The following is a 115,343-nucleotide window of genomic DNA, read 5'->3' as shown; positions in this document are numbered from 1 at the left end:
GTAAATAGTTGACTAACTATTTACTAGTAGCACTTTTTTTATTTAATAAATAATTTTTAAATAGAAAAATGGTTTGTTAATAACGATTTTTAGAATGTTAAAAGTGAACATTCTAAAAAACTACTTAATAGATAGTAATAAGCTAATATATTTTAGATTAATTAAAGGAAGAAAATATATTTATTTCTAAATTATATAAAAAACGTTTTAAAAGTGATATTATCCTCTGATAGTAGACAATTGAGAGGAAGTTACTTTACTGTTTATTATGAAGGGGATTTTTTTGAAATTAGAAGAACTTTTTCAATCGATTTTAAAATGAAAACTATTGAATTGTACTTACATAGATGAATTGGAAATGAATTATTTAGAAAGGAATTAGGATTTGTATATTAAGTTATAGATAGATGAATTAAAAAATATAAAAATGAAAGGATTCTGGGACTACAAGAAAAACGTGGAAGAACTAGACAAACATATGAAATAAATCAAGATGCTAGAATATAATAATTAGAAGTGGAAAACGCATGCTTAAAAAGCTATTAGTTACGAAAAAAGGGGATGAAATCAAAAAAATAAATCAGTAGAATACGAGCTCATTCATACCTTAAAACAGAACTTTTTAATCGTATTACTTTGTGAACTTGCAGGTGTTTCAAGAAGGGAATATTATAAGTGGGAAAAAAGAATCAACTTCATCTATACGAATTTTTTCTCCATACACCCCTGTTTTCAATCGTATCCGTATTTTAGATTCAACTGCATTTCAGCTTCGGGATATATTTTCATCAATTTATCTGGGGCGGGAGGATGTAGCCATACAGAAAGACATCCAAGAACTATCAAAGATTCTTATTCATCTATTCAAGCTCCTACAGCAAAACGAGCGAAAATCTCATTGGTATGATAAAAAACAGTCTTTGATATATTAGGTGTCGTTTACAATTATACCATGTCTGATAATCAAGTAGCCCAATTTGAAAATGAAACATCCTTTATTATATTTGACGTTGTATGAACTTAATTTGATGGACATGGGATAAGACCAGAATACAGAAATTATCTGCTTGACGGTATCTAGTTTTTAAAAAAATGCCCTTTACAAAAGGCTGGATACAGATTAGTTAGGCTATTCCTTTTTTATGATGAGATAAATAGTTGTACTTCTAATGGCTATAATGGTTTGTAAATAATGTTGTGTCTCTATTAAGAATGAAAGAGGATATAGATTTTATAGAGTTGAATGATAAGGTATATAGCTAATTGTAAGTGATATGAACGAGTTCTTAATGCAAAATACACAAGAATCCTGTGTCCCTTTATAATTCCACTATTGTTGGATGGATTTAAACTATAATAATTAAAGTTGTGTAGGTCCTCCATAAATTTAATTTATGTGATGAAATGATTAAAAGAGAGGAAAGTATAGTTTTGGGGACGCATTAGAAACATTGAAATAGCTATGCCAAGTTTATAAGTATTCAAGTTGCGAAGGGATATTTGGTTCTTAATTTTTAGGAGGGATTGATATATGAAAACACACCTCTCAATTTGTAGAGAGGTGTGTTTTCGTAGTTACTAAATGGATTATTGTAATAATTTACTTACCATTTGTGGAGTTTGGTTTGCTTGAGAAAGCATGCTGATACCAGCTTCGTTTAAAATTTTGAACTTAGTCATTTCAGACATTTCTTTTGCCATATCAGCATCTTCGATTTGAGAAGCAGCATCTGCCATGCTAGTTTCTTGACTCTTCAAGTTGTTTGCATTAAATTCAAAACGGTTTAATGTTGCACCAAGTGTAGCACGTTGTCCAGCAACTGTAGTAATAGCAGCATCAATTGCATCAATTGCTTCTTTTGCACTAGTTGCATCTGCAGCCTCTGTACTGTCAGCTTCACTTTCGTCGCCAACTGATATACCAGAAAGGTTTAAGTCTTTGGTTTGAACACTGTTAAGTTTAATATCGATTTGAGCAGGATTCGTAGAACCAGTATCTAGCGTTTGAATTTTAATAGTTTTGTTTGTAGTATCTAATAATTTCTGATCATTGAATTGCGTATTATTTGCAATATAATTAATTTGTTCTGTAAGTTGAGCAAATTCTTTTTGTAAAGAAGCTTGGTTACCTTTAGTGTTTGTACCATTGGCAGATTGGTTAGCAAGGTCACGCATACGTAATAAAATGTTAGAAACTGAGTTTAAAGCTGAGTCAGCCGTACGAATTAAAGACATACCATCTTGAGTATTTCGTCCAGCTACGTTTAAACCACCCTCACGCGCTTTCATACGAGTTGCGATTGCAAGACCTGCTGCATCGTCAGAAGCATTGTTGATACGTTTACCGCTTGATAAACGGTCCATAGCGTTGCTCATTTTTGCTTGGTTTTGGCGCATGTACTCTTGCGTACGCATGCTGTTAATGTTTGTATTAATTCTCATGTTAAGAACCCCCATTTTTTTATATTGACTTTTCTGCAAATTGAAAAACGGTAATATGCGAAAAAATCAATTTCGAGATTTATTGTAATCCCTGTCATAGCGGGTGTCAACTAAAAATTCGAATTAATAAATATAAAAAAATAACAGTTTAACAATATATTCATTTTTTTATTACAATATTATTAAAAGGATTATTGCAAACTTTAAAAAAAAACTCTAATATTAGATTATCTTTGTTTACCGAAAAGGTGATATTATGTTAGTTGGAAATATAGTAAAAGAAGTGCTTGCATATAAGAAAGGACAAATTCAGCAAAAGCTAAGTAGTCCACAAGCATTCGTTAGTAGTCGTTTTCAAGAGAAGTTGCAGAGTGAGCCTGCGAAAGAGACGAAGGGTACTACGCAGCCGGCAAATGTAAAGGATATGAGTCAGCCGGTACAATCTACAAAAATAGAAACGGTCGTAAATAAACCGGAAGAATCTATTAATAAAGTAGAGGAAGCGAGTAAGCCTGAAGAAAAGACTGAAACGAAGAACGTAGATGAAGTGCAAGTCGCACAAAAAGAGTTTGAACGACGTTTCCCAGAAACGAAAAATGAGGCTGCTGATACGTGGGAATTAACGAAGAAGTATAATATTCAAAAAATACGTTCTTCCAATGAAGGGAAGTATGAGGATATTATTGATAGAGTTAGTCGTACATACGGAATTCCGAAAACGTTAATTCAAAAAATGATTGAAGTAGAGTCTAATTTTAATCCGAAAACGGTGTCACATGCAGGTGCGATGGGACTTATGCAGCTTATGCCAGCGAATGTGAAAGAGATGGGTATAAAAAATCCATTTTCACCAGCTGAAAGTATTGAAGGCGGCGTGAAAGAGTTAAGCGGTTATTTAAAGAAAAATAACGGCGATCTCGTATTAGCGCTTGCATCATATAATGCTGGTCCTGGTAATGTGAGAAAGTACGGAGGCGTACCACCATTTAAAGAAACGCAAGGATATATTAAAAAAATATTAAATATCGACGTTTCAAAATAAGAAGTTTCATATATAGAGAGAACATGAAATTTTCGTGAACATGATATGGGAGTTGGCTAGATTTGAAATTACAAGATGATATTCCGTTAACAATTTATTTTGAAATCGGAAATACGAAAAAGAAAATTGAAGATTTGCTTCATATAACGAAAGGTACATTGTATCGTCTTGAAAATTCAACGAAAAATACGGTGCGTCTTATGCTTGAGAATGAAGAGATTGGAACCGGAAAGATTTTGACGAAAAACGGGAAGATGTACGTTGAAATCGTTGAATTGAAAAGGTAGGGAAGGGGATTGTCATGAGTGGCGAAAAATTAAGCCAAGAGCAAATTGATGCCCTGCTGAAGGCGGTAAATGAAGGCGAGGAAATGCCAGCTTTCGCACAAGAAGCAGGAAAGCAAGAGAAATTTCAAGAGTATGATTTTAATAGACCAGAGAAGTTCGGTGTTGAGCATTTACGTAGCCTGCAAGCAATTGCTTCTACATTTGGTAAACAGACGTCACAGACGTTGTCAGCGCGTATGCGTATTCCGATTGAGCTAGAGCCTTCAACGGTTGAGCAAGTTCCGTTTACGAGTGAGTATGTGGAGAAAATGCCAAAAGATTATTATTTATATTGCGTTATTGATCTTGGTCTTCCAGAGCTTGGAGAAATTGTTATTGAGATTGATTTAGCGTTCGTTATTTATATTCATGAATGTTGGCTTGGCGGAGATAGTAAGCGTAACTTTACGATGCGCAGACCACTTACCGCATTTGAGTTTTTAACACTGGATAATATTTTTATGCTCCTTTGTAAAAATTTAGAGCAATCATTTGAAAGCGTTGTTGCGATTGAACCAAAATTTGTAACGACGGAGACAGACCCGAATGCACTTAAGATTACGACCGCGAGTGATATTATTTCATTACTAAACGTAAATATGAAAACGGATTTTTGGAATACGACGGTGCGTATCGGTATTCCGTTCTTATCTGTTGAAGAAATTATGGATAAGTTAACGTCTGAAAATATTGTCGAACATTCTTCAGATAAGCGTAAAAAGTATACATCTGAAGTAGAAGTGAAAGTAAATCAAGTGTATAAACCAGTTCACGTTGCGATTGGTGAGCAGAAGATGACGATGGGTGAGATTGAACAAATTGAAGAAGGCGATATTATTCCGCTCCATACGAAAGTTTCGGATGAATTACTTGGTTATGTAGATGGAAAGCATAAATTTAATTGTTTTATTGGAAAAGATGGAACGCGTAAGGCGCTCTTATTTAAAAGTTTTGTAGAGTAGGAGGATCCATATGAAGCATGAAGTATCTCCTGTGTCATTAATGGGATTAGAAGATTTTGCAGGAAAGCGAAATGAAGCAAGTAAAGCACATATTGATACTGTTTCAGATATTTCGATTGAACTTGGTGTAAAGCTTGGAAAGGCATCTATTACGCTCGGTGATGTGAAGCAATTAAAAGTGGGCGATGTTCTGGAAGTAGAGAAAAACTTAGGACATAAAGTAGATGTGTATTTAAGTAATATGAAAGTCGGCATTGGGGAAGCGATCGTAATGGACGAGAAGTTCGGTATTATCATTTCTGAAATTGAAGCTGACAAGAAGCAAGCTGCGCTTATGAAAGCGCAAAGTCAAATGCAAGATAAAGAGTAGAGGAGGAGTCATATGTCGTATATGACGACCTTATTTCAAGTCGTTTTACTGTTTGGTGCGCTCGGCTACGGTGCATATTATATGACGAAAAAGACGCGCAAGCAGCAGTTTTTTAAACAAGGTGAAAATGGCCACATTCAAGTGAAAGACGGCGTGTATTTAAATCATCAAACGAGCGCCTTTTTATTTGAAGTGGATGGTAAGCAGGTGTTTACTGTTATTAGTAATAACGGTGTACAGTCTGTGCAATTAACAGGAACAGGAAATCAGTTTCAACAAGCGCTAGAAGACGCGGTGAAGAGTGAAACGAAAAAAGTAGAGGATCCATCATGAGAATAAAGAAACAGTTATCAGTATTAGCCGTTATTTTCGTATTTTCTATCGTTTTTTCAATTATTTTTGTAAATCCAGCGTATGCAGCCCAAAACGGTTTTATTAATTTCGAAAATGGAAAAGAGTTTACGAGTAATTCAAGTGTACAGCTATTTGCGCTCGTTACCCTTTTATCATTATCTTCATCTATCGTTCTATTATTTACACATTTTACTTATTTTATGATCGTTCTTGGGATTACGCGTCAAGGACTTGGGGTAATGAATTTACCACCGAACCAAGTACTTGTTGGACTTGCCTTATTTTTATCCCTCTTTACGATGCAGCCTGTACTTGGGCAACTGAAGAGCGATGTGTGGGATCCGATGACGAAAGAGAAAATAACGGTAAGTCAAGCTGCGGAAACGACAGCTCCGATTATGAAAGAGTATATGTCAAAGCATACGTATAAGCATGATTTAAAAATGATGCTGAAAGTGCGCGGAGAAGAGTTGCCGAAAGATTTAAAAGATCTTTCATTATTTACGCTCGTACCATCCTTTACGTTAACGCAAATCCAAAAGGGATTATTGACGGGGATGTTCATTTATTTAGCGTTTGTATTTATAGATTTGATTATTAGTACACTTTTAATGTACCTCGGGATGATGATGGTACCGCCGATGATTTTAAGTTTACCTTTTAAAATACTCGTTTTCGTATATTTAGGTGGATATACAAAAATCGTCGACATTATGTTTAAAACGGTCGCCTGAAGCGTTTGATGCTATGTGATAGGAGTCATATAAATGAATACGTCACCAATTATAGATATTTTTCAAACCTTTTTTTATAAAGGAGTTATGATTTTAATGCCGGTTGCCGGCGTAAGTATGATTGTCGTTATAATAATCGCTGTCATTATGGCAATGATGCAAATTCAAGAGCAAACGCTGACGTTTTTACCGAAAATGGCGAGTATTGTGCTCGTTATTATCATTTTAGGTCCGTGGATGTTTCAAGAATTAACGACGCTTATTTTAGATTTATTTGATAAAATTCCATCGCTATTGCGTTCGTACTAAGATAGGTGGACTGAAATGAATATGGAATTATGGACGGCGACGTTTTTTGCGTTTTGCCGTATTACTTCATTTTTATATTTTTTACCGTTTTTCTCAGGTCGATCGATTCCAGCGATGGCGAAGGTTACAGTAGGACTTGCTCTTTCGATTACAGTTGCAGATCAAGTTGATGTCTCTCACATAAAAACAACTTGGGACGTGGCAGCTTATGCAGGAACGCAAATTGTAATTGGATTATCACTTTCAAAAATTGTAGAAATGCTGTGGAATATTCCGAAAATGGCTGGGCACATTTTAGACTTTGATATCGGTTTATCACAGGCAAGTTTGTTTGATGTAAATGCAGGTTCACAGTCTACTTTACTATCAACCATTTTTGATATATTTTTTCTCATTATTTTTATTTCACTTGGCGGCATTAATTATTTCGTTGCCACGATTTTAAAGTCGTTTCAATATACAGAGGCGATTTCAAAATTGCTGACGACTAGTTTTTTAGATAGTCTACTCGCAACGTTATTATTTGCGGTTACATCAGCGGTTGAAATTGCTCTTCCGCTCATGGGAAGTTTGTTCATCATTAACTTTGTTTTAATTTTAATCGCAAAAAACGCTCCGCAATTAAACGTTTTTATGAATGCATATGTTATTAAAATTACATGTGGTATTTTGTTTATTGCGATGAGTGTACCGATGCTCGGTTATGTGTTTAAAAATATGACGGATGTATTGCTTGAGGAATATACGAAACTATTTAACTTTTTCTTAACGAAGTAGGGGGACGCGCATGGCAAAGGATAATAAAACAGAAAAGGCCACCCCGCAGAAGCGTAAGAAATCGCGTGAAGAAGGGAATATTGCCCGGAGTAAAGATTTAAATAATTTATTTTCCATTCTTGTATTAGCAGTTGTCGTTTACTTTTTCGGAGATTGGCTAGGGTTTGAAATTGCCAATTCTGTATCGGTGCTGTTTGATCAAATTGGAAAAAATACAGATTCAACCGAGTATTTTTATATGATGGGGATTTTACTACTAAAAGTATCAGCTCCGATATTAATACTCGTATACGCTTTTCATTTATTCAATTATATGATTCAAGTTGGTTTCTTATTTTCTTCTAAAGTTATTAAGCCGAAAGCATCGCGTATTAACCCAAAAAACTATTTTACGAGATTGTTTAGTCGTAAAAGTTTAGTAGATATTTTGAAATCACTGTTTTATATGGGATTAATCGGTTACGTTGCTTACGTTCTCTTTAAAAAGAATTTAGAGAAAATCGTGAGTATGATTGGATTTAACTGGACTGCGTCACTTACTGAAATTATTAGGCAAATTAAATTTATCTTCTTAGCTATTTTAATTATATTAATTGTTCTTTCTATTATTGATTTCATTTATCAAAAGTGGGAGTACGAACAAGATATTAAGATGAAAAAAGAAGAAGTAAAACAAGAGCATAAAGATAATGAAGGGGACCCGCAAGTAAAGGGGAAACGAAAAAACTTTATGCACGCCATATTGCAAGGAACAATTGCGAAGAAGATGGATGGTGCAACGTTTATTGTAAACAACCCGACTCATATTTCGGTCGTACTTCGGTACAATAAACACGTTGATGCAGCACCAATTGTCGTTGCAAAAGGGGAAGATGAGCTCGCATTATATATACGAACACTTGCCCGTGAACAAGAAATACCAATGGTGGAAAACCGTCCGCTTGCTCGTTCTTTATATTATCAAGTCGAGGAAGATGAGACGATTCCAGAAGATTTATATGTAGCTGTAATTGAAGTTATGCGCTATTTAATTCAAACGAATGAACTTGAAGTATAATAGCGCGTTTGGAGGAGATCTCTTTGTTTAAGATAGATTCTGCAAGAACCTATTTTTCTATCTTTTTAGCAGCGTCATTCGTAGTGGCGCTCTTAATTCCACTTCCACCATTTATACTTGATATCATTATCGTTTTTCTACTAAGTATGTCAGTGCTTATTTATATGCGAGCGACAAGTATTAACGAGTGGGATGAATTAAAGTCATTTCCAACGATGTTGTTATTAATCGGGATTTTCCGCGTATCGATTAACGTATCGACGACGCGAGCGATTTTGACAGACGGAAATGCTGGTCATGTTATTGAAGAGTTCGGCCAGTTCGTAATTGGCGGGAACTTATTAATTGGTATCGTTATTTTTACAGTATTAATCATATTCCAGTTTATCGTTGCAAACGGTGCATCACGTACAGCTGAAGTAGCAGCTCGTTTTACACTTGATTCTTTACCAGGGAAACAAATGTCTATCGATGCTGATTTAAACCAGCGCATTATTTCAGAAAAAGATGCACAGGCAAAACGAAAAAAATTAAATATGGAAACAGAGTTTTACGGAGCGATGGATGGTGCCGGGAAGTTCATTAAAGGGGACGTTATTTTCGGGATTGTCATTTTATTCGTAAACATTATTTTCGGTTTAATTGTCGGAATGATGCAGCAGGGCATGAGTTTTGCTGAAGCAGCTATTCACTATACACAGTTAACAGTCGGGGACGGAATCGTAAACCAAATTGGATCGCTTATGCTTGCGATTTCAACAGGTATTATCGTAACGCGTGTATTTGATGGTTCACCGGATACAGTAACAGAAGGTATCTTTAAAGAGTTATTAGCTCATGAAGTTGTTGTATATGCACTTGGTGGTTTATTTATCGCAATGGGTATATTTACTCCGCTACCGTTTCTACCATTCGCACTCGTTGGTGGAACAATTATCTTCTTAGGAATTCGTAATAAAAATCGAATAAAGAAAGAAAAAGAAGACGAGCTTCAAAAAGAAATAGAAATGATTCAAGGCGAAGATGAGCAACTGCAACAAGTGGAAGATTCATTTGGAGTATTTACAGATAAATATCCAATTATTGTAGAACTAGGCTTAGATTTAGCAGCACTTGTAAAGCAGAAAATTAACGGGGAAACAGCTCGTGATAAAGTTGTTCTTATGAGGAAATCAATTATTACCGACCTTGGTATTAACGTTCCTGGAATTAACTTTAAAGATAATACGAGTTTTAGACCACGCGGACGTTACATTATTCGTATTAAAGGTGCGAAGGCAGCTGAAGGTGTTTTAAAATCAGGTTACTTATTAGCACTGAAAACACCGAATGTAATGGCCGATTTAGATGCAGAACCAGCGAAAGATCCGATTTTCGGTGAAGATGGATATTGGATTTTAGAGCATATGGTACAAGATGCACAAATGAAAGGCTATCAAGTATTAGAGCCACTTAGCATATTAATTACGCATTTAGATGTTGTCGTTAGACGTAATCTTCATGAGTTAATTCAGCGTCAACATGTAAAAGACTTAATTAACTCACTTGAAAATGATAACGGCGTTTTATTAGAAGAAATTAAGAAGAAAGAAATCGATTTATCACTCGTTCAAAATGTTATTAAACAACTGCTAAAAGAAGGTATTTCTATTCGCGATTTACCAACCATTATCGAAGGTATTATTGACGGAAAAGAAATTTATCAAAATCATGTTGACGGTGTTACGTCATTCGTCCGTGAATGTATTTCAAAAGTTATTTGTGAAAATGCGAAAAATCCTGACGGTAAAATTTATGCAGCGCTTTTCTCTGATTCAATCGAGTTAGATGCGGACGTTGTGAACAATTCTTATCAAGGTTACTTATTAAACTGGGATTTAGATTTAGAAACACGTGTTGTTGAGCAAGTACAGCGTGTCTTTAAACAAGCTCGCTTAATGGGAAGAGAACCAGTGTTATTAACGCGTAGAAAAGATTTCAGATTTGCGATTGTAAGACTTCTTGAGCGTTATCAAGTAGAAGCACAAGTGCTTTGTATTAGCGAATTAGCACCAGAAATTGTTGTAGATCAAATTGCCTATATTGAATAGTAGGGGGTGAAGTAATGGAAAGTACAGAAAAGAAAGAAGCGTTAATGCGAATAAAAGCAGCTTCGAAAAATGAATTGTATCGAAAGTTATTTGACCAATATGGTACAGATTATTATTACGTTGTCGATGAAAGTGTAAAACGAAATATCCCGTTTTTTTGGAAAAAGAATTATGAAATGTTAGTTGCTTTTCCAGAGGATGAACAGGAAGAAGTGAACGAAGGCGCAGCCCAATTTCATGAACAATTAATGGATGTTGTGAATGACCCTTCAGAACAAATTATGAAGGCGAATGGAATTCAAACGGTACTGCACAATTTAGAAAACGTGACGACCCCTATGTCATATTCGGCGATGCAAACAGGAAATAGTGAAGAATGGGCAAGAAAGAAAGAGAAACTATTAAAGTTGTTTGAAAAAGGAATCGTCGTTGTGAAACAGACGGAAGAAACGAAAGTAACGAAAAAGAAAAAACCTGTGAAAAAAGTCGTTCCTGTCAAGAAAGAAGAAGTAGTTGTAAAAAAAGAAAAGCAAGAATCTGTACCATTTATTATTCAAAAAGTAATTCGCATGCTAGAGCAAAACGATGTAGAACAATACTTCATTCATGCATATGCTGAAAAGTTAAAAGTGAAGTTTGAGAATGCAACGATGATTACAGAAGAAGAAGTGATTGAATATATATTGGAAGATATGAGATCTCATTTCAACACGGAAAACGTATTTGAAAAAGAAGTACAAACAATTGCATTAATCGGTCCAACTGGTGTTGGAAAAACGACGACACTTGCGAAAATGGCATGGCAGTTTCACGGTCAGAAAAAAACGGTTGGTTTTATTACGACAGACCATTCACGAATTGGGACAGTGCAGCAGCTGCAAGATTACGTAAAGACAATTGGATTTGAAGTAATCGCTGTACGTGATGAAGCTGCAATGACAAGAGCGCTTACGTATTTTAAAGAAGAAGCGCGCGTCGATTATATTTTAATTGATACAGCTGGGAAAAATTATCGTGCGTCAGAAACAGTGGAAGAAATGATTGAAACGATGGGACAAGTAGAACCAGATTATATTTGTTTAACGTTATCGGCTTCGATGAAAAGTAAAGACATGATCGAAATCATTACAAACTTTAAAGATATTCATATTGATGGTATCGTATTTACGAAATTTGATGAAACGGCAAGTAGTGGTGAATTATTGAAAATTCCAGCAGTATCATCAGCTCCAATTGTATTAATGACAGACGGACAAGACGTAAAGAAAAACATACATATCGCTACAGCGGAACATTTAGCGAAACAAATGTTACAAACATCATAGAAAAGAGGTGAAGGATAAGGCACTTGCCTTATTCAAACGACTATGAACGGTCTTTATATAGGTTCTATGGGTATGATGAATTACATGCAGCGCATTAATGTTCATTCGAATAACGTTGCAAATGCTCAAACGACAGGATTTAAAGCAGAAAATATGACTTCTAAAGTATTTGATGTACAAGACACATATCGCCGCGGAGATGGTGCTGTGACAAATATCGGTTCGGTCGATTATGCTGTAGTACCAGCTGCGACGCATGTGAACTTAGTACAAGGAAATATACAAATGACAAATAGTGCTACAGATTTCCTTTTAGATGATGGAACTGCTGGCACAGCTTCGTTTTTCGTTACATCTAAAAATAATGAAACGTTTTTAACGAGAGACGGTAGTTTTACATTAAATAGTGATCGTTATCTGCAAACAACTTCGGGTGCTTTCGTAATGGGTGAGAATAATGAACGTATTCGTATTCCAGAAGGAGCAAAGATAGCTGTACAAGCAGACGGTACGTTATATGATGCAGTGACGCAAAATAATATTGCTCGCCTGCAAACAAAAACAGTAGGTGCAGAAGCGAATAATCGTCTTGTACAAAGAGAGAACAAAAGCTTTACTCTAGCAGAAGGGAACATTGTTGATTTACCGAACGGAGTAGGGACAGTAAAAAATTATATGCTAGAAAATTCAAATGTAGATATGACGAAAGAGATGGCTGATCTTATGACGGATCAAAAAATGATTTCAGCGTCACAACGGGTTATGACTTCATTTGATAAAATTTATGAAAAAGAAGCGAATGAAATATTGAGATAGGAGACTCCTAATAAAGGAGTCTTTTATTAATTTGAGATTTCAGAATTATCAATTGACTTTGCGGAGCTTCTTTTTTATATTAGTAGGTATAACTATAACTACTAAAGAGGTGAGAGTATGACAACGGCATTATATTTAGAAGATGCATACAAAACGAGTTGCGAAACAGAAGTGATAAAAGTAGAAGGGAATAAAGTATTTGTAAAAGAAACAGTTTTTTATCCAACTGGTGGGGGGCAGGAATGTGATACGGGTGTCATTGTACAAGATGGGTCTGTATTTGAAGTTGAAAAAGTAAAAAAGGAGCAGGGAGGAATAGTTCACTATATAAAAGATGGAGCACAAGTAAAATTAGGTCCTGTTAAATTAGAGATTAATTGGGAAAGACGTCATAATTTAATGCGTCATCATTCTTTACTGCATCTTATCGGAGCTGTCGTTTATGAAAAGTATGGAGCTCTATGCACTGGAAATCAAATTTATCCTGACAAAGCACGTATCGATTTTAATGAGTTACAAGAGTTATCGAGCGTGGAAGTAGAAGGAATTGTTAAGGAAGTGAATAAACTTATTGAACAAAATAAAGAAATTTCTACTCGTTATATGAGCCGCGAAGAAGCAGAAAATGCTGTAGGAATGATTAAAACAGCAATAAACCTCCTGCCAACTACTATCCAAGAAATCCGTATTGTTACAATTGAAAATTTAGACGAACAAGCTTGTGGAGGCACACATGTGAAAAATACGAGTGAAATAGGAACACTTGTTATTGATAAAGTAAAAAGTAAAGGGAAACAAAATCGTCGTTTTGAAGTTAGAGCGATTTAGATTGTGAGGGGTTACCGATGGATGAAATTATAAAGGAATTACAAAAGTTAGGTTTTTCCCAGTACGAGTGTAAAGCGTATATTGGCCTATTAAAACATTCCCCAGTAACTGGTTATGAAGTGAGTAAACAAACAGGGGTACCTCGTTCGATGATTTATGAGGTGCTCGGTAAATTAATGGATAAAGGAGCGGTGCATATCGTTCCGTCAGAACCGGTGAAATATGTACCAGTACCCGCTACCGAGTTAATGAATCGGATGCGAAAAGACTTTGAAAAGTCCTTTGAATTTTTAGACGAGAAATTAAATGGTTTAGAACAAGAGCGACAAATAGATGTAATTTCGCATATTCGCTCAAATGATCGTGTTTTAAAAGAAATATGCAATATAATTAATAGAGCGAAGGAAGAGTTATGGATTTCTGTATGGGAAGATCAAGTGCATGAAATTGAGCCATACATTCATCAAAAGGAAGAGGAAGGTGTACATATATTTTCAATCTTATTTGGCGCTCCCAAAACAAAAATAGGCGCGACGTTTCACCATAATTATATGACGCCTCACGTTGTTGAAAAGAGAATGGGTGGTCATTTAACTGTAATCGCGCGTGACGGGGAAGAAGTATTAATTGCGAACTTCTCAAATGATAGCACTTCATGGGCTGTTACAACGTATGACCCAGCTCTAGTTCTCGTTGCTACAGAGTATGTGCGACACGATATTATGGTTGAAGAAATTACGAAGGAATTTGGAGCTGATAAGTTAGATACGTTGTGGCGTGAAAATATAGATTTAGTTCATGTCGTAACAGGAAAACGAACTTTGAAAGGAATGGAGGATGATAGAGATGAGTAAAGCTCAGGCACATGTAGCTTTGCAAAGCGATGATACATTTCAGCAAGGAGTAAAAGATTGTTTACCAACTGTATTTGGTTATTTAAGCATCGGTATAGCAGCTGGTGTAATTGCAAAAACAGCAGGTTTCTCCATCATTGAAATTGCGTTTATGTCCACTTTAATTTATGCAGGTTCTGCCCAATTTATATTAGCTGGTATGTATGCAGCTGGTGCTCCTGCTTCCGCAATTATTTTCACTGTATTTTTTGTTAACTTGCGCCACCTTCTTATGAGTGCTGCACTTGCGCCGTACTTTACGAAACTTCCTCTGTTAAAAAATGTAATTATCGGTTCTCAAATTACAGATGAAACGTTCGGCGTTGCAGTACAGCATGCAGCGCAAAAAGGATATTTAGGTGAAAGATGGATGATTGGGCTAAATATAACGGCTTATTTAAACTGGATTCTTGCTACAATTATCGGCGGGCTGTTTGGTGAGTGGATACCAGATCCGCATACATACGGCATGGATTATGCATTACCAGCAATGTTTATCGGGTTATTTGTACTTCAGCTCATAAGTAGTAAACCGAAACTGGCAATTCATCTTACTGTTGCAATTGTAGCGATTATAATTGCGTACGTTTCACACTTATTTATGCCAGATAGTATAGCGGTTATTATCGCAACATTACTAGCTGCGACGATTGGAGTGGTGATTGAAAAATGGAAATGAGATTAGACGTATTATTACTTTTATTAGCAGCAGGAGCTGTCACACTCGTGCCACGTATTTTACCTCTACTCGTATTTAGCAAACTACAAATTCCAGACTGGGGTTTAAAATGGTTAAATTACATACCAATCGCGATATTAGCAGCACTTTTAGCGCAAGTTTTATTTATGCATGAGACGATGCAGTGGGATTACTTGATCGCAGCAATTCCAACATTTCTTGTAGCAATATATACTCGTAGTTTATTAGGTACAGTATTAACTGGTGTGATTGTGATTATTTTGTTACGTTTCTTTTTCTAAAAAGGATTACGCTCATATAATAGCGAAAGGTGTAATAACATGAAAAATATAGGGGTGGTGTTATGATACTTTTAACGATAGGAGCAGTTTTGTTAACGTTGTTTATTTTCTTTATTATCGGCTTCATTACGTTTATGATGTTTGTTGATAAGGCGACACCTCAAATTTATTACTCACCTTGTGAATCAGTGACAGTGAAATCTAAAGGTAAAAATAGAAGGAAGAAAAGTTGAATGTTGGCTTTTCTTCCTTTTTCTATTACATCCCCGAAAGAACTAACAACAATAACCCAAATAAAAAACTAATAAAGGAAAGAAAACCGATACATATGGAGAACACACGATTGTTTCTCCATTCGCGCCAGAAAGTGATAAAACCTAAAATACAAAGGAAAAACCAAATGGGCCCAAATGGGCAGGAATAGAAACTCGCTAACTTTCTCAGGGAGTAACGTATAAAAAGATGTTAAATATAAGATCCAATTTGCAAAAAATAAAATGGAAATGATAATAGATTGTAAGTAGGGACGTTTTGAAAACTCCCCCTTTTTTACGGTTACAAAAATGATAGTTAGCGCTGAGAAAAAGGCAATGAATATGAAAATAAGTAAGAGTAATGTAAGCGTCATTTAACTCTCCTTTATAAGAGTGTTTTTACAAGAAACGAATCTATTAAATTGTATGCTTGTTTTGTAGAGTGCACGTTATATTTTTCAGTATACGGATTTAGAAAACCATGTTCACCGTGTAGTTGTTGTATTTCTAATAAAGGATTCTTTTGTTGCTGCAATGTTTGGATTAAAGAGGATACTGAAAAACTAGCTTCTTTTTCAGGGAATATAAGTAAGGTAGCGCATGTAGGCTTCATGTGAATATAGTCGCGTATACGAGAGCCGTAACATCCGATAATAAAATCTATTTTCGGATTGTTACTACATAGCCATGAGATGGTAGCACCAACACTAAAGCCGATAAGTCCAATATGTGTATAATTACTTGAAAGAGTATGGATGAATTCTTCAATTTGGTGTTTCCCATCATCAAATCCAATATGATTTACAAAATGTTCATATGCTTTTTCCTCATCACGATAATGAAATGCGTGTTGTGATTGTAGAAGATTAGGACAGAATACATCTATTTGAGATGAAGTGAAGTGGTGGGTAACGTGATGCATATGGTCGTTCACACCATATATTTCATGAACAATAACGAGAGCTAATTTTTTCTTCATAGTTATAATGTACCTCTATGAAACTTAAATTCTTTCTCAACAAGGCAGATACGCAGGTGGAAGTTTTCATACCATTGCTCACGGCCTCTTTTTTTCGCTTCTTTATGTAAGGCGTTCTGTTTCCAATTTTCAATTGCCTCAAGTGATTCCCAATAAGAAATTGTGATTCCGAGTCCCGAATTACCGCGTGCACTTTCTACACCTAGAAATCCAGGTTGCTGCTTTGCGAGTTCCTCCATTTTGTCGGCAACGCTACTATAATCTGTCGTATCATTTGATAAATGGGAAGTGAATATAACTGCATAATAAGACTTGTTTTTTTCTAAATTAGATGCCATTATTTTTCCTCCTTAATATATAGTGCGAATAATTCATTCATAGTTTGTATTTTAGCAGGTCACAAAAAGAAAAGAAGTAGAAAATTCTTATTTTTTAGCTCCTGTAAAATAGAAGATAGAAGAAATTTATAATAAGTAATCTAAAAAAAGAAAAATGCCACTTCAAAATCGAAGTGGCATTTCTTATATTTCCTCTAAGCTATTAACTGGAACTGTTAATTCGCGTCCTGGGTTTTTTACTTCATATATGCGGGCGGTTTCATTGCTTTCGTCGACGTGTTGAATCATAACAGGCATGCCTTGAAAACTAACATTCGCTTGCTCTGCTGACACAGAAAGCTCTTTTGCACGTTGAATATTCATTTATATTCCTCCCATCATTATTATCTTTGCTAAAAAAGAGGAATAATATACCATTTCGAGACATTCTTAAAGTTTTTGTATTATTTGTAATGTTTCTTTAATAAATGAAGTGAAGATGGAGTCGGGATAACCATCTATCGTTTGAACTGCTTCTTTTGCTTCTTTCAGGGCAGCTGGTTTATCTTGAAGTTTTATATGACACAGGGCACGATATGATCCAGCTGTTAATAACCATGACTGATCAAGTGGATGACTCATATAATCTGGAATATTAGCACGTTTTAATGTTTCCAAAGCTTCCTCGTAACGTTTTAAACCATACAGAGATTTTCCTTTTTCAAGATAATACAATCCATCGTCTTGAAAAATCGGTACATCTTTTAGTTTTTCTCGGAATTGTTCTAAATGTGCTAATGCAATTGTATATTCATTCGTAACGGTATTGTAGTAATAAGCTTTTAATATATCTATATTTGCAGCGGATAAAGTATCTTCTGTAAAAATGGCAAATTGCTCAGATTTTTTTATGTAATATAAATATCTTTCTTTATCAGTTGTAATGATTTTTTGATAAGATAAAATACGGTAAAATTCATCTGTTTTATAATACACTTGATGTTTTTTTGAAAATGCAAGTGCATCTAAAATGACTTTTTCACATTTTTCATAATTACCATATGCGAGTAAAATAATTGCTTCTTTTAAATATAATTGTATATGTGTAATAAGATCCATTTCTAAATTCTTCGTTTTATATTCATCGCGAATTCTGGTAATCAACTGTAAACATTCTTTATATTTTTTCCGTTTGTAGAGCATATAGTAAAACAGTAGTTTTGTTTCAGTACTTTCGCGATACAAAGTATATTTTTCAAATATAGAAACAGCTGTTTCAACGTAATATTCAATATTATAATCGTTCATAATAGCCGCTCCAGTTATGAACTGTTTATATAAACGTGCTGTATTTAAAGTAAGAGGTAGTTCTTTTTGAACGATAGGTAGCAAAGTCTCATATACTTCATCACATTTATTCGCCTTTATTAGTCGCTCCATTTTTTGAATGAGTTCTACAATGTCATCATCTTCTTCCTCTAATAAAAAACTCGTTTCACATTCAAGTTTTTCTGCAATATATTGTAATGTTTTCATGGAAGGTGTAGCTTTTCCATTTTCAATTTGACTAAGCATGCTTTTTGTAAGTTCCGAACCTGCCAGTGCTGTTTGAGTAAGCTTTTTTTCTTTTCGCAATGCTTTAATTTTTTCTCCGAGAGTTGCCATATTATTGCTCCTTTATAATTAAAAAAAGTTAAATACAATTTAACTTTTTGTTGTGGAAATTGGAAAGTTAATTATATAATAAGTTTAACACAATTTAACTTTTAAGGGGAGAGTGTCATAATGGAGGATGTAAGTATAGGTCAAACTGATTCAAGAATGAAGATTGCAACGAGAAATATTATTTTAATGATGATTGGAAAGATGACGTCATTGCTAGGAGTGGGCATTTATACGTTCGCAATGGGGTTATACGTATTAAAGACAACTGGTTCAGGAATGGGTTTTGCAATTACGCTTGTTTGCGGATCACTTCCAAGGATGATCTGTGGTCCGATTGCCGGTGCTGTAGCAGACCGTGTGAATAGAAAGTGGCTTGTCATTGGAACTGATTTATTAAGTAGTTTAACGATGCTTATTATGTTTATTCTTGCTACTATATTTGGACCATCACTTCTTTTTATTTATATTTCAGCAGCATTATTATCAATTTGTGCAAGTTTTTATTCTGTTGCATTAACGTCGTCTATTCCTAATTTAGTAGATGAGGGGCGTATTCAAAAAGCGAGTGCTTTAAATCAAACGGCAGCTTCTTTATCAAATATTTTAGGGCCGATTATTGGTGGAGTAGTATTTGGTTTCTTTTCAATTCAGTCGTTCTTTTTGTTAAATAGCATTACATTCTTTTTAGCAGTTATTTTGCAATTATTTATTGTATTTGATTTATATAAAAAAGAAGTGGCTGAGCGTAAAGAGCATTTCTTGACGAGTATAAAAGAAGGTTTTTTATATGTAAAACGACAGCATGAAATATATGGTTTAATGAAAATAGCATTGTGGGTAAACTTTTTTGCGTGTGGGCTAACTGTTGCACTTCCATACATTATCATACATACATTGCATTTATCTTCAAAGCAACTCGGTACTGTAGAGGGAATGTTAGCAGTCGGGATGCTAATGGGTGCGATTACTTTATCAGTGCGTAAAGAAGTGAATAATCCGTTTCGTTCTATTTATACTGGACTGTTTTTGTTTGCTGGTTTGAGTTTATGTACAGTATTCCCGTTGTTAGTTACCATTCCAAAAGTGGCAAGTTTTATTTACTATATTGCTTTCATGATGTTAACTGGTATAGCAATTATGATTGTAAACATTCCGATGCAAGTACATATGCAAAAAACGACAGATCCAAGCTACTTAGGGCGTGTGTTTGGTCTACTTGAAACAATTGCTACTGCAATCGCACCGCTCGGAATGATTGTATATGGATTATTATTAGATATGTTGCCAACTAGCATTGTTATGATGACAATAGGTGGAGGTTTATTGTTAGTTGTATTAGTTGGAGTAAGGCAACATATGGCGAAAAAACAAGTAGATGTGTCGGCTTAAAAATAAGAAAATAATAAAAATTCGACTTATCATTATAAAAATGACCGAATTAGTATTTTAGTTTTTGAAACTCTTTTTCATGTATGTTACAGTATAGTGAGCAGGCAAAGAAAAGGAGAAAACATCATGAAAAAATTAAGTTTTGTTATGCTTTTTCTGTTAGTCGTAATGGCTGGATGTAGTAATTATGACACATATATTGAAACAGGTATGCAATCATTGAAAGATGAAAAATATAGTGATGCAACAATGTGGTTTGAAAAAGCAGAAAAAGAAAAATCAGGAAATGAAGCGAAATCATATAAAGAAATGGCCGAGAAAATGGATCACGGAGCAACAGCATTAAAAGACGGTAAGTATTTAGAAGCGAAAGACATTGCAAATGAAGTGTTACAAATGAAAAAAGACGATGCACTTGAAACAGCTGTAACATCAAATGCCGAGAATATGCTTCAAAAAGCAAAAGATGTAGAAGAGAAAGTAAATGAAAGAGTAGCTAAGCGTAGAAAAGTAGAAGAAGAAGGAATTGATAAACTCATTAAAGCTGTAGATAGTATAGATGATGTGAAAGAAAAAGAGAAAAAAGTTTCAGAAGCATTAGATAAGGCTGAAGAGGCACAAGCAAAAATTGAAGCGAAGAAAAATAAATAGAGTTATAGTGTAAAAGGCTGTCGTGTATAACGACAGCCTTTTAATTTTTTGCTGTATAAGAAGTGATGCTCTGTAGTAAAAAAGAAATAATTTTAGAATTCCATCTGTCCTCATGATGAATCGTATAAATGTTACGTTGAAATTCAAATCCAGGGATGGGTATGTAGCGTAGTTCATTTCGTTGTACTTCTTGTTCAATAGCAAGTTTAGAAATAAAGGCAACCCCATTACCGTATTTTAAAATTTGTTTCATCGTTTCTAATGAATCTAATTCAATTTCTGATTGGAATGTAATGTTATGAGCTAATATCCATTTTGTAAGTAAATCTCTCGTTGTAGATGGATTACGATGCAGTAATATCCGTTCCTTTTCGATATCTTGTAATGATACATTTTCTTTTTTTGAAAAATGATGTTCTTTGGAGAAAGCAAGAACAAGTGTATCGGGCATTACATTCGTCTGTTTTAAAAGTGATTCATCAAACGGTGCTGCTGAAATTATACCGAGATCAATTTCATGATTTTGTAGCATCGTTCGAATTTCAGGAGCTGTTTTTACCATGAGTGTTATTTTTATATTTGGAAATTCACATTGAAATTGATGAACAATTTCTGGTAAAAGATATGTCGCTGGTACATAACTAGCGCCAATTGTTATAGCACCTTTATTAAAATCTTTAAACTCTTGCGTGACCCGCCTAGCTTCTTTCATAAGTGCATCTATTTTACAAGCATAGTGATGCAATGCTTCACCAGCCTCTGTTAAGAAATATCTTCCAGAACGTAATTCGAATAAAGACACACCGAGTTCCTCTTCTAAGCTTTTTATATGGAATGTAATAGTAGGTTGTTTAACACCAAGCTGTTCTGCAACAATCGTGAGTTTTTTGTATTTCTTAATAAGCACTACAATTTCTAATTTTAAGAGATTCATGGCAAGTTGCCCCTTTTTCTTCTAACTATAGAAAAAATCTATAAAAATAAATAGTTTATTAGAAGTTTTTTAATTTAATCTTTACAGTACATTAACATTCAGTATAAATCTTCCATATAGAATGAAAGCAGGTTAAGAGTTAGGGGTGAGAGGTGAAACGATGGATATTAAAATTAGTGGATTAGAAAAGACATTTGGAAAAACGCAGGCGTTAAAGCCGCTACAAATTGTTATGAAACAAGGTGAATTCACTACACTTTTAGGACCTTCGGGATGCGGGAAAACGACTTTACTTAGAATGATTGCAGGACTTGAAGATCCAGATAAAGGTGAAATATATTTTGGAGATAAGTGCATGTATTCTAGTGCGAAAAAAATAAAAACATCTCCTCATGAACGTAATATCGGTATGGTATTTCAAGATTTTGCTTTATGGCCGCATATGACTGTATTTGAAAATGTTGCATTTGGTTTAAGAGCTACAAAGCAAACGAATCATTTACGAGAAAAGGTAGAAGATGCGATAAAGCGAGTTCGCTTGCAAGGGATGGAGAAAAGATATCCACATGAACTTTCTGGTGGACAGCAGCAACGTGTCGCATTTGCTAGAGCAATTGTAACAAAACCACATTTTATTTTGTTCGATGAACCGCTTAGTGCACTCGATGCAATTTTGCGAGAAGAAATGCGGTTAGAGCTTATGGATATTGTTCATTCTATTGGTTTAACGGCATTGTATGTAACGCACGATCAAACAGAAGCTATGTCAATGTCAGACCAAATCATTGTCATGAAACAAGGAGAAGTATTACAAAAAGGAACACCAGAAGATATTTATGTGAAACCGTCTCATGAATTTGTTGCAAAATTTGTTGGCAAGGCAAATTGGCTTGTAGAGGGTAAACAAATGGTTCGTCCAGAGCAAGTGAGCTGGACAAAAAATGAAGTGTGTGAAATGTATACAGGTGAAGTCCAGCACGTTACATATGTAGGAGAACGTTATGAAGTGAAAGTAAACATGGGGACACGCGGTGTATGGACAGCTTATCACAATAGTAGGCTAAGCATTGGGAAACCAGTAGCGTTATATGTACCAAAAAAATGTATTCATCATATAGGGGGAGAATCGTATGAAGAACTTCAGTTCGCTTAAGTCATTATTTGTATGTACTTTATTATTTTCTGCTGTAGTAACAGGGTGTAGTTCAAAGACAGGTAATGCAGATGCAAAAAGTAAAACTACGAATGAAAAGAAAATTGTTGTATATAGTGCAGGGCCAAAAGGATTAGCAGAAAAAATTCAAAAGGACTTTGAAAAGAAAACGGGTATAAAAGTAGAAATGTTTCAAGGGACAACTGGAAAAATCTTAGCAAGAATGGAAGCTGAAAAGAAAAAACCAGTCGTTGACGTAGTGGTACTTGCTTCTTTACCAGCAATGGAAGGGTTAAAGAAAGATGGTCAAACGTTAGCTTATAAAGAAGCGAAACAAGCTGATAAGCTTCGTCCAGAATGGTCGGATGATAAAGGTCATTATTTCGGGTATAGTGCTTCAGCATTAGGAATTGTGTACAATACAAAAAATGTGAAGGCAGCACCTGAAGATTGGAGCGATATAACAAAAGGGGAATGGAAAGGGAAAGTGAATCTTCCAGATCCAGCACTTTCAGGTTCAGCTTTAGACTTTGTAACTGGATACGTGAAAAAGAACGGGAAAGATGGATGGAATTTATTTGAACAGCTTAAGAAAAATGAAGTTACAGTAGCGGGGGCAAACCAAGAAGCATTAGATCCAGTTGTAACAGGTGCAAAAGATATGGTCATTGCGGGTGTTGATTATATGACGTACAGTGCAAAAGTAAAGGGTGAACCAGTTGATATCGTATATCCAAAAAGCGGAACAGTTATTAGCCCACGTGCAGCAGGCATTATGAAAGATAGTAAAAATGTAGAAGGTGCAAAAGAGTTTATTGATTATTTATTATCAGATGATGTACAAAAACAAATTTCTAAAGCATATTTATTGCCTGGTAGAACAGATATAAAAGCTGAAAATAGACCAAATGTGGAAGAGATTCCAATATTAAATATTGATTGGAAAACAGTTGGGAAAGAACAAGATGAAATAGGAAAACAATTTAAGAAAGTATTTAAATAAGATGGTGATTACATGGTAAATCGATTCGTATCAGTAAGACAAGTTGGAATGACAGTAGCGTTGTTACTTGTGGCGATGTTAATCGTCATTCCGCTTTTTCTCATTTTACTTTCTAGTGTATATGAAAATAGTAGTTGGAATTTTTTAAAGCCTTTTGAAGTGATGCAGAGTGGTGGATTAGCTGGGATTTTTCTAAACTCGATGCTTCTCGGTGTACTTGTAGTAATAGGAGCTACCGTATTTGCATTTCCATTAGCGTTCATTATGAGTAAAACAGATGTTGGAAAGTATAGTAAGTTAGATGTTGTTTTTATGATTCCATTTATGACACCGCCGTATATTGGGTCGATGGGCTGGATTTTGTTCATGCAACCGAACGGCTATTTCGAACAGTTTTTTCCGATGCTAAAGACGATTTCATCCTCGTTTTTTAGTTTAGGGGGTATGGTTTTAATTATGAGTCTGCATTTATTCCCATTTCTTTACTTCATGTTGAAAAACACGTTACTTCAAATTGGGAGTAGTAAAGAAGATGCCGCAGCAGTTCATGGCGGAAGTTTTTTCTATCGTTTAAGAAAAATAATATTGCCGTTATTAGTATCAAGTTATGTAATGGGTGCTTTACTCATTTTCGTAAAGACGATTGCTGAATTTGGAACACCGGCTACATTTGGACGTAGAATAGGGTTCCACGTGTTAACATCAGAGATTCATAAATTTATTTCGAGTTGGCCGATTGATTTTAGTAGTGCAACAGCATTATCTTCTTTATTACTTAGCGCATGTATGCTCATTTGGTATATGCAAAATGTATTAAATCGAAAGTATTCATATGCAATGGTTAGTGGAAAAGGTGTGAAATCTAAAAGGTATACTTTGTCTATCGTTACACGTGTTGTAGCGTGGATTTATGTAATTGGTTTATTAATCATATCAATTGGAATCCCATACTTTTCTATATTGATCGCTTCTTTGTCAAAATTAAGAGGCGGCGGTTTACATGTAAATAACTTTACAACGAGTCATTATGAAGCGTTGTTTACAATGGGATCACCAGGATTAGAAGCTTTGTGGAACAGTTTTCTTTTTTCACTCGTAACAGCGATTATTGCTGTAATAATTGGAGTCTTTTTAGCACTTATGATTCGAAAGGGGAAAAAATCCTCTGAAAAATGGCTTGATATGTGCGGTATGTTACCGAATATGGTACCAGGAATTGTGATGGTTGTAGGTCTTATATTATTTTGGAACTCACCCTATATGCCTCTGTCCATTTACAATACACCAGTCATGGTTATCGTAACGTACGTTGTTCTTTTTTTACCTTATACGGTGCAGTATGTAAAAGCATCACTCGGGCAAATTGATGATTCTCTTGTACAGGCAGGAAGTATTTTTTCTGGAAATTATATGTATATTTTTAGGAAAATAATATTACCTCTTATTATCCCAGGCATTCTTGCTGGATGGGCGATGACATTTACAATCTCGATAAGAGAGTTAGTAGCATCGCTTCTCGTACTACCTCCATCAGTAGAAACATCAGCAACATTTATTTTTGCTCAATTTGAGCAAGGAGAAGTATCTATTGGAATGGCGATGGCTGTCGTTTCAGTTGGACTTACAACGCTATGTTTATTACTTCTGCAGCATATGGAGCAAAAACGAAAAGGGGTAGCATGATGAAAATAGAAGTATGGGGAGGAGCGGGAGAATACGGTCGTTCCTGCTACTTCGTAAAAAATAAAGAGACAAAAATATTATTTGATTGTGGTATTAATCGATCATATGAAGATAGTTATCCAAAAATAGATAGGGAAGTTGTGCCGTTTTTAGATGCCGTATTTTTATCACATATTCATGAAGATCATACGATGGGTTTACCTTTATTAGCGAAGTATGGATATAAGAAAAAAATTTGGACGACTCGTTATACGAAGGAGCAACTTCCAACTTATTATGAAAAATGGAGAAACTACAATCTGACCCGAGGATGGAATATACCTTATAGTGACCAAAACATAAAAGATTTAAATTATGTATATATTGATGAGATTAGTAATCCGAATGAATGGATACAAATTACTCCTTCATTGCGGTTTCAATGGGGGTATAGTGGGCATGTATTAGGAGCTGTTTGGTTTTTAGTGGATATGAGTCATACATATGTATTTTATTCTGGCGATTATTCAGCAGAGTCTAACATACTACGAGCGAATTTACCTGAGAAATTGCGTGGCGATATAAAAGTTGCAATCGTAGATGCCGCGTATCATACTGATGATGTTTCGCAACATGAACGAGTAAACGAACTGTGTGCAGAAATTGAACGTGCTGCGGGGAATAAAGGAATAGCATTACTACCATTGCCACCGCTTGGTAGGGCGCAAGATATCGTGTTGTATTTATATAAAAAATATAAAGAACTTCCCATTATAGTAGATCAAGAAATTTTGGCTGGATTCGAAGAGATGATCGTATATAAAGATTGGATCAAAAACAATGAAGAACTTGAAGAGCTAATTGAGAGTTTAAAAAGAAACGTAATAGTTATGGATGATGACATCGGTACGCAACATAGTTATGGAATATTTGTAATGAGTGATGCGAATATGCAAACGAAACGAGCACAGTTATATTATGAACAAATTCTGTATGAAGAACGAAATTCCATTATCTTTACTGGACATATTGCTAAAGGGAGTTTTGCAGAAAAAGTTTTGAAAGAACGTGTAGGTAAAGAATGTAGGGTGAAGCGAGTTCCATATAAAGTTCACCAAAGTATAAGAGATGTGAAAGAGATGTTAAATACATTATTACCAGAACATACGGTGCTAGTACACGCTTTGAAAGAGGATACGGATCGATTACAGAAAAAGCTTAGTATAGCAGGATATGATAATGTGTATTCACTTGCAATGGAATGTGTAGAAGTCATTTAAAATGTAAAGGGGATAGGTATATGAAAAGAGTATTTGTATTCGTAAGCATTTTCTTTTGCTGTTTCTTTTATAACGTTATGGAAGGGTTTGCTGCTAGTCCAATGAAACCTAGTTTTGAAGTGAAGTTATTATTAAAACCAGAACAAGTACTAGGTCCTAACAAAGAGATGAAGCAAGAAGTACTAGAATATTTTCAGGCTGGTACAAATTATGAAAGAATACAAGTGCAATTTTTAGATACGGCAAATAAAAATTTAAGTAATGAAGGTTGGTTTGCGAGAATTCGAAAGAAAGAATTTAGTAAAGATTTTGAGCTAACATATAAAAAAAGATATCTGGTTCAAAATGGTGTAATTCAAGATGCACTAGAAGTAGCTAAAAAAGATGGATTTGATAGTAATACGGATAGTTATGAAGCGGAAGTAGATTGGGGATTTGAGAAGAAAACGTTAAGTATTTCAAATAAGAAAAGTTACAGTGCTAAAGGGTATGGGATACTTGATTTACCAAACGAACTAGCTGCTCAAAACATGTTAATAGAAAAGTTGCCAGGGAAAATGAACAAATGGTTGTATGCGAATTGGGGAGAAGCAATGCTCAAGAATTCTCGTATTTACGGTCCTGTATTAATGAAAAGGTATACAGGTGAATTTCAAAATAGTAAAACGAATATTGAAATTTGGCCACTAAGTGATACGGGGAAAATAGAAGATGACTTCGTAATAGAAGTGTCGTTTAAAACAAATGAGGAAAGTATTGCAAAAGAACAAAGAGAAGTATTAATGAAGGTTTTAGAACAAAAAGGATGGTTGTTACCGAAAGATAGTTTGAAAACAGAGCTTATTTTTCAGTAAATGGTAAAAAAAGGAATCCATATACCATGGATTCCTTTTTCTAATATATGAGTATTAAGCTAAATCAGCTGACACGAACATATCATTATTTTGAAGATTTTTAGAGCGTAAACTATAAGCAACTACTTTCTTTTTATATTGCTTTACAACATCAACATGCTCTTCATGACTATAAATATAAAATGTAAAATCTTTTTTGCCGCGTTTTGCATTGATAATTAAAGGAGTACCCTCATTGTGTGGCGGTGCATAATAGCGATCTAAAAATAAACCTTCGTTAAAATCATGAATAATTTTGGATTTCTGTTCGCCTTCTACGTTATTTCCGTGAATTGTAATAGTCACATTCTCTTCTTCAAGTTGTGGATGTGTTTCGTACTTGCTAATAATGGATTCAATAACAGTGTTAGGAAGGCTAGAAACGATAATTTTAAATGCCCCAAATACAACTAACATTACAATAAACCAAGTCGTCATAGTATATCATCCCCTTTATTCTATTTAATAATATAACTCATATGGTAATAGTACATATGGTGAAGTTTTGTATAATTTGTGAAAAATATGCCATTTTTACGAACAAAATGTTAGAAAAATCAATTTTGTTACAAAAAGTTGAAATCGAAGTATTTTAAAAGAAAAAGGTTTATAATAAAAACATAACTAATAACAACATTACTAATTATAAGGAAGTGTAACTATGAGTACTGTAGCAATCGTGTATGGTATTATTCTTTCTACAATTATCGTTTTATTTTTCGTTGGGGTTTCACGTTATATTCATAAATGGAAAGAATGCGTTGCGAAATTAAATCACATTGAAGAAGAACTTAGTGATTTAATGTTACATCATGGTAAATAAAAAGATTATTTTTTAATGAAACAATGTGAAGAATATCACAAAACATGCTCTCCTTATGAAGGCATGTTTTTTTGTTATGTCAATGGTTAGGCACATTCATACATTTTTTCCATACGATACAGTGTGAAAGTCGAAATGTTCGGAGTGGAAAAGAGGGATAAAATGAGTAATTCAGGTTATGTTCCAGATAATAAAAATTTAAAGAAAAGTTCAGGAACTCCAAACCTTTTCTTTGATTCGAGAAAAAACATCTTTTTTAAAAGAGATGAGAAAAACGTTGCATATGAAGTTACGTCAACGCAGTTACCAGCGATGATAGGAGGAGCGTTTGTTGATTTATTTATGACAAAAGGGCATATGCGAGAACCGCATTGGCATCCGAATGCGTGGGAATTAGATGTTGTTGTATCAGGAGAAGCAGTTACATCTATCTTAAATCCCGAAACGAATCAGTTGCAAAATTATCATGTGAAAGCGGGGCAAACTGTCTTTATTCCAATGGGATGGTGGCATTGGATCACAGCGGTAACAGAAGAAGTACAATTGCATTTGTTCTTCAATAACGATCAGTTTGAAACAGCAGAAGGGTCAGACGTACTTAGATTAACACCGCCAGAAGTATTTCAAGCTGCATACGGTGTAAGTGCAGAAAAATTAGAGAAGGACCTTTCGCCAATTAAGGAATCAGTTGTAATTGGTCCACCTAACTCTAATCGACTAAAAGGTGTTAAAGAAAGTGACGACTCAAATATAGTTGTTACAATAAATGGACAAATAACTTCATGTGAAATAGAGTAACTCTTTCTTTTTTAGGAAGAGTTACTCTATTTTGTATAATTTTGTAATTCGATTCGTTATAATGATTATATAGAAGGGAATTTATTCGAGGGGGCATATTGTGAACATATTAAAGATTATAGGAATTGTTGCAGGAGTCATTGTAGTAGCCGTTATAGCTTTCTTTGTTATTATGAAGTACTACTTGTCAAAAGAAGATCCTAATTACGTATTAAAGTACATAAAAGAACATAAAGACGATGAAACAAGTTCATTATTTATAAAAAGAAATGGAGAAGTATTAACTTCTATAAATGCAAATAAAAAATTACCATTAGCGAGTATGGCAAAAATCGTAATAGCAGTTGAGTTCGCTAAGCAAGTGTCAGAAGGAAAAGTAAGTCGTGATGAACAAATTTCATTGCAGGAGCTAGAAAAATATTACGTTAAAAACACTGATGGTGGAGCGCATCCTAACTGGTTAGAAGATGCCAAAGCGAGAGAATTAGTGAAAAATGGACAAATCGCTTTGGAAGAAGTCGCTAAAGGGATGATTCATTATAGTTCTAATGCAAATACAACATATTTGTTAGATAAGCTTGGAATAGAAAGAGTAAATGAAAGTATAAAAGAGTTAGAGCTTACTAGTCATGACAAGTTCTCTTCGTATACTGCTTCACTATATATGAGAGGGTATGTAGAAAAAGAGCTTCATGTGCCAGAAAATCAATCGTTAGAAATGATACGTAACATGTCAAAGGATGAGTATAATCAACATGTGTTACAAATTCATGAATGGATGAAAGATGAAGAAGAATGGAAAAAACGTGATATCCCATTAAAGGTAGATATGGAATTTCAGCGAATTTGGTCAGATCGATTAGTGGGTGCAAACGCTAAAGATTATATGAGTATAATGGAAAAGATAAATAGTAGAAAGTATTTTCCAAAATCAATGCAAGAAGAAATCGAGAACATTTTCAAAGGAACAGTTAAAAATAGTAAGTTCGAATATGCTGGTCAAAAAGGTGGTTCTACTGCATTCGTATTGACAAAAAGTTTGTATACTACAGATAAGAAAGGGAATAAAGTAGAAGTTGTCATTATGTTTAACGATATAGAAGATCAAGTTGTATATCAAAAGCTGAGAAATAATATAGATTATTTTATTCAAGATGCTATAGTGGATGAAGAGTTTAGAAAGAAGTTATAATGGAATAATTTTATTATGTAAACAAGATGCTGTTAAAGGTAGGTGTTGAGATGAGGTTGAATGAGTATATGCTTGAAACGTTTCCAAATTTAGAACTTAGACCACCTCTATTTTATAATGGGGATATTGGTATTCGCTTTAAATTAGGTGTGAACTATGATTACAATAACATTTATGAAAACTGCCCATATTTAGAAGGCGTTTATAATAGAGCCATTACTTTATTTCAGTCTTTACATTCCAAAACAGACGATATTTATATTGTAGTGGATGTAAATGACTATGCAGACGGTGAAACTTTCAAACACAAATTGAATATCTTTTCTAAGTATGTAAAAGAGAAATCTGATTTGTTTAAGCTACAGAAAAATACAATCCCTTATGTTTTTCCAGAAGACGATGAAGACGGGGTATATAAAACACATAGATATACTTTGAAATGTAAAGTTTCTGACTTGAAATACATTCCTATGCTAAAAGCAATTTGTAATCAAGATATGGGAATCAAACCGAGTATTTTTCATAGGGTGTATTTTATAAATATTAACAAGAATACTATATTTCATGTTTATGATGATAGGGGTTGTGATGTATTAGCTACCTCTCCTAATACAATTAGGGATATTTATCATACATATAATGATTGGATATTAGAATACGATAGAAATAAAATTGATAAAGTATTTAATTGAATGTAGTCTATTTTAATTGAGGGAAATACCATATGAGGTGTTTCCCTTTTATTAATATGAAAATCAACATTTAAAATTGACAGCATCTATTATAAAAGTAAAGGGATTTGATGGTAATGTATTGAATTTGGATAGAAACGGAAAAGGGAGATGAATAAATGACGACAATATATTTCGTTCGCCATGCCCATTCTACATATACAAAAGAAGAACGGGAGCGTCCTTTATCTGAAAAAGGGTATTGTGATGCAGAGAATGTAACTCACTTATTAAAAGATAAACATATTGATGTTGTGATTTCTAGCCCATACAAAAGAGCAATTCAAACTGTACAAGGAATTGCAAATACATATAATGTAACAATACAAATAGAAGAAGATTTGCGAGAAAGGTTATTAAGTTTAGAGCCAGTAGCAGATTTTAATGATGCTATGGAGAATGTGTGGGGGGATTGGAGTTTTGCATACGAAGGCGGAGAATCAAATGATGTAGCACAAAGACGCGCTGTAATATGTATGCAAAGTATATTAAAAAAATATGAAGGTAAGAATATTGTAATAGGTACGCATGGGAATATTATGGTATTACTTATGAATTATTTTGATTCAAAATATGATTTTCGATTTTGGAAAACACTTCGTATGCCCGATATATTTAAGTTGAATTTTCATAATGAAGATTTAGTTTCTGCTGAAAGAATAGAGAATACGGGTCATCAGATAAATAATTTGTAAAAGTTTATCAAAAAAAGAGGAAAGAGAGAAGTTATTGTAGAAGTATGACTTTGTAACAAAAAAAATATATGTTAAAGGAGGCTGTTTACATGTTTGAGAAAGAGAAAGAAGGGCTTATTGAAGTTCACAACGTATATGAAATTGCACCAGCAGATGGAACAATTATAGGTATGGCAACGGAAGAAGAAATGGAAATTGCTGCTGAATTAGAGCTGCAGTACTATGCCCATTCTCGTTTACTAGAAGCAAATGTTCAGTTAGACGGTTCCTCCTATAAAGAGTTACTTCAGGAGTTCCAGGAGTACGAAAGAAAATCAATGAGCTTTTGGCGAGCAATACATAAGCGTTTAGCTGTGCCATGGGCATGGGTATTACGTATTGACGTTGCGAATGGTCCTATATATGTAAGTAATGGGAATGCGTATTACGAAGAAATCGATGATGAAGAAGATTATGAATAGATAAGTAAGGAAGCAGCTTTAGTTGCTTCCTTTTTTTATGACCTAAGCTTGAAATAATTTTTGACAAGCAAAAACAATGCACCAAACACCTATACCAAGTAGGACAGATGTACTAAGTGAAAATGAGTTTTTTAAACCCATATAGACGATAAATAATAATAGTGCGGATGCAGGAAATCCATATAATACGCCTATAGCAAATTGACTTAATTCTTGTTTGTTCCCGCCTTCGAAAGAAATCCAAAATAGACTCAGTAAACTAACGAGAGGAAGGGCAGCAATAAAGCCGCCAATCGTACTATAATGTTTAGCTACTTCAGTAATAACACCGATAATAAGTGCCGAAACGATTACTTTAACGAGGAAATGCATACTTTGCCTCCTTCGCTAATAACGAAAAAGCTTTTTCGATTAATTGTTGTTCTTCTTTCGATAACTGTGATTCTAATATCTTTATCTTTTCTTTATCTAGTAAAGTATGCTTTTCTAATACTTCAATGCCTTCTTTCGTTAATGTAAGGTTCACCACTCTTTCATCTTGTTTGTTTCTTTCTTTCATGATAAATCCTTTTTGAATAAGGCGCTTTACATGTTCAGACGCTGTGTTATGAGAGAGACTAAGCTCAGTAGCGACTTTTCCAATTGTTATATCTTTCTCACGAGAAACGATTTGTAAAATACGAATGGCTTGGTGAGAAAGGTTGTCTTCATACTCATATCGTAAGTGATAATAAATGCTCTCCCAATGCTGATTAATGTCTTTCATAATGATAAATCCTCCTGTTTTTATATCGTACAATAAGATATATTCGTTAGTATAGAAATAAAATCCTTTTATTTGGATAAAAAATGTTGAAAAAGTTTATTTTTATTGAAATATAAGGTAATCTATGTGTAAAGGTATACATTTAGCAAGAGAGAGGATGATAGCTGTGAATACATTCAAATGGATGAGTCATGAACAGATGTATGTAGATGAAATACATGTTGAAAAATGTGGTCCTCTTTCAGTCGGCGTATATGGGGGAAATCAAGAGAGTGATGCATATGAACGAGGAGATGCGGTACTTGCTTGGTGGGATCCTGAATTACAATTTGAATTTGTTATGATTTTTGATACACATCACAAAACAAAAAATATAGATTATATAATAGAGGCAATTTCAGAAAGAAAAGAGAAACTAAAAGAGTTATTTTCCTATCCGATACATTTAGCTTTTCATCATACACATATGTACTTATTAGCGTTATTTACAGATGAATTGTTTATTGAAAAATGTGATCAAGATGATGAGGAACTTGCATGTTTAATTTGTTTACGAAAAGGCGAATTTTTATATTGGCTATCAGTTGGTGATTGCTTTGCATATTTATTCCATTCTGAGAAAACGAAGAATGGAAAAGGGCGCTTAAATAAACGGAAGAACTACGAATATATTGGTAGGAAAAATATTTTTGCAGCAAATACACCTTGTTTTACTTCAGGTGTAAGAGGATTAGAAAAAGGAATGAATCACATTGTAATGGCAACGGACGGTATTTTAGAGTGTGATAAACGAAGCTTTGATGATGATCAATCTTTAGTAGAAATATTGCACGACGGAAATAGCTTGCAGATTGAGCCAGTATTAACAAATGTACTGCAGTGGAAAGGTAGAGATTGTGCCACAATTATTGGATGGTCCATTGACACTGAAAATAAACAATGTGCTAATTAATATAAAAGGAGTTCAAGGTTTGTATCCTTGAACTCCTTTTTGTTAAGCGATATGGATGTGATACGTTTTTAACCACTCATTTACTTGAAGCATGTATTCCATAGCACTTCTTGCTTCAAAATTGTTAATTTCTTTATTATTCTGATCGGCAATCGCAAGTAATGTGGAATGATTAATAAGTGAGAAAATAGGATTGTTTTTATTACTGCACATGTCGAGTGATAAATGACGGATTGTTTGTAAATAATGTGGATCTTGTGAAGTCGGATACGCACTTTTTCTTCTATTGCGTACATCGTCAGGTAAAGCAGGTTGCAGTGCTCTACGTAAAATGCCTTTTTCAATATTATCAATGCTTTTTATGTTAAAAGGAACGTTCCATAAATATTCAACTAATCGATAATCGCAAAACGGTACACGAACTTCAAATCCTACAGCCATACTCATACGGTCTTTACGGTCAAGTAAGAATGGGAGAAATCTCGTTAAAAATAAATAAAACATTTGACGTTGTTTCGCGGATTTTTTACTTTCACCTTCAAGAGTAGGTACTTCAAGTATCGCTTCTTGGAATCGTGTATCAATATAATCTTCTAAGTTACATTGGTTATTTACTTCATTTAATAGAAGAGGAGATGTATTTTTCCAATTTGTTAGCCAAGGAAATTTATCTACATATAGTAATTCTTCTTGATGAAACCAAGGATATCCACCGAATACTTCATCAGCAGATTCTCCGGATAAAGCTACGGTCGCATCTTTTCTCATTTCGCAAAATAGTAAATATAGTGAAGTTTCCATTTCGCCAGCACTCGGTAAATCTTTTGCACGGAGGGGAACGAATAAGTGACTTGCTAATTCTTCAGCATTCACAATAATATCATGATGTAATGTTCCTACATGTTCAGAAACGCGTTTTACCCAAGGAGCGTCTAAACCAGTGCGAGCAAATGTCAGCTCAAAATCTTTTGCGCTATTTACAAAGTCAACGGAATACGTATGAAGTGTTTTATTTTCAGCAGCAAATTCTTTCCCCGCTAGTGCAGTAATACCGCTAGAATCTAATCCGCCTGATAACATGCAAACGAGAGGAACATCGGCAATTAATTGTCTTTTTACTGTATCTTGTAAAATAGATAAAATATGTGATGATGTATCTTCTATAGAATCTGTATGGACCTTACTTTCTAAATTCCAATACTTCGTAACTACTTTTTTATCACGTGTAAATGTTATAGAATGTCCGGCACGCACTTCTTGAATATGTTTAAATACGCCACATCCTGGAGTTCGAAATAAGCCTAATCCAAATATTTCATTTATGCCATTCGCATCAATTTCAGCAGGAACAGATGGATGAGCTAATAATGCTTTAATTTCAGATCCGAAAATAATGCTGTCATTTCTTTCTGTATAAAAGAGTGGCTTTACGCCTAAATGATCACGTGCTAAAAACAGTTGTTGCTTTTGATCATCCCATAAGGCAAAAGCGAAAATTCCGTTTAAATGTTGCACGCAATCTTCTTTCCATTCTAAATAAGCATGTAGTAAAACTTCAGTATCTGAATGCGTTCCAAATGCATGACCACATTTTTGAAGTTGTTCCCTCAGCTCACGGAAATTATAAATTTCTCCATTATACGTAAGAGCATACGTATAATCACCAGCACGAAATGTCTTCGGCTGTGCCCCGCCTTCTGGATCAATTACAATTAAACGCCGGTGTGCAAAGGCCGCACGAGGAGAAAACCAAAATCCTTCAGCATCCGGACCGCGATGCTGGATACTATTTGCCATCTTTTTTAAAATAACATGTTGATTTGAAAGGTCTTCTTTCCAATCTACCCAACCTGTAAGTCCACACATACATATCTCATCTCCTAATTTTAAATAGTAGATTAACGAAATAAAATGTACACTAAGTTAAAGAATGACTATATAAATAGTGTACTACGTGAATCAAATTGCAGACTTGAGAAAATTTTCTTTGAACGCATAGTTATATGAGACAATAGCTAAGGGAAAGTATTCCATTACATACAAAAAATAAAAAAGATGAGAGAAAATATTTTTTAAGACGTTATATAGGGTGTAAAAGCTTTTACAAAAAAATAAGGGGAATCGCTACATGAAATCAAATGAGAAAAATTATATAAAAAGATTACAGCGACAAAAAGAAGATGCACTAGAATTTATTGTCGATACATACTTACCACTCATAAAAGGAATCACGCACAAAGTTCTTCTTCCAGTTCAAAATGATGGACTTATAGAGGAATGTGTAAATGATATTTTCCTATCCATTTGGAATAACGCAAATAAGTTTCATGGAGAGCCGGGTGATTTTAAAAAATGGATTGCAGCGATTGCGAAGTTTAAAGCAATTGATTATTACCGGAAAGCGACTAGAAAAGTAGAAATTATTTCAGATGAGATTTCTATCAGTACGGAAAAGTCAGTGGAAGACGAATTGATTGTTATGGAAGATAGGGAAGAATTATTAAATCTTATTAATCAATTAGAACCGCTAGATCAAAAAGTGTTCATTATGAAATATTTACTCGGTATGAAGACAGAGGAAATAGGTAACAAGTTAGGGTTAACTAGGGCAGCGATCGATAATCGTGTGTACCGGGGAAAAAAGAAACTACAACAAAATGCTACGAATATTAGTTTTGGAGGTAGTGCAATATGAAAGACATTTATGAACTATTAAATGATATTGATATAGATGAAAAAGAACTTAAGGAAATTGAGGCTTCTGAAATTGAAAAAGAAAAAGTGAAGCGTAATGTAAAACAATCGATACGTACGAAGAAAAAGATGAAAAGTTGGAAAAAGGGTGTCGCTGCTGCATCTATTTTATTCGGCGTATCGGTTGCCATGCTTGGCATCGGATTTCCTACATACGCTGGAGGATTACCAATAGTAGGGGACATATTCCGATTTTTAGATAATGGTAGAACAGGGTTATATGAAAATTATAAAGCGTTTTCGACTGAATTGAATATGACGAGAGAGAGTAATGGGGTTAAGGTTACAATTAATGATGCTGTGTTCGATGGTAGAACAATCACAATCACATATTCTATTGAGAGTGATAAAGATTTAGGAGAGAAACCGTTCCCATTTGGAAGTCCGCAAGTTATGGGCTTTAATGGCGGAGGAGGTAGTTCGAACGTTACAAAAGTTGGAGAGGGAAAATATGTAGGTATGACTACGATGAGTGGTCATGGTAGTGAAAGGTTAGATGTTGCAAATGTTTGGTGGGATATAGAGGCAATTGAGTTGGATTATGAAGGTAATACAATAAAGGGGAACTGGAATTTCGCGCTTAGTCTAAAAGCAATGGATAGTAAGGAAGTAAAAGTTAATAAGGTTTCTGAAAGTGAATTAATAAAAGTAAATATAGAAAAAATGGAAGTAACTCCGATGTCATTTATCGTTTTTTTCAATCAGGAAGAATCTAAGGCATTAAGAAGTATATGGGATAGTGCGGATGTTGAGTTAGAAATAAAAGATGATTTAGGAAATCATTATGCTGGTGAAGGAAATGGCGGAAGTAGTACAGTAGCAGAGCCACATAAAAGTAGTTGGAGTGCTACATTCCAAAAGTTAAACGAAAATGCAACAAGGCTTATCGTTACACCTCGTGTACACTTGCGAGTTCATACACCTGAAAATCATGGTGGAGTGGAGTATGTGAATGGAAAAGAGAAGAAAATAGAAGTGCCGAAAAAAGAAGCGAAGAGTAAAGATATTGTTCTAGATGATATAGTAATTGATTTAAAGAAATAAAAGAGAGACTGCCTAAAACCGTTAGGCAGTCTTTTTTTCGTTAAGAACTAGTCACAAGTAAAGCATGCGGATGCTGCGTTTTATACTCATCTTTCCACGGAATGTTTAGTTGTTCCCACGATTCGCCACTAGTAGTGGATTGAAACACGCCGTTGTTATTTAACGTGTAAAACGTATGTGGTTCAGCTTCGTTTGTCGCAAACATTGAAATAACTGTACCAATTGCAGATGGTAGTCCTTGTTGTACTTGCTCGAAAGGAGTATTTTTCGTTTTACGATATATATAAGATTCATAAGGAATACGGTGATGCGCGAGGTCTGCACTCGGTGCGGCAGAAACGAGAATCGTATCGCAATCAGCTGGATCGATAGCCATGCTGTATAAGTAATGATGCTCAAGTCCGTCACTACATGAAATCCAGTTGTTTCCGCTGTTATAACTTTCAAGGTATGCACGATCAGGTCCGCCCATAAACCCGTCACCACATGATGCATAAAGGCGATTTGGGGCTTCAGGGTGCATAAGTAATTGATGAGCATCGATAGGAGCACCGAATTTTTTATCAATCCATGTATGCCCTTTATCGTTACTTTGAATAACAGCACCAGCTTCAATTGAAACATGAATTGTATTTGGATTGTTTGGATCCACTGTAATCCAGCGTACGTGATGAGTAAAAGGTCTAGGCGGGAAAGCCCACGTATAAGAAGATAATAATGATTTCATATTTTTTAGTTCCGTCCACGTTTCGCCACCATTTTCTGAGCGGAATAAAGCGCTCGGTTCTGTGCCGACATAAACGACGCCATATCCGTTAACTTGTTCATTAGGGCTTATCGTAATGGAAGTGATCGAAGAATGTAAAATACCATCTTCTTTTGGAAAATCAAAGTAACGATAAGAATCTCCAATGGGTCTCCATGAATCTCCGCTATCGTCACTTAACCAGAGACCTCGTCCAAATGTTCCGCAATATACACGGTTTTGTTGGAATGGATCAAAGGCGATACAGGTAGGTTGCATATTTTGTAAGTGATACGTTGCTTCATAGTTACCAGATTGTTCTTTCACTACAACAAGTTCACGTTCCATACAGAGAAATAAACGTTTCATTTTCGTAGCCTCCTTAAAAATTCTTTTATTAGTAAACAATATGAAAATAAAAAAGAAGTAGTCTTGTTTTATTTGAGAAAAAGGGATTGTTTAAAAAGTAGCGAAGTGTGTATACAGAGGAAGTGGGCGTTTACGAACAGTCAATTCGGGATAAAGACGTGGAGTTTGTTTCATACTAATGTACAGATATTGTAAGTAAAGGAGCATTTGTATGGGACATTCACATGATCACGGTCATTCTAATAATAAAAAGGCGCTACTAATTGCTTTTGTATTAACGACAAGTTTTATGATTGCTGAAGTTATTGGGGGATTTGTAACAAATAGCTTAGCACTACTATCTGACGCGGGGCATATGCTAAGTGATGCGGTATCTTTAGCTTTAAGTTTACTTGCGTTTAAGCTCGGAGAAAAAACAGCAACAACTGCGAAAACATATGGGTATAAGCGGATTGAAATGTTAGCGGCATTATGTAACGGTGTCGTTCTTATTGTCATTTCAGTATACATTTTTATTGAAGCAATTCGCCGTTTTAAAGAACCAGTTGAGATTGCTAGTAATGGAATGCTCATTATTGCTGTACTTGGTCTGCTTATTAATATTTTATCAGCTTGGATATTAATGAGAGGCGGCGATGTGAAGGGAAATTTGAATTTAAGAAGTGCTTTCTTACACGTATTAGGCGATCTATTAGGATCAGTTGGAGCGATTATTGCTGCGCTACTTATTAAATTTTTCGGATGGACTGCTGCAGATGCGATTGCTAGTATTCTTGTGTCTATTTTAGTCATTATTAGTGGATGGCGTGTAACACGTGATACGGTCCATATATTAATGGAAGGTGCACCGCAGCACATAAATGTTGAAGAGGTAAAAAGTACATTATTAAATATTACGGTTGTAAAAGAAGTTCATGATTTGCACATATGGTCTGTCACATCGGATTTTCAAGTATTAACTTGCCACTTGATTATTAAAGGTAATGAAACGCAAAATGTATTAAAAGAGGCTACTGATGTATTAAAGGAGAAGTTTCATGTAGAACATGTCACCATTCAAGTAGAAATAGATGGTGAATTTCATCATAGTGAGACAACTTGCAAAGTATGAAAGAAAAAGGATAAGAAAAAGTGTCATAACATTTTTCGCACGGCATACATATATATAATGTGGCCACAAATACTTTGTAAGGTAAATATTTCATGAAATTACTTTACTTATAAAGAGTCATCTTTTATAATCAAAAGTGGTAATTGATAAAGATTATCATTTTCAATGATCGTAGAAAGGAGTTTTTTAAAAGATGAGTAGTCAACTCCGTTTTGCTGTTGAAAATCGTAAGAGGCATTTAATTGACGAGTTAATTGGGGCAGGTGTGTTTAAAATTCGCGACCGACAATTATACGAGCTGTCTTTAGAGGAATTGGAAAAAGAGTACGAAGATATGGAAGATTATGCAGATATTCAGGCATAACTATATAGATTAGTAAAAGGAGAGCTGGTTACGGTTTTGTGTAACCAGCTCTATTATTATTTCGTAGAAATTATTTTTGATATTTCTTTCATTGGGCGGAGCCAGTTTTGAGACATCATTTGTTCCATTTGTTTTTCGTCCTGCTTTTGCAGTGCTTGAATGATAGAGTGATGTTCTTCAATAGATTGACTTGCTGGAACAAAGTTTTGGAAAAACAAGTATTCAAGACGTAAAACGTGAAGTTGCATATTTTCTAGAAAGGGTTCAATATATTGGTTTTTAGCAATAGAAGAAATTGTATTGTGAAATTGTATATCTAGTTGTAAAGCTTGTTTTGCATTTTTCTTCACTATAGAGCGCTGAAAATCATCATTTATTTCAGAAAGTAGTTTCATATCAGTGTCTGTAATATTTTGAAGTGCTTGCTTTCCTATAATAGAGTGAAGACCAGCCATTGTTTCATAAATGATAGGAATGTCGTCTAACTTAATAGGAGCAATTTTTGTTTTTTGCCCAGGTACCATTTCCACTAATCCAGAAAGTTCTAATATTTGCAGTGCTTCTCTTACAGGTGTTCTACTTACTCCTAGTGCTTCAGCCAATTCCCCATCATTAATTTTTTCGTCAGGCTGCAGTACACCTTCAATAATCCAATCTTGTAGTTGATTTAAAACGAGTGATTTTGCCGAAACTCTTCCTTGTTTTTTATAATTTTGAGGGATAGGCATAGTGAATTCAATCCTTTCATTGTATATTTTCCTTTTTCTCATGAACAAGCTTTAATTCTGGTTTCCCTTCATCTGGTTTTTGACTTAAGATGAGCACCATTACAATGACACAAAAAGCCCCTAATAACTGAAAAGATTGAAACGGTACGTGTAATATAAGTACAGAAGAAATAATAGCTGCGAGTGGTTCAGTACAACCAAATAATGTCGTTTCTTTCGGAGTCAAGTATCGTATGCTGTCTAAGTATAGATAAAATGCGATGAGTGTCCCGAAAATGACGACAAATGTGATGAGCGGTAGGGTACTTAGTTTTACATATTTCATAGTTGATAATAAAATGAATTCTTTTGTAGTAATAAAGTGTACAATCGTTACACCAATACCCCCAATAATCATGCCCCATCCAACGATAACCGAGGAAGACCATCTATCTAGTAATTCTTTTGAATATAAACTATAAAAAGCGAGAGATAATCCAGATAAAATGCCCCAAACGATAGCTGGTGTAGAAACAGCTAAGTTATGAACAGACCCGTTTGTCAGTAAGAGAAAAGTGCCTACTAATGAAAGGGCAATTGAAATGAAATCAATTTTTGATGGACGAACGTTCCATTTGAAAAGTAAGTATACAGTGATGAATATAGGAGCTAAATATTGTAATAATGTTGCGACCGCAGCATTTCCTTCTTTAATAGAAGCAAAGTATGTGTACTGTACAGCAAGCATACCGAATAAGCCAAACAATATCATTTTAGTAGCATCAGATCTTTGTTTCCATATGCCGAATATTTCTTTTTTGTTCGTTCCGAATGATGAAATAATGAGTAAGATAACGCCGGATATAAGTAATCGGATTGTAACTAACCATTCAGTAGAAACATGTTCATATTGAAAAAGTTGTTGTGCGGCTGTTCCGGACAATCCCCATAAACAAGCGCCAATTACAACCATAATGATTCCTTTTAAACGATTTGGATCCATAAGGTATTTAGTCCTCCTTTCAAAATATATATTGGATACATTATGCAATATATCACAGAGTGTATAAAAAATAAACTGAAATTTCTTACTTAATGTAAAGTTGTTATTCAAATTAAAGAAAGTTTGTTAATTAAGAGAACGATAAAATAAAAAAGGCTTCTATTGACGGAAGCCTTTTTTATTTTAGATTATGAAGTGTAAGTAAAAGCCGGAATAGGGTCAATAAATGTATTCCAGTTTTGTTCCATTTCCTTTTCTGTTAATAGACAATCATCTAATGATTGTTCAATCACAGGACGATTCATATCAATACCGATAAATACGAGCTCAGTTATTCGATCCCCATATCGCTCGTCCCAGTTTTTCAATACTTCGGGTTCTTCTGTAATAATTTGATTTCTTTCAGTTTCAGGTAATGCCGCTATCCATTCACCGGCTCCTTGAATTGTAATAGAGGAACCTGCTTGAGATAGAAGCCCTATCATATTATTACGAGATGCGAGCCAGAAAAAGCCTTTCGCTCTTACAACATCTACAGGCCATTTTTTTAGCCAATTCATAAGGCGTTCAGGATGGAAAGGAGATTTACGACGGTACACAAAGGAATTGATACCATATTCTTCAGTTTCGGGTGTATGATGTTCACTATTTAGTTCTTGCATCCAGCCCGCCGATTGACTCGCTTCCTCATAATTGAATAGATTTGTATTTAAAATTTCTTGCAGTGGTACGTTGCTAAATGAAGATTCAATAATTTTTGCACCGTGATTTAATTTTTGTAGTAAATGATGAAGTTCTATCCTATCTTCTCTTTCTATTAAATCAATTTTATTAAGAATAATGACATTCGCAAATTCAATTTGGTCTATTAGTAAATCAATAACTTCTCGAGTATCATTTTCATCGATAGCCTGTTTACGGTCTAATAAACTTTCACCATCTGCAAAATCATCCCAAAATTTATTCGCATCTACAACTGTAACCATCGTATCGAGGTGACAATTTTTCGTTAAATCGATATTAAGTACTTCGTCAGTATAAGTAAATGTTTGGGCAACCGGAATCGGCTCACTTATACCTGAAGATTCAATAACTATATAGTCAATATCACCGTTTTCAACAAGACGATTCACTTCTATTATTAAATCTTCTCGTAGTGTACAACAAATACAGCCATTTTGAATTTCTACTAATTTTTCCTCCGTACGTGAAAAACCACCTTTTTTTATAAGGGAGGCATCAATGTTTACTTCGCTCATATCATTAACGATAACAGCTACTTTTAAGTTGTTCTTATTAGTCAAAATATGATGTAGTAAGGTAGTTTTGCCAGCTCCTAAAAAACCACTTAATACAGTGATAGGTACTTTTTTCATGAAATAATCTCTCCTTTAAATCGTAATGATTACGTTTTATATTAAGCGATAAAAAAGAAAAAATCAATAATAAATCATAATGATTACGATTTAAGAATAGAAATAGACTATAAAATTTGTGCTGTAGTAGTGTAGGGCATTTGGACAAGTATACGATTTAATATGAATAAAGTGGGGGGATAATGTTGGTCTTTAATAGAGTTTCAAAAGAATTAATAGGAATAGCTCTTATTGCTATTTTTCTTTTTTTATTATTTTTTGTAGATTTTACAAGTCTAGCAAATTTGCACAAAAGTATGCCAAAAGAATGGTTGAATGTGAATACGGTGTTTTTAAGTATTATATTCGAAGCAATACCTTTTATTTTATTAGGGGTAATTGTTTCTTCTCTCATTCAAGTGTTTGTGACGGAAGATATGATTCATAAAGTAATGCCGAAATCACAGATTGCTGCAATGATTCCAGCGGTATTTGTCGGAATTATTTTTCCGATGTGTGAATGTGTCATCATACCAATCGTAAGAAGACTTATTCAAAAAGGGCTCCCTCTTCATGTAGGAATTGTAATTTTATTGAGTGCACCTATTATGAATCCGATTGTTCTTTTATCTACCGTATATGCATTTCAAAAAAATGATGTAGTTGTATATGCACGCTTTGGGATAACAATTTGTGTGGCGCTATTAGTAGGGCTAATTGTGTATTATTTCTATCGCGGGAAAAATATTTTAAAAGATATAGAGGATCCGGTTCAGAAAGAAGAAAAAAAGGGCTGGGGGAATGTTGTGAATCACACCGTAGATGAGTTTTTTGATACAGGTAAATATTTATTGATTGGTGCTTTTTTTGCGAGCGTATTTCAAACGTTTTTTGATCGAAATGTACTTGATGCAGTGGCTCATAATGAAGTGATTTCCCCAATTATTATGATGGGATTTGGTTATGTTTTATCCATTTGCTCAGCAGCTGATGCATTTATAGCGGCATCTTTTGGACATGTTTTCTCTGTAAAAGCACTTCTCGCATTTCTTGTGTTTGGACCTATGCTTGATATGAAAAATACATTAATGCTATTTGCTTATTTTCAAAAGAGATTTGTATTCTTTTTGATTGGAATTATTATTTTATCGGTGTACACAATCGTGCAAATTACAACGTTATAGGAGGTGGGAAATAGTGGTAGAAAAGGAACGGAAGGCCTATCATCGCTATATTCGTGGCGTTATTTTAATTGGTTTAGCAATGCTTTTATTTAAACTACTTGTAACAGGGAATATTTATAATTTTATCGCTCCAAAAATGATTAAATTTACGTATATAGCTTTTGCAGTGATTTTACTTCTTGGTTCTTTACAAGTTTGGAGAGATGGGAGAGAAAAACAGGATGATTGTAATTGTTGTAAGCATCATACAGCATTAAAATCAGGGATGAAAAGTTTCTTTGTATATGTTTTATTTGTTGTTCCGATTATTAGTGCTTTTCTATTTGGAAGTGTAACAATTGACGGCAGTTTAGCGGGAAAAAGGGGTATGAATCAAAGTGTACAGGCAAGAAGTATGGAAAAGAACGAAAAAGAGGGAATACAGGCAAATTCTGATTGGAAAGAAATATTAGTTGATCAAGATGAAACCTCGAATTTAAAAGTGACAGATCAAGTGGAAGAGCAATTAGAAAAAAGTATGTTAGGACAACGAAAAATACAAGTAGAGGATAAGGATTATGTTCAAACAATGAGTATAATTGGCCAAGATGTAAAAGGGTTTAAAGGGAAAGAAATTACATTCTCAGGATTTATATATAATGATAAGGATGTGAAGGGTGATAAAGCGGTAGTGGCGCGATACGGCATAACTTGTTGTATTGCGGATGCATCAGTCTGGGGGATGATTGTTGCAGGGGAAAACGTAAATAAGCTCCCACAGGAAACATGGGTGAAAATAACAGGTTTGTTGGACGAAACGACATATAAAGGAACACTATTTCCACTTGTAAAAGTAAGTAAAGTAGAGAAAATCAATATGCCTACAGATCCGTATGTATACGATGCTTTACCACAATAAGAAAGGAATAATAATTCATATTTTTATGAAATAAAATCATAATTACAATGATAAAAAAATAAAGATAAGAGTAATTTGGTTTGTTAAAAATATGTGTAGAAGGAGAAATGTGATGAGCTGGGTTACTCATAAACCAACATTTGAATTTGATCAATATAGTCCATATATTAGAATGAATTCTGCGTGGGTGGGACATTTAAACTTTGCTTATGATTTAGTAAGATTTGAAAAGCCAGAAATATTAGTTGAGTTAGGTACCCATTTAGGAGCTTCTTTTTTCAGTTTTTGCCAAGGGGTAAAAGACGGAGGATTATCTACAAAATGCTTTGCTGTAGATACTTGGGCAGGAGATGAGCATACAGGTCCATATGGAGAAGGTGTTTTTCAAGTAGTGAGTAAATATACGGACATGAGTTACCCTCATATAGGTAATTTAATTCGGTCTACTTTTGACGAGGCTGTGGATCAGTTTCAAGATGGAACGATAAATTTGTTGCACATTGATGGCTATCATACGTATGAAGCAGTTTCTCATGATTATAAAACATGGTTACCGAAACTTGCAAATAACGGTATCGTGCTATTTCACGATATTGAGGTGAAAGATCGAAACTTCGGCGTGTATAAATTTTGGGATGAGGTCAAAGCGAAGTATCCTCATTTTCAGTTTGAGCATTCATATGGGCTTGGAGTGTTATTTCCGAAAGGTTGTAGCGATAATTTTGTGGAAATCCTTAAAAATAAAGAAGAAATACAAGATATGTATAAATAAAAGTGGAGCATGCATCATTTGAATGATGTGTGCTTTTTTTATGTGGCGAATAATGATAGTCCTTAAAACGGTGAGCATAATAGTAAAAAGTTTTATGGTAGCAAATATTAAAAAAGTTACTCTTTGATTGTTATATATAAAAAATGTAACATTTTTTATATTTTCCATTGCGAAAAGTAGCATCTACTTTTACAATAGAAAAGGTGTCCATATATTATACTGGAAAAATAAATCGAAATAATATGAAAATTTTGTTTTGTCTTCGCTAATTGTATATTACATACATGTAAGACGACATACGTCATGTTATCGACTTGTAAGGAGAGAAAAAAATGAAAAGTGTAAGATTACCATCGATGCTAGAAATCATAGTTCTTTTATTACTATTTCTTGCTGTTGTCTTTTCCTTCCAAACGATTTTTGATCTCCCAATTCAATTAGCGCTATTTATTTCATGGTTTTTAGTAATTGCGCTTGGATTAAGATTAGGATTTCGTTATCAAGAATTGCAAGATGCAATTACGAAAGGGATTTCTAACGGATTAGAAGCAATACTCATTTTAGTTGCAGTAGGTGCTTTAATTGGAACATGGATTGCTGGTGGTGTAGTACCAACATTAATCTATTATGGATTAGAATTTATTCACCCTAGCATATTCCTATTAGCAACATTAATTATTTGTTCGATAACTTCTATCGCGACAGGAACATCATGGGGAACAGTTGGAACAGCAGGTATTGCTATGATGGCAATTGGTGAAGGACTTGGTTTACCACTTCCACTTGTTGCTGGTGCAGTTCTTTCAGGAGCTTATTTCGGCGATAAATTATCACCACTTTCTGATAGCACAGTTCTTGCAGCGTCTATGGCGAAAGTAGATGTTATTGCTCACGTTCGAGCTATGCTCGTATTAGATGTTCCGGCTTATATTATTACTAGTATTATGTTTACTGTAGCTGGTTGGATGTATGGCGGCGATAATGTAGATTTAAATCGAGTAGAATTTTTAAAGGAATCATTATTAAAACACTTTGATATTAAAATATGGATGTTAGTTCCGGCGATCATTGTCATTGTACTATTAGCAATGAAGAAACCGTCTATGCCAACAATTGCAATGGGAGCATTAATTGGTGCAATTTGGGCAACTCTTTTCCAAGGAATGAACTTTGGAGATGCGATTGGAACAGCGTATAACGGATTCTCAATTCAATCTGGTGTTGAGTTTGTTGACAAGTTATTGAACCGTGGTGGAATTAACGGTATGCTTGGCTCAGTAGCCGTTATCATTTTCGGTTTAGGATTTGGTGGATTACTTGAAAAACTAGGTGTTTTAAAAGTGATTGTATCAAAATTTGAGAAGAAATTAAATTCTGCGGGTAATGTAACATTGTCTACATTAATCGTAGCATTCTTAGCCAATATATTTGGTTGTGCGATGTATGTGTCACTAATTTTAACACCGAAAATTATGGAAGATAGCTATGATAAATTAAAAATAGACCGTCGTGTATTAGCACGTAACTCAGAAGTAGGTGGAACGCTAACTTCAGGTATGGTTCCATGGTCTGATAATGGTATTTTTATGGCTGGTATTTTAGGTGTAGCAACGTTCTCATATGTTCCATTTATGTGGTTAAGCTTCGTATCGTTAATTTTAGCAGTTATTTACGGATATACAGGAAAATTCATTTGGTATGTAGATGACGTTGAAAAAGGAAAGCAAGCATCATAAAAAAATACCTTCTGCGATGGCAGGAGGTATTTTTTTTATATACACGAGTGAGAATTCTTATCATTCGGGTGAAAGTCTGTTAAAATGAGAAATGTAGGTATTTTATTTTCAAGGGGATGAAAAAATGGAGTACAGAATTGAAAGAGATACAATAGGAGAAATAAAAGTTCCAGCTGATAAATTATGGGCAGCACAAACGCAACGTAGTAAAGAAAACTTCCCGATTGGAACAGAGCAAATGCCGCTTGAAATTATAAAAGCATTTGCCATTTTAAAGAAAAGTGCAGCACTTAGTAATCAAAAATTAGGAAAGCTATCAGAAGAAAAAGCAGAAGCAATTGTGGCAGCAGCTGACGAAGTGATTGCAGGGAAATGGAATGAACATTTTCCACTTGTCGTATGGCAAACTGGTAGCGGTACGCAGTCAAACATGAATGTGAATGAAGTAATTGCAAATCGTGGGAATCGAATTTTGAAAGAGAAGGGATCTGACGTACATATTCATCCGAACGATGATGTGAACATGTCTCAAAGTTCAAATGATACATTTCCAACAGCGCTTCATGTAGCGTGTGTAATCGCAGTAGAAAATCACGTGTTACCAGCAATTACGAAATTAAAAGAGACGTTAGCAGAAAAAGTAACTGCATTTGAACATATTATAAAAATTGGTCGTACACACTTACAAGATGCAACACCGTTAACATTAGGACAAGAAATTAGCGGATGGCACCGTATGCTTGAAAAAACAGAGCGTATGATTGCTGAGAGCAATACATATATGAAAGAGCTTGCGATTGGTGGTACTGCAGTTGGAACAGGTATTAATGCTCATCCTAAATTTGGTGAGATGGTGTCAGAGGAAATTAGCAAATTTACAGGTAAGCAATTTATTTCTGCACCAAATAAGTTCCACGCATTAACGAGCCATGATGAAGTTGTATATACGCATGGTGCATTAAAAGCATTAGCAGCTGATTTAATGAAAATCGCTAATGATGTGCGCTGGTTGGCAAGTGGTCCACGTAGTGGTCTAGGAGAAATTATTATTCCGGCAAATGAGCCAGGAAGCTCTATTATGCCAGGTAAAGTAAATCCAACGCAAAGTGAAGCGTTAACGATGGTTGTAGCGCAAGTAATGGGAAATGACGCAACAATTGGATTTGCTGCGAGTCAAGGTAATTTTGAGTTAAATGTATTTAAACCTGTTATTGCATATAACTTCTTACAATCCGCCCACTTATTAGCAGACGCAATTGTTTCATTTAATGATAATTGTGCAGTTGGTATTGAAGCTGATGAAGAAGTCATTAAAGAGAATGTGAATCGTTCATTAATGCTTGTTACAGCATTAAACCCGCATATCGGATATGAAAATGCAGCGAAAATTGCGAAGCATGCTCATAAAGATGGTTTAACTTTAAAAGAGGCAGCATTGCAATCTGGACTACTAACAGAAGAACAATTTGATGAAATTGTAGATCCGAAAAAAATGATTGCTCCGAAAGAATAATAAAAAAGCCGAGATTCTTTGTTTAGAATCTTGGCTTTTTTATTATTTATCTTATCTATTTGTATTACTGTGCCACAATATATTATTTGTTAGCAGGCATATTCAATACTTTCATATGCGGACAGTTTTCTTTTAAGACTGAAATGAACTTTTCTTCTTCTTGGGGTATAAAAACAGTTACTGAGTCAAATAAATTGTAATGGATTTCTAATTGCTGTCTAATCCATTTTTTTGAATGAAGTTTTTTACCAGCGTATTTAACGTGACGAATGTCTTCAAATGGAATTTCAGTATGAAATATGAAACCGTGTTTTACAATAAGAGATGATGTAGTTATATTGTAGTGAGAAAAATAGAATGAAGAAAGATTCACGACATTTAGCAGCATCATGAGAGCGAAAAAAATAGAATTTTCATTTTGGAAGAATAGCGAAATGAAAAAAATAATGATAAATAATGTAATAAAAATGACGTAAAAAGGATTCTTTTTCGCTTTAAACTTCAAGTTAGTCACCTCGGTATACGTGTTCTTTAACTAAATTAAATCACAACATCGTAATAAAACATGTGAATATGCAGAATTGCATATTCTTTCGGCTTATTATTCGTGTAAAATTTCTTGATGGGATAAATTTAAATGGAGTTTTGTAATAGTGGAGTGGCATGAAGTGACTTACAAGAATCGAAAGGTAGCGTTAGTCATAATCAGTTGTATGATGATTATGGGTAGTTGTGCTAATACATTTGTTGAAGATAGAAACCGAAAGCATACATTTGTACAAGTAAGTAAGGTTTTAGTAGAGACTGTAAATAGAATATATAAAAAGTAAAAGGTGTTTTCTTATACGGAAACACCTTTTTTGTAGTTAAAATTGAATGTACTTTCTCCCAATGTCCATATTCACTAATCGTATATGTATTTTGGGCAATTTGTTTAACAGTAAACCAAGGGTCTTGAAGAATAGTCATGTTCTATTTCACATCCTGTTGACCGAATTTATATAAATACATTCGCTCTTCGCTGCACAAAACCCTTTTAATAGACGTTTTAATAAAAGTTTATAAAATGGGTAAACGAAATATTGAAATGTTTGTTTTAATTGTGTTAAGATGATGAAGTGATAATAAACGATATTGAAATTTGTTTGTTTTTAGATAAACATTTTAAAGGAGTGTTTAGTATGAGTGATATTTCAGAGAAGTTTTGGGATGCGTCGGTAGAGGAATTGAAAAAAGGGTATGTGTTTGATGAGGAAGCAGAGGAATATATTTGTTTAGCTTGTGGAGAAACGTTTATTAAGGGGGTTATTTATCAAGATAATCAAGTTTTGTATGAAGCAGAGAAGTTTGTACAAGTGCATGTGCAAAATGAACATACGTCTATGTTTGATTATTTATTAAACCTTGATAAGAAGTATACGGGTTTAACTGATTTGCAAAAGAAAATGGTTCAGTTTTTCCATATGGGGCTGAATGATAAAGAGATTGTAAAAGAGATGGATGGCGGAAGTACTTCAACTATCCGCAATCATCGGTTTACGCTTCGAGAGAAAATGAAGCAAGCGAAAGTGTTTTTAGCGTTAATGGAACTGTCAGAAGAAAAATCAAAAGTACAAACAAAATTTGTACCCATTCATAGAACAGCAACGATGGTAGATGACCGTTACAATATTACAGAAGAAGAAAATGATGAAGTATTAAAAACGCATTTTACAGAAGGATTAGATGGACCACTGTCTAAATTTCCAAAAAAGCAAAAGCGTAAGTTAATTATATTACGCCATTTAGTAACGAAGTTTGATAGTAATAAAAAGTACACTGAAAAAGAAGTAAATACTATCATAGAAAGTGTATACCCGGATTTTGTAACTTTAAGAAGATATTTAATCGAATATGGTTTTTTAGATAGAACAGCTGATGGAAGTCAATATTGGGTGAAGTTATAATATACGGAGAAGAAAATGAATAGAAGCATATCGTTATAACAACTATACAAAGAGATAGAAGTTGAAAAAAGATTTTTAATAAAAGGAGAAATGAAATTTGAAACCATCTACAGATAGCAATAAAGAAGGTGCGGAGTCACATAAGTTAGAAAGTGAGAGTAAACCGATTTGGAAATCGATGTCCATGTTTTTAGTACCGTTACTATTAAGTAATGTATTACAATCGATTGGACAATTATTCGGTATGGTAGTAGTAGGAAGATGGCTTGGAGTTAATGATTTGGCGGCCATATCAGCATTCTTTCCGCTATTTTTCTTACTCGTTTCATTTGTAATTGGTATTGGTTCAGGTAGTTCTATTTTAATAGGCCAGGCGTTTGGTGCTAAAAACGAAGATCGTTTAAAGGCGATTGTTGGTACGACGTTGACATTTACTTTTATTATTGGAGTTGTGTTGGCGATAGTAGGTAGTATTTTTGCGATGGATATTATGCGCCTTATGGGAACGCCAGAAAATATTATTGAAATAAGTGTACATTATGCACGGATATTATTTATATCGATGCCAGTATTATTTTTATATTTCGCATACACAACATTTATGAGAGGTACAGGAGATTCTAAAACGCCATTTTACTTTTTAATTGTGAGTACAGCACTAAATATGATCTTATTACCAGTTCTTATTTTTGGATGGTTAGGAGCTCCGAAATTAGATGTGTATGGAGCAGCCTATGCTTCTGTTATATCTACAGTTATTACTTTTATTGTCATGTTAGTGTATTTAAAGAAGAAAAATCACCCACTACAATTAGATAGTACGGTAAGGAAATACCTTCGAATGGATGGGGAGTTATTAAAGCTATTGCTACGACTCGGTATTCCAGCAAGTATTAATATGATATTAGTTTCATTATCTGAAATTGCGGTAATCGCGTTTGTAAATCGTTATGGTTCGGATGCAACAGCAGCATATGGCGTCGTGAATCAAGTTGCAAGTTATGTACAAATGCCAGCAGTTAGCCTTGGTATTACAGTTTCCATTTTTGCGGCACAATCAATTGGGGCGAATCAATTTGATCGATTGCAGAAAGTTGTGAAGGCCGGAATTATTATGAACTACGTCATCGGTGGTGTACTAATATCTCTTATTTACTTATTCTCAAGGGACATTCTATCACTATTTTTAACGAGTCAAACTACAATTGAAATTGCTCATAGCCTAGTTATGATTACATTATGGAGTTATTTAATCTTCGGTCATGCGCAAATTATTAGTGCGACAATGCGAGCAAGTGGTACAGTATTATGGCCAACTGTTATCGGTGTTGTATCAATATGGCTTGTTGAAGTACCTGTAGCGTATTACCTTTCTTACCATACAAGTCTTGGCATAGAAGGAATATGGATTGGGTACCCAGCAGCGTTTATTGTCAGCTTAATACTACAATATGCATATTATAAGCTTTCATGGCAGAAGAAACGAATTACACGATTAGTGAGTTAAATATTGAAAATGTCCCTAGTTATTTTACTTAGGGACATTTTTTGTAAAGGTATGTTTATAAATAGCTTTTTAAAGTAATATCAAAATGTTGTCTAATGAGTGTGTTATCACTCATATAAAACTCCCACGCTTTTTCTGGTTCACCGACAATTTCAAAAGATTCTTCTGTAATATATAAAGCGCAATTATCCTCTAGTGCAATTCCTTCTATATTACCTTGATGATTTTGTAAAAAGGAATGGAAGGCGTTCATTCTATTTAATTGATTATAATGTGGACAAAACCTTTTGTTCACAATCCCCCAGCCGTTGCTCTCTATATAACCAGAACCTTCATAATCTGATCGGATGCTAGAGGTGAACCAACACATAGCACCAGCGCTGTACCCGGCAATGAGAGTTCCTTGCTGCAAAGCAAATAATAATTTTTCATCTAGTTTAAGTTCTTTCCATTGTGTAAGCATGTGAATATAGTTCCCGCCACCGAGATAAATCAAATCAGCTGATTGAATCATTTCGTCTATTTCATATTTAGAAGGTGAATCGGTTATAGTACGTAAAATTTGTACTTCACAGTGTAATTGTTTTTCGAACGTGTCTAAAAATAATGTTATATAACTTTCATCATCATGACTAGCTGTTGGAATGAATAATACTTTTGGATACTGTTTATTTGTTAATTCTATAAGTCGCTCATTAATAGGCAAGTGATTTGAATCTTGTAAATCACCGCCACCAATGACAGCTAATTTCATAGTAAAGCACCACCTAATCATTTTTGTTATATAAAAATTCGATAGAAGTGAGTTACATTCCTTCTGTGATGTAATGATTAAGTAGAAAATATAGTTTAAATATATCGGAATAGTAAAGGGGGGGGATAGCTATATAGAAAAATGAATTAGAAACAGTTTATCCCGCTATTTGCTGGGGAGTAAGACCCTCAACTCAAAATTCAGTGAAAGCAAAGAAGTTAGACGTGGGATCAACAACCCCCAATGATTAAAGTTTCATTTTATCGATATATAACACTTCATACTATTGTTTCAAAATATGGAAACAATATGTTTAAATGGATATAAAGAAGCATGAATTCATATTGAATGAGTGCTTATTCTTTAAAAAGGAATCGGAAATAATAGAGATTTTATAAATGTGTTTTTACTTTTCATAGGAACTTGTATTACAATATGGTAAAATTATTTCAATATATTTATTTAATATAAAAATACAAAGAGGGAGCGTGAAAAAAGTGGATTTTCGATTTGAATTTACAACAAAGATGAAAGAATACTTAGATGATGAGAAGGATGAAAAAATAATAAAAGATGGACATAGAGATATCATTTTTCAGTATTTATACCCATTAGAGAGTGAAATTGGCATTTATAAAAATCCTAACTTTACTTTTTTGGCATCAGGAAGACGCTCGCATATCGTATTAGAAAATATTGAATTTAAAACAGAGGTAAATGTAAAAAGTAACATTATTGAAATTACAAAAATAGTGGATAATGTCGTTATTCCGTTAGATACTATCGTAGCGAAAGATCGGGAATTATTCGCACTTGGGCGTAATGAGAAGTTTAGTGTACAAATATTAGAGCAGTATCTCTTTGATACATTTGGAGAAAAATTAGGTTTAAAATGAATGGAATGGCCTATGTATTTATAGGTAGTGAATTTTAGTGTATCTCATTCGCATTTGACCTTTCATTTAATTTATACTACAATTCGTAGTGTGAAAGGAGCTATACTATGTTTACTCAAAACTATAAGTTAAATGAGCAAGGGTTAAATCATTTCTTTGGACCGCTTGAAGCGAAAATTATGGAGATTGTTTGGTCTAACGAAGGTATTACGATTAAAGAAGTGCAGCAGAAATTAAGTGAAGAATCACCTGTGAATTTTAACACTGTTATGACAGTTATGAACAGGTTAGTAGAGAAATTACACTTAGAAAAGCAGACTGTGAAAAGAAGTGGCATATATCGTGCTGTACAAACAAAAGAAGAGTTCTTATCCAATCAAACGAAGAAAATGACACAGGAATTGATGGGGGAATTTGGAGATTTAGTTGTAAATCATATGCTAGATGAGTTAGAGCAGGTTGATCCGACTTTAATAAAAAAGTTAGAAGATAAATTGAGTCAGTTAAAAAAAGAGGATTCATGAAATGAAATGGCAAATGCGTAAAATCGTATTGTTAGCAGTAATTGTTAGTACCCTCTTTTTCAGTATGTTAGTGTATTATGTTACATATCCATTTCTGTTTCAAAATAAGATGCTCTTTCTTTCAAATTTTTGCTTATTCCAGTTAGAAAAACATATGAAAGAATTATCGCTCATTCGTATTATAATCGCTGGATTATTATTACTTACTGTATTAATCGTGTGCAAAAGAATTTGGCGACAATTTTTCTATAGTAAAAAATTACAAAAAGTACTTATCCCTTTCATCCGAAAAGGAAAACAAATATATATATTGCCGACTACGGAAGTTGCGGCATTTACAATTGGGCTATTTCGTCCGAAAGTTGTCATGTCAGAAGGGATGCTTCAAACATTTTCAGATGAAGAAATGGATGCAATTATTTTCCATGAAGAATATCATCAAAATAATCGTGATCCTTTAAAATTATTTTGTTTTACACTATTAGCAGAAGGAATGATGTACATACCGATATTAAAAGGGCTGTTACAGCGGTATCACACTTATCAGGAGCTAGCTGCTGATAAATATGCAATACAAAAAATGGAATCTTCATTTGAGTTAGGTAGCGCGTTATTAAAATTAATTAAAATAAAGACAATGGAAAATCGATGTGTTACAGCTTCATTTGCAAAAACAGCAATAAATTTACGAATCGAGCAAGTGTTAAATGAAAAGGTTGTTAAGCTTACTATTCCGTTACATACGAATTCAGTATATGTAACAGCAGGTTTATTCTGTATGTCGGTTGTACTTATTGTCGGAGAGTGCATATAGCCTCTTTTTTTTAAGAATCAGCACTACTTGTTGTAGTGTTTAGGGGGAATAAAATGAATGCAGCAGATTTAACAATTTGGCTTGTGGCTGGGGCGGGAGTATTGTCATTTATATCACCGTGCTCTTTACCGCTATATCCATCTTATTTATCTTATATTACAGGTGTGTCTATTCAAGATTTAAAAGAAAATCGTGGGATTATGCAAAAATCAGCGATTATACATACCGTATTTTTTATGATCGGTTTTTCGGTTATATTTTATGCGTTAGGCTTATCGGTAAGTTGGATTGGAATAACATTTTCATCTAATCAAAAATTGATTCAACAAATTGGTGGGATTTTTATTGTTTTAATGGGGCTGTTTATGACAGGATTGTTTCAGCCGAAGTGGCTTATGGCGGAGAAAAAAGTGCAGTATAGAAGTAAATCGACTGGATATATTCGCTCGATTATAGTCGGTATGACATATGCAGCTGGTTGGACGCCATGTGTTGGACCGATATTTTCAGCTGTACTCATGCTTGGTGCAACGAATCCTGAAGGGGCACTTCTTTATATTACAGCGTATACGCTTGGGTTTGCGGTTCCATTTTTCGTGATGGCATTCTTTATTGGGAAGATAAAATGGATCGTTACATATGCCAATGTCATGATGAAAATTGGCGGTGGAATGATGATTATAACAGGTATTTTATTGTACACAAATCAAATGACTAAGATTACAGCATTCTTTATTCGTCTGTTTGGTGGATTTACAGGCTTTTAATAATGAGGAGGAAGAAATGTGAAAAAATTAATTGCGATTATACTAGCCGGAGCACTAATTTGGGCCGGAGTTAATTTTTATAATTCAAAGAAAGAAGAAAAAGAAAGAAAAGCAAAACAAGCGGAGTTACAAGAAACAGAAGTATTACCACAAGTAGGGTTTAAAGCACCGGACATAACATTAAAAGGATTAGACGGGAAGCTGCATTCGTTAAATGATGCAAAAGGAAAACCATATCTTATTAATTTTTGGGCATCGTGGTGTGGTCCATGTGAAATGGAGGCACCTGACTTAGTTCGTATGTATGATAAATATAAAAAGGATGTTGAAATCTTTGCGGTAAATGCAACAATCGGAGATCCAGTGCAAGAAGCGAGCGCTTTTGCAGATCGTCACGGATTTAAGTTTCCTGTTTTACTAGATATGGACGGAGTAGCCGGATTAGATTATAAAGTATTTTCTTTACCAACGACATTTTTTGTTAATAAAGATGGAATTATCGTAGAGCAAGTACGAGGCGTACTACCTCCGGATCAATTAGAAGAGAAGTTTAAGAAATTAATTGAGAGTTAAGAGAGGATTTTGTATTGATGGAGTGGATCGTGAGGTTACAACCCGTATCTCTTATAATGGGAAGTCTATTTGGATTTATGTTGATGAAACGAAAGATGAAGAGTGAAAGTGTACCATATGAAAAAATGATGGATGCAGTAACAAATGCTTTTCTTATCATCATATTTGTATGGAAATTTGCACCGGCAATTTTAAATCCAGTATGGGCTATTAGGTCGCCACTGCAAGCATTATTAGCTATAGGAAGTATGAAACACATTGTAGTAGGATGCATAATTGCAAGTGTATACATTGTTTGGAGAAGTAAAAAGGAGAGATTTTCGCTTCGTATTTTACTTGATACATTGCCTTATGGCCTATGTATGAGTATTATTTTTTATTTCTTATTCCACCAAGAAGTAGGTGTACCAACGACATTACCTTGGGGTGTGAAAATATATGAATCTAAATTTTTATATCATCCTATATTCGTATACGAGATCATTCTGGCTCTTTGTATAGTGGGTTTGTTATGGATGAAAAATGAAAGGCTCGGAAATGGAAAGAATATAAGTGTTTTTCTAATTATTGAGGGGTTTGCTCATATTATTATTTCACTTGTTAGTGAACAGAATTCGGTTCTATTTGGTTTATCGATGCAGCAAATACTAAGTTTTTGTGTTATGAGTTTAGGGATTTTAATCGTGCCGAAAAAATAAAAATAGCCATGTACGGAATGCATCCGTATGTGGCTATTTTTATTATCTATATTAAAAAATCGGCGGAGTAACAGAAAATAAAACAATGGCATTTTTCTCGAATTGATTTACCCATTTATGTTTTAAATAAGCAGGTATTTTTACGCTATCACCCGTTTCTAATATGTATTCTTCTGCATTTAAATGTAATGTGATTTGCCCTTCTAATACAAATGCTAATTCTTCACCTTTATGTTCTAATACATTTTCTGATGAAGCTGTATTTGGCGGGACAGTCATAATCGCTGTTGCTAAATTTCCTGTGAAATCGGGTGATAGCATTTCATATGATAAATTATCGATAATCATTTTTTTTCGTTTATGGGAACGTACAATTAAATCGTCTGTATTTGTATCTTCAAGTAAAAAGCTAAATGTTGGAACATCAAGAGCTTTAGCGAGTACTTTTAATGTTTGGATAGAAGGGTTAGCAGATCCGCGTTCAATTTGACTTAACATAGATGGCGTAATACCGGCCATCTTTGCTAGTTCTTTACTCGTTAAACCTTTTTCTTTTCTTTGTTTTTCAATTTTTTTACCAATATCTATATTTTCCATAATGAAAATCTCCTTACTAATTATTAAATTATATTTAAATAAATTAAATTAAAATTAACTAAAGTGAATGATTTATGTTAAACTATATTAAAATTAATTTAATTATAATTTATTAAATCGTAAGCTACAAGGTGATGAGGAGGAAGAGAAATGAAGGGAATAGAGAAATTAAAAGAGGAATATCCACTCTTAAATAAATTAATCGCAACAGAAGAAGTGTTTTGGGTGAATCCGAACATGGAAAAGTATGAAACGGCGATAAAAGATTCGCCACTGAATGAAGAGAATGTAAAAGATGCGGAGAAGAGGTTAAATCGTTTTGCACCATATATTGCGAAAGTTTTTCCTGAAACGAAAGAGACGAACGGTATAATTGAATCACCTTTAGTGAAAATTCCTTCAATGAAACAAGCTGTAGAGAAACATTACGAGCAACCTATTTTAGGGGAATTATTATTAAAATGTGATAGTCATCTTCCGATATCAGGGTCAATTAAAGCTAGGGGCGGGATTTATGAAGTGTTGAAACATGCTGAACAATTAGCTTTGCAGCATGGTATGTTAACAGAAGAAGATAATTATGCCATTTTAGATAGTGATACATGTAGAGAGTTTTTTGCTACTTATTCTATCGCTGTAGGTTCGACAGGAAACTTAGGATTAAGCATTGGGATCATGAGTGCGAAGTTAGGTTTTAACGTAACAGTTCATATGTCAGCAGATGCGAAACAATGGAAAAAAGATTTATTAAGAAGCAAAGGTGTAAATGTTATTGAATATGAAGCTGATTATAGTAAAGCTGTAGAAGAAGGAAGAAGGCAAGCAGATGCAGATCCTAGCTGTTATTTTGTAGATGATGAAAACTCACATGATTTATTTTTAGGATACGCAGTAGCAGCATCTCGTTTACAAAAACAATTAGAAGAGTTAGAGATTGTAGTGGATGAAGAACATCCTTTATTCGTTTATCTACCATGCGGAGTAGGGGGCGGACCTGGCGGAGTCGCATTTGGTTTAAAGTTATTATATAAAGACAACGTCCATTGTTTCTTTGCAGAGCCAACACATTCACCATGTATGTTACTCGGTTTAATGACAGGACTTCATGATAAAATTGCCGTTCAAGATATCGGGATTGATAATGTAACAGACGCGGATGGACTAGCGGTAGGAAGACCGTCTGGATTTGTTGGTAAAACGATGGAACCATTTTTGAGTGGAAATTACACAGTAAGTGATGAAGAGTTGTATAGATTGTTGAAAGAACTAGCTGATACGGAAAAGATTTATTTAGAGCCTTCTGCGTTAGCGGGTATGATAGGGCCAGTGAAAGTATGTAAAGAAGATGCGTATTTACAAAAGCAACAGTTAATAGAGAAGGTGCAGAAAGGCACTCATATTGTGTGGGGAACGGGTGGTAGTATGGTTCCGGAGGATGTGATGAATGGGTATTATAAGAAAGGTTTAGAATGAATAATATAAGGAAAATGAGGCTAGCTGTAGCCTCATTTTTTCATGTACATAAAAATCTTTGTTATTTTCACAATAGTTCTTTATAGTATATATAAAGGATAACTAATATAGAATATTCTCATTAATATTTCTACAGTTTTAAACTATATACATATAAAGGTAATAGGATTATATTGGCAATGAAAGAGAAAATAATAGATAGATGGAAGGGGATGTTATTATGTTTAAAAAATTAGCACTTGGTATTTCATCGTTAGCAATAACTGCTTTTGTTGGATTAGGAATGGCAACAGAAGCTTCTGCTGGACCTGCAGCACCACTTACTTCACTAAATGTCGTACAAGTAGAGTCTGAGCAGGGCGGAGTAGAAACGATTAATCCAAACAGTTTTAGCACAACACGTGACCATGGGGGAAAATACTTATATATTACTACGAAGGAAATGGGATATGGTCAAAATCCATTTGCGAAAATGAATGGTTTTAATGTGAAAAGTATTGGATCCACTATAATTGGCGGAAAACCAATCGTTGGTTGGTATTATAAGTGGGATGCCTCAGGACATCAGCAGGGAACATTTGAATATCAAAAAACATCTATTAACGCTCCATTTAATACAATGCGAACATCAATCTATATCAAATAAATATTTTAAAAAGTTATAGGGATATATCATACAAAATTTCGTTCATAAAATTGAATTCATTTATAGCAAATATAAGAGTCTTCCTTAATAGGAGGGCTCTTACTTTAGTGGGGAAAATGTCTAAATAGATTAATGTAATTGAAAGAAGCAGAATACATACTAGTATTTAATTTTCGTCCCCTTTAATTGATTGATGTGGACTGTACCTCCCTTTCTTATATAATTGTTTTATAGTACAATTTCTTTTAGATGGTACGTTTTATTTCAAAAATAAGATCGTTTATTATGATTGTTAAAGGATGAGTCGGTATGACAAAAGAAAAACAACCATATGGTACAGTTTTAATAAAAGCTGCAAAAATCTTAGATTTTTTATCTGAAAGCAAAAAACCACAGCCTTTAAATGTGATAGCTCAGGAAACAGGAATGACAAGTTCAACAACATTAAAGATATTAGAAACGTTAGTTATAATAGGTTATGCAAAAAAATATCCTGAAACTAAAAGATTTGGTTTAGGAACCTCTTTAATTTACTATGCAAATCAGTATCTTGCGAATTTAGATATTACTAAAATTACATTTCCATATTTGCAAAAATTACAAAGTAATTTAGATGAAACGGTTCATTTAGGAATATTAGAAGAAGATAAAATTTTTTATATTAATAAATTAGAGCCAGAGAGACCGATAATTCGTATGAGTTCACGAATTGGAATGAGTATTCCTTTGTATTGTTCGGCAATGGGGAAGGCTGTGCTTGCAGAGTTCTCTCAACAAGATTTAGAAAGTTATTTAACAAGGGTAGAATTAAATCCAGTTAATGAAAATACTATAATTGATCCTCATGTTTTAAAGGAAACTTTAAAAGAGATAAAGCAAATTGGTTTTGCAATTGATGATGCTGAATATGAAGAAGAAGTATATTGTATAGGAGTTTCGTTAACTTTAAATGGACAAACATATGGTGCATTTAGTGTGAGTATGCCTAAGTATCGTGTTACAGAGGACCTGAAGAAAAAAATGATTCAGTTGATACTAGAAACTAAACAAAATATTCTCAATGAACTTAAACAATTGCATGTGTTCATATAGAAATTCATTTTAAGGAGCTTTAATGGTGATTTTTCACTGTTAGAGCTCTTTTTTATTTATAGGAGCAAAAAGAATGGGAACTGGCTTGTAAATTTAGTAAGAACTACAGCTGAATAACGGATTACTATATTAGAAAAATATTTAATAATGTTCAAAAAATTTTCATTAAATATAAAAAAAAATCTTGTAATCTTTTTAAATAATTCATATAATTTATTTGTAAATTTCTTTTCAGGAAAACTAATTTCCAAATAAGAAATTTGGAGCTTGAGCTCTAAAAAATGGAGGCACTTTATGAAAAGGGTTACTGTATTAAATAAACTGAAAAAGAGTGGTGTGATTGCTGTTTTGAGAGCGCATACAAAAGATGAGGCTCTTAAAGTTACTGAGGCAGTCATTAATGGAGGGATTACTGGTATTGAAGTAACCTTTTCGGTACCACAAGCTGAAGAGGTCGTTCGTAAAATAAGGGAACTACATAGTGATTGTGAAGAGTTGGTGATTGGTGCAGGGACTGTTCTTGATGCGATAACGGCACGTATGGCTATTTTGGCTGGAGCTGAGTATATTGTCAGTCCAGCATTTGATAAAGAAACAGCAGAGATTTGTAATCTTTATCAAGTTCCATATTTACCTGGATGTATGACAATTACGGAAATAAGTACAGCATTAAAAGCGGGAGTCGACATTGTGAAATTATTTCCAGGAAGTTCGTATAATCCAAGCTTTATAAATGCAGTGAAGGGTCCCCTGCCACAAGTTAATATTATGCCTACTGGTGGGATAAATATTGAGAATATGCATCAATGGTTTGAACGTGGATGTGTAGCTATAGGTGTGGGAGGAGATTTACTAGCTCCTGCTCAAAATGGGGATTATGCTAAAGTCTCAGAACTTGCAAGAGAGTATGTGGATAAGTTAGCAGAGATCAGAAAGGGTGCCTAATTATGGGGCGAATTTTAACGCTAGGTGAGATTATGCTTCGTTTATCCACTAATGAAGGAACTAGAATAACTGAAGCTAATTCTTTTAAAGCGCATTATGGTGGTAGCGAAGCTAATGTAGCAATTAATTTAGCGAATTTTAACCACCAAGTTTCTTTTGCTAGTAAGGTACCTTCAAATTTATTAGGTAAAGCTGTTCAACAGCATTTACAAAATTATGGGGTGGATACCAGTAGTTTATTGAAAGGTGGTTTACGTTTAGGAACGTACTATCTGGAAAGGGGTACAGGTAAAAGGGCTTCATTGGTTTTGTATGACCGAACATATTCTAGTTTTGCACAGATGAAAAATGTGGAGTGGAATATAGATGATTTATTCAAAAATGTATCATTATTTCATGTTTCGGGAATTAGCCTTGCTTTATCAGATTCAATGACTGATCTCATTCTAGGATTAATCAAAGAGGCCAAAAGGCGTCAAATTAAGGTGAGTTTTGATATCAATTATCGATCTAATTTATGGAACTATGAACGCGCATCGAAAACACTGAATAAAATTTTACCTTATGTAGATTACTGTTCTGCAGGGAAAAAGGATGCTCTCTATTTAATAGGGATTCCTGAAAATAAGACGCAACAATCAGATTTAGAATATTATTATAAACAAATGCATAACAAGTATCCTAATATTGAAGTCTTTTACTCAACATTAAGGGATGTTCATTCTGCTAGTTCGAATGATCTTCAGGGAACATTATGGAAAAATCATTGTTTGTATACCTCGAAGGTGTATCACATTAATCCTATTGTGGATCGTGTTGGTGGAGGAGATGCTTTTGTTGCTGGAATTTTACACGGATTATTGGAAGAAAAGGATCCGGATTACACAGTTTCATTTGCTACCGCAGCATCTAGTTTAAAGCATACGATTCATGGTGATTGTAATCAGTTTTCTATCTTGGAAGTAGAAGAGTTTATGAGAAACGAGTCAGGAAATATTGTTAGATAAAATACTAAAAAATGATAGGAGAATGTATATTATGGAAACACGTTATACACATAGTCCAATGGATATTCGTCATTATTCTACAGATCAACTAAGACAGGAATTTTTAGTAGAGCGAAACTTTGCACCGGGAGAAGTTATTCTTACATATACACATAATGATCGAATGATTTTTGGGGGAGTAACACCAACTGAAGAACCTTTGAGTATCGAGTTGTCTACTGAATTGGGAGTTTCTTATTTTTTAGAACGTCGTGAATTAGGTGTTATAAATATTGGTGGACCAGGATCTATCATCATTGATGGTACAGAAGAAAGTATGAAAAAACAAGATGGGTACTATATTGGAAAAGAAACAAGGGAAGTAGTCTTTAAGTCAGATGATCAGTCAAATCCTGCAAAATTCTATTGTGTTTCAGTACCTGCACATCATAAATATCGAAATGTACGTATAAGCATTGATGAAATAAAACCTATGGAAACAGGGGACTCTGCAACATTAAATAAGCGTAAAATCTATCAATATATTCATCCGAATGTTTGTGAAAGTTGTCAACTACAGATGGGGTATACCATTTTAGAACCAGGAAGCAGTTGGAATACAATGCCTTGCCATACCCATGAGCGACGCATGGAAACTTACTTGTATTTTGATATGAAACCGGATACACGAGTATTCCATTTTATGGGTAAACCTGATGAAACTAAACATTTAGTAATGAAAAATGAACAGGCGACAATTTCTCCAAGTTGGTCAATTCACTCTGGTGTTGGTACAAGTGATTATACATTTATTTGGGCAATGTGTGGAGAAAACATTACGTATAGTGATATGGACATGGTCGAGATGAATCAGTTGAAATAGTAGGATTGATACAATTAAAGGAGGACTAGAACATGAACTTAAATGAATTTTCAATGGATTTCTTTAGTTTAAAAGGGAAGGTAGCTATTGTTACTGGAGGAAATACAGGATTAGGTCAAGGATATGCAGTAGCATTAGCGAAAGCTGGGGCAGATCTATATATTGCAGCATCTGGTGACAATTGGGATGAAACTCGTCAATTGATTGAGGAATGTGGACAACGAGTTGAATTCATTCAGGTAGATTTAACCCAAGATGATGCAGCAGAAAAAGTGGTGCAAGGTTGTTTAGACAATTTCGGGAAAATTGATATTTTAATTAATAATGCAGGTACAATTCGTCGTGCACCATTGCTTGAATACAAGAAGGAAGATTGGAATGCCGTGATGAGCATTAACTTGAATACTGTTTATTTACTCAGTCAAGCAGTAGCTCGTGTCATGGCAGAGCAAAAGAGTGGGAAAATCATTAATATTGCTTCTATGTTGTCTTTCCAGGGAGGAAAATTTGTACCGCCTTATACTGCCAGCAAACATGGGGTGGCAGGATTAACGAAAGCATTTGCTAACGAATTAAGTAAATATAATATTCAAGTAAATGCAATTGCTCCTGGCTATATAGCAACAGCTAATACTGCCCCAATTCGTGCGGATGAACAACGGAATAAAGAAATTTTAGATCGTATCCCAGCTGAAAGATGGGGAGTACCATTCGATTTAATGGGTACGGCTGTATTTTTATCAAGTAAAGCGTCAGATTATGTAACAGGCCATATTCTAGCTGTTGATGGTGGATGGTTAGTGCGTTAAGTAGTTTTAAGCTCTATAGCAAATATTTTTTGGGCGATTCAAGAACATTTTGGTTGTTAGAAACATCTGAACATAAGTTGTGAACCTTTTTGAAAGGGCATACATTATGTTGGGTAGAGCCGGTAAATTGAATATATTGATGAGTATAAGGGCTAGAATTACTTTATCACGAGTGTTGAATTTGAAAAAATACTAGTTGATTAGAAGGGAAGTTATTTATGGATATACTGATTCTTTCACATGCTGGTGTTGCAAGTGGGTTGAAGAAAGCTGCACAAATGATTTTAGGGGAACAAAAAAACTTACACGCTCTAGAATTAACTGAAGAGAATGGAATTACTTATTTTAGTAATCAACTACAAGAATTCTTAGGGAAATGGAGTGGAAATGAGTCAAATAAGTTGCTTATTTTTGCCGATCTTAAAGGAGGAACTCCCTTTAATCAAGCTGTATTTTGGACATCAAAATTAAAGTTGAATCAGCGTATTAGTATTATCAGTGGTGTAAATTTACCAATTGTAATAGAAGCAATATATTGTAATCAAGAAAAATCATTAGAAGAGTTGTCAAAAGATTTAATAGAAGGTGCGAAAAATGGAATTGATATACCAGAAATGGAGATTGATAGTGTAAATGTTTTAGATGAATAGAGAGGAGAATAGCCAATGGTAAGCGTTGAATGGTGGCAAATTGTTTTAATAACGCTATATTCTGGATTCGCTATTTATGATGGAAACAATACAACGTTTGGTTTTGTAAAGCCAACAATGGCAGGATTTTTCGCAGGGCTAATTTTAGGGGACATTCAAACGGGTTTAATTGTAGGGGGAACTTTAAACTTATTGGTTTTAGGTGTTGGTAACTTTGGAGGAGCCTCTATACCAGATTATATGACAGGCGCTTTATTGGGAACAGCTTTTACAGTTATGAGTGGGCAAGATGCTAAATTTGGAGCGACACTGGCAATTCCAATTGGGCTACTAATGGTGCAATTAGATGTTCTGGCTCGTTTTACGAATACTTTTTTCCAGCATAAAGCTGAAAAATTAGTAGCGAAAGGCAAATTTAAAAAGGCATCCTATATGAATCTATGGGGAATTGTCCCAACTTCCTTATCAAGAATGATACCTGTGTTTCTAGCTTTAGTGTTTGGTGCCAAATTTGTCCAAGCAATTGTAGATAATATTCCAAAGTGGCTTATGGGTGGTTTGCAAGTAGCTGGGGGATTGCTTCCTGCATTAGGTATTGCAATTCTATTGAAATACTTACCTATAAAACAAAATATCGCCTTTTTGATTATTGGTTTCTTCTTAGCGGCTTATTTAAAAGTACCTGTATTAGGTGTAGCTTTAATCGGGTTAGCAATGGCAATAATTTATTTCCAAACCTTTATGAAAGATAGCGATTATGCGACTGATGATGGAGGAATGGGAGATGAGTAAAAATATAGTAGATAAAGATTTAAACAAGGTATTTTGGCGTTGGTATTTCTTCGGTCAAACAGGATGGAACTATGAAAAAATGCAAGGCTTAGGCTATTACTATAGCATTTATCCATTGCTAGAAAGCATATATAGTGAGGAAGAAGAAAGAAAAAGAGCAGCAATAAATCAATTGCAGTTTTTTAACACGAATAATTCTACAGCTCCCGTTATTCTAGGCCTAGATGTAGCCCTAGAAAAAGAGAAGGGGATTGAATCTATTGATACAGTAGCGTCACTTAAAACTGGATTAATGGGACCGCTAGCAGGAATTGGTGATACCTTATTCTTTGTAATCCCAACCACTATTGTTGGCTCCATTGCGTCTTATTTAGCACTAGAGGGAAATCCAATTGCTCTGATTTTATGGATCTTATTTGGATGTGTCAGATTGGGATTTATGAGATTCTTTGTATGGACAGGTTATAAAGAAGGAGCAAAACTTGTTGGTGAGTTAGGAAATCGTTTGAAAAAAATAACTCAATCAGCAAATATACTGGGAATCACCGTTGTAGGAGCATTGATTCCTTCAGTAGTTAAGGCCACTTTTGGTTATGAGTTTACCAAAGGTGAAGTTACTTTAAAGTTACAGGATCTTGCTAATCAAATTATGCCTGGTTTAGCACCAGCCCTTGTAGTCTTTTTAACATATTGGTTATTAGGTAGAAAGAAAATGAATTCTACTCGTGTTATCTTTTTATTGATTTTTATAGGAATTATTGCTTATAATTTAAAAATTTTCGTTTAAGGGGAGTGTTTAGTAATGGAAGGAATCGTACATATTAGAGTTGATGATAGACTTATTCATGGGCAAGTTGCAACAAGATGGGCAACAGGTTTAAGAGTAAATCGTATTATGATTATCGATGATAAAGTTGCAGTTAATGATGATGAGAAATCAATTTTAAGAATGGCGGCACCAGCTGGTGTTAATACGTCCATTTTAACCTTTGAAAAAGGCCTTAATAATGTGAAAAATGGGAATTATAAAGGGCAAAGAGTGTTATTAATTGTGAAGACTCCTGAAATTTTAGTGCAATTAATGAATGGTGGATTAGCGTTAAAAGAGGTAAATGTTGGTAATATGTCTAGTCGTCCAGGAACAACTCAGATTAAAAAATCAATTAGTATGACTGAGAATGAAAAAGTAGCTGTGCAACAGTTATTAAGCCAAGGTGTAAAAGTTACTGCACAGATGGTTCCAGAAGAATCTGATGCAAGTATTGAAGGATTTTTAAATTGAATAATAAGTAAGGGTAAATAAAAACTAAAAACATCACTCGTTTTATGAAAAATGAGTGATGTTTTCACATAGTGAGGTTAAAAGGATAAGAGAGTTTAGATGTAAAGATGGAATTGTTGGGGAGGAGACTAACATGTCTATACTATCGAAAAATATAGAGCTATTTAAAGCAAAAGGAAAGGCATTAGATCGAAATAGTATAAAAGCAGAATTAGATTGGATATGTGAAAAGCTAGAAAAGAACATAGAGCGCTTTGAGGCAAGCTATCCATCTGCCTGTGCAACAAATGGAAAATATAGAATAAAAGGAAATGATGATTGGACGAATGGATTTTGGACAGGGATGTTATGGATTGCCTATGAATATTCGAAAAAAGATATTTTTAAATCAATAGCACTAAAAAACATTGAAAGTTTTAAAGATAGACTAGATAAGAATTATGTTGTAGATCATCATGACCTAGGATTTTTATATAGTTTATCAGTTGTTGCTGGTTATAAGGTGACATTAGATGAATCTTTTACCCCAATTATTATTCAAGCTGCCGATAAGCTAATAAGTCGTTTTCATGACAAAGGGAATTTTATTCAGGCTTGGGGAAATCTTAATGATCCTGATGAGTACCGTTTGATTATTGACTCATTATTAAACCTACCTTTATTGTTTATGGCAACGAAATTGACAGGTGATCAATGTTATAAACATATAGCAGAACAACATTTTCAACAAGTAACGAAAACGATTATAAGGGAAGATGCATCCACATATCATACATTTTATTTTGATCCTGTTACAGGAGAAGCTTCATATGGCGCTACTCACCAAGGTTATACTAATTCGTCTTGTTGGGCGCGTGGGCAAGCATGGGCCATTTTAGGTTTACCTATGGGGTTTAATTATATGCTTAATCATGTTGACCAAAAACAATATGAAGACATTACAAATTATTTTATTAGTAAATTATCGAATGGTTTGGTTCCATATTGGGATCTTACATTTACAGATGAAGATAATCAGCCGTTGGATAGTTCTGCAATGGCAATTGCCGCATGTGGTTTACTCGAAGCTCAAGCAAGTAATATGTATGAGGAATCTGCATCCATTGCTCGTGGAATGATTCAAGTACTTAGGGAACAGTGCACGATAAAAAATGATGAGGGTAATGAAGGGATTTTACTACATGGTGTTTATGCATACACAGAAGGAAAAGGAATTGATGAACCTAATTTATGGGGCGATTATTTTTACTTAGAAGCATTGTATCGTATGTTTAATCCAACGTGGGCAACATATTGGTAGGTATAAATGAAAATACAGTTATTAAGGTATCATGATTTGAAATACTGGAGGATAAACTATGAAATCATTTGAAATTGGGAAAGATTTTATGCTAGATGGTGAGCCTATAAAGATTATATCAGGTGCTCTTCACTATTTCAGAATTGTTCCAGAATACTGGGATCATAGTCTTTATAACTTGAAGGCACTAGGATGTAATACAGTAGAGACGTATGTTCCGTGGAATATGCATGAACCAAAAGAAGGGGTATTTAATTTTGAAGGTATAGCAGATCTTGTGAAATATGTACAATTGGCTCAAAAATATGGATTAATGGTTATTTTACGTCCTACTCCTTATATTTGTGCAGAATGGGAGTTTGGTGGATTACCTGCTTGGTTACTAAAGTATAAAGATATAAGGGTTCGAAGTAATACGAACTTGTTCCTAAATAAAGTGGAAAACTTTTATAAAGTTCTCTTACCAATGGTAACCCCATTACAAGTAGAGAATGGTGGACCAATTATTATGATGCAAGTAGAAAATGAATATGGTTCATTTGGAAATGACAAAGAGTATGTAGGAAGTATAAAAAAATTAATGAGAGATTTAGGCGTTACGGTTCCACTTTTTACTTCAGATGGTGCATGGCAAGAGGCTTTAGAATCAGGGAGCCTGATTGATGACGATGTTTTAGTGACAGGTAATTTTGGCTCACGCTCTAATGAAAATTTAAATGCGCTTGAAAGTTTCATTAAAAAAAATAAAAAAGAATGGCCATTAATGTGTATGGAATTTTGGGATGGTTGGTTTAATCGATGGGGTATGGAAATTATTCGACGTGATGGCAGTGAATTAGCAGAGGAAGTCAAGGAACTATTGAAGAGAGCTAGTATTAATTTCTACATGTTTCAAGGTGGCACTAATTTTGGATTTATGAATGGTTGTTCATCGAGGGAAAATGTGGATTTACCACAAATTACTTCATATGATTATGATGCATTACTGACAGAATGGGGAGAGCCAACGCCAAAATATTATGCTGTTCAGAGAGCTATTAAAGAAGTTTGTTCAGATGTAGACCAATTTGAACCGCACATTTTACCACGTGCGAATTATGGGGAAATTAAATTGAGTCATAAAGTATCACTGTTTTCAACGTTAGAGAAAATAGCTAAGAAGAGACACAATTCTTATACATTAACAATGGAAGATATGGATCAGCAGTATGGTTATATTTTATATCGAACATTTTTAAAAGGACCAAAAAATATAGAAAAATGTAAGGTAGTAGATGCTAGGGATCGTGTTCATTTGTTCCTTAATGAACAATTAATAGACACCCAATATAGGGATGAGATTGGTAGAGAGGTATCGTTAGATTTAACTAAGGAAGAAAATACGTTGGATATTTTAGTAGAAAATATGGGACGTGTTAATTATGGGGCAAGATTGTTGTCTCCAACGCAAAGAAAAGGTATCTCCTCAGGTGTAATGATTGATATACATTTACAATCAAACTGGGAGCATTATGCACTTGAATTTGATAATCTGGATGAGATTGATTTCAACGGTAAATGGGAACCTAATACACCTAGCTTTTATGAATACACATTTAATGTACAAGAATTAAAAGATACATTTTTAGACTGTAGTAAGTTGGGGAAAGGATTTGTTTTTTTAAATGGGTTTAATTTAGGAAAGTATTGGGATGTAGGTCCAACGGGTTATTTATATATTCCAGCTCCTTTATTAATAAAGGGAGAAAATAAGTTGATTGTCTTTGAAACGGAAGGGAATTATGAGGAAGAACTTTCTTTAAGGGAAAATCCAATTTATTTAGACATAAAATAAACATTTCTAATATTTTATTAGATATTTCTCAGCGTTATAAGGGCAGCTTTGATGAAAGAATTAGCTAAAGCGTATAGTTTAAAAAAATTAATGTAGATTATTACGTTTTTAGCTAATTTGCAGATTGAATTTTCATAATGTATAAACTTTTTGAAGGCGTATTATTTGAAATGAAATCTTTAAACACGGAATGAATGTATCATTTATTACTAAAGTGATAAAGGAGAACGATTTCATGAAAAGGATAATATTATGTATATTTGTTTTAAGTTGTGTTATGGGGTCTTTCAGTTTAAATGCGGTCGCAGAAACGGAAGAAAGCTCTAAAATGATATCAAATTGGAAAAGGGTACTTGTTGGTGAACCTTTTACAAATAATGATGCAATTTTAAAAAATATCGTTTTGGATAAAGAAAAGGATTTACAAGATAATGTGTTAAGCAATCTAAACAAAGAAAATGAAAGTCCGTCCTTATTTAAGAATCTTCTAGACTGGCAGCAGAATTCTGCACAAATCACAGAAACAGTGAAAAATATCGAGAAAATGGCAGTACTTTATCAAACACCTAATTCGATATACTATCAAAAAGATACCTTACAAAAAGACATTATGTACGCAATAGAATACTTCTATGATCAAATGTATAATGAAAAAATTAAAAATACGTATGGAAATTGGTGGGATTGGGAGATTGGGACACCACAGTCATACAATAACATTTTGGTATTAATGTTTGATGATTTAACTGAGGTGGAGTTAAGCAAATATATAATGGCAGTGGATCGTTTTGTCCCTGATCCAACAAAAAGGTTAAATGGAATTAAAGAAACGGGAGCTAATTTACTAGATAAAAGTTTTATAGTCATGGTGAGAGGTATTCTGAACAATAATAATAATAAAATTCAATTAGGAATAGATGCGACAAACGATGTGTATAAAATAGTTCAAAATGGTGATGGATTTTATCAAGATGGATCATTTATACAACACACATATAATCCGTATACTGGTGGATATGGGGAAGTGTTACTGGCGAGAAGTGCTGATATTCATGAATTGTTTAGTGGAACAGACAGACTAACGAATGTACAAGGAATTAAAAAATTATATACGTATATTGAAACTACCTACTTACCAGTTATGAAACAAGGTGAAATATTTGATATGACGCGTGGCCGAGGTATGTCTAGACAAAATTCTTCCTCTAGTATTGTAGGGAGAAATATTCTGTATGAAATACTTGTAATTAGTTCACAAAATCAAGACTTATCATACCGGGGGAAATATGCACGTTATGTAAAAGAAGCCATATTTCAACATAACAATTCGGAAAGTTATTATAATGGGTTATCCATTCATAAAACGCAAACATTTCAACGCTTAATGAGTGATAGTTCAATTAAACCAGATTTTGGTGTGAGGGATACAAATAATATGTTAAGCGCAATGAATCAAATGACCCATCAAAAGAAAGACTTTGCAGCTGGATTGAGTTTGTTTGGTAAACAAATCAGCTCTTTTGAATATGGAAATGGTGAAAATATGAAGGGATTTTACATGGGAACAGGGATGTTATATTTATATAACAATGACCTTGGTCAATACGATAATGACTATTGGGCAACTATAGATATGACAAGACTTCCTGGCACAACCACAGATCATAAATTAGGGAATTTAATTGATTGGAAAAATTATAATAACCCTAAGTCTTGGTCAGGAGGCGTTTCAGATGGACAGATTGGTTCAGCCAGCATGTATTATACTATGCAGAATGTCACTGGAAGCTCATTAGAAGCAAAAAAATCTTGGTTTTTCCTCAAAGATAAAATTGTAGCAATGGCTGCAGGGATTAATTCAAAAGAGGATGCTGATACAGAGACAATAGTTGAAAATCGAAGAATAGAAAAAGATGGTTCAAATCTTCTGGAAGTGAGGGGGACAGAAGTAGCTTTTGATCAAGGTATTCTATTTAAGGGAGCTTCTTGGGCCCACCTTGAGGGAAAGAACAATCAGTCTGATATTGGTTATGTGTTCCCTCAATCTGAAAATATCTATGCTGAAAAGAAAGAGCGAAGTGGAAAGTGGTCTGATATAAATAAAGGGGGATCGAGCAATCAGGTAAGTAACATGTTCGCAACACTATCAATACCTCATGGAAAGTCGCCTTCAGGTGGTGAGTATGTGTATGTAATTCTTCCTGGTAAGAATCAAGAAGAGACATCTACTTACGCAAAAGAAATGGATGTTTCGATACTTTCTAATACACCAACGCAACAAGTGATTTATGATGATGCTGATGATATATGGATGGGGAATTTTTATGAGATAGGGAAGGTGAATGAAGTAGAGGCTAAAACTAGGGGAGCAATTGCAATAAATTATAAAGATAATGGTGTAAAAGTAGTGATGGCTGATCCAATGAAAGAGCAAGTTAAAGTAATCTTTACTATACCTAAAAAAATAGGTTACAAGGTAGCAGAAAAGGACGATGAGATAACTGTTAAGGAAGATGCAAACTCTTGGATAATAGAAATGGATAGTTCGGATAAAAGTGGGAAAAGTTCTCAAGTGTATTTTGAATAGTAAAGGTTACAAAATACATTTTGATGTGCAGATTGTGTAATAGCTCCCATATAAAACATAAATAAAAGTCAAGTGCTATATTGATAGCCTTGACTTTTATTATGTTCGCAACTAATGATTCTGGTGCAAGACTAAATGATAGCAAAATATACACGGAAATATATCTTGAATATTTAATGAGTAACAGTTTACAAAATACGTATCTTGTTTTGGATTTTAAAAAATTTATTTTCAATTTTCCTAGGTGGCCCGTGAAATAATATCTTGTTTATCAAGTAATAACTTCAAGCTTGATAAAGAAGTTGATTGGAAATTATCTTTTGACATACGTTTTCGGTAGTGCGTAGGAGTTTCCTTAGTCACTTTTTTAAATATGCGGCTAAAGGCTGCTAAACTATGAAAACCAACCTGATAAGATATATTTTCTACCGATTCATTAGTCATTGAAAGTAAATATGCTGCGTGATTAATACGCATCCTTATAATCCAGTCTTTCATGCTCATCCCCAAATGATTTTGAAATACCCGAGAAAGATGGCTTCTATTGACCGCAAGATGATTTGCTACATCACTTACGGTAATCTCCTCTATATAATGCTCTCCAATATATATCATGGCTTCAATTGCGAGTCGTGAAAATTTTTGTTTTACTCCTGGTGAGAGTGAACTTACATCTGTAAGAAATAATCTTAAAAAACGATAAGTTAGCTCATTCAACTTTAATTCATCTTCTAATGTACTGTCGGAGCAATTCATACACTCCAAGATAATCTCCAAGTATTGTTGAATATTAGTTGAGGTAACAGCGTAGTTATCACCTTTAAAATTTGAAAAATTAATAATTTCTTCTGCAACTTTCCCACCAAAAGAAAGCCATGCATACAACCATGGTTCCTCTGCGTCTGAACGATAAAAGGTAGACTCTCCTGGAGGAATAAGAAATAGATCACCTTGCTTTAATGAATATTTTTTATCTTTTACATAGTACTTCCCTTTTCCATCTAGCACGACATGAATAATGTAGCTGTTACGTACAGTAGGACCAAATGCATGAAAAGGTAGTGTTTTTGAAAAACCGCAAAAATCAAAATAAAGTTCGCTCGAGAAGTGGTGGTGTTCTTTTTTTTTAAATACTGCTTGTTCCATGTGCTTCTCCCTTCTTCGAGATTACTATAACCAATATACCTTTTGAAGGAAGAAATGCAACAAAAGGTTAAATCAAGGTCACAAAATGATATAAAACAGAAAACGCTTTCTTGTTAAACTATACATGAAAAAGAAAACCATAGGAAGATTAATATAATTCGTCATTTTTTATGGACAACATTGAAAACGTTTTCTCTCTTTTATTAAAACTAAGTGGAGGGGAATTTCACAAAAGGGGAATGAAAATGGATAAAAAATTAAAACAACGTGTTTCCTATGCCTTAGGTGCATTTGGTCATGACATATTCTATGTAACTTTAAGTACATATTTTATGGTCTTTGTTACAAGTGCGATGTTCACTGGAGCTGATAAAGCAACGGCTGGAAGAATGATTGGGATTGTTACAAGTTTAATCGTAGTAATCCGATTGGTAGAAATTATTTTTGATCCGATTATTGGAGGGATAATTGATAATACAAAAACGAGATTCGGGAAGTTTAAGCCTTGGTTAGTTGTTGGTGGCTTAGTTAGTTCAATTCTTCTTGTATGCATATTTACTAATTTCTTTGGTCTTGCAATTCATAATACTACGTTATTCATCATATTGTTTGCAATTGTTTATATCTTACTCGATAGTTTTTATTCATTTAAGGATATTGCTTTTTGGTCGATGATTCCAGCGTTAAGCACTAAAACCAAGGAACGAGAAAAATTAGCAACATTTGCACGACTTGGCTCATCACTTGGTGCGAATGGGACTACACTCGCAGTTGTACCAATCGTCACCTTCTTTACTTTCTTGATGACTGGTGAACATTCTCAAGGCGCTTCTGGTTGGTTTTGGTTCGGCGTAATTGCAGCTGTCATTTCTGGAGGGACAGCCATTATTGCAGCATTTGGCACAAAAGAAAATGAAAGTGTAATTCGTCAGCAACAAGAAAAAGCAACCCTTAAAGATATTTTTAAAGCTATTACGAAAAACGATCAGTTGATGTGGTTAGCACTATCATATATTGCATATGCCATTGCGAATGTTGCAACTACTGCCGTGTTGTTCTTCTATTTCAAATATATTTTAGGAAATTCAGGTGAGTTCTGGATTGTGGGACTAATTGCAGCTGTACTAGGTGTAATTGCTGTTCCGCTTTTTCCAACACTCACGAAGTTAATTTCAAGAAGGTTTGTATATATTGGCGGAATTGTAATGATGCTTCTTGCATACGTATGTTTCACTTTAGCTGGAACAAGTTTACTGGTAGTCATTGTGGGATTGGTGCTCTTCTATTTTCCTCAGCAGCTAATTTTCCTTTCCGCTTTAATGACTATTACGGACTCAGTTGAATATGGACAATGGAAAAATGGTACTCGTAATGAAGCTGTGACACTATCAATTCGTCCATTACTCGATAAAATTGCGGGAGCTTTATCAAACGGAATCGTTGGGTTTGTTGCTGTTGCTTCTGGGATGACTGGCAATGCTACAGCAGCAGATATTACTGCTAATGGTGTTTCGACATTCCATCTTTATGCGTTTTATCTTCCAGCAGTACTCATGATTTTTTCCGCTATAATTTTCGCATGGAAGATCACATTGACAGAGAAAAAGCATGTACAAATTGTCAAAGAATTAGAAGCAAGGCTAAATCATGGTGAGAAAGCGGCGGAAGATTTCAATTCTAGTGCTGCACTTGCTCATTCTCATTCTAAATAAAGGAGTAGGGGATATCTAAAATGAACATTACAACAAAAGATTTCGGTGCCGGTTATACGAGTATCACTATTACCAATCTGAACGGCCTGCAATTAACAGTTTCAGACCTAGGAGCTCGTATTACGAGTTTAAAGGTACCGACCACGAATGGTTTACGTGAGCTTATACTTGGTTTTGATACAGCAAAGGAATACCTTGAAAAGGATTTATATATTGGTGCCTCAATCGGACGTGTAGCTGGACGGATTCGAAATGGAACTTTTCAAATCAATGGAGAAATCTATAAAGTACAAGCTGATGTGAAAACCGGAAACACTTTACATGGCGGTACCCCAGGATTTGAAAGTAAAAAGTGGCAATATTGTGTTGTCGAGAATAATGATGAGACCTCAGTGATATTTCATATGTTGAGCCCACATGGTGAAAATGGCTTTCCTGGGAACCTTGATATTGAGATACGTTATACATTGACTAACAAGAATGTTTGGAAATTGGAAACTAGAGCGACAAGTGACAGAGATACCTTATTCAATCCAACAAACCACGTATACTTCAACTTAACTGGTGATGTAGCACAACCCGTAAATGAACACACATTGTGGGTGGATAGTGATCGATTTGCACCATTAGATTTGGAAAGTGTTCCAATTGGTGTGAAGTTACCTGTAGAAGGGACTGCATTTGATTTTAGAAAGCCAGTGAAACTCAAAGAAACCTTCAGTAGTAATTTTGTTCAAAAGGAATTAGTGGATGGAATTGATCATCCATTCTTCTTGAATCGACCCGAACTATCACATAGTTCAGTAAAACTCACTAGCCCGGATGAAGTGGTTTCTATTGAAGTAGCCACAAAAGAACCTAGCGTCGTCATCTTTACAGCAAATTTCGGTGAAAATACACCGCTTATGCATGGCAAGCAACTTGCAAACCATGGAGGAATTACTTTTGAAACACAGGTTTGTCCAGGGGCTGAACAGTATTCAGGTTTTGGAGATATGGTACTTAGGGCGGATTCAACTTATCAAACGGTAACAGAATTTCATATTATTTGAGAGCATATTTTTGAAAGTCTCTTAAAATATGAAACATGTATAGAAGGATTAGATACCGCTATCGCAACTTACTTAAAATACGATGTAGTGTCTAGAAATAATGTTGAACTGTTAGAAGTAGTCGAATGAATAACGTGATGATTTCTATATTTAAAACGAACGCAACAGGGAGGTTTATATTTATGGAAAAGAAACGTGAGCTGGCTTTAAAATTTGCTGAGATATTTGGAAATCAAGAAACAACTCAATATTTTTCTCCAGGACGTATCAACTTAATCGGGGAACATACAGACTACAATGGTGGATATGTATTCCCAGCTTCTATTACATATGGGACTTATGGAGTGGCTAGGCGTCGTGAGGATGACAGAGTATTAGTTTATTCCACGAACTTTGAGAAACTTGGAGTGATTGAGTTTACCGTGAAAGAACTAAATTACGATAAAAATGACAATTGGGCAAATTATGTAAAAGGGGTTCTTTTAACGTTGAAAGAAGCTGGTCATAAAATAGACTCTGGTTTTGAATTATTAGTTGAAGGGACGATTCCAAATGGAGCGGGTCTTTCAAGTAGTGCTTCACTTGAATTACTTGTAGGCGTAGTATTAGAAGACCTGTTCAAATTAGATGTGACGCGACTTGAATTAGTGAAAATGGGTAAAACAGTTGAGAATGAATTTATTGGCGTGAACTCTGGCATCATGGATCAGTTTGCCATTGGATTTGGTCAAGAAGACAAAGCAATTCTCCTAGATACCAATACGTTAGAGTATGAAATGGTACCAGTGGTTTTGAATGACTATGCTATTGTAATTATGAATACTAATAAGCGCCGTGAACTAGCAGATTCAAAATATAATGAACGCCGTGCTGAATGTGAAGAAGCACTCGCATGTCTCCAAACAAAGTTAGAAATTAAGGCACTTGGAGAACTAAGCAAAGCAGAATTTGATGCAAATCAAATTCTTATAGGGGATGAAATCTTAATTAAACGCGCTAAGCATGCAATTTATGAAAATGAGCGCACAAAGAAAGCAAAAGAAGCTCTTATTGCAAATGATTTAAAAGAATTCGGAAAGCTATTGAACGCTTCTCATGCATCTTTAAGGGATGATTATGAAGTTACTGGACTGGAATTAGATACATTGGTAGCCGCTGCTCAAAAACAAGAGGGGGTTCTTGGGGCACGTATGACTGGGGCTGGATTTGGTGGATGCGCCATCGCATTAGTAAAAGAAAGTGAAATCCAAGCTTTTAAAAACAAGGTTTATGATGAATATCTTAAAGTTATAGGATATGCACCTGACTTTTATGTAGCACACATTGGTAGTGGAACTACTGTAATTGTATGATGAATGGGGTGAAAAAGATGAAAACAAGCCAAGCAATTTATGATTTTACTACACTTGCAATTAATAATGGAGCTATTGAGGAAGTTGATCGAATTTATACCCACAATCAACTATTACGTTTGATTGGAGAATCGGACATGGGGGAGATTACTAGCGTAGTCGAAACGAACCCACATGTGCTGTTAAATACGCTTTTAGGTATTGCGATGGAAAATCTAAGTATCTCTCAAAATCAAGTTAATCGTGAAATGTTTGAAGCGCTTTTAATGGATGTGATTACACCACTTCCATCTAAAGTTAATGCGAATTTTCAGAAGGCATATCGTAAAAGTCCTAAACAAGCAACGGATTATTTCTTTGAACTTAGTAAACGAAATGATTACATAAAGACACGTGCGATTGAAAAAAATATTCAATATGTAGCAGAATCAAAATATGGCGAACTGGAGATTACCATTAATTTATCCAAGCCAGAGAAAGACCCTAAAGAGATCATGGCAGCTAGAAATATATCGACGAGTAATTATCCAAAATGTTTACTTTGTATTGAAAATGAAGGGTATTTCGGTCGTTTGAACCATCCAGGTAGAAGTAATCACCGAATCATTGATATTGAGCTAGATGGAGAAGAGTGGGGGTTTCAATATTCACCATATGCATACTTTAACGAACACTCCATCGTATTATCTAAAAAGCATCGTCCAATGAAAATTTCTCGTGAGACATTTTCTCGTTTGTTCAGTTTTGTAGAAACAATGCCACATTACTTCATTGGTTCAAATGCGGATTTACCTATTGTAGGAGGTTCTATCTTAAGCCATGATCATTATCAAGCCGGACGCCATATCTTTCCAATGGCAAAGGCGAACGTTCTTAAAACATTTGAATTACCTGCTTATCCAAATACTTCTTGTGGTATTGTCAACTGGCCAATGAGTGTGATTCGTCTCTTTTCCCTAAATAAAGAAGAACTCATTAATGCCAGTACCTATATCCATGAAAGTTGGAAGAATTATTCGGATGAATCCTTACAAATTTGTGCACAATCAAAAGATGGAACAAAACATCATACGATTACACCAATTGTAAGGCGCCGTGAAGAGAAATATGAAATTGATCTTGTACTTCGTGATAATAATGTGAGTGAAGAATATCCTGATGGAATTTTTCATCCACATCAAGATGTACAGCATATTAAGAAAGAAAATATCGGACTTATTGAAGTCATGGGACTTGCGATTCTCCCGCCACGTTTGATTAAGGAACTTCATGAAATTGAGCTGTACTTGTTAGATAAGGAGGAATACGTTCCAGAAATCCATCAAAAATGGGCAGATGAATTAAAAAAACAAGGTGGATATACAGGGGAAAACATCCAAAGATTTCTTCAAACTGAAGTTGCAAAGAAATTTGAGCGTGTCTTAGAAGATGCTGGTGTTTATAAGGTGAATAAAGAGGGGAGAGCAGGGTTTGAGCGCTTTATTAAGGAATTACAAGGTATGGATCGAGAAGTAATGACTTTACACAGTAAGTGATGAAGAATTGTATAGATTGTTAAAAGAACTAGCTGATACTGAGAATATTTATTTAGAGCCTTCTGCATTAGCGGGTATGATAGGGCCGGTGAAAGTGTGTAAAGAAGATGAGTATTTACAAAAGCAACAGTTAATAGAGAAGGTGCAGAAAGGCACTCATATTGTGTGGGGAACGGGTGGTAGTATGGTTCCAGAAGATGTGATGAATGGGTATTATAAGAAAGGTTCGGAATAAGCAACAATAAGAAGAATGAGGCTAGTTGTAGCCTCATTTTTTCATGTGCATAAAAATCTTTGTTATTTTCACAATAGTTCTTTATAGTATATATAAAGGATAACTAATATTAAATAAATACAACAAAAAGCTTTATTTTACATAATAAGAGGATGTGTATACGATGTCATTACAGACTAAATATATAGCGGGTATTTCGCTTGGGGTTATGGGAGTAGGTTTTGCGGCTTCTATTCCTTTTCAAGGGACGGTAGCTGGTGAAATTATACAAGGGGGATTTGAAGCTGGGTTAGTTGGTGGACTTGCGGATTGGTTCGCAGTTACAGCATTATTCCGTCACCCGATGGGAATTCCAATTCCGCATACAGCTTTGTTACCTAAAAATCGAAAGAGAGTAACGAAAGGGCTCATCAATACGTTAGAAAATGAGTGGCTAACGAAAGAAAGTATTACGAATAAAGTAAAAGAAATGCAGCTAGCACAAATGGTGCTGCAAATTGCAGAGAGAGAAATGCAGTCTGATGCTGTGAAAAAGGGGGTTGTAACGATTGCAGAGAAAGCAATTGTTACAATAGATACAGAAAAGTTAGCGGTTGTTATTGAAAAAGAATTAAAAACGTATTTGCATACAATTAATACAAGTAACATATTACAAGTGCTTGTTGATCAATTAGTTGTGCAAGAATATGATGAAAAGACACTTGATTACATATTAGTAAAAGTGAAAGATTGGACAGCGCAAGATGAAGCGCGATACCAGCTCGGAAGCTTAGGTATGAAGGCGATGGAAAACATAAAAGTAGATGGATTTTTACAGTTTACGTTGAAATCGTTTATGAATATTGTAGATGAAGATAAAATAGGCGGCATTTTGCAGAAGTTTATTATTAGCAATATTAACAGCTTACAAGATGCGGATAATAGCACAAGACAACTTATATTATCGAAAATTCGCCAAGAAATTATAAATGTAAAAGAAAATGAAGCGTTACTACAAGAATTAGAAAATTGGAAAGAAAAATGGATTGCCAATTGGGATGCTACTGACAAAATTAAAGAGATGCTGAAGCAAGTACAACAAAGAGCAGTTGCTTTTGTAAATAATGAAGAATTTGCTGATAAATATGTTATTCCATTTTTACAAAAACAAATGAATAAAATAAAAGAAGATGAACAGACAGTTCAAAAAATAGAAGATTGGTTACAAAAACAAGTTGTGAATCTTGTTGAGAAGAACCATTCGAAAATTGGTAAGCTTGTACAAGAAAACCTTGATAAGTTAGATGATAAAACGTTAATTGAAATGATTGAAAATAATGTCGGTAAAGATTTACAGTGGATCCGAGTAAACGGGGCTGTTTGCGGATTTATGATTGGATTAGTGTTAGAAGGAATTAAAGCAATTATATGAGAAAAACCTTCCGCAATTGCGGAAGGTTTTTCTTATTTTTCAATAACGCTCATATTTAAATTATAAGCTTTCTCAATATTTAACTTGTACGTACCATTTCCAGTTTTAATTGAATTTTTATACCAATGTTCTTGGTTGTTTAATTCTGGATGCTCTTCTGAAGAAGTATTTTCTTTTTTCGTTAAATCTTCTACTTGTTCCCAAGGTGTGCTTCCCTGTGTTTCTTTTTGATTCGTTACTGCTGTTAAAGATACATCACTCTCTTTTGCAAGATGGACAGACACTCTTGAGCTTTCTTGTACAAACCAATTATTTTGTAATTGACCTGGATAAAGAGATAGTTCGTTATTTGAAGCACGGATTTCTACATTTTTATTTTGCGGAAGAACAAGCGTTGGTTTCACCTGTGGTGCTGAATTAAATAACGTATGCTGAACAGGTAATGATTTTAAAGTGATATACATCGTTTCTCCAGCCGTTTGAACTGAAAGGAAATCATCTTGTTTTAATTTGAGTTTTTCATTTGCTTTCGTCGTCATTTCATAAGTTCCCAAAAGATGAATTTGATTTGTATGATTTCCCTCTATCGTTAGAGGCTGATGTCCTGCATCTACTACGATTTTTTTGATAGATTCAGGTATATCAAATTGTCCGTCTGGAATATTACTCGTTTGCCTCGTTGTGTTAATAGAGTGACGAACTTCTTCTAGTAATCCAGTTGATAATAAACAGTAAAAAGTAATTCCGACGCTTCCTAAAACGCCGATAAAGAAAATACTAAAAATATCATATTTAATAAATGATTGTTCCTTCTTAGAAAATAGAAGGTATAGTAAAATTTCCACGCCAAGTATAATAAGTAAAACAGGCCACCATGCTGTTAAGGAATCTAATACCTCAGTACCTTTTATAACTGAAAATAGTAAGAAGCAACCTAATGCAATAATAGAAAGCCCCATTGAAAATGTTCCAACGCGCCATGTTCTCATTCTTTCGTACCACCTTTGTTTTCTTTATTTCCAAGTAACAATTTAAAGCCGCCACCAATTAAGAGGAGTGCAACGATAGATGTTTGGAAATAGCGATAATATAGCTCGCTAAGATGAATGTTAAATATAGTTGCAAAGTAATCATTCAAAATAGGAAGGACTGTTTGATCTAATAAATAATAACCACCGAGTGTAATTAACCCAATACCGATCCATCTTTGATGATTGATAAAATAATCAATGATAGGTTCGTCATTTACACGTTCTTTTCCATACTTTGCAGTTTGCTGTAAAGCGTCAAAAAAGCTATAAAACCAAATGATTGGTACTAAAAATAAAAACGCTGAAAGTCTTAATAAGTCGAGTAAATATATTGAAAGTAAAAAGGCTGCCATAAGCTGAAGACCACGACGTTGTAAACCTAAATACATATGTCCTGCTCCAGGAAACATTGCTAAAATAGAAGCGAATGTTTTATTTTTCTTTCCTTGTTCACGGTGCTCTTCAAACTCTTCGAAAATAGTACGATCATTTAACTGCTCACCACGTTCTTTTTTCTGGAGCTGCTGAACAACATCGAAGAAATTATAAATCCATAAAACAGGTAACGTCACGAGAAAGATAAGGAAACTTTCTTGAGATGTTAAAAGGGCAACGAAAATGATCATACTTCCGATTCCTGTACAAGCTACTAAAAATGTAAGGCCACGTTGCATAAGTCCTAATTGAAAATGACCAAGTCCAGGAATGATGGAAAGAAGAATGATATAGAATCGTTCGCTCTCTTTAGAGGACTCTGTCAATTCTCCGGTTGCTTGTTTTTTCGATTGGTTAATAATCGTGATAACTAAATCCAGTAAGTTGACCACCCATAACACGGCTAGTAAAAATAGAGAAAGAAAAGCCAGTTCGCGCGCTATTAATTCTACTACGCAAAAAACTGCAATGGAAAATAGTAATAAAGCTCCTCCGCTGTATAAAATAAACCGTCCAAACTTCTTTAAATATAAATGTCCAAGCCCGGGAATTAGCCCTAATACAAGTGCTAAAAAGGGATTTTTATTCATGCTTTGAACCTCCGTCCTTTTTTGATGTATCTATCGATTTGTTTACAATTTGTTGTGAGATAGAAGACTCGTTATGTTTTGAAGATTTCTCGAAATTTGATGTCGCTGTGAAAATATATTGGAATAAACCACTTACCATAAAAATAATTGTAGCTGCAGTCGCAATTATGTAGTGAATAATGGTGCGTTTTAGTGAGTTTGTTTTTATATTTTCATTAGTTTGTAGCGTTTCAAAATTTATTTGCGTCATAACTTCGTTCGTAAATGAATCATCATTTATCATTGGAAGGTTTTCCTGTTGTTCATCAATACTTTCCATATAAAGTGCTAAACAATGATCACATTCATAAAGATGTTCTTCCATAGATTCACGTTCATTGCTTTCTATAAAATCTAATGTATAATTGCGCCAATCTTCTTTTGAATAATGCATCATAGAAACTCTTCCTCCTTCCAATGTTTTTTAATCCATTTTCTTGCCCGATACAGTTTCATTTCGACTGTTTTTACTTCGATTTTTTCCTGCAAAGCAATTTCTTGATAGCTTTTTTCTTCTAAGTAATGTGCGAGAACGACGTCACGGTAATTTTCGGGAAGTTCTCTCAGTTTTTGGGCAATGAGTAATTTTTGCTCTTTCGTCAATAATAAAGCCTCAATATTATGAGAGGATATTATATTTTCCTCAGTTTCTTTACATAAGGAGAGTTCTTCGTTTTCTCTAGCTTTCTTTCTCTTATAATCAATAGCGTGATTAGTGGCAATACGAGCCATCCACGTTTTCAATCCGCGAAATTGATAATTAGGGAGAGAGGCGTGAATTTTTACGAATACTTCTTGTGTAATATCTTTCGCATCTTCTTCATGTCTTACAATAGAAAAGATAACTTGAAAAATATAATGACGATATGTTTGTACAAGGATACGAAAGGCATGTTCGCTTCCTTGCTGTGCTTTTTCAATTAATTGTTTTTCCTCAATGGGTCTCTCCCTCCTTTTTGACGCATTCTATTATATAGACGTAAGAAATGGTAAGTCACCCTACACATGTTGTAAAAAAAGAATAATATATTTTTAGGAAGGAGGCTATATGAAAAAAAGTGTGAAAAAATGGTAAAGAGAAGTATATAATGAGCAAGTAGGAAATGTTACAGGGAGAAAGGATGTGAATGTTAGTACGGTAAGGTCCATACTAACAAACATGAAAATTAAAATATTAATAGCAGATGATAATTCTTTTATTAGAGAAGGTATGAAAATTATTTTAAATACATATGAAGAGTTTGAAGTAGTAGATACAGTAAATGACGGGAAAGAAGCAGTGGAATATTGCAAAAAGAACGACGTTGATATCGCTCTTTTAGATGTTCGTATGCCGAACATGAACGGGGTAGAGGCGACGAAGTTCATTTGTGAAGAGACGAAAACGAAGCCGCTTATTTTAACGACGTTTGATGATGATGAATATATTTTGGATGCAGTAAAAAACGGAGCGAAAGGTTATTTATTAAAAAATAATGATCCAGAGCGTATTCGTGATGCGATAAAAGGAGTGTATAACGGTCAAACAGTTATGCAAGATGTAGTTCTAGATAAAATTAAGTCTAATTTAATGGAAAGTAAAGAGGAAGAATGTAAAATAGATAAAAGTCTTTTTACTGAAAGAGAGCTGAGTATTATCGCATTAATTGCAAAAGGATTTTCGAATAAAGAAATCTCGAAGCAACTTTTCATATCAGAAGGAACGATTGCAAATTATATTACATCAGTTTTAGGGAAAACTGGACTTGAACATCGCACACAAATTGCGATTTATTACTTAACAGGGAAAGTAGATTAAAGATATGGAATTTTGGTTAATTGTAAGTAAATTAATTGTCTTTATATATATTGTGTTTAGTTACATTTATTTAAATGTAGAGAACTTACCATGGATTATACTTACTTTGCTTTTATATCTTTCTGTAAACGTGCTGATCTCTATATTTAAAAAAGATACGTACAAAAACATATTAACTTGCGTATCAATTGGTCTAGTTATGTTATTTACATGGAAGATTCATCCGTTTTTTATTTTGTTTTTGCCATTGAACTTATATGAAATTATATTCCGTTATATAGAGAAGAAATGGCAGCTATTTATCCTTATGATGATTCCTATTATTTTTACAAATGAAAGCATTCGAATGACATACGGATTAATTGTTGCATTTTCTTTCCTCGTATTAATTATGGCAGAACGGTATATATCGCGCGTATTAAAGCTTGAATCACAAAATGATAAGATGCGAAAAGATATGCAGCGATTGACGAAAAGCTTACATGAAAATAAAGAGTACATAAGGCAATCAGAATACACATTTAAGTTAGAAGAGAGAAATCGACTTTCTCAAGAAATTCATGATAAAATTGGCCACTCGATGACAGGTGCACTCATTCAAATGGAAGCAGCGAAGAGACTAATGGGGATAGATAAAGAAAAATCTGCGGAGTTATTACAAAATGCAATTCATATTTCAAAAGATGGAATTGAAAGCATTCGGGTTACACTAAAAAATATGAAACCACCAACTGAGCAAATTGGTATTCATCGTATGAAATTATTCATAGAGGAATTTGCTGGTAAGCATGATGTGAATATTCCTTTCGTTTATAAAGGGAACTTAGATATGATTTCTCCTATACAGTGGAAAATTATTGGTGAAAATGTTATGGAGGCATTAACGAACGCGATGAAGTATGCTGATGCGACAGTTATTTCAATTGATATTCATGTACTTAACAAGATGGTGAAAGTACAAGTGAAGGATAACGGAAAAGGTGCGGTTCTCGTTAAGAAAGGTCTCGGGATTATGGGGATGGAGGAGCGAACAGCGTCAGTAAACGGAAAAATTATTGTAGATGGAACAAGTGGTTTTTCAGTAACAATGTTGCTGCCGATATGAGGATGAATCATCTCATATGAAAAAAGTGAATAATCTCATGTGAAAAGAATGAACTTCTGCACTGAGCAGGTTCATTCTTTTTGTTTATACTAAAAGCAGAGAAACCGAAATAGGGGTGAAATGATGAATACATTAGAAATTAAAAATTTAACGAAAAAGTTTGGTGATTTCATCGCAGTTGATAATATGTCTTTATCTATTAAAGAAGGAGAAATATTTGGCTTTTTAGGATCGAATGGTGCTGGTAAGAGTACGACAATCAATATGATTGCTGGTTTGTTAAGAAGTAATGAAGGCGGAATTAGCATACTAGGAAAAAATATAAAGAAACATAACCGATTTGCGAAAATGAATATCGGTATCGTTCCGCAAGATATTGCGATTTATGAAGAGTTAACAGCCTATGAAAATGTGAAATTTTTTGCTGGATTGTATGGGTTAAGAGGAGCTGAGCTAAAAGCGAGAGTGGAGGAAGCACTGCAATTTGTGGGGCTTAGCGATAAATATAAAAGTTATCCGAAAAACTTTTCAGGCGGGATGAAACGAAGACTGAATATCGCTTGTGCGATTGCTCATAGACCGAAGTTAATTATTATGGATGAGCCGACAGTTGGAATTGATCCACAGTCAAGAAACTACATTTTGCAGTCAGTACGTAAATTAAATGAAATGGGAAGCACGATTATTTATACGAGTCACTACATGGAAGAGGTAGAAGAGATTTGTACGAAAATAGCGATAGTAGATCACGGTAAAGTGATTGCAGAAGGAACGAAAGAGCAGTTAAAAGCAATTATTACCGATACGAAAGATATTTGGATTGAAGTGAAGTCATTAGAAAATTTAGATATAGAACAGTTAAAAGAGATAAATGGAGTGAAAGCTGTTCAAATTGAAGAGAACGTAATTAAAGTAAACTCGGATGCAGGATTAAATAATTTAAATAAAATTATTCAGCACTTCATCAATCATGACATTGAAATCCGTTCGTTAGAGGAGCAGGCTCCAAACTTAGAAACAGTATTCCTTACGTTGACTGGTAGAAACTTACGAGATAAATAAACGGTAAATGAAGAAAAGGTAAAGGGAGGTTCATCAATTGAACATCTTCAATATTGCAATTATGCATATTAAAAGAGATTTTAGAGACGTAAGAACTTTAGTTTTTATGTTAGCATTTCCGATTGTGCTTATGCTTGTATTAGGAACAGCATTAACAAACGCATTTAATAGTGATAGTCATTCGATTAAAGATATACAAGTGCTATATAAGGATGAAGCAAGTAGCACGTTTTCTCAAGCATTTGAAGCATTTGCGAAAGAAGTTGATAAATCGGGTATTCATTTTAAAAAAGCTTCTGAAGGTATAGATGGGAAGGAAGCGGTGAAGCAAAATAAATATGCTGCTTATGTAGAAATAAAGAAAGATGGTGCGAAATTTTACGGAAGTGACAAAAGTAGTATTGAGGGAAGTATTGTGGAAGGCATGCTAACAACATTTGTTGATAAGTACAATGTAGCAGCCGAAGTTGCAAAAGTTGATCCTAGTAAGGTGAGCGCAGTTATTTCAAATGGAAATCATAATGATTATATAAAAGAAACATCTTTACAAGCTGCGAATAAACCGGGTTCTATGGATTACTACGCGGTTGTAATGACGACGATGATTGCACTGTACGCTGCGATGGGAGCAAGTTTTCTAATTCGAGGCGAACGAATACGTAAAACAGGAGATCGCCTTATTGCTGCACCTATAAGTAAGGCTGAAATTTTCATTGGGAAAGTGCTTGGTAGTCTTGTAGCAAACGCCCTGTGCATATTACTCGTCATGTTATTTAGTAAATTTGTCTTTCAAGCGAATTGGGGCGATCACCTTGGAATCATATTTCTTATTTTATTAACAGAAGTCTTTCTAGCAATTAGTTTCGGTTTAGGGATTGGATATATTACAAAAACACCTGAAGCGTCTAGAGCAATTATTATGGTGGTAGTGCAATTAGCTTCTATTTTTGGCGGTGCATATTTTGTAATAGAAGAAAATTTCGTTACGAATTTATCACCATTAACTTGGGCAAACACAGCTGTTATGAAAATTATTTATGCGAATGATGTAGGGGCAGCACTACCAGTCATTTCTTTAAACCTTGGAATATCAGCACTCTTTTTATTAATTGCAATTATTGCATTACGTAGACGGGAGGGGCTATAGTATGAAAGATATTTTATGGCTCATACAAAAAACATTATCTGTACTTTTGAAAAATAAAAAAGGGTTATTCATTATTATTAGTTTGCCAATAATCGGGACGCTCATCTCTTTTTCGATATACGGAAATGCAGGGCAAGGAACGTTAAATATCGGGATTGTAAATAAAGAAAATGAGCCGATAGCAAACGATACGATAAAGTTTTTAGAAGGGTTAAATCATGTGAATGTGAGTAAGGTTAAGGAGTCTGAAGTAGAGGATAAACTCACTTCCAAAAAACTTGATGGAGTTATTACATTAGCTTCTGGTTTTTCAAAAAGTGTTCGAGAAGGAAAACCAGATCATATTGAAATTGCATCGATTAAAGGTGATCAAGTAACGGGGTTTATAAAATCATATTTATACAACTATATAGATAATGTAGCAGCTATTAGTAAAGTAGCAGGAACAGATCAAAGTGCATTTGATAATATGTACGCAGGGTATCAAAAAAGTTCATTTAAAATGCAAACGGAGACGCTAGAAGATACTTCGAAAAATAAAGATATGACAAACCAAACGATGGGTTATCTTATTATGTTTATGCTGTTTTCAGCAGTGAACTTATCAGGATTTATTTTAAAAGAAAAAGAGAATAGAACGTACTTTAGATTATTATCAACACCAATTGACGGAAAGAAATTTATATTGTCAAACGTCGCGGTAAATATGATGATATTAACATTGCAAATTGTCATTGCGGTACTATTTATGACGAATGTTTTTCATACAAATATTAATATGCCTTTCATAGTAATGATTGCTGTGCTTATGATATTCGCTTTAATTGCAATTGGTTTATCATTAGTCATTGTGTCGTTCTCAAAAAGTTCAGCTGCTTCAAATGCAATGCAAAATTTAGTGATAGTACCAACATGTTTGCTTGCTGGATGTTATTTCCCGTACGACATTATGCCAAATGCAGTACAAACAGTAGCTAATTTTCTTCCGCAGCGCTGGTTGTTAGATACAGTATCGAAACTACAACAAGGAATCCCGTTCTCGGAGTTGTATTTAAATATTTTAATTTTATTTGCCTTTGCAATTGCATTCTTCTTAATTGCGATTTATAAGTTTGGAAGAAATAATGATGCGAGGAACTTTGTTTAATATAAAAAGGGTGTGACGTTAAGTCACATCCTTTTTTGTATGAAGCATGAAATCTAAATTGGAATGACAAAATAGAAAGGTGGAAAGAAAACGAGCGGAAGGAAATTAAGATGATTAAAAAAATATTGCGAGTTATTTCTATTATTATGGCTATGTTTATTTTTATATTAATTTGGATGCAAATTGACGTTACACTCGGAAGAAAAATGGAAGCTGGGAAGAATATGCCGACAGAGTACGCTCCGCATTATAGTGACTTTCAATTATATGTAAAAGGGAAGGCGTTTTATAAACAGTTATTTACCGACATCAAAGAAGCAAAGCAATCTATTTACACGTATTTTTTTATTTTGTCGGATGATAAAAGTAGCCATACTTTTTTAAACTTATTAAAAGAGAAGGCAAAAGAAGGAGTAAACGTCTATTTATCAGTTGATCGTATTAATGATTTATCATTTGAAAGAAAGATGATAAATGAATTGCGGGAAAGTGGTGTTCATTTTACATATAGTAGAAAACCGGAATTGCCATTTGGATTTTATTCACTACATCACCGTAATCATCGCCGTATTACGACAATTGATGGAGAGATTGGATATACAGGTGGTTTTAATATAGGAGATGAGTACTTAGGAAAAGATAAGCGATTTGGATATTGGCGTGACTATCATGTGCGGCTTAAAGGAGAAGGAGCAAAAGATTTAGAAGAACAATTTGCTTTAGATTGGAAACGAGATACGAAAGAACATATAAAGAGAAGTACGAACAAAGCTAGTAAAGGGAACACGTTATATACGATGACTAGTTACAATGGGCATTACGTTGCTGAAAAATATGTTGAGTTAATAAACCAAGCGAAGCATTCGGTTGTCATTACGACGCCGTATTTTATAGCGAAAAATAAAGAGTTAATGAACGCTTTAATCACGGCACAAAAACGTGGAGTTACTGTAAAAATACTGTGGTCATATAAACCAGATATTCCTCTTATTAAAGAGGCAGCATATCCGTATATTCGTCAAGCTGTTAATAATGGAATTAAAGTATATGGTTATAAAAAAGGGATGTTTCATGGGAAGTTAATGTTAATTGATAATGAATTAACCGTTATCGGTACTACAAATTTTACAGCTCGTAGCTTCTATATAAATGATGAGATGAATTTATATATTCATGGTGGAACTATCGTATCAGAAGTGAACGAGGCATTAGCGCAAGATTTTCATGATTCAAAAGAAATGACGAAAAAATTTTTTGAGAAGTTATCATTTTGGGAGCGTTGTAAGGAGAAGTTAGCCGGATTGGCTGATTTTTATTTGTAAAGGTTAATGAAAAAGGGTGTCTTTTATAGACACCCTTTTTTATGAGAAATAACTATTTTTCATGCACAAGCAATGAAGCATCATCATTAATCAAAGTCCCTACATGCTCACCTAAACAAATTCTTTTCATAACTCCAGGCTCATCAAAGTTAAAGACGTGTGCTGGTAAGTTGTAGTCCCGGGCAAGCAGTAAAGCTGCTTGGTCCATTACTTGTATGTTTTGCCTAACAACATCGTTATAATTTAGTTTTCTGTACATTTTCGCTGCTTTATTATGTTTTGGATCACTGGTAAAGACACCATCTACTCCTTGTTTTGCAACTAATATTGCGTCACTATTCATTTCAATAGCCCTTTGAACACTTGGATAATCTGTGGTAACGAATGGTTGCCCGTTCCCGCCTCCAAAAATAACGATATAACCGTTATCTAAATGGTGGACTGCACGTAGGCGAATGTATGGTTCAGCGACAGCATTAAATGGGATGGAAGTCATAACGCGAACTTCTTTATTGGTTTTACTTGTTAAAACGCCGCGTAGCATTAAGCTATTAATGATTGTACCTAACGTACCGATATTATCAGCTTCTACACGATCAATTCCCCATTCTTCAGCTAAATGACCTCTAAAAATGTTCCCGCCTCCAATGACGATAGATACCTCAATACCTAAATCTACAATGGATAAAATTTCGTTTGCGATATGTTCTAATCGTTTGGAGTTAAAGCTATTTCCGGTTTGATCGGCAAGTGCACCGCCGCTTAATTTAATTAAGACTCTTTTATATGGCCTCATAACAATTTCCCCCTATATAGATCGCAATAAAAAAGGAACAAAGGCGAATGCCTTTGTTCCTTTTTAAGAAAATGAAAATGAAAAAGAAAAGAAGAAGATAAGACGAATTTTTGTACATAATTTTTCATACTATCCACTCCTTTTCATTTCAATTTGTTGTAAGTATATATCTTTTTGATTATACGAAACAATCTGATTACTTATCAAGTATATTTTATCTCTTTTTAATAAAAAGGTGTCAATGAAAAAGAAAAGAAAAATTTTCGAATTTTTTGTGACGAACTTGTAGGTTTTTGTATGATTTTGTAGGTTCACTTATATGATGTGTGAGTAAGCTTTTATAAATACGAAATGAAAGCGTTCGCATAAAAGGGGATGAACATAAATGAAAAAATTCGGATTGGCGACACAAATTTTTGTTGCACTTGTTTTAGGGATTGTAGTAGGGGCAATCTTCTATGGTAATAAAACGGCGATTTCTTATATCACACCAATTGGGGATATATTTATTCACTTAATTAAAATGATTGTAGTACCGATTGTTATTTCAGCATTAATTGTTGCCGTAGCTGGTGTAGGTGATATGAAGAAGCTTGGGAAACTAGGCGGGAAGACAATTCTTTATTTCGAAATTATTACGACAATTGCTATTTTAATGGGATTACTTGCGGCAAATATATTCCAACCAGGTACTGGCGTTGATATGAGTAACTTACAGCAAAGCGATATTTCTTCTTATAAACAAACAGCAGATGCTACAGAGAAGAAAGGTTTTGCTGAAACGATTGTTCATATCGTACCGAAAAACGTATTTGAATCTATCTCACAAGGTGACTTATTACCGATTATATTCTTCTCCGTGTTATTTGGTTTAGGAGTTGCGGCAATTGGAGACAAAGGAAAGCCTGTCTTTAACTTTTTTGAGGGTGTACTCGAAGCGATGTTTTGGGTCACCAATCAAGTTATGAAATTTGCACCATTTGGTGTATTCGCATTAATTGCTGTTACCGTTGCGAAATTTGGTGTAGCAACACTACTTCCTTTAGGAAAACTAGTGCTAGCTGTATACGTAACTGTTATACTATTCGTTGTGATTGTATTAGGTATTAATGCTCGAATGGTTGGCGTAAACATTTTTACGTTAATAAAAATTTTAAAAGAAGAACTTATTCTTTCATTTACGACAGCAAGTTCAGAAGCTGTTTTACCTAATATAATGAGAAAAATGGAAGAGTTCGGTTGTCCAAAGGCAGTTGCCTCTTTCGTTATTCCGACAGGTTATACATTTAACTTGACTGGATCGGCTATTTATCAAGCGTTAGCGGCATTGTTTGTTGCACAAATGTACGGTGTGCACATGTCACTGACAGAGCAAATAACGTTATTATTCGTTCTCATGTTAACATCCAAGGGTATGGCGGGAGTTCCAGGTGCATCGTTCGTTGTTGTATTAGCAACGTTAGGTTCAATGGGGTTACCACTAGAAGGTATCGCGTTAATTGCGGGAATTGACCGCATTTTAGATATGATTCGCTCATCTGTCAATGTATTAGGAAATGCATTAGCGGCCATTGTTATGTCGAAGTGGGAAGGCGAATTCGATAATGAGAAAGCAAAACAATATGTAGAAACAGTCAAAGAAACAAAAGCAGCATAAGAAATCGTTAAGGAGTGAATAATCATGGCAACATTAACTGAAGTTAAAAATGGTGTTCGAATTGAAAAAGATTTTTTAGGTGAAAAAGAAGTACCAAACTATGCATACTACGGCGTGCAAACAATGCGTGCAGTTGAAAACTTCCCAATTACAGGATACAAAATCCATGAAGGTTTAATTAGAGCGTTCGCAGTTGTAAAAAAAGCTGCAGCACTTGCGAATACAGATGTAGGAAGATTGGAATTGAATAAGGGCGGCGCGATCGCAGAAGCTGCTCAAGAAATTCTTGATGGAAAATGGCATGATCATTTCATCGTAGATCCAATCCAAGGCGGTGCAGGTACTTCAATGAACATGAATGCAAATGAAGTCATTGCCAATCGTGCTCTTGAATTATTAGGAATGGAAAAGGGAGACTATCATTATATTAGTCCAAATAGTCATGTAAACATGGCACAATCAACAAACGATGCATTCCCAACAGCGATTCATATCGCAACATTAAACGCATTAGAAGGTTTATTACAAACGATGGGTTATATGCATGATGTATTTGAATTAAAAGCAGAACAGTTCGATCATGTGATTAAAATGGGTCGTACACATTTACAAGACGCTGTGCCAATTCGTCTTGGACAAGAATTTAAAGCGTACTCTCGCGTACTTGAACGTGATATGAAACGAATTCAGCAATCACGTCAACACTTATATGAAGTGAACATGGGGGCAACTGCAGTTGGTACAGGCTTAAATGCAGATCCAGAATATATTGAAGCAGTTGTAAAACATTTAGCTGCAATTAGTGAACTACCACTTGTTGGTGCAGAAGACTTAGTAGATGCGACGCAAAATACGGATGCATACACAGAAGTATCTGCAGCACTTAAAGTATGTATGATGAATATGTCTAAAATTGCGAATGATCTTCGCTTAATGGCATCAGGTCCACGTGTTGGTTTAGCAGAAATTATGTTACCAGCTCGTCAACCAGGTTCATCTATTATGCCAGGGAAAGTAAACCCTGTTATGCCAGAGGTAATTAATCAAATTGCGTTCCAAGTAATTGGTAACGACCATACAATTTGTCTTGCTTCAGAAGCAGGTCAATTAGAATTAAACGTTATGGAACCAGTACTAGTTTTCAACTTACTTCAATCAATTAGCATTATGAATAACGGTTTCCGTGCCTTTACAGATAATTGCTTAAAAGGAATTGAAGCGAATGAAGATCGCTTAAAAGAGTATGTTGAGAAGAGTGTAGGAATTATTACAGCCGTGAACCCTCATATCGGTTATGAAGCAGCAGCTCGCGTTGCGAAAGAAGCAATCGCGACTGGGCAATCCGTTCGAGAACTTTGTGTGAAAAATGGTGTACTGTCACAAGAAGACTTAGAATTAATTCTAGATCCATTCGAAATGACACACCCAGGGATTGCAGGAGCAACTCTTTTAAAGAAAAATTAAAAAAAGAGGGGGGACAAGCCCCTCTTTTTTGTTTACAATATAGAAATGCTATATATGAATAGAGGTAGGGATGTTATGAGCAAGTTTACAGTAGCTTCTAATGGTTCATTAGAAACGACATTAAGAGGAGTAGAAGTATTATCAACACCACTTTTAAATAAAGGGGTCGCTTTCACGCAAGAAGAAAGAGAAGAATTAGGTTTAAAAGGGTTATTACCGCCAGCAGTTTTAACATTGGAAGAACAAGCACGCCGAGCATACGAACAATTTTGTTCTCAGCCGGATGATTTATTAAAGAATGTATACTTAACAGCGTTACATGATCGAAATGAAGTATTATTTTATCGTATTTTAACAGATCATTTACGCGAAATGTTACCAATCGTATATACACCAACTGTTGGTGTAGCGATTCAAAGATATAGTCATGAATATCGTAAACCACGTGGTGTGTATTTATCAATTAACGATCCGTCAGGTATTGAAGAAGCGTTCGCCAATATCGGTGCAACAGCAGAAAATATTGATTTAGTCGTTGTAACAGATGGAGAAGGTATATTAGGAATTGGTGACTGGGGCGTTGGTGGTATTAACATCGCAATCGGAAAATTAGCTGTTTATACAGCCGCAGTTGGAATCGATCCTAGCCGCGTATTACCGGTAATTTTAGATGTAGGTACAAATCGTGAAGAATTATTAGACAATCCATTTTATATTGGAAATCGTCACCCTCGTATAACAGGTGAAGCTTACGATGAATTTATTGATACATTTGTTCAAGCAGTAAATAAACAATTCCCGAAAGCACTTCTGCATTGGGAAGATTTCAGTTCTCGTAACGCACGAAAAATTTTAGATAAATATCGCCATGACGTGTGTACGTTTAACGATGATATTCAAGGAACAGGTGCAGTTTCGCTTGCTGCTGTATTATCAGCAGTAAAAGCTTCTGGTGTACCGTTAAGTGAACATCGCGTTGTTGTGTTTGGTGCTGGTACGGCTGGAATCGGTATCGCAGATCAAGTTAGAGATGCGATGGTTCGCGTAGGTGTATCAGAAGAGGAATCATATAAGCGTTTCTGGTGTATTGATCGTAACGGGTTAGTTACAGATAACATGGAAGATCTTCTTGATTTCCAAATTCCGTATGCAAGAAAAGAAGCGGAAGTAAGTGAGTGGAAGCAAAATGATGTAATCGGACTTGCTGAAGTTGTGAAGCATGTGAAACCTACAATTTTAATTGGTACATCAACTGTTGCAGGCGCATTTAAAGAAGAGATTATTAAAGAAATGGCTTCCCACGTAGAAAGACCAATCATTTTACCAATGTCGAATCCGACGCCACTTGCTGAAGCAAAACCAGTTGATTTAATCCAGTGGACAGAAGGCAGAGCATTAGTTGCAACAGGAAGTCCGTTTGAACCAGTTACATACAACGGTGTAACGTATGTGATTGGACAATCAAATAATGCACTTATTTTCCCAGGGCTTGGACTTGGAACAATTGTAGTACGTGCAAGCATCATGACGGACGGAATGTTCGCAGCAGCAGCTGAAGCAGTTGCAAGTATGGTAGATACAAGTCAACCAGGAGCACCTATCTTGCCAGAAGTTGAAGAGCTACGTAATATCTCCGAAATGGTAGCAATTGAAGTAGCGAAAGTTGCTGTTGCAGAAGGCGTTGCTAGAGAGAACTTAAGTGATAACGATATCAAGATTGCAGTGAAAGAAGCAATCTGGGAGCCTGAGTATCGCCAAATAAAAGCGGTAGAAAAGGTTAGAATATAGAAATAAAGCCCGTTTATAATATAAGCGGGCTTTCACTTTTATTACTGAAAAAAGAGTATAGGAAGTGGCACCTTTGAATTGGAATCAATTATGGAAGAAAGATATATCTCTTTTAATTATATTAATGGTTGTTGTTCCGATTGCTGGAGAGCTTAATTTTCATCCTTTTAACGATACGTTTCGCGTTAGCTTTGGGACGCCGTTATTCTTCTTTTTATTATTATTTTTAAGAAGAATACCAGCAGTAGCTGCAGGTATTCTTGTCGGTATATGTGTCGTTTTATTTCGCGTATGTCTTGACTGGATTATGCAAGGTTCATTTCATATGACAGAATCATTTTATTTGCGTTATCCTGTGTTCTTTTATTATTTTATTTATGGAAGTCTTTTTTCGTTTTGTAGAGTGAATAAGTTTCATCAGAAGCCAATTGTTATTGGGTGCCTTGGAATTACAATTGAAATTATCGCAAGTATGTCAGAACTAGCGATATATCATATGGTAGTGCTCGGTACAACGATAACAGTTTCTGAAGTAAATAAACTTATTATTATTGCTATTTTCCGTAGTTTTTTTGCACTTGGCTTTTTAAATATGATGAATTTATATGAAACGAAATTAAAAGAATCACAAGTACGAAAAGAAAATGAAAAAATGTTAATGCACTTGTCCAATTTATATGTAGAATCTGTTCATTTGAAAAAAACGTTACAAAATGCAGAATTAATTACACAAGAAGCGTATCAATTATATCGGAATTTACAAGTAAGCGATAATTCGAATGGTAAAACAGCATTGAAAATAGCAGGAGAAGTGCATGAAATAAAAAAGGATAATCAAAGGATTTTTGCAGGATTATCTAAACTGTTATTAGATAAAAATGTGGCTGAGTATGTAGAAGGACATGAGCTTACAGAAATGATTGTAAGAATAAATGAAAAGTATGCTGAAATGCTAGAGAAAGATATACGTTTTTCTAAACATATAGAAGGTGAGCACGCTGCATATCACGTGTATACAGTGCTATCAATCTTTAATAACTTAGTCGCCAATGCAGTTGAAGCAATTGAAGATAGAGGTCTCATTAATATTAAGTTATATAAACGGGATCAACATGTAATCTTTGTAGTAATTGACGATGGCCCTGGTATTGCACAAAAGTATAAGAAATTAGTATTTAAACCCGGGTTTACTTCAAAGTATGATCAAACGGGAACACCGTCCACAGGTATTGGACTTTCTTACATATATGAAATGGTAACAGAGCTCGGCGGAGAAGTAAGGTTAGAAGACAATGAAACTGGAAAAGGGTGTAAGTTTATCGTTTATTTACCGGAGTGCAGTTTAAAGCGGGAAGGGGAATAGATTTGTTTTATTATATTGTAGATGATGATGAAGTTTTCCGTTCGATGCTTTCGCAAATTATTGAGGATGGCGATCTCGGAGAAGTAATCGGAGAATCGGAAGATGGAGCGTTTATTGAAGCAGAACAGCTAAATTATAAAAAAGTGGATATTTTATTTATTGATTTACTAATGCCGATGAGAGATGGCATTGAAACAGTTCGCCATATAGCATCTTCATTTACTGGGAAAATTATTATGATTTCCCAAGTTGAATCGAAACAGCTCATTGGTGAGGCATATACACTTGGTGTGGAATATTATATTACAAAACCACTAAACAAAATAGAAGTAGTATCTGTTGTACGAAAAGTGATAGAACGTATTCGTTTGGAACGTTCTATATATGACATTCAAAAATCATTAAATAATGTGTTTCAGTGGGAAAAGCCGCAAATGCGTAGTGAAGCAGTGCAAGAAGGGAAAAAGATATCAGATTCAGGACGCTTCTTACTATCAGAACTCGGTATTGCGGGAGAGAACGGAAGTAAAGATTTACTTAGTATGCTGGAATATTTAAATGGACAAGAAAAGGCGCAAACGTTTGAATTTGGATTTCCTGCGTTGAAAGATATTTTTCACCAAATTACACTGAAAAAATTAGGGGAACTAGCTTCAGAGGCAGATATAGAGAAGGAGAGAAAAGCATCTGAACAACGTGTAAGAAGAGCGATTTATCAATCATTGAACCATTTAGCTTCTCTTGGACTAACAGACTTTTCAAATCCGAAATTTGAAAGTTATGCTCCGAAGTTTTTTGATTTCACTGTAGTTAGAAAACGGATGACAGAAATGACGAAAGATGAACTCGCATCTTCTGGTCATACGCGAATTAATACGAAGAAGTTTATTCAAGTGTTGTATTTTGAGGCGAAGAGGTTGATGGAGATAGAGTGAAGAAGATGCTTATAAATAAGCATCTTTTTTTGTTAAATCAACATTTTATATTTTCTCGTAGAGCATGTAAAATGTTAAGTAAGAGAAAATGGTTTTACATTAAAGAGGTGTCAAAACAATGAGTTTTACATTAAATAAATCGATTATAAAAGAAGTATGCGGAGAGACCTCATATAAAAGAGGCGAAGCTTATTATAAAGCAAATAAAGTAATCGTGAATCATTATGATGAAACGAAAGAAATTTGTGAGGCGACGGTAAAAGGGAATGAGGATTTTCATGTTACAGTAGAAAAAGCTAAGAAAGGTGATGTTGTTGCGAGATGTAGTTGTCCTTCGTTAGCATCTTTCCAAACGTACTGTCAACATGTTGCAGCTGTATTGATACAAATAAATTATAACCAGCAAACGGGTGGAATGGGCTCTGTTAGTAGCAGCAATGATCAATTAACAAACGGGATGTTTCAGCTGTTTGCAGACAAACCACTGAGACCAAAAAGTAAACAACATCGTTTTGATACACGTGAAATATTAGATGTGGAGTTTATATGTTCACCAGTAGCGACGAAAAGCGGTGGGGCTCTTCTTGGAATTCAATTGAAACTTGCCAAAGTGTATTTCATAAATCATATTAGAGAATTTCTTTCTAAAGTGGAGAAAAGAGAAACTTTTCATTGTTCCAATGAATTTGTATACACGCCAGATGTACACAGTTTTAAACAAGAAACAGACGCGATTATACAACAACTCATTAAAATATATCATAACGAAAAAATGTATGAAGATGCACTAGAAGTACATGCGAAACAAGATGAAAGTATGATATTTATACCGCCAGCTTCGTGGAATGATATGCTCTCTTCACTTTCTAGAGCCGAGTATGTACAGCTGAAACAAAATGAGCAACTGTTTCATGGCTTACAAATTTCAAAAGGTTTATTGCCATTACATTTTGAGTTCACGAAAGGGAATAATGGCGGGTTTACACTTCATATAGCCGGCCTAAATCGTGTTCAAGTTATGGAGATGTATAACAACGCTCTTTACGATGGGAAATTATATCATTTACCTATGGAAGATTGTATGCGACTTATTGAACTACAAAAGATGATGAGTCGCTCAAATAGCAATCAGTTTTATATTCCTGAAACTAAGATGGAACATTTCGTAGCGAAAGTTGTCCCTGGATTAATGAAGCTTGGAACAGTGCGCATTGATGAAGTAATATCAGATCGTGTTGAAACGCCGTCGCTAAAAGCAAAACTATATTTAGATCGAGTGAAAAATCGTTTGTTAGCAGGTCTCGAATTTCATTATGGAAACGTCGTGATTAATCCGCTAGAAGAGGACGGACAGCCGTCTGTTTTTAATCGTGATGAGAAAAAGGAAAAAGAAATTTTAGACATTATGAGTGAAAGTGCCTTCGCGAAAACAGAAGGTGGTTATTTTATACATAATGAAGAGGCTGAGTATAACTTTTTATATCATGTCGTTCCAACGTTAAAAGGTTTAGTTGATATTTATGCGACGACAGCAATCAAATTACGAATTCATAAAGGGGATACAGCTCCTCTTATTAGGGTGAGAAGAAAAGAAAGAATTGATTGGTTGTCATTTCGTTTTGATATAAAAGGAATACCGGAAGCGGAAATTAAAGGTGTATTAGTTGCTCTTGAAGAGAAACGCAAATATTACCGATTAGCGAATGGTTCTTTATTATCACTAGAGAGCAAAGAGTTTAATGAAATTAATCAGTTTGTAAAAGAATCAGGTATTCGAAAAGAATTTTTACATGGGGAAGAAGTGAACGTTCCGCTTATTCGGAGTGTAAAATGGATGAACGGACTTCACGAAGGTAATGTTTTAAGTTTAGATGAATCTGTTCAAGATTTAGTGGAAAGCATTCAAAATCCGAAAAAATTAAAGTTTACGGTGCCACAAACTTTAAATGCTGTAATGAGAGAGTATCAAGTATACGGATTTGAGTGGATGAAAACGCTCGCCTATTACCGTTTTGGCGGTATTTTAGCAGATGATATGGGACTTGGAAAAACGCTGCAAAGTATTGCTTATATAGATTCTGTTTTTCCTGAAATTCGAGAGAAGAAGCTACCTATATTAGTCGTTTCACCGTCCTCGCTTGTTTATAATTGGTTTAGTGAATTGAAAAAATTCGCCCCGCACATTAGAGCAGTTATTGCAGATGGAAATCAGACAGAGCGGCGGAAAATCCTAAAAGATGTAGCGGAATTTGATGTCGTAATTACGTCATATCCATTACTGAGAAGAGATATAAGATCGTATGCGAGGCCGTTTCATACACTATTTCTTGATGAAGCACAGGCGTTTAAAAATCATACAACGCAAACTGCAAGAGCAGTGAAAACAATTCAAGCTGAATATCGTTTCGGACTAACGGGAACGCCTGTAGAAAATTCATTAGAAGAACTATGGTCTATCTTTCATGTCGTATTTCCAGAATTATTACCAGGAAGAAAGGAATTTGGTGATTTAAGGCGTGAAGATATTGCGAAGCGCGTAAAACCTTTCGTATTAAGACGATTAAAAGGGGACGTATTACAGGAGCTTCCAGATAAAATAGAGCACTTACAGTCATCGGAATTATTACCAGATCAAAAGAGACTATATGCTGCTTATTTAGCGAAGTTAAGGGAAGAAACGTTAAAGCATTTAGATAAAGATACGTTACGTAAAAATAAAATTAAAATATTAGCTGGCTTAACGAGGTTGAGACAAATTTGTAATCATCCCGCGTTATTCGTTGATGATTACAAGGGGAGTTCCGCTAAATTTGAGCAACTGCTAGACATACTAGAGGAATGTAGAAGTACTGGCAAGAGGATTTTAATCTTTTCTCAATTTACGAAGATGCTGTCCATTATTGGTCGTGAGTTAAATCGTCAAGCGATTCCATACTTTTATTTAGACGGAAATACACCTTCGCAAGAACGAGTAGAGCTATGTAATCGGTTTAACGAAGGAGAGGGCGATCTATTTCTTATTTCCTTGAAAGCTGGCGGTACTGGACTTAATTTAACTGGTGCAGATACGGTAATATTATATGATTTATGGTGGAATCCAGCTGTTGAACAACAAGCGGCTGATAGGGCGTATCGAATGGGACAAAAAAATACAGTACAAGTTATTAAATTAGTAGCACACGGAACAATTGAGGAAAAAATGCATGAACTGCAAGAGAGTAAGAAAAATTTAATCGCTGAAGTGATTGAACCGGGAGAAGAGAAATTGTCATCGATTACGGAGGAAGAAATACGAGATATTTTAATGATATAATACAAAAAAGCTATGCCTTCAAAATGTATGAGGGCATAGCTTTTTTGTTGTAATAATTATATTTTGTTTTGTACAAAGTAAAGAAATCAAATGTTATTTAGATTATTTCTTTGTACCTTTACTTTTGTATGGCTTTGCAGCTTGCTTTTTCTTTGCGCTTGATTGCCAACGGTTCCACCCTTTACTTCCTGTACCTTGTCCTACACCTTTTTTCGGTTTTGCTTTCGTTTTACTCATATGATCACTCCGTTATATAAAAATCTAATCTAATAATAGTCAATGATTTAGAAAATACTCTTTATAAATGACTATGTTTGCTTTAAGTAAAAAAACTGCTTGAATGCTATAGTATATCATGAATTTGCACGTAAACTGAAAGGAATTAAAAAGAAAATGAAAATAATACGAAATACTGCGGATTCTATATTTCGAACGATTACATTAATCGTTGTATATATGTTAGTTTCAGTTAGTGAGACGTTTTTTGGAATGTCTAGGCAAAAGAAGTAAAGAAGTTATATTGGAAACAATCAATAAAGCCGTAAAATAAAGAATTGAAAAATATTTTAAAACTTTTTGTTGACTTTCTTTATTTTTTGTATAGAATAATCATTAATAAAATGTTTCAGAGATGTGACAACAAAACGACTATGAAAGGACGAGTAGTAGTAGGACGTAGTCTAAGCGAGTCAGGGGTGGTGTGAGCCTGATACGAAGCCTATTATGAAGAACCTCCTGGAGTTGCTAACCGAAATCCTTTATAGGAAAGTAGACTTAGCCGGGAACTTCGCCGTTACAAGAAGAACAGTATCGAGATATTTTCATCTCCGTATTGTATAAGTGAGCAACCTCTGTTGCTAATTTGGGTGGTACCGCGGAACCAAAGCCTTTCGTCCCAGTTTTTTGGGAAAGAAGGGCTTTTTTTGTTGGCTTCTTTTCACAACATCCAAACATTTTAGGAGGAAACCACCATGTATCAATCATTAATGACAGTAAGAGAGACTCAAATTGCAATTAAGGAAGTTAAAACATTTTTCGAGGACCAGTTAGCAAAACGCCTTGAACTATTCCGCGTATCTGCACCATTATTCGTAACGAAAAAATCAGGATTAAACGATCACCTAAACGGTGTAGAACGTCCAATTGAATTTGATATGTTACATTCAGGAGAAGAATTAGAAATTGTTCATTCACTAGCGAAGTGGAAAAGATTCGCATTACATGAATACGGCTATGAAGCTGGTGAAGGTTTATATACAAACATGAACGCAATCCGTCGTGATGAAGAACTTGATGCAACACATTCCATTTACGTTGACCAATGGGATTGGGAAAAAATCGTTCAAAAAGAATGGCGTACTGTAGATTACTTACAACAAACAGTACAAACAATTTATGGAATATTCAAAGATTTAGAAGATCACTTATTTGAAAAATATCCGTTTCTTGGAAAGTATTTACCAGAAGAAATCGTGTTCGTTACTTCCCAAGAACTAGAAGATAAATATCCAGAATTAACACCGAAAGATCGTGAACATGCAATTGCGAAAGAACACGGTGCCGTTTTCATTATCGGAATTGGTGATGCACTTCGTTCAGGTGAAAAGCATGACGGACGCGCAGCTGATTATGATGATTGGAAATTAAACGGTGATATTCTATTCTGGCACCCAGTACTACAAGCTTCGTTCGAATTATCATCAATGGGAATTCGTGTTGATAGTAAATCACTTGATGAGCAGTTAACGAAAACTGGTGATGACTTTAAACGTGAGTATGATTTCCATAAAGGTATATTAGAAGATGTACTACCATTAACAATTGGTGGTGGTATTGGACAATCAAGAATGTGCATGTACTTCTTACGTAAAGCACATATCGGTGAAGTGCAATCTTCTGTATGGCCTGATGATTTACGTGAAGCTTGCAAGAAAGAAAACATTCATCTGTTTTAATAGAAATGAGAGAGGGTAGCTCAAAAAGTTATCCTCTCTTTTTTATTGTGTAAACGAATGGTTTACAGTGAATTTTACTAATGGTTTCTTTCTTCTATATCTCTTTTTGTGTAATAATTTGTTAAAGGAGGGGACGTTATGAGCTTAGGAGAACAGTGAAAAAAACTACGAGAGTCAAAAGGATTTTCGCAAGAGGATGTTGCTAAAAAGATTGGTATAACGAGGCAAGCGGTATATAAATGGGAAAATGATAAAAGTTGCCCTGATATTGAAAATTTGATTTTATTGAGTGAAATGTATAACGTTACGCTAGACGTGTTGATAAAAGGGAATCAAGATTTCAAAAAGAAAATACATAGTGATGCAGAAGATGAGGATTTTGAGAAAGGAAATGGATTTGGTTTTTATATCGGATGCGGTTTGCTAATTTTAAGTGCTTTCATTGATTATGAAGGAGTTCAAGAGATTTTATTAGGAGTTGCACTATTCATGATGGTATTTTACTCGGATGTGAAGAAAGTTATTTTGAATGAATATAGATCGTTTTTTCATGGAAAAGAGCGATAAGATATAAAATGAGAAGAGTTAGTTATATTTCCTAGGAAAGGATAAAATGACTAACCAAATTATTTTATAATGATTTATAGATGTTGGTAATATGTTAAAGAACGATTTGAATAGTGTCTTGAAATCTATATGTAAAATGAGAATATATTTTTAAAAGCTCAAACAAGTATAACCACGTTCTAAAGTTAGGACGTGGTTAAAAATATAGTGGTTTAATTTATAATACATCACTTACTTGTAACTGAGTTCTTCCGCTAAACCGATTAAAATGCCTTCGGTTCCACGAATATAGCAGAGACGGTATGAGTTCTCGTATTGAACTACTTCGCCAACGAGCTGAGCACCATGCTTAGTAGTAAGCCTAGATACCATTTCGTCAATGTCTTCAACGGTGAACATGACGCGCAAATAACCGAGGGCGTTGACAGGTGCTGTCCGGTGATCTGCTATAGCGGGCGGGGAAAGAAATCGCGAAAGTTCAATCCGGCTGTGGCCATCTGGCGTAACCAACATAGCAATCTCTACGCACTGGGAACCGAGTCCGGTTACGCGACCAGCCCATTCACCTTCGACAGTGGCTCTCCCTTCGAGTTTCAAACCAATCTCTTCGAAGAAAGAGATTGCGTCATCAAGGGATTCTACAACGATGCTGACATTGTCCATTCTGAGTAATTTGTTTTTTGTCATTCTCTGTATCTCCTTATATGTAAAAATGTATTATCTGGTCATCTCCATAAGTATACTATTAAAAGGTTACAAATTCCTTCCAAACAGAAACAGCTTGCCACGGTATAGGGAAATGTGACAAGCTGTTATTAAGTATGTCATATAGTATCTTGCTAACAAACAATACCGCGACTTCCTCACAAAATATTTCTAGTCTGTACGCCATTAAATGGCCCGATTGTTGAATAGAATGACTTTATTTTAATGTAAATAAATTTCTCGTCACGCTATACAATGCAAACAGCTTTCTATTTATATAGGAAGGAAATAGATTCATATAATTTGTTTTACGTTTACGAGTGGAAATTAACTCATCTGCACTAAAGGCTCGATTTTCGCCATAAATGATTGATGCAGCGCCTCAACACCTGTTACTAAATGAAGGCGGTCAATAACGACAGAAACTTTAATTTCTGATGTACTTACCATTTTAATATGAATATCTTCTTCTTTTAAAGTAGTGAACATATTTGCAGCAACACCTGGATTAGAGACCATACCAGATCCTACAATTGATACTTTTGCTAAATGGTTTTCATGTTCTACTGATACATAGTGAAGTGCTTCTTGGTTTTGTTCCAACACTTCTAATGTTTCTCTTAAATCATTAGAGTGGATGGAGAAGGAGAGATGCACAGTTCCTTCATTTGTAATACTTTGAATGATGATGTCTACATTAATATGTGCTGCTGCTAATGTAGAGAAAACAGTGGAAAGCGAGCCTTGTTCTAGTCCTTTAATTGTGACACGTGTAATATTATCTTCAAATGCAATACCTTTAACGATTGATTGTTGTTCCATGTTACATTCTCCTTTTACAATTGTTCCGTTTTCTTGTTCCATACTTGAGCGAACTTCTAAAATGACATTATGATTTTTAGCAAATTCAACAGCACGTGGATGTAATACACCAGCACCGAGGTTTGCAAGTTCTAACATTTCGTCATAAGAAATTTCATCTAATTTGTAAGCATCTTTTACAACTCGTGGATCCGTCGTATATACGCCGGTCACATCTGTGTAAATATCACATTTTTTTGCGTTTAATGCTGCTGCTAATGCGACAGCGGTCGTATCAGAACCACCGCGTCCGAGTGTCGTAATTTCATGATCTTCACTGATTCCTTGGAACCCAGCTACAATAACAATCGTGCCTTTAGTAAGATAAGACTGAATTCGATCCGTATTAATTTCAGTAATCCGTGCACTACTATGTACAGATTCTGTCGTAATACCAGCTTGCCATCCTGTTAATGAAATCGCGTTATAACCTTTCGCTTGTAGTGCCATCGTTAATAATGAAATAGTCACTTGCTCTCCTGTTGATAGAAGCATATCCATTTCGCGTTTACTCGGATTTTCTGTAATCGCGTTAGCAAGTGAGACAAGTTCATCTGTACTTTTTCCCATTGCTGAAACGACAGTGACGATACTATGTCCTCGTTCATATTCTTCAATAATTAAATTGGCTACATGTTGAATGCGCTCAACGCTTCCGACAGAAGTACCACCAAATTTTTGTACAATCGTTTCCATTACGAATTCCTTCTTTCATCCATTTTTAAGAAAAGATTAGGACATATATAAATCCCAATATTCCTGTAGTTACCAGAGAAAAACAAAAAACACCATCTCAAATAAGTGAGGATGGTGCTGTTACAGGAAAAGGGAAACAGAAAACGGAGCTAATAAAAAAACCGCCAAAAAAGGAATACCATAAAAATGATATCTCTTTTTTGTAGATAGCTCTTCATACGTACACGTCTGTACATATGACAGTTCTGTTTCTATTCGAAAACAGCCCCAATCGATAAATACAGAGAAATATATCGATTTCGGCAATACTTCCTTTCATCTAATTTCATGGACCTCTCTGTGTCTCCATTAGAATACTCATAAGTATCGCAACCTCTATCTCACGTTTTAGGCGAGAGTGTTTGATTTATGAAGTTGTTGGTAACATTTGTTTTATAATAATTTAAATTTTTCGGGGAAGCAAGTGTTTTATATAAATTTTAAAAATTCTTTCTCTTTACGAAAAAGTTTGTGAAAAAAGTAGCAAAATAAATTCATTGCATGTACATTAAAATTATAGTACATAGGAGGTGGAAGAATGAAGGGGAAAAAGCCTATTTATGTTTCGGCAGAAATGAACACAACAATGGAGAAATTATGGGAATACACGCAAGAACCACATATACATACAGAATGGGATGCTCGCTTTTCTGAAATTTCATATTTAGAGAAAAAAGAAGGAGAACCACAGAAGTTTTTATATAAAACAAAAATCGGATTTGGACTTGAAATAGCTGGAGAAGGTGAATCGATAGGTGAGATAAGAAAAGAAACGGGAGAACGTATTTCTTCTTTAAAATTTTGGACGGATAATAAATTATCTCTTATTCAAATAGGGCGTGGTTATTGGAAGTATACACCGAGTAAAACATACATTCATTTTGAGACGCAATATGATTATGATACGAGGTATGGTCGTATAGGAAATGTAATAGATTCATGTATTTTTCGACCGTTATTAGGCTGGGCGACTGCTTGGAGTTTTGATGCTTTAAAATTATGGTTAGAAAAAGGACTTCATCCTAGGTTGCTAATGAGAAGAACGATGACATATTGGATTGTATGTTTTTTATTTGCATTTGTATGGATGTATCAAGGAATAGTACCGAAACTAGTGTTTACTCATTCAGAAGAAGTAAAAATGCTATCTGTGATGATTGGTTCAACTGCACATAGTATTTTTGCACTTAAAATAATCGGAATATTAGAAATTATTTTTGGTGTCATATGGCTGTTGCCATTTCCAAAAAGAAAAGTATTTATAGTACATATTTTTATGTTAATAGCCTTAACGATAGCGGCAGGCTTTACGAATATCGCAAGCTTTACAGAGTCGTTTAATCCAATTACATTAAACGTTCTACTAATGGGGTTATCGATTGTCGGTTATATAAATAGTTTTGATTTACCAAGTGCAAAAAATTGCAAGAGGAAGAGAAAGGGATAATGTATGGCTAATATTTATGAAAGATTATTAGGGAATTCTTATAAAAGACTTCATCCAAAATTACAGAAACGCTATGAGATTACAGAAGAAAATAGCTTTACTGGAGAAGGAAAGATGGATGAAATTTACGGTGGTTCTTTTTTCGTAAAATTAATATTAAAAATTGCATCGAAGTTTCGAATGTTTTTCTCAGAACGGGGAGAGGGAGTTCCATTTATAATACATAATACAGCTGAACGAGATGAATATGGAAAAGAAATTGTAAAGTGGAATCGTACTTTCTATTTCCATAATAAGAAAAGATATTTTAATGCAGTTATGCAGTTGGATGAAACCGAAAATGAAATTGTAGATTATTTTGGTGAACCACATATACTCGTCTCTACATTAAATTTTCATATTGATGAGTTAGGGGCAATGCATATTTCTTCGAAGAAACAATGGTTTTATATGTTTAGAAGAAAAATCTCTTTACCGAAACTTTTATACGGAGAGGCAAAAATTGTTGAAAGTTATGATGACGAATTACAATGTTTTCGAATTCATGTTCAAGTACGAAATCCGTTAATGGGTTCCCTATTTTCATATAAGGGAACATTTGTGGAAAGGAAATAAATGATATGAAAAATATAATAGTTGGGCTTGCTTGTTATATTGTTTTTCTAATATGTGAGTGGTCAAATGTAAACCCAGTTGAAGCAATTATTTTATTGTCTATTTTGTTATTTATACCGATGTCTTTTTGTATTATTGATAAAAGAGCACGAAATGGATCGTATTTATTATTTTATAAATCCGTATCGTTTTTATATCCGATAGCAGCGATTTGTGCAATGTTAGCTTTTGTAACAAATCAATATATCTTTGCGATAATTTGGTTTGTATATACGGGGATCATTGCGTTATTTGGTATAAATAGATTACTAGAAAGAGGATGGAAACCGTTAGAAGAGACAGCTATCGATAGTGCGTTTATTTATTTGTTTTTAGGTGGTTTTTGGTTTTTTGCTTCAGTAGCAAAACTTTCAATTATGCATTTTAGCTCTGACATTGTTTTACTCACAGCTGCACATTTTCATTATTCGGCGTTTCTATTGCCATTATCAGCTGGTTTAATAGGGCGGAAGAGAGAAAAGAGCAGTAAAGTATATGATGCAATTATGTTTATTATAGTCATTTCACCGATGACAGTTGCGATTGGAATTACGTACTCAAGGGTATTTGAATTTTTTGCAGTGTTCCTATATTTATGTGCGATTTATGGGTATGGGATTTATGTTTGGCGCACGAAATTTAATGCTATCAACGCAAAAATCCTCCTAGTCATATCGTCTAGTACACTCATGGTAACAATTATGTTTTCACTTATATACTCGTATGGGAATTTGAAACATGTAATGACGATTACAATTGCTCAAATGGTTTGGATTCACGGTGTTGTTAACGGAGTTGGAGTAGCATTACCGGCATTTGTCGGCTGGATGATTGAAAAGAGTGCTCCGAATTATAAATACTACGGGAAACCAATGAGCAGGTTAAGAGGAAATACGATAGTTGGGGAAGCATTTTTACATAACAGACATTTAATAGATAGCAAGGAATACAAAGGTTTAGTTGATAATATGAATGATTTTCATAGTGAGGCATTAGACATGGCGAAGATTCCTTTAAGTATTACTCGGTTTTATGAAAATACAAAAGAGTATGAGTTACAATCGCATATTAAATGGGCTCGGTGGTTCCGCCCGGTTGCATTTTGTTATGAGAAAATGAGTAAGCGTGTAGGACAAGTGCATTTAGGAATGGGCGGCAAGTGGGAAACGATGCAAGGCTCTATCATTGGGATAATAGATGCAAAGGATGGAAGAGAGAATGTAAGGGCTTGGCTGAGAAAAAATGAAGCAGGAGAATCTATATTTGTAGCTCTTTACTCAAAGCATACATATATGAACGAGACATATATGAATATTGCATTACCTTTACCCTATTCGAATATGACGGGGGTTTTGAAATTATGTAATAAGAGTAATGATTTAATTATTACTAGTAAGCTAAGAGAAAATGGTAAGGGAGATGAGGGGATTTATTTACATACTCGTTTCTTTACAATACGTTTACCGTTAGCAGAGACTTTTATTATAAAAGAGCACACGGATCACATATTAGAAGCTAATCATAAAATGTGGATATTCGGAATCGAGTTTTTAGAAATTGATTATGAGATTAAGAAGTTAGAGGAGAAGTAAGAAAAGCTTGGAGAGATTCCAAGCTTTTTTTATATATGCGTAATTGTCATAGCAACTTGTTTATCTAAGTCTCGGTCCCAGACGCGTTGAATTTCAAACGTACCTTTTTCAAAAAATAATGGGAATCTCTCTTTAAACCAATCTTGCATAGGAAGATTTAGTGCTTCATCAATTGGTACCCATAATAATTCGCCCTCAGGAGGGTTCATAAGAAGTTCACCATCAAATGAGTCTGTCCAATAATTAAATACCATATATCGAACATTTTCTTTCGGATTTACGTATTCATCTAATCCCTTAAAACTTAAATTTGAAACAAGTAATCCAGTTTCTTCTTTTACTTCTCGTTTAGCAGCTTTAACGATACTTTCTGGGAAATCTACTTTACCGCCAGGAGCGATATAACCAGGGAAACCTAGACGATCGGGGCGCTGTATTAGTAATACTTCGTTATTCCGCTGAATCATACACATCGTGTAAATACGGTGTTCTATATCTTTCCAATTGTTGCTCATACGAATCTCTCCTCTTATAAAACCTTATAGTTTTTAACTATAGTTAAATATGACAAAAAATACAATAATAATACAAAATTATACAAATTACAATTGACTATTACTAATTTTCAGAACTATAATTAGTCTGTTACATAAATACATTGTACTTGAGAGGGGAATATATTCTATGAAAAATAGAATAATCGCAGCAGGAGTAATCGCAGCTAGTATATTATCTTATTCATCTAGTAGTTTCGCACAAATAAAAACGTTTCCAGATGTCCAAGCAGGGCACTGGGCAGAAGATTCTATTAGCTACTTAGCAGAAAAAGGCGCAGTTACAGGTAACGAGAAAGGAATGTTCGAGCCTGGAAAAGAGATTACTCGTGCAGAAGCAGCTACAATGATGGCTAAAATCTTAAACTTACGAATCGATAAAAATGCTAAACCATCTTTCGGTGATTCTCAAAATGAATGGTATACTCCATTCATCGCAGCCGTAGAAAAAGCTGGCGTTGTTAAAGGGAAAGGAGCGGGCGTATTCGATCCAACTGGGAAAATTGACCGAGTTTCAATGGCAGCGATGCTTGTTGAAGCATATAAATTAGAGGCAAAAGTAAAACAACCAGTACAAACAAAATTTGCAGATTTACATGATAGTTGGGGGAAAGATAAGGCCAACATTTTAGTAGAATTAGATATTTCACAAGGTGTAAATAAAACAGAGTGGTTACCTAATAAAACTGTAACGAAAGCAGAAGCAGCGAAGTTTATTGCAAAGTCAGACTCGCTTAAAATAGGTAACCCTTTAGTAGAACAGGTGATTATTATTGATCCTGGCCATGGAGGAACAGACCCTGGGAAGGCAACGCAAGGATTACATGAAAGTGATATTGTATTAGATACTTCTAAAAGATTACAAAGTTTACTAGAGAAGAATACTCCATTCCGTGCGATGTTAACGCGTGAAACAGATATTCGTCTTGGTGAAAAACAAGGAGAAGACCTTAAAAATCGTGTGGATTTCGCGAAAGAACATAATGGAGATATTTTTGTAAGTATCCATGCAAATGCTTCTCAAAAACATGATGGATATGGAACAGAAACTTTTTATTATAAAGGATCTGAAAAGAAAGAATTAACTGAGCGTGAAAAAGAAAGTTACATGTTAGCTGATAAAATACAAAAGAGATTAGTTAAAGCTCTAGATACAAGAGATCGTGGTGTGAAACCAGAAGACTTTTATGTTCTAAGAGAAAATGAGATGCCAGCAGTACTAACGGAGCTAGCATTTTTAGATAATAGCACGGATTATGAGAAGTTAGCTTCAGAATCCGGAAGACAAATAGCTGCTGAGGCAATTTATGCAGGGATTTTAGATTATTATGAGTGGAAAGGCTTTGATGTTTCAAAATCTCGTTTAACGAAATAATAATGTTGATTGCTAAGCCCATCGTCTACATAGAGGTGGGCTTTTTTGTAAGTTTATTTAATTTTGTATCGGAATAAAAAGATATATCGTATTATGCTGATTATGAATAAAATAATGGTAGATTAGTTTATTTTTATCACGTATACTTTTAATGTTGACTATTTAAGAGTTTGTTAGTTTAATAGGGAAAATTATACGATAAAGGGAGGCAAGTTAACACGGGACAAGCATATACATAACGTGTTAAAAAATTTATGAAAAAAGTTATTTCTAATGTGTTAGCAGTGACAGTCGCACTTCAAGTAGTGATGGCTCCAGCAACTTCGTTTGCATCTACAAAAGAATTTCCAGACGTTCCGAAAAATCATTGGTCATTCGAAGCGATTACTGATTTAACGTCAAAAGGGGTTATTGCAGGGTACGATAATGGTAAATTCGGATTCGGAGATGTTGTAACTCGTGAGCAAGTAGCAGCATTAATGTATCGCGCATTAAAACCAGAAGCAAAAAACGCTTATAAAAATCCATACTCTGATATTAGTGCAGGAACGACAATGTTCCAAGAAGAAATTTTGGCACTAACAGATATGGGGATTTTCGTAGGTGATGGTAAAGGGACTTTTAGACCGAAAGAGTCGTTAACTCGTGCTGAGATGGCGGTAATTATACAGAATGCTTTTAAATTTAAAATAAAGGCCCAACATACGTTTAATGATGTACCAAGTACGCATTGGGCAAATGATGCAGTTAGTGCATTAGAATCTAACGGCATTACAGCAGGTAACGGAGCAGGTGCATTTAATCCAACTAGTGTTTTAACACGTGAAGAATATGCACAATTTTTATTTAATGCTATGGCATCGTATATCAATCTAGATGTAACGTTACCATCTAATGTAACTGCGCAAGAGATTGATAATTATATTCAAAGATTCCATCCAGATAGCCCGTTAGTTGGAATTGGACAAGACTTTATTAAAGCGCAAAATGAGTATGGGGTGAACGCACTATACCTAGCTGCACATGCAATCTTAGAATCTGGTTACGGTAAATCAGAAATTGCATATCGTAAACATAATTTATTTGGTTTAAGAGCATATGATCGTGATCCATTTGCATATGCAAAATATTTACCGTCTTACGGACTAAGTATTTCATATAACGCTGATTATGTAAAAAAGAACTACTTAGAAGATGGTGCAAGATATTTCAAAGGTTACACATTGCCAGCAATGAATGTTATGTATTCAACAGATACAGAATGGGCTGGAAAAATCGCTAACATCATGGAACGCATTAAGCCTTTTAATAAAGCAGATTACAAAAATGCAAAACGACTACCGAAAAACCCTAATACATTAAATGTAGAAGTATTAAGTGAAGCGATTCCTTATACAGATTATGCAAAAGATGCAAAAACTACAGTTCAATCGGTAGGATCTTACTATCAAGTTCCATTCCCGTTTAACAATCCAATTAAGAGTGTACCAAATGTTACACAAAATGAAGTTGGAAAATTAGAAAATGGTAAGAAAGTAAATGTATATCGTGAAGATCCAAATGGCTGGGTAGAATTTTCATTTGAAAATACTCAAGAAAAATATTGGACATTGAAGAAGAACTTAAAATTATAAATAAAAAAGGTGTTT

Annotated in this window: 114 protein-coding genes, 4 pseudogenes, 1 riboswitch and 1 other annotated feature; of the genes and pseudogenes, 89 read left to right on the top strand and 29 right to left on the bottom strand. The window is 34.5% G+C overall.

Going from position 1 to position 115,343, the window contains the following annotated elements:
- Nucleotides 1-815 precede the first annotated feature (815 nt).
- Nucleotides 816-1,018, top strand: a pseudogene (locus tag DN390_RS03225) (hypothetical protein); the annotation flags it as partial.
- 569 nt (nt 1,019-1,587) lie between these two features.
- Here DN390_RS03225 and DN390_RS03220 read toward each other — a convergent pair.
- Nucleotides 1,588-2,442, bottom strand: a complete 855-nt coding sequence (locus tag DN390_RS03220) for a flagellin N-terminal helical domain-containing protein (protein WP_147806586.1) — start codon at nt 2,440-2,442, stop codon at nt 1,588-1,590.
- Nucleotides 2,443-2,698: 256 nt separating this feature from the next.
- On the opposite strand from DN390_RS03220, the gene DN390_RS03215 reads away from it, so the two are divergent.
- From DN390_RS03215 to DN390_RS03135, 17 genes are all read left to right on the top strand, one after another.
- On the top strand, nt 2,699-3,484 hold the full coding sequence (locus tag DN390_RS03215; RefSeq protein WP_147806584.1) for a lytic transglycosylase domain-containing protein: 786 nt from the start codon (nt 2,699-2,701) through the stop codon (nt 3,482-3,484).
- Between the two features lie 62 nt (nt 3,485-3,546).
- Nucleotides 3,547-3,771 carry a flagellar motor switch protein FliN gene (locus DN390_RS03210; RefSeq protein ID WP_000775712.1) on the top strand — a complete coding sequence of 75 codons (225 nt, stop codon included), beginning with the start codon at nt 3,547-3,549 and terminating at the stop codon, nt 3,769-3,771.
- A gap of 14 nt (nt 3,772-3,785) precedes the next feature.
- Nucleotides 3,786-4,772, top strand: a complete 987-nt coding sequence (gene fliM / locus DN390_RS03205) for a flagellar motor switch protein FliM (RefSeq protein WP_000012366.1) — start codon at nt 3,786-3,788, stop codon at nt 4,770-4,772.
- A 10-nt stretch (nt 4,773-4,782) separates the two neighbouring features.
- Complete coding sequence (fliN, locus tag DN390_RS03200) at nt 4,783-5,142, top strand: flagellar motor switch protein FliN (protein ID WP_000680012.1); 360 nt, start codon at nt 4,783-4,785, stop codon at nt 5,140-5,142.
- Nucleotides 5,143-5,154: 12 nt separating this feature from the next.
- Nucleotides 5,155-5,475 carry a hypothetical protein gene (locus DN390_RS03195; protein WP_000121176.1) on the top strand — a complete coding sequence of 107 codons (321 nt, stop codon included), beginning with the start codon at nt 5,155-5,157 and terminating at the stop codon, nt 5,473-5,475.
- Nucleotides 5,472-6,230 carry a flagellar type III secretion system pore protein FliP gene (locus tag DN390_RS03190; RefSeq protein WP_086421127.1) on the top strand — a complete coding sequence of 253 codons (759 nt, stop codon included), beginning with the start codon at nt 5,472-5,474 and terminating at the stop codon, nt 6,228-6,230. The genes DN390_RS03195 and DN390_RS03190 overlap by 4 nt, the downstream gene beginning before the upstream one ends.
- A gap of 33 nt (nt 6,231-6,263) precedes the next feature.
- Nucleotides 6,264-6,539, top strand: coding sequence for a flagellar biosynthetic protein FliQ (locus DN390_RS03185; RefSeq protein WP_001098085.1), 276 nt, complete (start codon nt 6,264-6,266; stop codon nt 6,537-6,539).
- A gap of 15 nt (nt 6,540-6,554) precedes the next feature.
- Nucleotides 6,555-7,316 (top strand): flagellar biosynthetic protein FliR, encoded by a 762-nt coding sequence (locus DN390_RS03180; protein WP_147806583.1) that lies wholly within the window; start codon nt 6,555-6,557, stop codon nt 7,314-7,316.
- Nucleotides 7,317-7,326: 10 nt separating this feature from the next.
- Nucleotides 7,327-8,373 (top strand): flagellar type III secretion system protein FlhB, encoded by a 1,047-nt coding sequence (gene flhB / locus DN390_RS03175; protein WP_001030104.1) that lies wholly within the window; start codon nt 7,327-7,329, stop codon nt 8,371-8,373.
- A gap of 23 nt (nt 8,374-8,396) precedes the next feature.
- Nucleotides 8,397-10,463, top strand: a complete 2,067-nt coding sequence (gene flhA, locus DN390_RS03170; protein WP_060630291.1) for a flagellar biosynthesis protein FlhA — start codon at nt 8,397-8,399, stop codon at nt 10,461-10,463.
- 14 nt (nt 10,464-10,477) lie between these two features.
- Nucleotides 10,478-11,788 (top strand): flagellar biosynthesis GTPase FlhF, encoded by a 1,311-nt coding sequence (gene flhF / locus DN390_RS03165; RefSeq protein ID WP_147806582.1) that lies wholly within the window; start codon nt 10,478-10,480, stop codon nt 11,786-11,788.
- A gap of 42 nt (nt 11,789-11,830) precedes the next feature.
- Nucleotides 11,831-12,604 carry a flagellar basal-body rod protein FlgG gene (locus DN390_RS03160; protein ID WP_098198744.1) on the top strand — a complete coding sequence of 258 codons (774 nt, stop codon included), beginning with the start codon at nt 11,831-11,833 and terminating at the stop codon, nt 12,602-12,604.
- A 117-nt stretch (nt 12,605-12,721) separates the two neighbouring features.
- The gene (locus DN390_RS03155; RefSeq protein ID WP_088121780.1) at nt 12,722-13,432 is read left to right on the top strand and encodes an alanyl-tRNA editing protein; all 711 of its coding nucleotides are present in this window, start codon (nt 12,722-12,724) and stop codon (nt 13,430-13,432) included.
- Nucleotides 13,433-13,449: 17 nt separating this feature from the next.
- The gene (locus DN390_RS03150) at nt 13,450-14,286 is read left to right on the top strand and encodes a TrmB family transcriptional regulator (RefSeq protein WP_098198743.1); all 837 of its coding nucleotides are present in this window, start codon (nt 13,450-13,452) and stop codon (nt 14,284-14,286) included.
- Complete coding sequence (locus DN390_RS03145) at nt 14,279-15,004, top strand: AzlC family ABC transporter permease (RefSeq protein WP_147806581.1); 726 nt, start codon at nt 14,279-14,281, stop codon at nt 15,002-15,004. Before DN390_RS03150 ends, DN390_RS03145 begins: the two co-directional genes overlap by 8 nt.
- Entirely contained in the window at nt 14,995-15,306 is a 312-nt protein-coding gene (locus DN390_RS03140; protein ID WP_000425942.1) for an AzlD domain-containing protein, read from the top strand. Before DN390_RS03145 ends, DN390_RS03140 begins: the two co-directional genes overlap by 10 nt.
- Nucleotides 15,307-15,368: 62 nt before the next feature.
- Entirely contained in the window at nt 15,369-15,539 is a 171-nt protein-coding gene (locus DN390_RS03135) for a DUF3951 domain-containing protein (protein WP_140969204.1), read from the top strand.
- A gap of 25 nt (nt 15,540-15,564) precedes the next feature.
- Here the strand turns inward: DN390_RS03135 and DN390_RS03130 are convergent.
- From DN390_RS03130 to DN390_RS03110, 5 genes and pseudogenes are all read right to left on the bottom strand, one after another.
- Nucleotides 15,565-15,934 (bottom strand): annotated as a pseudogene (locus tag DN390_RS03130) (hypothetical protein).
- Nucleotides 15,935-15,945: 11 nt separating this feature from the next.
- Nucleotides 15,946-16,539, bottom strand: a complete 594-nt coding sequence (locus DN390_RS03125; protein WP_147806580.1) for a dienelactone hydrolase family protein — start codon at nt 16,537-16,539, stop codon at nt 15,946-15,948.
- Between the two features lie 2 nt (nt 16,540-16,541).
- Nucleotides 16,542-16,877, bottom strand: a complete 336-nt coding sequence (locus DN390_RS03120; protein ID WP_147806579.1) for an antibiotic biosynthesis monooxygenase family protein — start codon at nt 16,875-16,877, stop codon at nt 16,542-16,544.
- Nucleotides 16,878-17,060: 183 nt separating this feature from the next.
- Nucleotides 17,061-17,240: an H-type small acid-soluble spore protein gene (locus DN390_RS03115; RefSeq protein WP_001025740.1), complete on the bottom strand. Its 180-nt coding sequence runs from the start codon at nt 17,238-17,240 to the stop codon at nt 17,061-17,063.
- 66 nt (nt 17,241-17,306) lie between these two features.
- Nucleotides 17,307-18,521, bottom strand: coding sequence for a helix-turn-helix domain-containing protein (locus tag DN390_RS03110; RefSeq protein ID WP_147806578.1), 1,215 nt, complete (start codon nt 18,519-18,521; stop codon nt 17,307-17,309).
- Between the two features lie 120 nt (nt 18,522-18,641).
- On the opposite strand from DN390_RS03110, the gene DN390_RS03105 reads away from it, so the two are divergent.
- Both DN390_RS03105 and DN390_RS03100 read left to right on the top strand, forming a co-directional pair.
- Nucleotides 18,642-19,910 carry an MFS transporter gene (locus DN390_RS03105; RefSeq protein ID WP_147806577.1) on the top strand — a complete coding sequence of 423 codons (1,269 nt, stop codon included), beginning with the start codon at nt 18,642-18,644 and terminating at the stop codon, nt 19,908-19,910.
- 126 nt (nt 19,911-20,036) lie between these two features.
- On the top strand, nt 20,037-20,561 hold the full coding sequence (locus tag DN390_RS03100) for a DUF4398 domain-containing protein (protein WP_000736430.1): 525 nt from the start codon (nt 20,037-20,039) through the stop codon (nt 20,559-20,561).
- Between the two features lie 40 nt (nt 20,562-20,601).
- Here the strand turns inward: DN390_RS03100 and DN390_RS03095 are convergent, their stop codons facing one another.
- Nucleotides 20,602-21,495 carry a LysR family transcriptional regulator gene (locus DN390_RS03095; RefSeq protein ID WP_147806576.1) on the bottom strand — a complete coding sequence of 298 codons (894 nt, stop codon included), beginning with the start codon at nt 21,493-21,495 and terminating at the stop codon, nt 20,602-20,604.
- Nucleotides 21,496-21,655: 160 nt separating this feature from the next.
- On the opposite strand from DN390_RS03095, the gene DN390_RS03090 reads away from it, so the two are divergent.
- From DN390_RS03090 to DN390_RS03070, 5 genes are read left to right on the top strand one after another with little or no spacing between them, the layout of a single operon-like run.
- On the top strand, nt 21,656-22,648 hold the full coding sequence (locus tag DN390_RS03090; RefSeq protein WP_147806575.1) for an ABC transporter ATP-binding protein: 993 nt from the start codon (nt 21,656-21,658) through the stop codon (nt 22,646-22,648).
- A complete protein-coding gene (locus DN390_RS03085; RefSeq protein WP_147806574.1) occupies nt 22,626-23,651 on the top strand; it encodes an ABC transporter substrate-binding protein in 1,026 nt (341 codons plus the stop codon). Before DN390_RS03090 ends, DN390_RS03085 begins: the two co-directional genes overlap by 23 nt.
- Nucleotides 23,652-23,663: 12 nt before the next feature.
- Nucleotides 23,664-25,334 (top strand): ABC transporter permease, encoded by a 1,671-nt coding sequence (locus tag DN390_RS03080; protein ID WP_147806573.1) that lies wholly within the window; start codon nt 23,664-23,666, stop codon nt 25,332-25,334.
- Complete coding sequence (locus DN390_RS03075; RefSeq protein ID WP_147806572.1) at nt 25,331-26,593, top strand: MBL fold metallo-hydrolase; 1,263 nt, start codon at nt 25,331-25,333, stop codon at nt 26,591-26,593. The genes DN390_RS03080 and DN390_RS03075 overlap by 4 nt, the downstream gene beginning before the upstream one ends.
- Nucleotides 26,594-26,613: 20 nt before the next feature.
- The gene (locus tag DN390_RS03070) at nt 26,614-27,447 is read left to right on the top strand and encodes a hypothetical protein (RefSeq protein ID WP_147806571.1); all 834 of its coding nucleotides are present in this window, start codon (nt 26,614-26,616) and stop codon (nt 27,445-27,447) included.
- A 54-nt stretch (nt 27,448-27,501) separates the two neighbouring features.
- Here the strand turns inward: DN390_RS03070 and DN390_RS03065 are convergent, their stop codons facing one another.
- Nucleotides 27,502-27,924, bottom strand: a complete 423-nt coding sequence (locus tag DN390_RS03065; RefSeq protein ID WP_060630310.1) for a YfmQ family protein — start codon at nt 27,922-27,924, stop codon at nt 27,502-27,504.
- Between the two features lie 41 nt (nt 27,925-27,965).
- Here DN390_RS03065 and DN390_RS03060 point away from each other — a divergent pair, with 41 nt between their 5' ends.
- From DN390_RS03060 to DN390_RS03030, 7 genes are all read left to right on the top strand, one after another.
- On the top strand, nt 27,966-28,082 hold the full coding sequence (locus tag DN390_RS03060; RefSeq protein ID WP_012593193.1) for a hypothetical protein: 117 nt from the start codon (nt 27,966-27,968) through the stop codon (nt 28,080-28,082).
- Between the two features lie 65 nt (nt 28,083-28,147).
- The gene (locus DN390_RS03055) at nt 28,148-28,309 is read left to right on the top strand and encodes a hypothetical protein (RefSeq protein WP_016088490.1); all 162 of its coding nucleotides are present in this window, start codon (nt 28,148-28,150) and stop codon (nt 28,307-28,309) included.
- Between the two features lie 162 nt (nt 28,310-28,471).
- Complete coding sequence (locus DN390_RS03050; RefSeq protein WP_147806570.1) at nt 28,472-29,107, top strand: cupin domain-containing protein; 636 nt, start codon at nt 28,472-28,474, stop codon at nt 29,105-29,107.
- Nucleotides 29,108-29,207: 100 nt separating this feature from the next.
- On the top strand, nt 29,208-30,299 hold the full coding sequence (locus DN390_RS03045; RefSeq protein WP_147806569.1) for a serine hydrolase: 1,092 nt from the start codon (nt 29,208-29,210) through the stop codon (nt 30,297-30,299).
- Between the two features lie 50 nt (nt 30,300-30,349).
- Nucleotides 30,350-30,991 (top strand): DUF3885 domain-containing protein, encoded by a 642-nt coding sequence (locus DN390_RS03040; RefSeq protein ID WP_147806568.1) that lies wholly within the window; start codon nt 30,350-30,352, stop codon nt 30,989-30,991.
- Nucleotides 30,992-31,149: 158 nt separating this feature from the next.
- On the top strand, nt 31,150-31,725 hold the full coding sequence (locus DN390_RS03035) for a histidine phosphatase family protein (protein WP_147806567.1): 576 nt from the start codon (nt 31,150-31,152) through the stop codon (nt 31,723-31,725).
- A gap of 89 nt (nt 31,726-31,814) precedes the next feature.
- Nucleotides 31,815-32,186 carry a hypothetical protein gene (locus DN390_RS03030; RefSeq protein WP_042874834.1) on the top strand — a complete coding sequence of 124 codons (372 nt, stop codon included), beginning with the start codon at nt 31,815-31,817 and terminating at the stop codon, nt 32,184-32,186.
- A gap of 42 nt (nt 32,187-32,228) precedes the next feature.
- Here the strand turns inward: DN390_RS03030 and DN390_RS03025 are convergent, their stop codons facing one another.
- On the bottom strand, nt 32,229-32,558 hold the full coding sequence (locus DN390_RS03025) for a DUF3147 family protein (protein ID WP_147806566.1): 330 nt from the start codon (nt 32,556-32,558) through the stop codon (nt 32,229-32,231).
- Nucleotides 32,542-32,952, bottom strand: coding sequence for a MarR family winged helix-turn-helix transcriptional regulator (locus tag DN390_RS03020; protein ID WP_000651929.1), 411 nt, complete (start codon nt 32,950-32,952; stop codon nt 32,542-32,544). The genes DN390_RS03025 and DN390_RS03020 overlap by 17 nt, the downstream gene beginning before the upstream one ends.
- A gap of 124 nt (nt 32,953-33,076) precedes the next feature.
- Between DN390_RS03020 and DN390_RS03015 the strand changes: the two genes are divergently transcribed.
- Nucleotides 33,077-33,904 carry a PP2C family serine/threonine-protein phosphatase gene (locus DN390_RS03015; protein WP_147806565.1) on the top strand — a complete coding sequence of 276 codons (828 nt, stop codon included), beginning with the start codon at nt 33,077-33,079 and terminating at the stop codon, nt 33,902-33,904.
- Between the two features lie 42 nt (nt 33,905-33,946).
- On the opposite strand, the gene asnB is transcribed toward DN390_RS03015, so the two are convergent.
- On the bottom strand, nt 33,947-35,770 hold the full coding sequence (gene asnB, locus DN390_RS03010) for an asparagine synthase (glutamine-hydrolyzing) (RefSeq protein ID WP_147806564.1): 1,824 nt from the start codon (nt 35,768-35,770) through the stop codon (nt 33,947-33,949).
- Between the two features lie 262 nt (nt 35,771-36,032).
- On the opposite strand from asnB, the gene DN390_RS03005 reads away from it, so the two are divergent.
- Together DN390_RS03005 and DN390_RS03000 are read left to right on the top strand one after the other, a co-directional pair.
- Nucleotides 36,033-36,599, top strand: a complete 567-nt coding sequence (locus DN390_RS03005; RefSeq protein WP_147806563.1) for a sigma-70 family RNA polymerase sigma factor — start codon at nt 36,033-36,035, stop codon at nt 36,597-36,599.
- Entirely contained in the window at nt 36,596-37,702 is a 1,107-nt protein-coding gene (locus DN390_RS03000; RefSeq protein ID WP_147806562.1) for a DUF4179 domain-containing protein, read from the top strand. Before DN390_RS03005 ends, DN390_RS03000 begins: the two co-directional genes overlap by 4 nt.
- Before the next feature lie 40 nt (nt 37,703-37,742).
- Here DN390_RS03000 and DN390_RS02995 read toward each other — a convergent pair whose 3' ends face one another.
- Complete coding sequence (locus DN390_RS02995) at nt 37,743-38,816, bottom strand: beta propeller repeat protein (protein WP_147806561.1); 1,074 nt, start codon at nt 38,814-38,816, stop codon at nt 37,743-37,745.
- Nucleotides 38,817-39,027: 211 nt separating this feature from the next.
- Between DN390_RS02995 and DN390_RS02990 the strand changes: the two genes are divergently transcribed.
- A complete protein-coding gene (locus DN390_RS02990) occupies nt 39,028-39,927 on the top strand; it encodes a cation diffusion facilitator family transporter (protein ID WP_147806560.1) in 900 nt (299 codons plus the stop codon).
- Nucleotides 39,928-40,120: 193 nt separating this feature from the next.
- Nucleotides 40,121-40,291 carry a Fur-regulated basic protein FbpA gene (fbpA, locus tag DN390_RS02985; RefSeq protein WP_000098301.1) on the top strand — a complete coding sequence of 57 codons (171 nt, stop codon included), beginning with the start codon at nt 40,121-40,123 and terminating at the stop codon, nt 40,289-40,291.
- Nucleotides 40,292-40,347: 56 nt separating this feature from the next.
- Here the strand turns inward: fbpA and DN390_RS02980 are convergent, their stop codons facing one another.
- The 3 genes from DN390_RS02980 to DN390_RS02970 all read right to left on the bottom strand — a co-directional run bounded on the left by DN390_RS02980 (nt 40,348) and on the right by DN390_RS02970 (nt 43,377).
- Nucleotides 40,348-41,019: a GntR family transcriptional regulator gene (locus DN390_RS02980; protein ID WP_147806559.1), complete on the bottom strand. Its 672-nt coding sequence runs from the start codon at nt 41,017-41,019 to the stop codon at nt 40,348-40,350.
- Between the two features lie 16 nt (nt 41,020-41,035).
- The gene (locus DN390_RS02975; protein ID WP_147806558.1) at nt 41,036-42,001 is read right to left on the bottom strand and encodes a DMT family transporter; all 966 of its coding nucleotides are present in this window, start codon (nt 41,999-42,001) and stop codon (nt 41,036-41,038) included.
- A 188-nt stretch (nt 42,002-42,189) separates the two neighbouring features.
- Nucleotides 42,190-43,377 carry a GTP-binding protein gene (locus DN390_RS02970; protein ID WP_147806557.1) on the bottom strand — a complete coding sequence of 396 codons (1,188 nt, stop codon included), beginning with the start codon at nt 43,375-43,377 and terminating at the stop codon, nt 42,190-42,192.
- Nucleotides 43,378-43,562: 185 nt separating this feature from the next.
- Between DN390_RS02970 and DN390_RS02960 the strand changes: the two genes are divergently transcribed.
- The 5 genes from DN390_RS02960 to fumC all read left to right on the top strand — a co-directional run bounded on the left by DN390_RS02960 (nt 43,563) and on the right by fumC (nt 49,459).
- Entirely contained in the window at nt 43,563-44,540 is a 978-nt protein-coding gene (locus DN390_RS02960) for a permease (protein ID WP_147806556.1), read from the top strand.
- A 13-nt stretch (nt 44,541-44,553) separates the two neighbouring features.
- Nucleotides 44,554-45,438 (top strand): TIGR03943 family putative permease subunit, encoded by an 885-nt coding sequence (locus DN390_RS02955; RefSeq protein ID WP_147806555.1) that lies wholly within the window; start codon nt 44,554-44,556, stop codon nt 45,436-45,438.
- A gap of 112 nt (nt 45,439-45,550) precedes the next feature.
- On the top strand, nt 45,551-46,210 hold the full coding sequence (locus DN390_RS02950) for a class I SAM-dependent methyltransferase (protein ID WP_060630324.1): 660 nt from the start codon (nt 45,551-45,553) through the stop codon (nt 46,208-46,210).
- Nucleotides 46,211-46,542: 332 nt separating this feature from the next.
- Nucleotides 46,543-47,946 carry a Na+/H+ antiporter NhaC gene (gene nhaC / locus DN390_RS02940; protein WP_097951414.1) on the top strand — a complete coding sequence of 468 codons (1,404 nt, stop codon included), beginning with the start codon at nt 46,543-46,545 and terminating at the stop codon, nt 47,944-47,946.
- Nucleotides 47,947-48,070: 124 nt separating this feature from the next.
- Nucleotides 48,071-49,459, top strand: a complete 1,389-nt coding sequence (fumC, locus tag DN390_RS02935) for a class II fumarate hydratase (protein WP_097951413.1) — start codon at nt 48,071-48,073, stop codon at nt 49,457-49,459.
- 82 nt (nt 49,460-49,541) lie between these two features.
- On the opposite strand, the gene DN390_RS02930 is transcribed toward fumC, so the two are convergent.
- Nucleotides 49,542-49,964, bottom strand: a complete 423-nt coding sequence (locus DN390_RS02930) for a PH domain-containing protein (RefSeq protein WP_147806554.1) — start codon at nt 49,962-49,964, stop codon at nt 49,542-49,544.
- Nucleotides 49,965-50,194: 230 nt separating this feature from the next.
- Nucleotides 50,195-50,428: a hypothetical protein gene (locus DN390_RS02920; RefSeq protein WP_147806553.1), complete on the bottom strand. Its 234-nt coding sequence runs from the start codon at nt 50,426-50,428 to the stop codon at nt 50,195-50,197.
- A gap of 212 nt (nt 50,429-50,640) precedes the next feature.
- Between DN390_RS02920 and DN390_RS02915 the strand changes: the two genes are divergently transcribed.
- Together DN390_RS02915 and DN390_RS02910 are read left to right on the top strand one after the other, a co-directional pair.
- Entirely contained in the window at nt 50,641-51,405 is a 765-nt protein-coding gene (locus DN390_RS02915; protein WP_098198733.1) for a DUF2087 domain-containing protein, read from the top strand.
- Nucleotides 51,406-51,502: 97 nt separating this feature from the next.
- Nucleotides 51,503-52,912, top strand: coding sequence for an MATE family efflux transporter (locus tag DN390_RS02910; protein ID WP_147806552.1), 1,410 nt, complete (start codon nt 51,503-51,505; stop codon nt 52,910-52,912).
- Between the two features lie 55 nt (nt 52,913-52,967).
- Here DN390_RS02910 and DN390_RS02905 read toward each other — a convergent pair whose 3' ends face one another.
- Nucleotides 52,968-53,666 carry a peptidase E gene (locus tag DN390_RS02905; RefSeq protein WP_147806551.1) on the bottom strand — a complete coding sequence of 233 codons (699 nt, stop codon included), beginning with the start codon at nt 53,664-53,666 and terminating at the stop codon, nt 52,968-52,970.
- 497 nt (nt 53,667-54,163) lie between these two features.
- Between DN390_RS02905 and DN390_RS02900 the strand changes: the two genes are divergently transcribed.
- The 6 genes from DN390_RS02900 (at nt 54,164) to DN390_RS02875 (ending at nt 57,938) form a co-directional block, all read left to right on the top strand.
- Nucleotides 54,164-54,562 (top strand): DUF3942 family protein, encoded by a 399-nt coding sequence (locus tag DN390_RS02900; RefSeq protein WP_147806550.1) that lies wholly within the window; start codon nt 54,164-54,166, stop codon nt 54,560-54,562.
- A gap of 107 nt (nt 54,563-54,669) precedes the next feature.
- Nucleotides 54,670-55,086: a BlaI/MecI/CopY family transcriptional regulator gene (locus DN390_RS02895; protein ID WP_147806549.1), complete on the top strand. Its 417-nt coding sequence runs from the start codon at nt 54,670-54,672 to the stop codon at nt 55,084-55,086.
- A gap of 1 nt (nt 55,087) precedes the next feature.
- Nucleotides 55,088-55,900, top strand: a complete 813-nt coding sequence (locus DN390_RS02890) for a M56 family metallopeptidase (RefSeq protein WP_147806548.1) — start codon at nt 55,088-55,090, stop codon at nt 55,898-55,900.
- Nucleotides 55,901-55,953: 53 nt separating this feature from the next.
- Nucleotides 55,954-56,667 (top strand): cytochrome c-type biogenesis protein CcdA, encoded by a 714-nt coding sequence (gene ccdA / locus DN390_RS02885; RefSeq protein ID WP_147806547.1) that lies wholly within the window; start codon nt 55,954-55,956, stop codon nt 56,665-56,667.
- Nucleotides 56,668-56,685: 18 nt separating this feature from the next.
- Nucleotides 56,686-57,240, top strand: coding sequence for a TlpA family protein disulfide reductase (locus DN390_RS02880; RefSeq protein ID WP_147806546.1), 555 nt, complete (start codon nt 56,686-56,688; stop codon nt 57,238-57,240).
- Nucleotides 57,241-57,257: 17 nt separating this feature from the next.
- Nucleotides 57,258-57,938, top strand: a complete 681-nt coding sequence (locus tag DN390_RS02875) for a prolipoprotein diacylglyceryl transferase family protein (protein WP_147806545.1) — start codon at nt 57,258-57,260, stop codon at nt 57,936-57,938.
- A gap of 51 nt (nt 57,939-57,989) precedes the next feature.
- Here the strand turns inward: DN390_RS02875 and DN390_RS02870 are convergent, their stop codons facing one another.
- Nucleotides 57,990-58,535 (bottom strand): helix-turn-helix domain-containing protein, encoded by a 546-nt coding sequence (locus DN390_RS02870; RefSeq protein ID WP_147806544.1) that lies wholly within the window; start codon nt 58,533-58,535, stop codon nt 57,990-57,992.
- A 150-nt stretch (nt 58,536-58,685) separates the two neighbouring features.
- On the opposite strand from DN390_RS02870, the gene dsdA reads away from it, so the two are divergent.
- The 14 genes from dsdA to DN390_RS02800 all read left to right on the top strand — a co-directional run bounded on the left by dsdA (nt 58,686) and on the right by DN390_RS02800 (nt 73,814).
- Nucleotides 58,686-60,008: a D-serine ammonia-lyase gene (gene dsdA / locus DN390_RS02865; protein WP_147806543.1), complete on the top strand. Its 1,323-nt coding sequence runs from the start codon at nt 58,686-58,688 to the stop codon at nt 60,006-60,008.
- Nucleotides 60,009-60,228: 220 nt separating this feature from the next.
- Nucleotides 60,229-60,654 (top strand): DUF4879 domain-containing protein, encoded by a 426-nt coding sequence (locus DN390_RS02860; RefSeq protein ID WP_147806542.1) that lies wholly within the window; start codon nt 60,229-60,231, stop codon nt 60,652-60,654.
- A 309-nt stretch (nt 60,655-60,963) separates the two neighbouring features.
- Nucleotides 60,964-61,746 (top strand): IclR family transcriptional regulator, encoded by a 783-nt coding sequence (locus tag DN390_RS02855; protein WP_000159567.1) that lies wholly within the window; start codon nt 60,964-60,966, stop codon nt 61,744-61,746.
- Between the two features lie 294 nt (nt 61,747-62,040).
- Complete coding sequence (locus DN390_RS02850) at nt 62,041-62,691, top strand: bifunctional 4-hydroxy-2-oxoglutarate aldolase/2-dehydro-3-deoxy-phosphogluconate aldolase (protein ID WP_098288502.1); 651 nt, start codon at nt 62,041-62,043, stop codon at nt 62,689-62,691.
- 2 nt (nt 62,692-62,693) lie between these two features.
- On the top strand, nt 62,694-63,698 hold the full coding sequence (locus DN390_RS02845) for a sugar kinase (RefSeq protein WP_147806541.1): 1,005 nt from the start codon (nt 62,694-62,696) through the stop codon (nt 63,696-63,698).
- Nucleotides 63,699-63,729: 31 nt separating this feature from the next.
- The gene (gene kduI, locus DN390_RS02840; protein WP_147806540.1) at nt 63,730-64,560 is read left to right on the top strand and encodes a 5-dehydro-4-deoxy-D-glucuronate isomerase; all 831 of its coding nucleotides are present in this window, start codon (nt 63,730-63,732) and stop codon (nt 64,558-64,560) included.
- A 32-nt stretch (nt 64,561-64,592) separates the two neighbouring features.
- Nucleotides 64,593-65,369 carry a 2-dehydro-3-deoxy-D-gluconate 5-dehydrogenase KduD gene (kduD, locus tag DN390_RS02835; protein ID WP_001052291.1) on the top strand — a complete coding sequence of 259 codons (777 nt, stop codon included), beginning with the start codon at nt 64,593-64,595 and terminating at the stop codon, nt 65,367-65,369.
- Nucleotides 65,370-65,587: 218 nt separating this feature from the next.
- Nucleotides 65,588-66,019 (top strand): PTS sugar transporter subunit IIA, encoded by a 432-nt coding sequence (locus DN390_RS02830; RefSeq protein ID WP_147806539.1) that lies wholly within the window; start codon nt 65,588-65,590, stop codon nt 66,017-66,019.
- Between the two features lie 15 nt (nt 66,020-66,034).
- Nucleotides 66,035-66,811, top strand: a complete 777-nt coding sequence (locus DN390_RS02825) for a PTS mannose/fructose/sorbose/N-acetylgalactosamine transporter subunit IIC (protein ID WP_098288506.1) — start codon at nt 66,035-66,037, stop codon at nt 66,809-66,811.
- The gene (locus DN390_RS02820) at nt 66,804-67,598 is read left to right on the top strand and encodes a PTS system mannose/fructose/sorbose family transporter subunit IID (protein ID WP_000041901.1); all 795 of its coding nucleotides are present in this window, start codon (nt 66,804-66,806) and stop codon (nt 67,596-67,598) included. The genes DN390_RS02825 and DN390_RS02820 overlap by 8 nt, the downstream gene beginning before the upstream one ends.
- A gap of 15 nt (nt 67,599-67,613) precedes the next feature.
- On the top strand, nt 67,614-68,093 hold the full coding sequence (locus tag DN390_RS02815) for a PTS sugar transporter subunit IIB (RefSeq protein WP_147806538.1): 480 nt from the start codon (nt 67,614-67,616) through the stop codon (nt 68,091-68,093).
- A gap of 133 nt (nt 68,094-68,226) precedes the next feature.
- Nucleotides 68,227-69,393 carry a glycoside hydrolase family 88 protein gene (locus DN390_RS02810; RefSeq protein WP_147806537.1) on the top strand — a complete coding sequence of 389 codons (1,167 nt, stop codon included), beginning with the start codon at nt 68,227-68,229 and terminating at the stop codon, nt 69,391-69,393.
- A gap of 58 nt (nt 69,394-69,451) precedes the next feature.
- On the top strand, nt 69,452-71,227 hold the full coding sequence (locus DN390_RS02805) for a glycoside hydrolase family 35 protein (protein WP_147806536.1): 1,776 nt from the start codon (nt 69,452-69,454) through the stop codon (nt 71,225-71,227).
- A 235-nt stretch (nt 71,228-71,462) separates the two neighbouring features.
- Complete coding sequence (locus DN390_RS02800; RefSeq protein WP_255443889.1) at nt 71,463-73,814, top strand: polysaccharide lyase 8 family protein; 2,352 nt, start codon at nt 71,463-71,465, stop codon at nt 73,812-73,814.
- A gap of 240 nt (nt 73,815-74,054) precedes the next feature.
- On the opposite strand, the gene DN390_RS02795 is transcribed toward DN390_RS02800, so the two are convergent.
- The gene (locus DN390_RS02795) at nt 74,055-74,960 is read right to left on the bottom strand and encodes an AraC family transcriptional regulator (protein ID WP_098288510.1); all 906 of its coding nucleotides are present in this window, start codon (nt 74,958-74,960) and stop codon (nt 74,055-74,057) included.
- Nucleotides 74,961-75,205: 245 nt separating this feature from the next.
- On the opposite strand from DN390_RS02795, the gene DN390_RS02790 reads away from it, so the two are divergent.
- The 6 genes and pseudogenes from DN390_RS02790 (at nt 75,206) to DN390_RS02765 (ending at nt 82,257) form a co-directional block, all read left to right on the top strand.
- Nucleotides 75,206-76,672 carry a glycoside-pentoside-hexuronide (GPH):cation symporter gene (locus tag DN390_RS02790; protein WP_255443888.1) on the top strand — a complete coding sequence of 489 codons (1,467 nt, stop codon included), beginning with the start codon at nt 75,206-75,208 and terminating at the stop codon, nt 76,670-76,672.
- A gap of 20 nt (nt 76,673-76,692) precedes the next feature.
- Nucleotides 76,693-77,724, top strand: coding sequence for a galactose-1-epimerase (locus DN390_RS02785; RefSeq protein ID WP_147806534.1), 1,032 nt, complete (start codon nt 76,693-76,695; stop codon nt 77,722-77,724).
- Between the two features lie 182 nt (nt 77,725-77,906).
- Nucleotides 77,907-79,076, top strand: coding sequence for a galactokinase (locus DN390_RS02780; RefSeq protein ID WP_147806533.1), 1,170 nt, complete (start codon nt 77,907-77,909; stop codon nt 79,074-79,076).
- Nucleotides 79,073-80,611, top strand: a complete 1,539-nt coding sequence (gene galT, locus DN390_RS02775) for a UDP-glucose--hexose-1-phosphate uridylyltransferase (RefSeq protein ID WP_147806532.1) — start codon at nt 79,073-79,075, stop codon at nt 80,609-80,611. Before DN390_RS02780 ends, galT begins: the two co-directional genes overlap by 4 nt.
- Nucleotides 80,598-80,846 (top strand): annotated as a pseudogene (locus DN390_RS02770) (D-serine ammonia-lyase); the annotation flags it as partial. The gene galT and the pseudogene DN390_RS02770, both read left to right, overlap by 14 nt.
- A 163-nt stretch (nt 80,847-81,009) precedes the next feature.
- The gene (locus tag DN390_RS02765; protein WP_147806531.1) at nt 81,010-82,257 is read left to right on the top strand and encodes a DUF445 domain-containing protein; all 1,248 of its coding nucleotides are present in this window, start codon (nt 81,010-81,012) and stop codon (nt 82,255-82,257) included.
- A gap of 32 nt (nt 82,258-82,289) precedes the next feature.
- Here the strand turns inward: DN390_RS02765 and exsE are convergent, their stop codons facing one another.
- From exsE to DN390_RS02745, 4 genes are read right to left on the bottom strand one after another with little or no spacing between them, the layout of a single operon-like run.
- Nucleotides 82,290-83,246: an exosporium protein ExsE gene (gene exsE / locus DN390_RS02760; protein ID WP_147806530.1), complete on the bottom strand. Its 957-nt coding sequence runs from the start codon at nt 83,244-83,246 to the stop codon at nt 82,290-82,292.
- The gene (locus tag DN390_RS02755; protein ID WP_147806529.1) at nt 83,243-84,313 is read right to left on the bottom strand and encodes a hypothetical protein; all 1,071 of its coding nucleotides are present in this window, start codon (nt 84,311-84,313) and stop codon (nt 83,243-83,245) included. Before DN390_RS02755 ends, exsE begins: the two co-directional genes overlap by 4 nt.
- The gene (locus tag DN390_RS02750) at nt 84,306-84,749 is read right to left on the bottom strand and encodes a hypothetical protein (protein ID WP_147806528.1); all 444 of its coding nucleotides are present in this window, start codon (nt 84,747-84,749) and stop codon (nt 84,306-84,308) included. The genes DN390_RS02755 and DN390_RS02750 overlap by 8 nt, the downstream gene beginning before the upstream one ends.
- Entirely contained in the window at nt 84,746-85,234 is a 489-nt protein-coding gene (locus DN390_RS02745; RefSeq protein ID WP_147806527.1) for an RNA polymerase sigma factor, read from the bottom strand. Before DN390_RS02745 ends, DN390_RS02750 begins: the two co-directional genes overlap by 4 nt.
- 277 nt (nt 85,235-85,511) lie before the next feature.
- Here DN390_RS02745 and DN390_RS02735 point away from each other — a divergent pair, with 277 nt between their 5' ends.
- The 6 genes from DN390_RS02735 to cls all read left to right on the top strand — a co-directional run bounded on the left by DN390_RS02735 (nt 85,512) and on the right by cls (nt 91,933).
- Entirely contained in the window at nt 85,512-86,150 is a 639-nt protein-coding gene (locus DN390_RS02735; protein ID WP_000694106.1) for a response regulator transcription factor, read from the top strand.
- Between the two features lie 4 nt (nt 86,151-86,154).
- Nucleotides 86,155-87,255 carry a sensor histidine kinase gene (locus DN390_RS02730; protein WP_147806526.1) on the top strand — a complete coding sequence of 367 codons (1,101 nt, stop codon included), beginning with the start codon at nt 86,155-86,157 and terminating at the stop codon, nt 87,253-87,255.
- A gap of 123 nt (nt 87,256-87,378) precedes the next feature.
- On the top strand, nt 87,379-88,317 hold the full coding sequence (locus DN390_RS02725; protein WP_147806525.1) for an ABC transporter ATP-binding protein: 939 nt from the start codon (nt 87,379-87,381) through the stop codon (nt 88,315-88,317).
- Nucleotides 88,318-88,354: 37 nt separating this feature from the next.
- Nucleotides 88,355-89,464, top strand: a complete 1,110-nt coding sequence (locus DN390_RS02720; protein WP_147806524.1) for an ABC transporter permease — start codon at nt 88,355-88,357, stop codon at nt 89,462-89,464.
- 1 nt (nt 89,465) lies between these two features.
- Complete coding sequence (locus tag DN390_RS02715) at nt 89,466-90,611, top strand: ABC transporter permease (protein WP_147806523.1); 1,146 nt, start codon at nt 89,466-89,468, stop codon at nt 90,609-90,611.
- 110 nt (nt 90,612-90,721) lie between these two features.
- Complete coding sequence (gene cls / locus DN390_RS02710; RefSeq protein ID WP_147806522.1) at nt 90,722-91,933, top strand: cardiolipin synthase; 1,212 nt, start codon at nt 90,722-90,724, stop codon at nt 91,931-91,933.
- Nucleotides 91,934-91,985: 52 nt separating this feature from the next.
- Here cls and pyrH read toward each other — a convergent pair whose 3' ends face one another.
- On the bottom strand, nt 91,986-92,729 hold the full coding sequence (gene pyrH, locus DN390_RS02705; RefSeq protein ID WP_147806521.1) for a UMP kinase: 744 nt from the start codon (nt 92,727-92,729) through the stop codon (nt 91,986-91,988).
- Between the two features lie 385 nt (nt 92,730-93,114).
- Between pyrH and DN390_RS02695 the strand changes: the two genes are divergently transcribed.
- The 6 genes from DN390_RS02695 (at nt 93,115) to DN390_RS02670 (ending at nt 103,249) form a co-directional block, all read left to right on the top strand.
- Entirely contained in the window at nt 93,115-94,386 is a 1,272-nt protein-coding gene (locus tag DN390_RS02695) for a cation:dicarboxylate symporter family transporter (protein WP_097951389.1), read from the top strand.
- 24 nt (nt 94,387-94,410) lie between these two features.
- Nucleotides 94,411-95,850: an aspartate ammonia-lyase gene (gene aspA / locus DN390_RS02690; RefSeq protein ID WP_000224205.1), complete on the top strand. Its 1,440-nt coding sequence runs from the start codon at nt 94,411-94,413 to the stop codon at nt 95,848-95,850.
- A gap of 75 nt (nt 95,851-95,925) precedes the next feature.
- The gene (malS, locus tag DN390_RS02685; RefSeq protein ID WP_147806520.1) at nt 95,926-97,638 is read left to right on the top strand and encodes an oxaloacetate-decarboxylating malate dehydrogenase; all 1,713 of its coding nucleotides are present in this window, start codon (nt 95,926-95,928) and stop codon (nt 97,636-97,638) included.
- 64 nt (nt 97,639-97,702) lie between these two features.
- Nucleotides 97,703-99,001 carry a sensor histidine kinase gene (locus tag DN390_RS02680; RefSeq protein ID WP_179955731.1) on the top strand — a complete coding sequence of 433 codons (1,299 nt, stop codon included), beginning with the start codon at nt 97,703-97,705 and terminating at the stop codon, nt 98,999-99,001.
- 2 nt (nt 99,002-99,003) lie between these two features.
- The gene (locus tag DN390_RS02675) at nt 99,004-99,936 is read left to right on the top strand and encodes a response regulator (protein ID WP_098288523.1); all 933 of its coding nucleotides are present in this window, start codon (nt 99,004-99,006) and stop codon (nt 99,934-99,936) included.
- A gap of 118 nt (nt 99,937-100,054) precedes the next feature.
- Nucleotides 100,055-103,249 carry a DEAD/DEAH box helicase gene (locus tag DN390_RS02670; RefSeq protein WP_147806518.1) on the top strand — a complete coding sequence of 1,065 codons (3,195 nt, stop codon included), beginning with the start codon at nt 100,055-100,057 and terminating at the stop codon, nt 103,247-103,249.
- A gap of 102 nt (nt 103,250-103,351) precedes the next feature.
- Here the strand turns inward: DN390_RS02670 and DN390_RS02665 are convergent, their stop codons facing one another.
- Nucleotides 103,352-103,486 (bottom strand): DUF3934 domain-containing protein, encoded by a 135-nt coding sequence (locus tag DN390_RS02665; protein WP_063222638.1) that lies wholly within the window; start codon nt 103,484-103,486, stop codon nt 103,352-103,354.
- Between the two features lie 404 nt (nt 103,487-103,890).
- Nucleotides 103,891-104,150: a binding site (T-box leader), on the top strand.
- A 70-nt stretch (nt 104,151-104,220) separates the two neighbouring features.
- Between DN390_RS02665 and asnA the strand changes: the two genes are divergently transcribed.
- The gene (gene asnA / locus DN390_RS02660) at nt 104,221-105,204 is read left to right on the top strand and encodes an aspartate--ammonia ligase (protein ID WP_063222639.1); all 984 of its coding nucleotides are present in this window, start codon (nt 104,221-104,223) and stop codon (nt 105,202-105,204) included.
- Between the two features lie 138 nt (nt 105,205-105,342).
- A pseudogene (locus DN390_RS02655) lies at nt 105,343-105,771 on the top strand (helix-turn-helix domain-containing protein).
- Between the two features lie 231 nt (nt 105,772-106,002).
- Here DN390_RS02655 and DN390_RS02650 read toward each other — a convergent pair.
- The gene (locus tag DN390_RS02650; protein WP_147806517.1) at nt 106,003-106,458 is read right to left on the bottom strand and encodes a VOC family protein; all 456 of its coding nucleotides are present in this window, start codon (nt 106,456-106,458) and stop codon (nt 106,003-106,005) included.
- Nucleotides 106,459-106,803: 345 nt separating this feature from the next.
- Nucleotides 106,804-108,033 (bottom strand): aspartate kinase, encoded by a 1,230-nt coding sequence (locus tag DN390_RS02645; RefSeq protein WP_097951453.1) that lies wholly within the window; start codon nt 108,031-108,033, stop codon nt 106,804-106,806.
- Nucleotides 108,034-108,232: 199 nt separating this feature from the next.
- A riboswitch (Lysine riboswitch) is annotated at nt 108,233-108,419 on the bottom strand.
- A 191-nt stretch (nt 108,420-108,610) separates the two neighbouring features.
- Between DN390_RS02645 and DN390_RS02635 the strand changes: the two genes are divergently transcribed.
- The 3 genes from DN390_RS02635 to DN390_RS02625 are packed head-to-tail and all read left to right on the top strand — an operon-like array spanning nt 108,611 to nt 111,765.
- Nucleotides 108,611-109,519: a DoxX-like family protein gene (locus DN390_RS02635; RefSeq protein ID WP_147806516.1), complete on the top strand. Its 909-nt coding sequence runs from the start codon at nt 108,611-108,613 to the stop codon at nt 109,517-109,519.
- A 3-nt stretch (nt 109,520-109,522) separates the two neighbouring features.
- On the top strand, nt 109,523-110,134 hold the full coding sequence (locus tag DN390_RS02630; RefSeq protein ID WP_147806515.1) for a DUF4166 domain-containing protein: 612 nt from the start codon (nt 109,523-109,525) through the stop codon (nt 110,132-110,134).
- Between the two features lie 5 nt (nt 110,135-110,139).
- The gene (locus DN390_RS02625) at nt 110,140-111,765 is read left to right on the top strand and encodes a YndJ family protein (RefSeq protein WP_147806514.1); all 1,626 of its coding nucleotides are present in this window, start codon (nt 110,140-110,142) and stop codon (nt 111,763-111,765) included.
- Nucleotides 111,766-111,794: 29 nt separating this feature from the next.
- On the opposite strand, the gene DN390_RS02620 is transcribed toward DN390_RS02625, so the two are convergent.
- A complete protein-coding gene (locus DN390_RS02620) occupies nt 111,795-112,280 on the bottom strand; it encodes an 8-oxo-dGTP diphosphatase (RefSeq protein ID WP_147806513.1) in 486 nt (161 codons plus the stop codon).
- Between the two features lie 169 nt (nt 112,281-112,449).
- Here DN390_RS02620 and DN390_RS02615 point away from each other — a divergent pair, with 169 nt between their 5' ends.
- Nucleotides 112,450-113,694 (top strand): N-acetylmuramoyl-L-alanine amidase, encoded by a 1,245-nt coding sequence (locus DN390_RS02615; RefSeq protein ID WP_147806512.1) that lies wholly within the window; start codon nt 112,450-112,452, stop codon nt 113,692-113,694.
- Between the two features lie 254 nt (nt 113,695-113,948).
- The gene (locus tag DN390_RS02610) at nt 113,949-115,328 is read left to right on the top strand and encodes an S-layer homology domain-containing protein (RefSeq protein ID WP_060630361.1); all 1,380 of its coding nucleotides are present in this window, start codon (nt 113,949-113,951) and stop codon (nt 115,326-115,328) included.
- Nucleotides 115,329-115,343 lie beyond the last annotated feature (15 nt).

The sequence above is a fragment of the Bacillus sp. SH7-1 genome (assembly GCF_008042405.1).
GTDB lineage: Bacteria > Bacillota > Bacilli > Bacillales > Bacillaceae_G > Bacillus_A > Bacillus_A thuringiensis_N.
Note: the sequence above shows the minus strand (reverse complement) of the source record. Positions and strands in the feature narration are given on the sequence as shown.

Excerpts from the sequence above, each read along its gene's own strand:
- DN390_RS02645 (WP_097951453.1), bottom strand. The coding sequence starts at position 108,033 with ATGGAAACGATTGTACAAAAATTTGGTGGTACTTCTGTCGGAAGCGTT.
- DN390_RS03195 (WP_000121176.1), top strand. The coding sequence starts at position 5,155 with ATGTCGTATATGACGACCTTATTTCAAGTCGTTTTACTGTTTGGTGCG.
- DN390_RS02980 (WP_147806559.1), bottom strand. The coding sequence starts at position 41,019 with ATGCCTATCCCTCAAAATTATAAAAAACAAGGAAGAGTTTCGGCAAAA.
- DN390_RS03025 (WP_147806566.1), bottom strand. The coding sequence starts at position 32,558 with ATGCATTTCCTCGTTAAAGTAATCGTTTCGGCACTTATTATCGGTGTT.
- fbpA (WP_000098301.1), top strand. The coding sequence starts at position 40,121 with ATGAGTAGTCAACTCCGTTTTGCTGTTGAAAATCGTAAGAGGCATTTA.
- cls (WP_147806522.1), top strand. The coding sequence starts at position 90,722 with ATGATTAAAAAAATATTGCGAGTTATTTCTATTATTATGGCTATGTTT.
- fumC (WP_097951413.1), top strand. The coding sequence starts at position 48,071 with ATGGAGTACAGAATTGAAAGAGATACAATAGGAGAAATAAAAGTTCCA.
- DN390_RS02785 (WP_147806534.1), top strand. The coding sequence starts at position 76,693 with ATGAACATTACAACAAAAGATTTCGGTGCCGGTTATACGAGTATCACT.
- DN390_RS03040 (WP_147806568.1), top strand. The coding sequence starts at position 30,350 with ATGAGGTTGAATGAGTATATGCTTGAAACGTTTCCAAATTTAGAACTT.
- DN390_RS03185 (WP_001098085.1), top strand. The coding sequence starts at position 6,264 with ATGAATACGTCACCAATTATAGATATTTTTCAAACCTTTTTTTATAAA.
- DN390_RS02895 (WP_147806549.1), top strand. The coding sequence starts at position 54,670 with ATGTTTACTCAAAACTATAAGTTAAATGAGCAAGGGTTAAATCATTTC.
- DN390_RS02915 (WP_098198733.1), top strand. The coding sequence starts at position 50,641 with ATGAGTGATATTTCAGAGAAGTTTTGGGATGCGTCGGTAGAGGAATTG.
- DN390_RS02995 (WP_147806561.1), bottom strand. The coding sequence starts at position 38,816 with ATGAAACGTTTATTTCTCTGTATGGAACGTGAACTTGTTGTAGTGAAA.
- DN390_RS03160 (WP_098198744.1), top strand. The coding sequence starts at position 11,831 with ATGAACGGTCTTTATATAGGTTCTATGGGTATGATGAATTACATGCAG.
- dsdA (WP_147806543.1), top strand. The coding sequence starts at position 58,686 with ATGAAGGGAATAGAGAAATTAAAAGAGGAATATCCACTCTTAAATAAA.
- DN390_RS03215 (WP_147806584.1), top strand. The coding sequence starts at position 2,699 with ATGTTAGTTGGAAATATAGTAAAAGAAGTGCTTGCATATAAGAAAGGA.
- DN390_RS02625 (WP_147806514.1), top strand. The coding sequence starts at position 110,140 with ATGAAAAATATAATAGTTGGGCTTGCTTGTTATATTGTTTTTCTAATA.
- DN390_RS02975 (WP_147806558.1), bottom strand. The coding sequence starts at position 42,001 with ATGGATCCAAATCGTTTAAAAGGAATCATTATGGTTGTAATTGGCGCT.
- pyrH (WP_147806521.1), bottom strand. The coding sequence starts at position 92,729 with ATGAGGCCATATAAAAGAGTCTTAATTAAATTAAGCGGCGGTGCACTT.
- DN390_RS02830 (WP_147806539.1), top strand. The coding sequence starts at position 65,588 with ATGGATATACTGATTCTTTCACATGCTGGTGTTGCAAGTGGGTTGAAG.
- DN390_RS02990 (WP_147806560.1), top strand. The coding sequence starts at position 39,028 with ATGGGACATTCACATGATCACGGTCATTCTAATAATAAAAAGGCGCTA.
- DN390_RS03005 (WP_147806563.1), top strand. The coding sequence starts at position 36,033 with ATGAAATCAAATGAGAAAAATTATATAAAAAGATTACAGCGACAAAAA.
- DN390_RS02695 (WP_097951389.1), top strand. The coding sequence starts at position 93,115 with ATGAAAAAATTCGGATTGGCGACACAAATTTTTGTTGCACTTGTTTTA.
- DN390_RS02790 (WP_255443888.1), top strand. The coding sequence starts at position 75,206 with ATGGATAAAAAATTAAAACAACGTGTTTCCTATGCCTTAGGTGCATTT.
- DN390_RS02920 (WP_147806553.1), bottom strand. The coding sequence starts at position 50,428 with ATGACTATTCTTCAAGACCCTTGGTTTACTGTTAAACAAATTGCCCAA.
- DN390_RS03180 (WP_147806583.1), top strand. The coding sequence starts at position 6,555 with ATGAATATGGAATTATGGACGGCGACGTTTTTTGCGTTTTGCCGTATT.
- DN390_RS03135 (WP_140969204.1), top strand. The coding sequence starts at position 15,369 with ATGATACTTTTAACGATAGGAGCAGTTTTGTTAACGTTGTTTATTTTC.
- DN390_RS02765 (WP_147806531.1), top strand. The coding sequence starts at position 81,010 with ATGTCATTACAGACTAAATATATAGCGGGTATTTCGCTTGGGGTTATG.
- ccdA (WP_147806547.1), top strand. The coding sequence starts at position 55,954 with ATGAATGCAGCAGATTTAACAATTTGGCTTGTGGCTGGGGCGGGAGTA.
- DN390_RS03190 (WP_086421127.1), top strand. The coding sequence starts at position 5,472 with ATGAGAATAAAGAAACAGTTATCAGTATTAGCCGTTATTTTCGTATTT.
- fliM (WP_000012366.1), top strand. The coding sequence starts at position 3,786 with ATGAGTGGCGAAAAATTAAGCCAAGAGCAAATTGATGCCCTGCTGAAG.
- DN390_RS03075 (WP_147806572.1), top strand. The coding sequence starts at position 25,331 with ATGATGAAAATAGAAGTATGGGGAGGAGCGGGAGAATACGGTCGTTCC.
- nhaC (WP_097951414.1), top strand. The coding sequence starts at position 46,543 with ATGAAAAGTGTAAGATTACCATCGATGCTAGAAATCATAGTTCTTTTA.
- DN390_RS03100 (WP_000736430.1), top strand. The coding sequence starts at position 20,037 with ATGAAAAAATTAAGTTTTGTTATGCTTTTTCTGTTAGTCGTAATGGCT.
- DN390_RS02820 (WP_000041901.1), top strand. The coding sequence starts at position 66,804 with ATGAGTAAAAATATAGTAGATAAAGATTTAAACAAGGTATTTTGGCGT.
- galT (WP_147806532.1), top strand. The coding sequence starts at position 79,073 with ATGATGAATGGGGTGAAAAAGATGAAAACAAGCCAAGCAATTTATGAT.
- DN390_RS02845 (WP_147806541.1), top strand. The coding sequence starts at position 62,694 with ATGGGGCGAATTTTAACGCTAGGTGAGATTATGCTTCGTTTATCCACT.
- asnA (WP_063222639.1), top strand. The coding sequence starts at position 104,221 with ATGTATCAATCATTAATGACAGTAAGAGAGACTCAAATTGCAATTAAG.
- malS (WP_147806520.1), top strand. The coding sequence starts at position 95,926 with ATGAGCAAGTTTACAGTAGCTTCTAATGGTTCATTAGAAACGACATTA.
- DN390_RS03065 (WP_060630310.1), bottom strand. The coding sequence starts at position 27,924 with ATGACGACTTGGTTTATTGTAATGTTAGTTGTATTTGGGGCATTTAAA.
- DN390_RS02715 (WP_147806523.1), top strand. The coding sequence starts at position 89,466 with ATGAAAGATATTTTATGGCTCATACAAAAAACATTATCTGTACTTTTG.
- DN390_RS02650 (WP_147806517.1), bottom strand. The coding sequence starts at position 106,458 with ATGACAAAAAACAAATTACTCAGAATGGACAATGTCAGCATCGTTGTA.
- aspA (WP_000224205.1), top strand. The coding sequence starts at position 94,411 with ATGGCAACATTAACTGAAGTTAAAAATGGTGTTCGAATTGAAAAAGAT.
- kduI (WP_147806540.1), top strand. The coding sequence starts at position 63,730 with ATGGAAACACGTTATACACATAGTCCAATGGATATTCGTCATTATTCT.
- DN390_RS02870 (WP_147806544.1), bottom strand. The coding sequence starts at position 58,535 with ATGGAAAATATAGATATTGGTAAAAAAATTGAAAAACAAAGAAAAGAA.
- DN390_RS03080 (WP_147806573.1), top strand. The coding sequence starts at position 23,664 with ATGGTAAATCGATTCGTATCAGTAAGACAAGTTGGAATGACAGTAGCG.
- DN390_RS03035 (WP_147806567.1), top strand. The coding sequence starts at position 31,150 with ATGACGACAATATATTTCGTTCGCCATGCCCATTCTACATATACAAAA.
- DN390_RS02970 (WP_147806557.1), bottom strand. The coding sequence starts at position 43,377 with ATGAAAAAAGTACCTATCACTGTATTAAGTGGTTTTTTAGGAGCTGGC.
- DN390_RS03050 (WP_147806570.1), top strand. The coding sequence starts at position 28,472 with ATGAGTAATTCAGGTTATGTTCCAGATAATAAAAATTTAAAGAAAAGT.
- DN390_RS02670 (WP_147806518.1), top strand. The coding sequence starts at position 100,055 with ATGAGTTTTACATTAAATAAATCGATTATAAAAGAAGTATGCGGAGAG.
- DN390_RS02755 (WP_147806529.1), bottom strand. The coding sequence starts at position 84,313 with ATGAATAAAAATCCCTTTTTAGCACTTGTATTAGGGCTAATTCCCGGG.
- DN390_RS02615 (WP_147806512.1), top strand. The coding sequence starts at position 112,450 with ATGAAAAATAGAATAATCGCAGCAGGAGTAATCGCAGCTAGTATATTA.
- DN390_RS03110 (WP_147806578.1), bottom strand. The coding sequence starts at position 18,521 with ATGGCAACTCTCGGAGAAAAAATTAAAGCATTGCGAAAAGAAAAAAAG.
- flhF (WP_147806582.1), top strand. The coding sequence starts at position 10,478 with ATGGAAAGTACAGAAAAGAAAGAAGCGTTAATGCGAATAAAAGCAGCT.
- DN390_RS03125 (WP_147806580.1), bottom strand. The coding sequence starts at position 16,539 with ATGAAGAAAAAATTAGCTCTCGTTATTGTTCATGAAATATATGGTGTG.
- DN390_RS03120 (WP_147806579.1), bottom strand. The coding sequence starts at position 16,877 with ATGGCATCTAATTTAGAAAAAAACAAGTCTTATTATGCAGTTATATTC.
- DN390_RS03105 (WP_147806577.1), top strand. The coding sequence starts at position 18,642 with ATGGAGGATGTAAGTATAGGTCAAACTGATTCAAGAATGAAGATTGCA.
- DN390_RS02805 (WP_147806536.1), top strand. The coding sequence starts at position 69,452 with ATGAAATCATTTGAAATTGGGAAAGATTTTATGCTAGATGGTGAGCCT.
- DN390_RS02630 (WP_147806515.1), top strand. The coding sequence starts at position 109,523 with ATGGCTAATATTTATGAAAGATTATTAGGGAATTCTTATAAAAGACTT.
- kduD (WP_001052291.1), top strand. The coding sequence starts at position 64,593 with ATGAACTTAAATGAATTTTCAATGGATTTCTTTAGTTTAAAAGGGAAG.
- DN390_RS02905 (WP_147806551.1), bottom strand. The coding sequence starts at position 53,666 with ATGAAATTAGCTGTCATTGGTGGCGGTGATTTACAAGATTCAAATCAC.
- DN390_RS02875 (WP_147806545.1), top strand. The coding sequence starts at position 57,258 with ATGGAGTGGATCGTGAGGTTACAACCCGTATCTCTTATAATGGGAAGT.
- DN390_RS03085 (WP_147806574.1), top strand. The coding sequence starts at position 22,626 with ATGAAGAACTTCAGTTCGCTTAAGTCATTATTTGTATGTACTTTATTA.
- DN390_RS03140 (WP_000425942.1), top strand. The coding sequence starts at position 14,995 with ATGGAAATGAGATTAGACGTATTATTACTTTTATTAGCAGCAGGAGCT.
- DN390_RS02855 (WP_000159567.1), top strand. The coding sequence starts at position 60,964 with ATGACAAAAGAAAAACAACCATATGGTACAGTTTTAATAAAAGCTGCA.
- DN390_RS02890 (WP_147806548.1), top strand. The coding sequence starts at position 55,088 with ATGAAATGGCAAATGCGTAAAATCGTATTGTTAGCAGTAATTGTTAGT.
- DN390_RS02780 (WP_147806533.1), top strand. The coding sequence starts at position 77,907 with ATGGAAAAGAAACGTGAGCTGGCTTTAAAATTTGCTGAGATATTTGGA.
- DN390_RS02635 (WP_147806516.1), top strand. The coding sequence starts at position 108,611 with ATGAAGGGGAAAAAGCCTATTTATGTTTCGGCAGAAATGAACACAACA.
- DN390_RS02810 (WP_147806537.1), top strand. The coding sequence starts at position 68,227 with ATGTCTATACTATCGAAAAATATAGAGCTATTTAAAGCAAAAGGAAAG.
- DN390_RS03015 (WP_147806565.1), top strand. The coding sequence starts at position 33,077 with ATGTGTAAAGGTATACATTTAGCAAGAGAGAGGATGATAGCTGTGAAT.
- DN390_RS03145 (WP_147806581.1), top strand. The coding sequence starts at position 14,279 with ATGAGTAAAGCTCAGGCACATGTAGCTTTGCAAAGCGATGATACATTT.
- flhB (WP_001030104.1), top strand. The coding sequence starts at position 7,327 with ATGGCAAAGGATAATAAAACAGAAAAGGCCACCCCGCAGAAGCGTAAG.
- DN390_RS02850 (WP_098288502.1), top strand. The coding sequence starts at position 62,041 with ATGAAAAGGGTTACTGTATTAAATAAACTGAAAAAGAGTGGTGTGATT.
- DN390_RS02800 (WP_255443889.1), top strand. The coding sequence starts at position 71,463 with ATGAAAAGGATAATATTATGTATATTTGTTTTAAGTTGTGTTATGGGG.
- asnB (WP_147806564.1), bottom strand. The coding sequence starts at position 35,770 with ATGTGTGGACTTACAGGTTGGGTAGATTGGAAAGAAGACCTTTCAAAT.
- DN390_RS02825 (WP_098288506.1), top strand. The coding sequence starts at position 66,035 with ATGGTAAGCGTTGAATGGTGGCAAATTGTTTTAATAACGCTATATTCT.
- DN390_RS03070 (WP_147806571.1), top strand. The coding sequence starts at position 26,614 with ATGAAAAGAGTATTTGTATTCGTAAGCATTTTCTTTTGCTGTTTCTTT.
- DN390_RS03020 (WP_000651929.1), bottom strand. The coding sequence starts at position 32,952 with ATGAAAGACATTAATCAGCATTGGGAGAGCATTTATTATCACTTACGA.
- fliN (WP_000680012.1), top strand. The coding sequence starts at position 4,783 with ATGAAGCATGAAGTATCTCCTGTGTCATTAATGGGATTAGAAGATTTT.
- DN390_RS02750 (WP_147806528.1), bottom strand. The coding sequence starts at position 84,749 with ATGATGCATTATTCAAAAGAAGATTGGCGCAATTATACATTAGATTTT.
- DN390_RS03090 (WP_147806575.1), top strand. The coding sequence starts at position 21,656 with ATGGATATTAAAATTAGTGGATTAGAAAAGACATTTGGAAAAACGCAG.
- DN390_RS02950 (WP_060630324.1), top strand. The coding sequence starts at position 45,551 with ATGAGCTGGGTTACTCATAAACCAACATTTGAATTTGATCAATATAGT.
- DN390_RS02610 (WP_060630361.1), top strand. The coding sequence starts at position 113,949 with ATGAAAAAAGTTATTTCTAATGTGTTAGCAGTGACAGTCGCACTTCAA.
- DN390_RS02730 (WP_147806526.1), top strand. The coding sequence starts at position 86,155 with ATGGAATTTTGGTTAATTGTAAGTAAATTAATTGTCTTTATATATATT.
- DN390_RS03150 (WP_098198743.1), top strand. The coding sequence starts at position 13,450 with ATGGATGAAATTATAAAGGAATTACAAAAGTTAGGTTTTTCCCAGTAC.
- DN390_RS02665 (WP_063222638.1), bottom strand. The coding sequence starts at position 103,486 with ATGAGTAAAACGAAAGCAAAACCGAAAAAAGGTGTAGGACAAGGTACA.
- DN390_RS02735 (WP_000694106.1), top strand. The coding sequence starts at position 85,512 with ATGAAAATTAAAATATTAATAGCAGATGATAATTCTTTTATTAGAGAA.
- DN390_RS03030 (WP_042874834.1), top strand. The coding sequence starts at position 31,815 with ATGTTTGAGAAAGAGAAAGAAGGGCTTATTGAAGTTCACAACGTATAT.
- DN390_RS03000 (WP_147806562.1), top strand. The coding sequence starts at position 36,596 with ATGAAAGACATTTATGAACTATTAAATGATATTGATATAGATGAAAAA.
- DN390_RS02860 (WP_147806542.1), top strand. The coding sequence starts at position 60,229 with ATGTTTAAAAAATTAGCACTTGGTATTTCATCGTTAGCAATAACTGCT.
- DN390_RS03115 (WP_001025740.1), bottom strand. The coding sequence starts at position 17,240 with ATGAATATTCAACGTGCAAAAGAGCTTTCTGTGTCAGCAGAGCAAGCG.
- DN390_RS02725 (WP_147806525.1), top strand. The coding sequence starts at position 87,379 with ATGAATACATTAGAAATTAAAAATTTAACGAAAAAGTTTGGTGATTTC.
- exsE (WP_147806530.1), bottom strand. The coding sequence starts at position 83,246 with ATGAGAACATGGCGCGTTGGAACATTTTCAATGGGGCTTTCTATTATT.
- DN390_RS03095 (WP_147806576.1), bottom strand. The coding sequence starts at position 21,495 with ATGAATCTCTTAAAATTAGAAATTGTAGTGCTTATTAAGAAATACAAA.
- DN390_RS03220 (WP_147806586.1), bottom strand. The coding sequence starts at position 2,442 with ATGAGAATTAATACAAACATTAACAGCATGCGTACGCAAGAGTACATG.
- DN390_RS03155 (WP_088121780.1), top strand. The coding sequence starts at position 12,722 with ATGACAACGGCATTATATTTAGAAGATGCATACAAAACGAGTTGCGAA.
- DN390_RS03055 (WP_016088490.1), top strand. The coding sequence starts at position 28,148 with ATGAGTACTGTAGCAATCGTGTATGGTATTATTCTTTCTACAATTATC.
- DN390_RS02795 (WP_098288510.1), bottom strand. The coding sequence starts at position 74,960 with ATGGAACAAGCAGTATTTAAAAAAAAAGAACACCACCACTTCTCGAGC.
- DN390_RS02620 (WP_147806513.1), bottom strand. The coding sequence starts at position 112,280 with ATGAGCAACAATTGGAAAGATATAGAACACCGTATTTACACGATGTGT.
- DN390_RS03060 (WP_012593193.1), top strand. The coding sequence starts at position 27,966 with ATGGTAATAGTACATATGGTGAAGTTTTGTATAATTTGTGAAAAATAT.
- DN390_RS02815 (WP_147806538.1), top strand. The coding sequence starts at position 67,614 with ATGGAAGGAATCGTACATATTAGAGTTGATGATAGACTTATTCATGGG.